Origin of the sequence: Glycomyces sp. NPDC021274, assembly GCF_040641195.1 — a bacterium.
Lineage (GTDB): Bacteria > Actinomycetota > Actinomycetes > Mycobacteriales > Micromonosporaceae > Glycomyces.
Genome location: NZ_JBFADC010000002.1, coordinates 1 through 114,043, shown reverse-complemented (window position 1 = coordinate 114,043; position 114,043 = coordinate 1). Strand labels below are relative to the sequence as shown.

Sequence of the window (114,043 nt, the reverse complement as noted above, 5' to 3'; positions counted from 1 at the left end):
CTGCTGCAGCGCGTGGCCGCGAAGGTGCCGGGCGCGAAGGCGTACGGCATCGACTCGGACCTGGAGCTGCTGGAGCGGGGGCGGATCGGTGCCGCCCAGCGCGGGATCGGCGACCGGGTCGAGTTCGTGGAGTACCGGGGCGAGGACTGGACCGAGCCGGCGGATCTGGTGATCTGCATCGGTGCGGTGCACGCGTTCGGTACGGCCGCGGACGCACTGCGGGCCCTGTACAAGATCGTGAAGCCCGGTGGGCGTCTCCTGATCGGCGACGGCGTGTGGAACCGGGTGCCGGCGGAGGCGGAGCTGGCCGCGATGTGGCCCGAGACCTCGACCGGGGACTGGATGCTGCTGCCGGAGTTCGTCGACGCGGCGATCGCGACCGGGTTCCGGCCGCTGCGGGTGGAGTCGGTGGAGCAGTCGGAGTGGGACGACTTCGAGTCGCAGTTCCTGGCGGACAAGGAGGTGTGGCTGCTGGCCAACCCCGGGCATCCGCGGGCGGCCGAGGTCCGCGGGCAGGCCGACGCGCACCGGAACTGGTGGCTGCGCGGGCACCGCGGGCTGCTGGGGTTCGCGTACCTGACGTTGGGCCGACCGGTCGAATAGCGTTGTGCCGAAGGCCCCGGACCGGTGCGGTTCGGGGCCTTCGGTGTGCCTGCTCCCCCGGGGGTGTCAGAGTGCGGCGAGGACGGCGAGGCCGATGAAGAGGATCTGCTCGGCGGTGCGGATGCCCAGTGGCGTGGCGGGTTTTCCGGCGAGGGGGATGCCGCGGCGGGCTGCGGAGACGTTCGCGGGGAACATGGCGGCCATGAGCAGCGCGAGGCAGATCGCGGCCGCGGGCGCGGTCGCGGGAATGAGCAGTCCGGCGGCGCCGGCGAGTTCGAGGACGCCGGTGAGGGCGACGAGTGCGGTGGGCCGGGGCAGGCGCTCGGGGATCATGCGGGCCATGTCGTCCCTGAACTTGGGGACGAAGTGGACGGTGCCGGTGATGAGGAACATGGCGGCGAGGCCGATGCGCAGGGAGGTCTGCCAGTCGAGGGCGTCGGCGCCGAGGAGTCCGGCGAGGCGGGCCAGGAGGGTCGCGGCGGTGAGGGTGACGATGGGGACCATGGGGCGGGGCCTTTCCTGGAGCGCTCGCGCATCTGGCTTGGCGCATGCTTCTTGACAGTGTCAAGTTCATGATGCAGCACAAATCTTGACACCGTCAAGCGCGGGTGGTGTGGGCTCGGACTCAGGCGCGCCGTTCGCGCCAGGCCCGGACCTCGTCATCGACGTCGCGCAGGCCGAACCGCAGGGGCGGTCCGTCGATCGGGCCGATGAGGGCCTTGCGGATCCGCACGTTCAGGGCCTCGAGCGCCTCGCGCACGGCCGCTTCGTCCTGCAGCGCGTCGAGGGTGTCGGGGAGCTGCTCGATCTCCTTCGCGAGTTTGAGCGCCGTAGGGAGGGCGTCGAGGCCGATGTTCTCGCGGGTGGCCTGCTGGTGGAGCCACCAGTCCTCGCGCAGCGGCTGCCCGATGCCCGGCAGCGGCTTCCCGGCGCCGGGGAGGTTCTTGAACTCGCCGCGGGCCTCGGCCTCCTGGATCTGGCGGTCCACGCCGCGTGCCTGCCTGTCGCTCATCAGGACCTCCTCGGTAGGGGCCCAATGATAACGAGTGCGACGCGTCGTTCAGCGACGCTTGCGAGCGGTCACTGGGCGCCTTCGGCGGCGCTTGCGAGCCGTCACTGAGCACCGTGGATCACCAGGGCGACCGCCGCGAACTGCGCGGCGTACGCGGCCACGGTGAACGCGTGGAAGACCTCGTGGAACCCGAACCACTGCACCGACGGGTTGGGCCGCTTCAGCGCGTAGATGACGCCGCCGACCGTGTAGAGCACCCCGCCGGTGATGATCAGGACCGTCGCCGCCGTCCCCGCCCCTGCCAGGAGCTGCGGCATCACGAACACCGCCGCCCAGCCCAGACCGATGTACAGCACCGTGTACAGCCAGCGCGGGGCGCTCAGCCAGAGGGTGCGGAAGGCGACGCCGGCGAGGGCGCCGGTCCAGATGCCGGTCAGGAGTGCGGTGCGGGCGGTGCCGTCGAGGGCGAGGGTCGCGATGGGCGTGTAGGTGCCGGCGATGATGAGGTAGATGTTGGCGTGGTCGAGGCGTTTGAGGCGGGTGGTGGCGCGTTCGGTGAGATTGGTGCGGTGGTAGAGGGCGGAGATGCCGAAGAGGGCGGCGGAGGTGGCGACGTAGACGGCGGTGGCGAGGCGGCCGGTGAGGGTGGGTGCGGTGCTGATGAGGATGAGGCCGGCGATGATCGCGGTGGGGAAGGCGGCGAGGTGGAGCCAGCCGCGGAGTCGGGGTTTGGTGTCGGTGTCGTTGATCGCCAGTGCCATGGTTCGACGGTATCCCTGCGGGTTACTTGTCGGTAGTGCGTGTGGTCCCCCGAATGCGGGTGGGGTTAAGCCCCGATCGGGGGTGTTGGGGCTGGTGGGGCCGTTAAGCTCCGGCCGTGGACGTGTTGGACGGGGCGTTGCCGGTCGAGTTGCTGGTGCTGGCGTGTGCGGCGGTGGCGGCGCCGCTGCTGGTGGACCGGTTGGAGCGGTGGGTGCGGCTGCCGAGTGTGGTGGTGGAGATCGTGCTGGGGATCCTCATCGGGCCGCAGTTGCTGGGTCTGGTGCAGGTGCACGTCCTGTTCGAGGTGGTGTCGCAGCTGGGGTTGGCGATGCTGTTCTTCCTGGCGGGGTATGAGATCGATTTCCGGGCGGTGCGGGGGCGGCCGATCACGTTGGCGTCGGTCGGGTGGGTGGTGTCGTTCGTGCTGGCGGCGGGCGGGTTGGCGCTGCTGGGTGTGGATGCGGTGCTGATTCTGGCGATCGGGTTGTGTTCGACGGCGTTGGGGACGATTCTGCCGATCGCGCGGGATTCGGGTCTGCTGGCGGGGCCGGTGGGGCCGTATCTGATGGCGGTGGGTGCGGTGGGTGAGTTCGCGCCGATCGCGTTGCTGGCGTTGCTGTTCTCGGAGGGTCATCATTCGGGGCGGACGACGCTGGTGATTCTCCTGGTGGGGTTGGCGGTGGCGGCGGCGGCGTTCGGGTCGCTGCGGCGTTCGGCGCGGGTGTCGCGGTTGCTGTCGGCGACGTTGGGGACGAGTGCGCAGTTGGCGGTGCGGTTGTCGGTGCTGGTGCTGCTGGGTTCGGTGCTGCTGGCGGCGGAGGTCGGGGTGGACATCGCGTTGGGGGCGTTCGCGGCGGGGGTGTGCATGCATGTGCTGCTGTCGGCGCTGGACGAGCGGGAGGAGGCGCTGGTGCAGTCGAAGCTCGACGGGATCGGGTTCGGTGCGGTGGTGCCGGTGTTCTTCGTCTACACGGGGGTGACGTTCGATCTGGATCAGCTGCTGGGTTCGGTGACGGCGCTGGCGTTGATCCCGGTGTTCCTGGTGGCGTTCGCGCTGGTGCGGGGGGTGACGACGTTCGTGTTGTTCGCGCGGGTGCTGGAGCGGCCGCAGCGGGGGGTGCTGGCGGCGTTCGCGGCGACGGAGTTGCCGATCGTGGTGGTGGCGGCGTCGACGGCGGCGGAGCGGGGCCTGGTGGAGGAGTCGATCGCGGCGGCGATGATCGGGGCGGCGATGCTGTCGGTGCTGCTGTTCCCGTTGCTCGGGTTGCGGTGGGCGCGGATGGACACGAGGTCGGTGACGGCCGAGGCGATCTAGCGGGGGTCAGCGCTGGGGCGTAGGCGCGGATACGTTCGTGCGAGGAGGCGCGGTCGCGGTGCGGGCGGCGATGGTGGGGTCATGTTCAAACTTCGCCGCCCTGCGTACCGGGCTTTCGTCATCGTCCATGTGGTCGCGTCCGTCGCCTGGCTCGGGTTGAGCTTGTGCCTGCTGGTCCTGGGGGTGTGGGCCACGGGCACGGGTGCGGCGGCCGAGCAGTACGCCGCGGGCACGGCGATGTCGGTGCTGGCGGGGGCGCTGGCGCTCCCGCTGGGGGCGACGGCGCTGGTGTCGGGGGTGGTGCTGATGCTGGGCACGAAGTGGACGGTCGCGTACACGTGGGTGCTGGTGAAGCTGGTGGCGACGGCGGTGACGTTCGCGTTGACGGTGTTCTCGCTGCGGCCGGGGCTGGCGGCGACGGCCGCGACGCTGGATCCTGAGCGGCTGCAGGTGCTGGACAGTCAGCTGCTGGCCGCGCCGATCGTGTCGTCGTCGGTGTATCTGGGTGCGGTGGTCCTGTCGTATGTCAAGCCGTGGGGACGGCGAGGCGCGCGCGTGCAGGCCCCAGTGCGAGTGCCCGCTCGTAGTGGCCGATGAGGGCGTCGCCTTCGGCTTCCCAGGTGCGGTTCTGGACTTTGAGGCGGCCGCGTTCGCCCCATTGGCGCAGGAGGTCGCGGCGGCCGGCGAGGGCGTGGGCGGTGGCGGCCAGCGCGGGGGCGTCGCCGGGCGGGAAGTGGGTGCCGTCGACGCCGGGGTCGACGAGTTCGGCGGCGCCGCCGGCGTCGACGGCGATGACGGGTACGGCGGAGGCGTGGGCTTCCTGGATGGTCTGGCCGAACGTCTCGAATGGTCCGGTGTGGACGAAGAGGTCGAGGGAGGCGTAGAGGCGGGAGAGGTCGGTGCCGTGGAGGGCGCCGAGGAACGTCGCCTGCGGGAGGAGGCGTTCGAGGGGGCGGCGGCGGGGGCCGTCGCCGGCGATGGCGAGGCGGATGCCGGGGGTGGCGGCGAGGTCGGTGAGCCAGTGGAGCTGTTTTTCGCGGGCGAGGCGGCCGACGTAGCCGACGAGGAGTTCTCCGTCGGGGGTGAGGGCGTCGTGGAGGGTCTGGTCGCGGTAGCGGGGGTGGAAGCGGTCGGTGTCGACGCCGTGCGGGAGGACGGCGAGGCCGTTGATGCCTTGGGCGGCGAGGGCTTTGGCGGTGCACTCGGAGAGGGCGAGGTTGACGCGGGCGCGGGAGTGGATGGAGCGCAGGCGGTGCCAGACGAGTTGTTCGAAGGCGGTGAGGTGGTAGGCGCGGGTGTAGGCGGGCAGGTCGGTCTGCCAGACGGCGACGGTGGGGATGCCGCGGCGTTCGGCCCAGGCGGCGGCGCGGGCGGTGTAGCCGAAGGGGCTGGCGAGGTGGACGACGTCGGGGCGGTGGGCGTCGAGTGCGTCGTCGAGGGCGCGGGTGGCGAGTCCGGCGCGGAAGTGCTTGTAGGCGGGGATCTGGATGGAGGGGACGTGGACGACGGGCCAGTCGAAGACGGGGCGGGGTCCGGGTCCGGGGGCGGGGGCGATGACGACCGGCTCGATCCCGCGGGCGGCCAGGTGGGCCGCGGCCCGGGCCACGGAGCGGGCGACGCCGTTGACCTGGGGCGGGAATGACTCGGTGACCAGTGCGACTCTCATGGTGAGAGCGTAAATGGGCTGGTGGGCGGGTGGGGGAACCCGACATGGCCCGGGACTGAACCGCAGCCGATATTCCGGGCCGGGCGGGCGTGGCGGTGGCGTTCGGGGTGCGGCGCTGGTGGCGGTGCGGCGGTGGAGGTGTGGTGGTGCGGGGCGGGCGTGGGCGACTTCGCTGCGGGGTGGTGTCGTACCCGCGGGGTACGTATTGGAGGATGCAGCAACCGGCCGGCCCAGGGGCCGGCCCGCGGGAGCCGTTCGACAGGACGGTGTCCGCCGCAACCTTGTGAAGGAGCCCCCGATGTCACTGTCGAGTGCCGACATCGCTCATCTCGAAGCGGTGCTGGCGCAAGGAAAGAAGCCGAAGGTGGTGTTCACCGACGCCGCCGGGCAGGTCGCCGGGCGCACCGGGAAGGTCGTCGCCCTCGACCCGGCCGGGGTGGACGACTTCGTCCACGTCGCGTTCGGGTCCGACGAGCTGTCGTTCTCCGCCACCGAACTGCGCCTGCCCGCGCCCGGCGAGGGCGCGCGGCGCGCGCCGCGCCAGCGGTCGAGTGCGCCGGCCGCGCCTTCGGGTCCGGGCCTGCTCCCGGACGAGCCCGAGCCGAAACCCAAACCAGCTGTGAGTGAGAGGAAACCCGTGACCACACCCGAGGCGTCCCAGCCCGCCGTCACCGCCGATCCTGCGGCGGCCCCGAAGAAGAAGGTCGCCCGGCCCCGCGCAGCGGCCGCGAAGCACCCGGAGCTGTCGATCACGTTGACCTATGAGGACGGCGAGTGGTCGGTCGCGGCCACCCGCGGCGCCCGCACGGTCGTCAAGGGCGCCAAGGTCGCCCACTCGAACGCGCTGGCGATGTGCCAGGCGGCGGGGTCGGACGAGGTCGCCGAGGTCGTGGACGAGGTGGTCGAGAAGATCCGGTCCGAGGCCGCCGAGGAGGCGTCGCGGCTGCGCCGCCAACTGGAGGAGGCCGAAGCGCGCCTCGCCGAGTTGAAGTAGCGCAAGAGGAGTGAGCCGACGGGCCCGGTGCGCCATCGCACCGGGCCCGGCTGTGTGCGTGGGGCGGGTCCTTCGCAGACCGTTGCTCGGCGGACGCGGCGAGGAGCGCCGGGGTGCGGGCGTTCGGTGCGGTGGTCCGGGGCCGGTGCCGGCGAACGGCGGTTCGCCGTATAGGGCATGCCCCTTCCCACCCGCATCCGCCTCCGACCAACCGAAAAGGACCACCCTCCCACATGGGTCCGACACTCGATCGTTCGTGCAGGTCAGAGCCTCATATCCGGGTGGTTCGATCGCGGGCGCCGAAGGGCCGCCGTTGCGTCCGATGCGGGGCGCCCTGGAACTGCCCGAGGCTGGTGTGGACGCCTTCGATCCTGGTCTTCCCCAGGGCGCCGGCGAGTGCGGTCCAGGCTTCGGCGCCCCCGGGTGGTTCAGTCCCGGGCGTGCTTGATGTAGATCATGACCGCTTCGCGGGTGGTCTTGACGCCCAGGGACTGCCGGGCGGCGGCGATGCGGCGGTTGGCGGTGCGCAGGGACACGAACTCGGCTTCGGCGGCGGCGGCGATCGTCGATCCGGCCGCGAGGCGGCCCAGCAGGGCCCGCTGCTCGGCGTCGAGGTCGAGCCCGTCGGCCGCTTCGGCCTTGCCCGGGGTCAGGCCCAGGGGCCCGATGCGGCGCAGGTCCGCCGCGAGGCTGAGGGCGAGGGCGCCGGTCGCCACGGCGACGATCCCGGCCCCGCGGGCGGCCGCCAGCACCGCCTGCGAGGCCGTGTGGTCGTCGCCGACCTGCCCGTGGCACACCAGGTGCCGTTCGGCCAGGTCCCAGGCCGGCTCGAGGAGCGCGAACCCGCGGTGCGCCGCCCAGCCGGCGGCCGCGCAGCGGCGCACGATCGCGTCCGCGTCGCCGGACGCGCCGACCACGTGCAGCGGCACCTGCTCGCCCATCACGCCGCACCGCCGTCGGCGGCGGTGAGGATCACGGCCGCTTCGGTGCGGGTCTTCGCGCCCAGTTTGCGCATGCCCGAACGGATGTGGGTCTCCACGGTCTCGGCGGTGATGCCGAGGATCTCGGCGATCCGCCGCGACGGGTGCCCGGAGGCGACGTGGCGCAGCACTTCGCTCTCGCGGTCGGTCAGTCCCCCGCCGCCGCGCGCCGACCGGCGGTCGCGGCGCACGTCGTGCTTGCGCAGGCCCCGGCGGGCGCGGCCGGCCAGGACGATCAGGCCGTGCTCGTCGGCGATCCGCTCGGCCGCTTCCAACGCGGCCACGGCGGCTTTCGCGTCACCGGCGTGGGCGGCCAGCGCGAGGAGGCAGCGGACCTGCTCGCGGGCGGCCAGGCCGTCCCAGGCGGTCGCGGCCTGCGCGAACGGGCCGGGTGCGGCCTTGTCCCAGGCGGCGAGCGTGGAGGCGACGGGTACGGGCCAGGGCGCGAGGTCGGCGGCGACCGGTTCGGTGCCGGTGTCGTAGGCGATCCAGCGGCCGGTGATGTGCGCGAGTCCGCCGACCAGGCCCGGTTTCGCTTCGGGCGCTTCGGGTCCGGGCTGGCCGTCGAGCCACGCGGTCTCGTGTTCGAGCCAGGCGACGAGGCCTTCGAGGGCGGCCGGGGCGTCTTTGAGGCGCGCGAGGCGGGTGCGGGCGGCGCCGAGGGCGCCGGTGTCGGCTTCGGCGAGGGCGATCGCGGCGTCGATGAGCGTGTCGGCGACGGCCGGGAGGGCGTGGTCGGCGAGGGACTGGGCGGCGGCGATGACGTTGTCCAGGCCCGTGCCGGACAGGACCAGGCACCAGGCGGCGGCGGCGAGGAACCGGGTCTGCCAGGAGTAGGCGCCTGCGGCCCCGGCGCGGTCGGCCGCTTCGTGGGCGACCGCTTCGGCTTCGACCAGGCGTGCGGCGTCGGCGAGGGCGATCACGCGCGACCAGGCGCACCAGAACGCGGTGGTCGCGTCGCCGGCGTCGCGCGCGAGCGCTTCGGCGAACGCGAGCGCGTCCGGGTCGTCCCCGGCGAGCGCGGCGGCCAGGCCCGGGTGGGCCAGGTCGGGGTGGGCCGCGCGCAGTGCCTCGGCGAGGGCGGCCTTCTCGGAGGGCGGGGCGGACAGGAGCCGCAACTGGTCGGTCTCGGGCCCGGCGGGGGCGTGTTCGAGGGCGGCGCGGGCCTGCGCGGGCTCGCCGAGGGCCAGGAGCGCCCAGGCGCGGGCCAGGGCGGTCTCGCCGTCGTCGGGGCCGGCGGCACTGTCGTTGGAGGCGCTGTAGTTCGAGGCACTGTCGAGGACGGCCAGGGCCGCGCGGGTGCGGCCGGCCGCCAGCGCGGCGCGGGCGGCGGCGACGGCATGGGCCGGGTCCAGGTCGGCGGCCAGCAGGAGCGCTTCGGCGCGGGCCTGGGGGCCGGCGGACTCGGCCGCTTCCAGGGCGGTGGCGAGGGCGCGGTCGGCGAGGCCGGCGGCGTGGGCGTGCCGGGCGGATTCCACGCCGATCGTGGCGTCGGCGAGGCGCTCGTGCATGTGCAGGCGCGCCTCGTGGTCGAGGATGCCCGCGGCGACTTCGGCCATCCACGGGCTGGCCGCGCGCAGGTGCGCGCCGTCGGGGACGGCCAGGCCGGCCTCTTGGAGGACGGCGGCGCCGTCGCCGAGGAGGCTGGGGTGGGCCGGGCGGCCCAGCAGGCCCAGTGCGGCCAGTGCGGTGCGGCCCGCGCGGGGCAGGTCGGCGATCGCGGCGGCGGCTGCTGCGGCGGGGTCGCCGGGGTTCTCCAGGTCCAGGTCCTCGCCGGCGTCGAGGTGCGCGGCGCGTTTGGCGAGCGCGGTCAGGGCCAGGGGGTTGCCGCCGGCGCGGACGGTGAGGGCCGCGGCGCGCGCGGGCGGCAGTGCGGGTGCGGCTTCGGCGACCAGGCGGGCGGCTTCGGCGTCGGTGAGGTCGGGGACGGGAATGACGTGGGCGCCGGCGAGCAGGCGCGCGAGCGCGGGCTCGGTGAGGCGGTTGGGGGTGCGCAGGGCGGCGGCGACCGGGAGGCGTTCGGCCAGGAGCGGGAGGACGGCGAGGGTCGCGGCGTCGCACCATTGGAGGTCGTCGATGACGAGGAGGCCGCCGCGGGTGCGGGAGTAGACCGCTTCGGCCAGGAGCGGGAGGTCGTCGGCGGGCATGCGCGCGCGGGTGGCCCGTTCGAGGGCGAGCGCGGGGGCGCCCGAGAGCATGGCGAGGCCGCCGCCGGCGTGGACGGGGCGTTTGGAGGCCTGCGCGAGCCGTTCGAGCAGGCGGGTGCGGCCGCACCCGGGCGGGCCGGTGACGACCACCAGGCCCGGGCCGGCCAGTGCCGCGGCCATGGCGTGGAGCGCTTCGTCGCGGTCGCCGCGGCCGGGGTCGGCGGGCACGGTGTCGACGCGTGGTCGGGCCAGACCGGGGGTGGGCGGCGGGGCGGCCAAAAGGGGGCTCCTTACGCTGTGGCACGAATGGGGGAGGCGGCCGGGCGGCTGCGGTTTGTATCGTCGTCTTGTCGACGGAGCGCCGACGCCTCTCATGATATTGCGGAACCTTCGATGCCGCAGACCGGCGTCGGTGGCGAGGTGCCGGGGAACGATGAGAGGGCGGACGCGGGAGCATGGTGGCAGGGCAACTCACCACGAGTGTGGCGGGCATGTGCGAAGAGCTGGCCGGCAAGGTCAGCAGCGCGTCTCGTCCTGTGGTCGAGGAGGTGGCCTCCAGGCTCGGTCAGCCGTTGCGCGTCGCGGTCGCCGGGCGGTTGAAGGCCGGGAAGTCGACGCTGGTCAACGCGTTGATCGGGCGTCGGGTGGCGCCGACGGCGGCCGGTGAGTGCACGCGGGTGGTGACCCAGTTCCGGTACGGCCCGGCCGACCGCGTCGACGTGGTCGCCCGCAACGGCACGAAGCACGCGGTGCCCTTGGACGCCAACGGGATGATCCCGACGACCCTGCCGATCCCGGCCGACGAGGCCGCGATGATCGACGTGCAGCTGTCCTCGGACCGGTTGCGGGACTTGACGGTGGTGGACACGCCGGGCCTCCAGTCGGTCAATACTGATATTTCCGATGCGGCGCGCGAGATGCTGTTCGCCGCGCCGATCGCCGACGACGTCGACGACGACTCCCGCGCCGCGGTCGAGTCCGCCGAGGCGATCATCTACGTGTTCACGCAGCAGGTCCGCGCCGACGACGTCGAAGCGCTGCAGGCGTTCGCGAAGGCCTCGCAGCAGCTGTCGTCCTCCCCCATGAACGCGCTGGGCCTGTACAACAAGGCGGACAAGCTCGCGCCGGGCCCGGGCCAGGACCCGTGGCCGGTCGCCGGTCCGATCGCCGGGGACCAGGCCGCGGTGCTGCGCCGGTCCGTGTGCGACGTGGTGCCCGTGGTGGGGCTGCTGGCCGAGACGGCCGAGGCGGGCCTCTTGACCGCCGCCGACTGCGAGGCGCTGCGGACCCTCGCCGGGCTCGATGAGGACAAGCGGGCGCTGATGCTCGCCTCGGCGGGTCTGTTCCTCTCGACCGAGGGCCCGGTCGACAAGCACCAGCGCCAGCGCCTGCTCGAGCGCCTCGACCTGTACGGCATCCACTTCGCGATCGCGCACCTGGGCGCGAACCCGCACCTGGCGACCGGTGAGCTCGTGCGGCTGCTGTTCGCCGCCTCGGGGTTCCCGCGGCTGCGCACGACGCTGCACCAGATCTTCGGGGTCCGCGCGGACGTGATCAAGGCCGGGTGGGCGCTCGGTCGCCTCGACGCCGCTGCGGCGTCCGGGCCGGCCGCCGACCGCGACCTCCTGCGGGGCGCGGTCGAGTCGATCGTCGCCCGCCCCGAATACCACCGCCTGCCGCTGCTGGAGGCGGCCGCTCAGGTCACCACCGGGCAGGTCGCCCTGCCCGAGGCCATGGAGGCCGAGGTCGCGCGCCTGGCGTTGACCGACGACGCGAGCGTCGTCCTCGGCCTGCCCGGTGAGGCGCGCCCGCAGCTGCGCCGCGCCGCCATCGAGGCCGCCGCGCGCTGGAGGGCGTTCGCCAACGGCGGTGCGACGCCGGCCCAGGCGCGGGTGGCGAACGTGGTGCATCGTGGTTTCCATCTACTCGCCCAGCGGCTCGGATGAGCCCCCGAACTCGGCCCCCGCGCGGGACGCCTGCACGACCTAAGGAGAGCATTGTGACGAATCGACTCGGCGGACCGCTGGTGGGAGCCCTCGTGGGCTTCGCCGCCGCCGCCCTTGGCGCGGTGTTCCTCACCGGCGGGTTCGATCCGGTGACCTTGGCCGTAGGGGCCGGGTCGGTCCTCGTCGCCGCGATCGTGGCCGTCCTCACCGGACGGTCGATCGCCCCCGCCCCGGCCTCCTCGCCGGCTCCGGCCTCCCCGCCGGTCTCCGGTGTGCCGTTCACGCCCGCGCCTTCGGGCCCGATCCCGGTGCAGCAGCTGCAGGGGCCGGCCCAGGCCGCCCAGGCGATGTCGGACCGCAACGCGCTGGTCGAGGCGTGCATCTGGATGCGCGACCGGGCCACCTCCCCCGCGCTCGCCCAGCACCTGGACGGCGCGTTCGCGAAGGTCGGCGTGGCCCAGGTCGACGCGACCGGGCAGCGGTTCGACCCCTCGGTGCACGAGGCCGGCGGCGTGGTCGCGGCCGGGTCCCCCGCCGAGGACGGCATCATCGCGCGCACCGAGCAGATCGGGTACACCGACCGCGGCCGCCTCCTGCGCCACCCCATCGTCACCGTCTACCGCGGCCAGGTGCGGGCATGACCGACACCGCCACCCCGCCGCCGGCCGCGAAGCCGGCCCCGGCGAAGAAGGCCGCCGCCCCCGCCAAGCCGAACCCGGCCCAGCAGATTCACAAGCTGTGCGTGCGCGCTGCCAAGGCCGGCAACGCGAGCTTGCGGACCGTGGACGCCAAGGCCGCGGCCGAAGTGGACGAGGTGTCGCGCTGGCAGCCCGACAAGCCGGTCGCCGTCGTCGTCGGTGAGACCAAGCGCGGCAAGTCGTCGCTGGTGAACGCCCTGCTCGGCATGCCCGGCCTGTCCCCTGTGGACGCCCAGGTGGCGACCACGGCGTACCTGGAGTTCGCGTGGGCCGAGCAGGCGTCGGTGCGCGCCTGGCAGCCGGGCGCGGCCGACCCGATGCTCCTGGGCGTGGGCGACCTGCGCAACTGGGCCACCCGGCTCGGCACGATGCCCCCGGGCATGGTGCCGCCGCGGCGCATGCTCGTGGGCCACCCGTCGGCGCTGCTCAAGCACATGTCCGTGGTGGACACGCCCGGCACGGGCGGGCTCGACCCCGACCACGCGCAGATCGCGCTCGAAGCGGTCGGCCGGGCCACGTGCCTGATCATGGTCACCGACGCGTCCTCGCCGATGGCCAAGACCGAACTGGACTTCCTCACCGAGGCCTCCAAGCGCGTCAACTTCGTGGTGTTCGCGCTGACCAAGACCGACACCTACCCCGGGTGGCGCACGGTCATGGAGGAGAACCGGTCGCTCATCGAGGCGCACGCGCCGCGCTTCCGCAACGCCCCGCACTACCCGGTGTCGGCGATGCTCGCCGAGCACGCCCTCAACTCGCAGGGCCCGACCCGCCAGGCCCTGGCCAAGGAGTCGGGGATCGGGAAGATGCAGCGGGCGCTGGTCAAGGTCGCCACCGCCGGCAAGGCGCTCGTGGCGGCGAACGTGGTCCGCGCGGTGCGCACCGAGTTCCAGCGGCTGGCCGTCTCGGCCGCCGCCGACATGAAGGCCTACGACCCCGACCCTGAGGCGGCCAACCGGCTCAAGGAGGAGAAGAAGCAGGCCCTGGCGCTGCGGCGCACCGAGACGAAGAAGGCGAACCTCGCGCTCCGGGTGGAGACGCAGCGCGCCAAGATCGAGGTCCAGGGCCGCCTGCGCACCCACCTGCAGGAGCTGGAGGAGGCGCTGCTCGACGAGGTCGAGAAGGCCAACAAGGCCACGCTCGAATCCCTGCCCGAGCGGGTCGACATCGCCTTGCAGGGCATCGCCGCGCGGCTCTCGGGCGAACTGCACCAGCGGTTCGTGCTCCTGGCCGAACGCGTCCTGCGGCAGGTGTTCAACGACGACGAGCTGCGCCAGGCCACCAACTCGATCTCCGCCGGCCTGCGCACGGCCGCCTCCGGGCGGGCCCGGCGCGGCGACAACTCCGACGGCGCGCTCCTCGTGGCGTCCTCCGCCGGTGTGGCCATGATGGCCGGACGCGCGGTCACCATGGGCGCCGGCGCGATCGGCCTCGGTGCCGTCGCCGGGATCGGGGCCATCGCCCTGACCGCCTCCGGTGTCGGCATCGGCATCGCCGCCGCCGGGTACCTGCTGTACCGGCGCAAGATCCAGGGCAACCGCCAGGCCGCGAAGCAGTGGATCCAGCGGGTCATCGCCGAGGCGCGGGCCAATCTCAACGAGGAGATCAGCTTCCGGTTCACCGAGGTCGAGTTCGTGTTCAACTCCACGCTGGACGACGCCCTCGAACGCCGCGCCGCCGAGTTCGACGCGCGGATCTCGGCCGCCGAGAACGCCCAGAAGGCCGACCAGGCCGCCCGGGCGAAGAAGCAGGCGGCGCTCAAGCAGCGCCGCGACTCCATGGCCGCCAAGGTCAAACAGCTCGACGAGGTGCTGGCCAAGGCCCGCACCCTCGTCCCAGGCGAGGAGGATGCGTGATGGATGAGTTCGACGCCTTCGAGCCCGAAGGCAGCGCGGACTTCGACGCCGACGGCCTCGACGACGACGCGGAAGCCCCCGCATTGGACGAGTTCGACGACGGGGAGGATCCCGGCGACGAGGACCTCGACGCGTTCGCGTTCGACGGGGCCGACTTCGAGGGCGACGAAACGCTCGAAGAGGACTTCGCCGTCGACGCCGCATACGACGAGCCCGACGACGCCGCGGACGAACCCGCCGGCGACGAGACGGCGTACGCCGCGACGTACGAGGACATGCTCGTCGACGAGGCCGACAACCCGCCGAGCTTCCCGCCCGAGCTGGACCTGGACGTCCCCGAGCCGGTCGACGGCTACCCGTGGGTCGACCTGGACGTGCTCGGCTCGGCCGAGGCCGAGCCGTGGGTGAACTCCGGCAGCCTGGTCGAGACCTCCGAGTTCGCGATCGCCGACGTCGACGACCCCGCCGCGTCCGCCCTCGCCCGGTTCTGGCAGGGCTGACCGGCCGCACGCGCGGGCAGGCCCCCGGCACGCCGCCCGCCGCAGCGAACGGCACCCACGCACACGACCGCGGCACCGAGCCCACGGCGCAGGGACCGTCGCCGTGCCCTGGAACGGCGCGCCGGCAATAACGGCGGCGCCAGTGCGCACTGTCCGATGTCGCCACCGCCGAACCCGGCCGCAATGGGTTGTCGAATGGGACGCCGACCCCGGCGAGCGCAAGCGCACCGTCAAAGACATTGACGCGTAAGCGATGTGGCGTGCCGACAAGGTGCGGCGAATCGCACCCGGCGCCACAACGGGACTCCACTGTGTCACCACTGCGGTCGCGCGCGGCACCGAATGAGACGCATCCGTATGAAAATGTCGGACCTGGCGACACCCGAAGCGGCAATACGGCGGTAGATTGACTCCATTACCGTCGAGACCGACGCCCGCAACCCCTCTCGGGCACCGGCCCGTCCCCGCACGAACGACCGGGAGCCGCGTGGTGAACGAACCAGACCACTACCGCGTCCTCGGGGTGAGCCCGCAGGCCCCGAAGGCCGACATCCAAGCCGCCTACCGCCGCCGCCTGCGCGAGACCCACCCCGACCGCGGCGGCGACGAAGACGAGTTCCACCTCGTCCAAGGCGCCTGGGAGACCCTCTCCCACCCAGGGCTGCGCCGCGAATACGACCTGCTGCGCTTCGGCCGCCGCGCCGCCCGCCGCTACGGCAAGGCCGCCGCCAAGCCCGCCCACCGCAAAGTCCGCGGCTGGAACGTCGCCCCCGCACCGCAGCCGGCCGCGCGGGGCTTCCCCACCGAAGGCGCCCTCGTCGCCGTCCCCTGGCACGCCCGCCTGCGCCTCACCAGGCCCGTGCACCGGCCCTCCAGCTGGGCCGCGGCCGCTTTCACGGCGGCCGTCGCCGCCGTCTGGGCGTTCTGCGGCCTCGGCTACCTCGGGCAGGCGTTCGCCGCCGACGGCTGGCTGTTCATCGCCCTCGCCATCCCCGTCACGATCGCCATCGCCATCATCGTGCTCGTCCAGACCAGCCGGGCCCTCAGGCGCCGCCCCGACACCGCGCCGAACCCGCCCACCGGGCGGCTCGTCATCGCGTTCCTGTTCGCCGTCGCCGTCATCTGGCTCGCCGGGCTCGCCACGCCGTGGGGCTGGGCCCTGGGCCTGTACGTGCTCACCGGCGCGGCCCTGGCCTGGACCGTGAAGCGCCTGCGGTACACGCTCGCGCTGCGCCGCTCGGTCGGCGGAGCCCTGCGCCAGTTCAACGCGTTCGGACCCGTCGGCACCCGCCCGAAAGCCGACCGGTCCACCGGGAAGCTCCTGCGGGAAGTGCTCACCAACCTGCCCGCGGCCAGGCTGTTCGTCGCACTGCCGGTGGACATGGAGACGCGCGTGCCGCACGCGATCGTCTGCGGCGACCGGATCGCCCTGCTGTGCGCGCCGGTCGGGCGCGACGGCGCCGATGTGGACTCCGTGAACCTCGCCGAAGCCGTCAAGGCCCTCGACGCGGCGCTGCCGGACGCGAACGTGCAGGGCTGGGTGCTGTGGCCGACCCTCCCCGAGACCGCCCGCGCGGGCGAGACCGCCGCCGTCCACGACGTCGCCGTCGGCCAGGCCGCCACTGACATCGGCCTGTGGCTCGCCGCCGCCGGCATGGTCTACGACCTGCCGGTGCTCCAGTCGCTGCGGATGCGCCTCGCTGCGGTTCCGGCCCCCCGCACCGGCGACCGGACCCCGGCCGTGCGCACCTGAGACCGCCTCGGCCCGGGCCGCTGCGGTTCGGCAGGTGCGAACCGCAGGAGCCATTCGCAGGCCGGTGTCGCGAAGTGCGCGCCGAGGATCTGCGAGGTGAAGACCGGCGGAGGCCTCCCGGACGGCCTGGGCCGCGCCGAGTTCGATCGGGCCGGTGGGGCGGCGGTGATGAGCCGATCGACGGCTCCCCGCCGACACACCGATAGCCGTAGGCCGTAGGCCGTGGCCACCGGCCCCGCCCCCGGAGACTTGCCGACTCGCATTCCACCGCAGGGTAACCGCACGCTCCGTGAGCAATCGCACCCTCCACACCGGCGGGTTCCGCCAGTACAGTGCAGCTGTGAACGCCACCGACCGATCCGCCAGCGCCAGCGGGCGAGTCGCGCGAAGCGCTGAGGATCCCGCCCCGAGCAGCGCTATCGGGCCCGCCGCAGGGGGCACCGTCGACGCCGCCGCAGGTATCGCTCGCGGCTCCGCGAGCAGCACTGCCGGGACCCTCGCCGCGCGCGCGGACGCGATCGTCGCCGAACGGCTGCGGGCCGCCACCGCGATCGAGCCGCTGCCGGGCCAGGCGACCGGGACCAGCGCCGCCGCACTCGCCGCATCGCTCAGCGCCGGCTCACCGCACGCCGCACGATTCACCGCCGAGATCGACGCCGCCGTGCGCGGCACCGCACTCGCGCTGGCGGCCGCACGGCCGCACCCGGCTGACCTCTGGGCGGCCGCCGCCGCGTTCCACCCCGATCCGAGCGTGTGGTTCGAACAGGCCGTCCTGCTAGGGCATCCGACGCATCCGCTGGCGCGCTCCAGGGGCGAGCTGACCGACGACGAGATCCGCGCCTACGCGCCCGAGCACGGAGCCCGGTTCGACCTGGGGCTCTACTGGGTCGAAGGCCTGGACGAGCCGCCGGTGTGGCTGAGCATGTGCGGTCGGTTGGAGCAGTTGCCGGTCCATCCTTGGCAGGCCGCGCGCCACGGGCTGACGACACCGGTGCGGACCTTCCGCGATGCGGCGCCGCTGATGAGCCTGCGCACGGTCTCGGCCGGGGACCTGCACATCAAGACCGCTGTGGATCTGCAGTTGACCTCGGCGGTCCGGCACGTCTCCCCCGCGTCGGTGCACAACGGGCCGTTCCTTTCCAAGTACCTGTCCGTACCGGCCGCCGGGCAGGACATCACGCTCGTGACCGAACGCGCGGCCATCGCCCGCGGCCCTGACGGCGAACCGCTGTCGCATCTGGCCGCCGTCATCCGGCTCGCTCCGCACTGTGTCGGGCATCCGCGGGCGGTGCCGCTTGCGTCACTTGCCGAACCGGACCCGGCCACTGGGCGGCCGATCGCGGCCGCGCTCGCCGGGGACGACCTCGACGCCTGGTGGGAGGCTCTGGTCGGGGTCGCGTTGGCGCCGGTGCGGCTGTTCGAGGCGACCGGGGTCGCGCTCGAAGCGCACGGGCAGAACGCCCTCGCGTCGTTCACCGGCGACCGGCCCACGAGCCTCGTGTACCGCGACTTCGGCGGCGTCCGCGTCCCCAGGACCGGCTGGCCCGCGCTTGAAGGCGACCTGCAGACCGACGACGCGGACGAGCGGCTGCGCAAGCTCACCGCCGCACTGTTCCCGACGACGCTGACCGCGCTCGTGGATGCGCTCGCCACCTGGACCGATACCGATCCGGGCCGGTGGTGGCGCAGTGTCGACCGCGCGCTGGCCGACATCGGCGGCAGCGCCGCCCAGGCGATGCGGACCGAACCGTGGGCTATGAAGGCCACCACCGCGATGCGTTTGGCCGACCGGCCCACCGAGGACATCTGGGTGCCGATCGAGAATCCGCTGGCGGCGGCGTGAACCTCGCCTCGCAGATCAAAGCCGCCGCGTGGCGCGAGAACCTGGGCGGCTTCCGCGACCGGCCACGGCCCGAAGGCGCCCGTGAGCGTGCCTTCAACCAGCTCGAGGTCGACGGGTCCGATGAGGACCCGGTGAAGACGCTCGAGGCGATCATCGGCGCGCGCGTGCCCGAGCACCTCGCCGCCGAACTCCATTCCGCGCGCGAAGGCCTGGCGCACGCGCAGGTACGGGCCGAGCGGCGCAACAGGCACCTCGCGGCACTGGCGGCGCGGGCCGGGGCCGGGACCCTCGCCGAGCTCGTCGCCGCGTGCGGCAGGGACGTGCACACCACCGCGCGGCTGCTGGAGACCCTCGCGACCGAAGGGCACCAGCTGCATCCGTGCGCGCGCACCCGCCTGGGCTGGGACCGCCGCGACCGCGAGCGGTACGACCTGGAGGCGACCCGCCCGATCCGCATCCGCCTGGTCGCCGACCGGGCCGGGATCCTGGAGCGCTCGGGCGACGACCTCCGCAACCACCCGATGCTGCACGGGCTCATCAGGCAGGGACTCGACCTGCCCGACCCGGTGCTGCCGGTCCATCCGTGGCAGCTGGAGCACCGGGTGCTGCCCGGGTACCGGGACCTGTTCGCCTCAGGGAAGCTGCAGGTCATGGACGTGACCGTCCCGGCCTGGCCGACCGCCGCGATCCGCACCCTCGCCGGACACGACGCGCCCGGGTTCCTGAAGCTGGCGCTGGGCATCCACGTCACCTCCACGCGGCGCGACATCTCCCCCGCGACCGCGCTGCTGGGCCCGCGCCTGTCCGCGCTGCTGCTGGCGATCAACCGCATCAGCCACAACGGCCTCGAATCCGAGCACCGCATCCTCGCCGACACCGCCGGGGCGTGGCTGCCGGGGTCGCGCGAGCTCACCGCGCTCGCCCGGGCCCCGCTCGCCACGATCGAGCCGAGCGACCTCGTGTACGTGCCGGCGACGGCGCTGACGGCGACCTCGCCGGTGACCGGGATGAGCCTCGCGGCCGAGTACGCCCGCTGGTCCGGCAACCCCGACGCGTGGCTCCGCAGGTACACGCGCCTGTTCGCCCACCCGGTGCTCACCAAGGCCGAGGCCGGCATCGGCCTGGAGGCGCACCTGCAGAACAGCATCGTCGCGATGCGCGGTCCCGACCCGGTCTTCCCGGTCTCGCGCGACCTCGGCGGCGCCCGCATCCACCTGCCGACGCTGCCGTGGGACCTGGAGCTGCCGCCGGGCAGCCCGGTGAACGCCGCGAGCATGGACCAGGTCCGGTCCAAAGTGGCGTACACGCTGTTCCAGAACCACTTCGCGGCCCTCGTCGCCGTCCTCGAACGCGACCTCGGCCTCGACGGGGCCGCGTTCTGGGCCGACCTGGCCGACGAGCTCGACGGCCGGCTCTCGGCCGCCGAACGCGCGGCCTACCTGGCGCCGAAGCAGGCCACGAAGGCCCTGCTGACCATGCGCCTGCACCCCGGCGAGGAGATCGAGACCCCAGTGGACAATCCGCTCGCGACCTCGCGCGTCCACGCCCACCCCCAGCTCGATCGGCACGTCAGGGCCCTGCGCTCGCCCGCCAGCGCGTGGATCTACGACCCGGCCGGGGTCACCGCGTTCCTGGACTCGGTGCGCCAGACGCTGGGGCACACGGTGCTGTACGCGATGAAGGCCTGCGCGAACCCGGCGGTGCTGGCGGCCGCTGCGGGCGCGGCGGACGGGGTCGAGTGCGCCTCCGGCGGTGAGCTGGCCGCGGCGCAGGCCGCGGGTGCGCGGCGGCTGGCGTTCTCGGGGCCGGCGAAGACCCCGGATGATCTGGCCGCGGCGGCGGCGTGCGCGGTGCCGTTGTGGATGCACGCCGAGAGCGTGCGCGAGCTCGAGGGCCTGGCCGCGGCCGGGTTCGCCGGGCCGGTCGCGCTGCGGGTGAACCGGGGGCGGGCGCTGCCGGGGACGCATCAGATGACGGGGGTGCCGACGCCGTTCGGGATCGACGAGGCGCAGGTTCCGGCGGCGATCGACCGGGCGCTGGGCCTGGGTCTGGACCTGGTCGGGTTCCATCTGCACGCGGTGTCGAACTGCCTTGAGGCCGAGGCGTACGCGTGGCATGTGCGCGATGCGCTCGCGTGGTCGGCGGCGGCGGCGCGGGGTCGTTTCGCGCTGCGGTATGTGAACGTGGGCGGCGGGCTCGGGGCCGATCCGCGCGGTGCGCGGATCGATCTGGGGGCGCTGGCGCAGGGGCTGCGGGGGCTGGAGACGGGCGGGGCGGAGCTGGTGTTCGAGCCGGGCCGGTACGTGGCGGCGCCGGCGGGCTGGTACGTGGCCGAGGTCGTGGACTTGAAGACGGTGCGGGGGCAGGCGTTCGCGGTGGTGCGGGGCGGGACGCATCATTTCCGGCTGCCGGCGGCGTGGGGGTACTCGCATCCGTTCACGGTGGTGCCGGGTCCGCGCACGGGACCGGTGTGGTCCGATGTGGAGGTGCGGGTGTGCGGTGAGCTGTGCACGCCGCGGGATGTGCTCAACGGCGGCCAGTTCGTGTCGGCGCTGGGGGTCGGGGACCGCCTGGTGTTCGCGAATGCCGGTGCGTACGGGTGGGAGATCTCGCACGACCGGTTCCTGGGGCATCCGGGGCCCGAGCAGGTCGTCATCGGCTGATCGGCGGATCCGCGCGTCGGCGGGGTGCGTCTACGATGAAGGGCCCGAAGCCGACGCGTCGTCCGTCCCGACGGCGCGAGCGACAGCCTCGATCCCTCGCTGAGGAGTCCGAATGCCCAATCGGCGCCATGCCCGGCGGACGCACCGCGATGCCGTGAAGCTCGCGGCTGCGGGGAACCATCAAGGCGCCCTTGCCGTCTACGCCCATGCGGTCGGCGAGTTCCGCGGCTGCCTGGCCGTGCATCCCGAGGACCGGGGCACGCGCAGCGACTTCGCGGAGCTCCTGGCGGACCTGGCGGCGTCGCATGCGGCCGTGGGCGAGGTCGCGCAGGCGTATGCGGCGCAGCGCGAGCGGGTTTCGATCACTGCGGGCCTGGAGGCCGGGCCGGTGGAGCGGGCCGCGGCGCGCCTGGACCTGGCCGAGGCCGCGGTCGGCGCCGGCCGCCTGCTGACGGCGGCGACCGAGGCGGATGCGGCGCTGGGGCTGCTCGACGATGTGGACCCGGCCGCACCGGCGAGCCCGGGGTTCACGATCCTGGCCGATGCGATCGCCAGGGCCGCGCGGGTGTTCGCCCGGGCGGCGGACCCTGATCTGGCCGTGGGGGCCGCCGACCAGGCGGCCCGGATGCTCATCGCGGCCCGGCAGGCGGCCCCTGGCGGGTTCGGCGCCGAGGGCATCGGTCTGGACGGCACGTCGGGGCTGCTGCGCGACAGCCTGCGTCTGGCGGCGGCGCTGCATGCGGCCGCCGGACGCCCGGCGCACGCGAAAGGCGCCGCGGACCTGCTCCAGCGGCATTTCCCGGGGACCGAGCCTCCGGCCGCGCCGATCCCGTTGACGCTGCGCGCGGCCTTGGAGACGGCGATGCGCATGGGGGCGTTCTTCGACCCGCGCCTGATCGACCGGCTGTGCCCCGACCCGGCCGGGCGGGACGCGCCGGCGACGATCAGCGCCCGCTGCGATCCCGGGCTCGCGGCCGTCGCGCTCCACACCGCCGAGCCCGCGGTCGACGTCCTCGCCCCGACGCACCCGAACCTGGCGTGGCGCATCGCCACCGAGGTCCACTACCTGCTCACGGCCGCCGACCGCGTCGGGGAGCGGAACCTGCACCTGAACTTCCGCGACCACGGGCCGGCGTGGCTGGCGATGCTCATGGCGCTCACGGCCACCGGCAAGCAGGGGCCGATCCTCACCGATCTCGCGGCGGCGCTGGCCGAGTTGTGCGACCGGCTGCGCACGCGTCATGCGGCGGCCGAGCACGAGCCCATGGTGCTGGCGGCGAACCGGTTCATCGCCGCGCACGGCGACGGTGCGGGGCGCTGACGGGTCGCGGTGGCGTGGTCAGCGGTCGGCGCCGAACCAGCCCGGTGTGTCGAGTTGGAAGAGCTCGCCGGGGGTGAGGGTGCGCAGGTCGGCGTGGAGTGCGGCGAGCCGGTCCTCGCCGATGGCCTCGGCCCAGCGGGTCTGGACGGCCGCGAAGAGCCGCGCGGACCGGTCGAGGACGTCGACGCCTTTGCCGGTGAGGCGCACGACTTTGCGGCGGGCGTCGCGGGCGTCGGCGGCGCGTTCGACGTAGCCGCGCTGCTCGAGGTTCGCGATGGTCTTGCCGGCGGCCTGCTTGCTGACGCCCAGGCGCGCGCCGAGTTCGACGGCGGTGGTGCCGTCGATGCCGATGGCCTGGAAGACGAAGCCGTGCATGGGCCGGATGTCGGGGTGGCCTTCGCGGGCGAGTTCGGCGTGGACCTCGTCGATGATGGACCGGAAGGCCGCGAAGAGCCGCAGCGGGAGCTCGTAGCCGGGGGTCGGCTCAACCATGATCGACAACCTGGTTTACTATATGGGTAACCATGTTGTCCATCTTAGGAGTGCACCTCTTGCGCATCGTCCGCAGCACCGAATCCCGCCGCTCCGAGACCCCCGCGGCGGTCATGACCACCCTCGCCTCCCCCGCGCTCGGCGGCGCGACCGCGCCGCTGTGGAAGGTCGAGGCCGCACCCGGCACCGCCGGCCCCGTGCACCACATCGACGCCGAGCAGGTCTGGACCGTCCTCGGCGGATCCGTCACCGCGACCGTGGACGGCGAGGCCGCCGACCTCGGCGCGGGCGACACGATCGTGATCGCCGCAGGCACCGCCCGCCAGTTCACCCCCGGCCCGGAGGGGTTCACCGCGCTCTGCACCGGCCCCGCCGGCATGCAGGCGTACCTGCCCGGCAAGGAGGACGCGAAGATGACCCCGCCTTGGACCGCTTAAGCGGCGCGGCGGCGGGCGTAGTCGCGCAGCGCCCGCAGGAAGTCGACCTGCCGGAACCCGGGCCAGTAGACGTCGCAGAAGTACAGCTCGGCGCCCGCCGACTGCCACAGCAGGAAGCTCGAGAGCCGCCGCTCGCCGCTGGTGCGGATGATGAGGTCGGCGCCCGGCAGGTCCGGCGTGTACCGGTGGGCGCCGATGTCGGCCGCCGTCAACCGCTCGGCGAGGTCGCCGACGGCGGTGCCGCGGGCCGCCTCGGCCTCCAGCAGGGACCGGACGGCGTCCACGATCTCGACCTGGCCGTCGTAGCCGATCGCGATCGTCAGATGCCCGCCGGTCCGCGCCGCGGTCGCCTCGACGGCGGCCTTGAGCGCGTGCGCGGTCGAATCGGGCAGGTGGTCCAGGCGCCCGGCGAGGTGCAGCCGCCACCGGTTCCCTGGGCGCATCAGCCTCTCGGCGACGATCTCCTCGATCATCGCCATCAGATGCGCGACCTCCCCGCTGTCGCGCTTGGTGAGGTTGTCGTTCGAGGCCACGTACACGGTCACGTGCCCGATGCCGATCCCGGCGCACCAGTCCAGGAGGTCCTCCAGGTGCTCGGCCCCGTAGCGGTGGCCCACACCGGGATCCTCGAACCCCTGCTGCCGGGCCCAGCGCCGGTTCCCGTCCATCGCCACGGCCACATGCCGAGGCAGCAGTCCACTGTCGAGCTTGCGGTGCAAGCGCTTCGCATACCAGCGGTAGAGGACTCGGGGTGCGCGCATGCCGCCAAGCCTATCGGGACGACACCCGCAGAGGCCGCCCCGCTCACAGGTTCATCCCGGAGGAAGCGGCGGGGCGGCCCGGTCGGGCCGCCCCTGTGCGCGGTCCACCGGTCCGGCGCTAGAGGTTCGCGGCAGCGTAGGCGTCCATGGCCGCGCGCATGTAGGCGGCGAATCCCTCCCCCACCCGCTCGTAGGTCTCCTTGAAGCGCGGGTCGTCGGTGTAGAGCGCGCCCAGGCCCCGGTAGGCCTCGGCGGTCGGCTGTGCGCCCCAGTGCCTGGCGATGAGCCAGTAGTGGTCGACGACCACCTCCTGCACGTCCTGGTCGCCGGCGGCCTTGCCGGCGTCGCGGAGTGCGGCCAGGCGGGCGTTGATGCCGTGGAACGCCTCGGGGATCGCCCGGCGCTCCTCGGGGGTGAGCTTCTGGAGGACGCTCCAGGCGCGCTCGACGACGGCCTGGCCCCACCGCCTGCGGGCCTCGTCGCGGTACTGGGCCTCGGTGGCGGGGTCGAGTCCGCCGAACCAGGTTTCGGGCGCCATGGGCTGGCCTCCTTCGAGTTGTCGGATGGTCGCCTCGACGGTGGCCGCGAGGCGGTCGAGGCGGTTGCGCTCGGTGTCGATCTCGGCCGCGTGCCGCTTCAGGGCGTCGACGGAATCGAGGTCGCCCGCGAGGATCTCGGCCACCACGTCGAGCCGCAGCCCGAGGCGTTTGAGCAGCAGGATCTGCTGCAGCCGCAGCAGTTCGGGCCGGCCGTAGCGGCGCTGGCCGCCGCGGTCGTGGGAGGCCGGTTCGAGGAGGCCGATGGCGTCGTAGTGGCGCAGGGTGCGCGCCGAGACGCCGGCCAGGCGGGCGACCTCTGCGGTCGTCCAGACGTCCATCGATGGCGCTCCTTCGTTCGCGGTGCGGTTCCGACGGTATTGGCTGACGCAGCGTCAACTGCAAGGTTCCCGAAGAGAGACACGGGTCACGGCCGGGCGCCGCGACCTGACCGCGCGCGGGTCGTTGTTCACATGGGGCGGCATTACCCACTCACGTGGGGCGTACATACCCCCTGGGGTCTCCCCGCTCACGCGGGGCAGGAGAAACGGGAAGCCCCCCGGCGCGAGCCGGGGGGCTTCTTCCATGTGCGGCGCGCTAAGCGGCGCGGACCGCGGCCTTGCGGAAGTCGCGGTTGAGCTTGCCGATGACGTCGAGCCCGATCTCCTTGGGGCACGCGGCGGCGCATTCGCCGGTGTTGGTGCACCCGCCGAAGCCGGCCTCGTCGTGGGCGGCGACCATGCCGAGCACGCGCGTGGCCCGCTCGGGCTGGCCCTGCGGCATGAGGCCCAGGTGGGTGACCTTGGCGCCCATGAAGAGCATGCCCGAGCCGTTGGGGCAGGCGGCGACGCAGGCGCCGCAGCCGATGCACGCGGCGGCGCTGAACGCGGCGTCGGCGTCCTGCTTGGGGATCGGCACGGCGTGGGCGTCCGGGGCGGTCCCGGTCGGCGCGGAGATGTACCCGCCGGCCTGGATGATGCGGTCGAACGCCGAGCGGTCGACGACGAGGTCCTTGATGACCGGGAACGCGCCGGCGCGCCACGGCTCGATGTCGATCGAGTCGCCGTCCTTGAACTTGCGCATGTGCAGCTGGCAGGTCGTGGTGGCGGCCTGCGGGCCGTGCGGCTGGCCGTCGATCACCAGCGAGCAGGCGCCGCAGATGCCTTCGCGGCAGTCGTGGTCGAAGGCGACCGGGTCGTCGCCTTCGCTGATGAGGCGCTCGTTGAGGACGTCGAGCATCTCCAGGAACGAGGCGTCCTCGGAGACCTCGTCGATCTCGTAGGACACCATCTTGCCCGGGGCTTGGGCGTCGGGCTGGCGCCAGATGCGCAGGGACAGCTTCACTTGTAGCTCCGTTGGGTGGGCTTGACGTATTCGAACTCGAGGGCTTCCTTGTGGAGGACGGGCGCGTCCTCCCCGTACTCCCAGGCCGCGACGTACGAGAAGTTGTCGTCGTCGCGTTTGGCCTCGCCGTCCTCGGTCTGGGACTCGGCGCGGAAGTGCCCGCCGCAGGACTCGGTGCGGTGGAGGGCGTCGATGCACATGAGCTCGCCGAGTTCGAGGAAGTCGGCGACGCGGCCGGCCTTCTCGAGCTCCTGGTTGAGCGCTTCGGCCTTGCCGGTGACCTTGACGCGGCGGTAGAACTCGTCCTTGAGGCCGCGGATGAGGCCGATGGCCTTGCGCAGGCCCTCGTCGGTGCGCTCCATCCCGCAGTACTCCCACATGATCTTGCCGAGTTCGCGGTGGAAGGAGTCGACGGTGCGGTCGCCGTCGTTGTTCAGGAAGAAGCTGATGCGGTCGTCCACGTCCTTGCGGGCGGCGACGACGTCCTCGTGGGTCTCGTCGAGGGCGTCGAAGGGCCCGTCGGCGAGGTAGTCGGAGATCGTGTTCGGCAGGACGAAGTAGCCGTCCGAGAGGCCCTGCATGAGCGCCGAGGCGCCCAGGCGGTTGGCGCCGTGGTCGGAGAAGTTCGCCTCGCCGGCCACGAACAGGCCGGGGATGTTGGAGGAGAGGTCGTAGTCGACCCACAGGCCGCCCATGGTGTAGTGCACGGCCGGGTAGATGCGCATGGGGCGCTCGTACGGGTTCTCGCCCGTGATCCGCTCGTACATGTCGAACAGGTTGCCGTACTTGGCTTCCACGGCCTTCTTGCCCAGGCGCTCGATGGCGCCGGCGAAGTCGAGGTAGACGCCGAGGCCGCCGGGGCCGACCCCGTGGCCCTCGTCGCACACCACTTTGGCGGCGCGCGAGGCGATGTCGCGGGGCACGAGGTTGCCGAACGCCGGGTAGCGGCGCTCGAGGTAGTAGTCGCGCTCGTCCTCGGGGATGTCGGCCGGGTGGCGGTCGTCGCCCTTCTTCTTGGGGACCCAGACGCGGCCGTCGTTGCGCAGCGACTCGGACATGAGGGTGAGCTTCGACTGGTGCTCGCCGGACTGCGGGATGCAGGTCGGGTGGATCTGCGTGTAGCAGGGGTTGGCGAAGTAGGCGCCCTTGCGGTGCGCGCGCCAGCCGGCGGTGACGTTGCAGCCCATGGCGTTCGTCGACAGGAAGTACACGTTGCCGTACCCGCCGGTGGCGAGGACGACGGCGTCGGCGAGCTCGGTGGAGATCTCGCCGGTGACCAGGTCGCGCACGACGATGCCGCGGGCCTTGCCTTCGACGATGATGAGCTCGAGCATCTCGTGGCGGGTGTGCAGGTCCACGGTGCCGGCCGCGACCTGGCGCTGCAGGGCCTGGTAGGCGCCCAGGAGCAGCTGCTGGCCGGTCTGGCCGCGGGCGTAGAACGTGCGGGAGACCTGCGCGCCGCCGAAGGAGCGGTTGTCGAGCAGGCCGCCGTACTCGCGGGCGAACGGGACGCCCTGGGCGACGCACTGGTCGATGATCTCGGTGGAGACCTCGGCGAGGCGGTGCACGTTGGACTCGCGGGAGCGGAAGTCGCCGCCCTTGACGGTGTCGTAGAACAGGCGGTGGACGCTGTCGCCGTCGTTGCGGTAGTTCTTCGCGGCGTTGATGCCGCCCTGCGCGGCGATCGAGTGCGCCCGGCGCGAGGAGTCCTGGAAGCAGTAGTTGGCGACCCGGTAGCCGAGCTCGCCGAGCGTGGCGGCGGCGGAGGCGCCGGCGAGGCCGGTGCCGACGACGATGACGCGCAGCTTGCGGCGGTTGGCCGGGTTGACCAGCCGCCCGGAGAAGCGGCGCTGCTCCCAGCGCTCTGCGATGGGCCCGGTGGGGGCCTTGGTGTCCAGGGCGGGTGCGCCCTCGCGGTAGAAGTCAGTGCTCATATCACTTCACCAGTCCGAACGTGACCGAGATGGGGACGATGGCGAACCCCAAGACGATGATGAGGGCGACGGCGAGGCCGATCGCCTGGGTGCGCTTGCGCCACTTCGAGTCCGGGCCGGCGATGGTCTGCACGGCCGACCAGATGCCGTGGCGCAGGTGGAAGAACAGCGCGAACAGCGCCAGCAGGTAGAACACGGTGACGGGCCAGCGCTCGGGGCTGAACGTGGCGATGACGGCGCCGTAGGCGTCGGGGACGTCCTTGACCGGGTTCACGGTGCGGAACGTGAGGTCCAGGAGGTGCCAGATGATGAACAGGAAGACGACGACGGCGCCCCAGCGCATGGTGGCGACGGCGTGGCGCGATTCGCCCTTGGCGGGCTTCTTGGAGGCGTAGCGCACCGGGCGGGCGGCCAGGGCGCGGCGGGTGAGGACGACCGCGGACCAGATGTGGACGGCGGCGGTGGCGATGAGGCCGATGCGCAGGATCCACAGGAGGCTCTCGTGGGGCAGGAGCGGGTGGCCGAGGGTGCGCAGGCCGTGGGCGTACTCGTTCATCTCCTCGCGGCCCTCGAAGACGTGCAGGTTCCCGGCCATGTGGGCGGCGAGGAAGAGCACGAGGAGGATGCCGGAGACCGCCATGGCGATCTTCAGGCCGATGTTGGAGCGCCATGGCGCTTGCGGCGCGCGGGGGCGCTGGTCCGGCCTCGCGGCGGGGCGTTTCTGCAAATCCGTAGACACGTCCAGAGGCTAGACGCGATATGGGTCACGGGTCCAATTCATGGCGTGGCCCTGTTTGATGCCGTTAGGTTATGCATATGCGTCCGCAGCAACTCCAGGCCTTCCTCGCTGTCGCACAAACCCGGCATTTCACCCATGCGGCCGAAGAACTCGGTGTGACACAACCGTCATTGAGCAAGCAGATCCAGGCGCTCGAATCGGAGCTCGGCGCGCCGCTGTTCACGCGTGCGCGGGGCCGGATCGAGTTGACGGACGCGGGGCAGACGCTGCTGCCGCACGCGCGGCGGATCACCGCGGCGGTGACGGCGGCGCGCTCGGACATCGACGACGTGCTCGCGGTGCGCGCGGGGCACCTGCGGCTGGGGGCGACGCCGTCGCTGTGCTCGTGGCTGATCGCGCCGCTGCTGACGCGGTACCTGGAGGCGCATCCGGGGGTGACGGTGACGTTGACCGAGGACGGTTCGGGGCCGCTGACCGACCACTTGTCGGCCGGGGACCTGGATCTGGCGTTCACCATCGGCGACAAGGCCGACGCCACGGGGTTGACGGTCCAGCCGCTGCTGTCGGAGGCGCTCGTGGTCGCTTCGGCCGCGCATCTGCCGCCGCTGACGCGGCAGGGGTACATCGGGCTGCCGCAGCTGCGGGAGCAGGCGTTCGTGCTGCCGGCGCACGGGTACGACCTGCGGGACCTGACGATCACGACGTGCGAGGCGGCGGGGTTCACGCCGCGCACGGGTGTGGACGGGGGTGCGACGGACGCGGTGGCGTCGCTGGTGGAGGCGGGGCTGGGGATCGCGCTGCTGCCGGCGATGATCGCGGCGGGGCGGCCGGGCCTGCGGGCGACGCCGCTGGCGCCGCCGGGGGCGAGCCGCACGATCGCGCTCGCCGCGCGGCGGGAGGCGCCGCTGACGAAGGCGGCGGGGGCGTTCGCGGCGTCACTGGAGGCGCATTTGACGGACCTGCATGCGTGGGGGCGGTTGCCGCAGGGCATGCAGGCCCTCTGAGCTGTTCGCAGGTGTCGCGGTTCGGATGAGGCGCGGTCGAGTAAGTCCTCGAATACGGCTCGGTCGAACATGGCGGCGATCTGGCGGGCGGAGGGGGTGCCGGCGTCGGGGTCGGCGCCGGCGTCGAGGAGGACGGTGACGACGTCGCGGTAGTCCTTGAAGACCGCTCCGGCGAGCGGGGACTGGTCGCGGTCGTTGCGCCGCTCGATGTCGGCGCCGGCTTTGACCAGGGCGCGGACGGTGTCGGCGTGGCCGTGGTAGGCGGCCAGCATCAGCAGGGAGTCGCCTGAGCCGTTCACCAGGTCGACGGGGAGGCCGGTCTCCACGAAGCGGAGCAGTCGCTCGGTTTCGCCGGTGCGGGCCAGGTCGAAGGCGGCTTCGGCTATGTCGTTGAAATCCTCGTCATCGCTCACGTCCCACAGCTTTGCACACCCGGACGGGTGACGTACGGGTTCGTGCGGGGCCTCCGCAATGGACCGCTCCCAGTGGAGTTCACCCTCGCAGGTGTCGAGACGGGTATTGACACGGCTGCGCAGGGATGGCAAAGATTGATGCGGGCCCGCGCGGGCGCTTCGCTGACACGAGTCCCCGCGGTTCCTTCTAACGGTGGGACACAAACGGTGAGGACTCGGGCATGAGCGAGCCGAAAATCCTAGGGCAGTTCCAATTGGAGCATCGCACTATTCAAGTGAGCGGCGACGACGGCAATACCGGGACTGTGTGGTTGCGCCGGGTCCATCCCGATCCGCCGATGGCGCTGGGCTGCGTGGTCGAGCTCGACTCCTCGACGCCGCGGCTGCGCCTGTACCGGGCGGAGTGGCCCGATGCGCTGCGGGAGCAGGCGAAGGAGCAGACGCTCGCGATCTGGCGTTCGGCGCGGTCTTAGGCGAGGGCGGCGGCGACGCCGGCGGCCTTCGCTTCGGCTTCGGCCACTTCGGCTTCGGGGTCGGAGCGCCAGGTGATGCCGCCGCCGGACCAGATGTGGGCGTGCTCGGCGTCGAGGGCGACGGTGCGGATGGTGACGCCCAGGCGGGCCCGGCGGCCGGTGAGGTAGCCGAAGGCGCCCATGGCGGGGCCGCGGCCGACCGGTTCGAGGCCGCCGACGAGGTCGAGGACGGCGAGTTTGGGGGCGCCGGTGACCGATCCGGGCGGGCACATGGCGCGCAGGAGGTCGGTGAAGCCGGTGCCGGGGGCGAGGTCGGCGGTGACGGTGGACTCGGCCTGCCACAGGTCGGCCCAGCGGCCGATGTGGAAGAGGTCCTTCACGGTGACGGTGCCGGGGGCGGCCACCTGCGCGAGGTCGTTGCGTTCGAGGTCGACGATCATGACGTGCTCGGCGCGTTCCTTGACGGAGGCCAGGAGCGCGGCCCGTCCGTCCTCTGTGGCCGGTGCGGTGCCTTTGATGGGGTAGGTCGCCGCGGTGGCGTCGTCGGCGGTGAGGAAGCACTCCGGTGACCCGGAGGCGACGAGCCAGTCGTCGCCGGACAGCACACCGCCCCAGGTCGCACCGGTCACTGTGGAGGCCGCCGCGGCGAGGGCGGCCGGATCGCCGCTCCAGCGGGCGCGGCGGTGGCCCACGATGTTGGCGACGTACACGTCGCCGCGGGCGATGGCGTCCTGCACTGCGGTGACGGCCTTGGCGTGGTCGGCACCCGACCAGGAGGCCTCCCAGGGTCCGACCGTGAAAGTACCGGGCCGCGCGCTCTCGCGGGCGGGCCCGTGCGCGTACGCGACGAGCGCCAGGTCCGGCACGGCCGGAACGGGACTGGGCGCGCCGGTCGCACCGCCGATCATCGCCGCACCGGCGGCGGCCGAGACGAGCACCGCGACACCGCAGACCACCCCGACATCGTCCGTGTGCTCGCCGCCGGCGAGGTGGCGCGCGCGGAAGGCCGCGGCGAGCGCCGCCGGGTCGCCGCCGTCGCCCAGGCGCCATTCGAGCCGGTCGACCTCGACGAGCCTGCCCCGGCACGCCGCGGGCACGCCCGGCGGGGCGGGGCGGACGGCGCGGAAGTTCGGCATGGCTCCAGTATCACCGCGCCCGGGCCCGACGGCCCGAGCCGTGTGGCTCACCTCACCGGTCTCAACTGCCGATCGAGTCCAGGACACCGCCCTCGGCCGGCGCCTGGATGAACGCACCGCCCGTGGCCGCGGCGACCGTGGTCAGGTTCTCCGGGTCGGTCTCCCCGAACCCGACGGTGTACACCACCGTCGGCGCCGCCAGCTGCGCCGCGGTGTCGGCGGCGCTGCCCTCGCTCGACTCGTCCCTGCTCGAGTTGGTGAAGACCACGATGATGCTCTGCACGCCGTCCCCGGCCTGCCCGTTCATGAACGCGCTGGCCGCCAGGAGGGTGTCGTAGAGCGGCGCACTGCCTTCGTAACTGTTGTCGGAGACGTCGTACAGGTCGGTCTCGAGGGCGTCGCGCCCGTCATCGGTGAGCTCGGTCAGGCCCGCCACCTCCCGGTAGGGCCCGTCCTCCCCCGCGCCCACCCCGTACTCCCACACGCCGACCTGGTAGGTCGGCTCCATCTCCTGCATCGTCGCAATGGCCGCCTGGACGGCCGCGTCCCCCGCCGTGAGGTCCTCACCGCCGTAGGCGACGGTCTCGGCGTCGGTGGACGCGGACCGGTCCATGAGGAACAGCACGTGCAGGGCGTCGCGGCCGACCAGCCATGCCCGCACCGCCTCGCCCACGATCTCCGGCGTCGTCGGGGCCAGCGCGGCCTGCGGATCCTCGACGGCCTGCAATTCGGTGTCCGCGAACGCACCGGAGTCGACCTGGCCCTTGAGGAAGGCCCCGAACTGCTCGGCGATCGCGGCGTCGGATTCGGAGACCCAGCCGCCGCCGAGGACGAGATAGGTCGCGACGGCGGCGGCGACGGACCCGGCCGGGATGACGGGGACGAGCGGGTCGGGGGGCGCGCTCTGGGCGTTGAAGTCCTCGACCTGGTAGTCCAGGGCGGTGATCGCCACAGTGGGGTCGGGGGCTTCGGCGTAGGCGTCGAGCAGTTCGTCAGCGCTGGGCGGGAGCGTGCCCGAGCCGGTCGCGCCCTTCCAGGCGGCCATGGCGTCGGCGGAGAACCCGCCCGCGCCGTCGCCGGCGGCGTTGAGCATCGCGACCAGGCCCTCGGTGGACCGCCGGGGGTTCGCCGCGGCGAGCGAGATCTGCCCGCCCTGCGCGGCGGTGATCACGTCGGTCCAGGTGGGCGCTGCACCACCGACCCAGCCCAGAGCGGTGGCCGTCGAGTTCGGTACGGCCAGTACCGAAGTCGCCTGGCCGAGCACGAGCGGTTCGCCCGCGACGAACCCGGCGGTGTTCTCGTCGGCGGCCAGCCACGACACCCACGCCTGCGAGTCGGGGACCCACGCGATCGGGCGCGGCCCCAGCTCCTTGGTCTCCCAGTTGCCCGTGATCCCCTTGGACGCGTCCGCGGCCGAGACCTCTCTGATCTCCGCGCCGATGCACTGCCCGGTGCCCGCCTCGGGCTGCGTCGACTCCCATTCCTGGGCGGCGTCCTCGAGGGTCCCGGCGAGGCTCGGCGCGGCCGCGATGGCCACGCGGTACATCGGCCCCTCGCAACCCGACCGCAGCAGGGCCACGAATCCCCAGGTCAGACCCGAGGCGACGACCACGCACACGAGGGTGATCACGATCCAGGGGGCCACCACCATCCGGTTGCCGCCCTTTTTGCGTCGCCGCCCGAGCCGGTGCGACCTCACCTTGTGCGTGGTACCGAAAACCATCAGCTTCACTCCTGGGGGAATCGTCGGCGCCCAGTGTAAAGCCCCTGCCTCAGGCCCCGCCCACTGTGGTGAGCGAGGCCCGCGTTCGACTACTCCCCGAACGCCTCGATCGGCGGGCACGTGCACGCCAGGTTCCGGTCCCCCCACGCATTGTCGATGCGCCCGACCGGCGGCCAGTACTTGGCCGCGCTCGTCGAACCCTGCGACGCGTGGGCGGCCCCGATCCCGGCGGGCCATGCGGCCGCGGAGCGCGTGTAGGCCCGGTCCCAGGCGTCGGCGGTGGCGACGGCGGCGGTGTGCGGGGCGGCGCGCAGCGCCGACTCCTCCACCGCGACCGCACCGGAGGCGACGGCGTCGATCTCGGCGCGGATGGCGATCATCGCCTCGCAGAACCGGTCGAGTTCGGCGAGGTCCTCGGACTCGGTGGGCTCGACCATGAGGGTCCCGGCGACCGGGAACGACATCGTCGGCGCGTGGAACCCGTAGTCGATGAGCCGCTTGGCCACGTCCTCCACGGTCACGCCCGAGGTCCGCGAGAGCTCGCGCAGGTCCAGGATGCACTCGTGCGCGACGAGCCCGTGCTTGCCGGTGTACAGCACCGGGTAGTGGTCGCGCAGGCGCGCCGCGATGTAGTTCGCCGCGAGCACGGCCGACGCGGTGGCGGCGGTGACCCCCTCGGCGCCCATCATCCGCAGGTACATCCACGGGATCTGCAGGATGCCCGCCGAACCCCACCGCGCCTGCGACACCGGCCCCACCGGCCCAGCGGTCTCGCCCATGGGGTCGGAGGGCAGGAACGGCACGAGGTGCTCGGCGACGGCGACCGGGCCGACGCCGGGCCCGCCGCCGCCGTGCGGGATGCAGAACGTCTTGTGCAGGTTCAGGTGCGACACGTCGGCCCCGAACCGGCCGGGCTTGGCCCAGCCCAGGAGCGCGTTGAGGTTCGCGCCGTCGACGTACACCTGCCCGCCGGCGTCGTGGACCTTCGCGCACACCTCAACGATCGTCTCCTCGTACACCCCGTGCGTGGACGGGTAGGTGACCATGATGGCCGCCAACCGGTCCGCGTGCTGCTCGATCTTGGCGTCCAGGTCGGCCAGGTCGACGTTCCCGGCCTCGTCGCAGGCGACGACGACGACGCGCATCCCGGCGAGGACGGCGGAGGCGGCGTTGGTGCCGTGCGCGCTGGCGGGGATGAGGCAGAGGTCGCGGTCGGTCTGGCCGCGGTGGTGCTGCCAGGCGCGGATGGCGAGGAGGCCGGCGAGTTCGCCTTGGGAGCCGGCGTTGGGCTGCACCGAGACGGCGGCGTAGCCGCAGACTTCGGCGAGCCAGGTCTCGAGCTGGCCGATGAGCGCCTGCCAGCCGCGGGTCTGGTCGGCGGGGGCGAGGGGGTGGACGTCGGCGAACTCGGGCCAGGAGACGGGTTCCATCTCGGCGGCGGCGTTGAGCTTCATGGTGCAGGAGCCGAGCGGGATCATGCCCCGGTCGAGCCCGTAGTCCTTGTCGGCCAGGCGCTTGAGGTAGCGCATCATGCCGGTCTCGGAGTGGTGGGCGGTGAACACCGGGTGGGTCAGGTACGCGGATTCGCGGCGCAGCCCGGCCGGGATGCGGACCGGCGCGGTGTCCTCCAGGCGCACGCCGAAGGCGTCGCAGACGGTGCGCAGGTCGGCGTCGGTGGTGGTCTCGTCGCAGGCGATGGTGACGGTGTCGGGGCCGGCGCGGTGGAGGTTGACGCCCGCGGCGGCGGCTGCCGCGACGATCGCGTCGGCCCGGCCGGGCACGGTGGCGGTGACGGTGTCGAAGCACGCGTCGCCGGCGAGCGGGATGCCGGCGGCGTCGAAGGACGCGGCGAGGCGGGCTGCGGCGCGGGCGGCGTGCTCGGCGATGCCGCGCAGGCCCTCGGGGCCGTGCCAGACGGCGTAGGAGGCGGCGATGACGGCCGGGAGCACCTGGGCGGTGCAGATGTTGCTCGTGGCCTTCTCGCGGCGGATGTGCTGCTCGCGTGCTTGGAGTGCCAGGCGCAGGGCGGGGGCGCCGGAGGAGTCGCGGGAGACGCCGACGAGGCGGCCGGGCAGTTGGCGCTGGAGGCTGTCGCGGACGGCCATGTATCCGGCGTGGGGTCCGCCGAAGCCCATGGGCATGCCCAGGCGCTGGGTGGAGCCGACGGCGATGTCGGCGCCGAATTCGCCGGGGGCGGTGAGGAGGGTGAGGGCGAGGAGGTCGGCGGCGACGGTGACGAGGGCGCCGGCCGCGTGGGCGGCCTCGACGGTGGGGGTCCAGTCGGTGACGGTGCCGTCGGCGGCGGGGTACTGCAGGAGGATGCCGAAGGCGTCCTCGGGGATCGCGGTGGGGTCGGTGAGGTCGGCGGTGTGCAGGGTGATGCCGACCGGTTCGGCCCGGGTCTGGAGGACCGCGAGGGTCTGCGGGAGGACGCGGTGGTCGACGGCGAAGACGTTCCCTGCGCGCTTTTTCCCGGATCGGCGGGCGAGGAGCATCGCTTCGGCGGCGGCGGTGGATTCGTCGAGGAGGCTGGCGCCGGCGACGGGCAGGCCGGTGAGGTCGGCGCACATGGTCTGGAAGTTCAGGAGCGCTTCGAGGCGGCCTTGGGAGATCTCGGCCTGGTAGGGCGTGTACGCGGTGTACCAGGAGGGGTTCTCCAGGACGTTGCGGCGGATGACGGCGGGGGTGTGGGTGCCGTAGTAGCCGAGGCCGATCATGGAGCGGGCGGGGCGGTTCTGGGCGGCGAGGTCGGCGAGTTCGGCCTGGGCCCGGGTCTCGGAGACCGCTGCGGGGAGGTTGAGGCCGTCCCGGGAGCGGATGAGGGCGGGCATGCAGGCGTCCATGAGCGCGTCGAGGCTGGGCTGCCCGACGGTCTTGAGCATGGCGTCCTGGTCGGCGGTGCTGGTGCCGATGTGGCGGGCGGCGAATGAGCGGTCGGTCATGGGGTTCTCCGGTGACAGGTCGACGGCAGTTGCGGTCCCCTCGTCTGTCACCAGCGCCTTGCTAGCTCCAGAGCGGCCTGTGCCGGGCGGTCCTGGTACCTGAGAGTTTGAAGCGAGGGACTTGCCCCTTCGGTGCCGTGTAGCGCGTGTGGCCCACGATCTCTCCCGCCCGGTTTTGCGGCTCTGCGGCCATGGTAGGTCAGGAGGCGGTGCGTCGGCGACCGGGCACGGTCCCGGTGTGGTGCGCCTGGGTCTGCTCGGGCGGGTGCAGGCGGGTGGGGGTCTTGACGGGGGCTTCGCCCGGGAGGGTGGCGAGGCGGCCCATGACCTCGGTGACGGTGGTGCGCACGGCGATGCCGAAGACGCCTTGGCCGCCGCGGAGGAGGTCGATGACCTCGCCGGCGGAGCGGCATTCGTAGACGGTGGAGCCGTCGGACATGAGGGTGATCTCGGCGAGGTCCTTGACGCCGCGCGAGCGCAGGGCCTCGACGGCCTTGCGGATGTTCTGGAGGGAGACGCCGGCGTCGAGGAGGCGTTTGATGACTTTGAGGACGATGATGTCGCGGAAGGAGTAGAGGCGGTTGGAGCCGGATCCGGAGGCGCGGCGGATCGAGGGTTCGACGAGGCCGGTGCGGGCCCAGTAGTCGAGCTGGCGGTAGGAGATGCCGACGACGCGGCAGGCGGCGGTGCCTCTCCAGCCGCGGATCTGGTTGGGGGGGACGGCCGTGCGGCCTGCGGGTTCACTGTGGGCGTCCATGGCTTTCCTCCCCTAGGTGGTGTCGAGGTGAGCGTAAGCTTCCGGACACTCCACCATGGGCTGAACGAGAGAAAACCTCGGGCAGGTCGCGGGGGTTACTGGCTCTCGCCGAAGTCCTCGGGCGTGACCTCTTCGAGGAACTCGCGGAACTTCTCCACTTCGTCCTCCTGGGTGTCGGGGAGGACGACGCCGGCTTCGTCGAGGACGGCGTCGGCGCACCAGATGGGGGCCTCGGCCCGCAGGGCGAGCGCGATCGCGTCGGAGGAGCGGGAGGAGACGCGGGTGCGGCCGTCGAGCACGAGTTCGGCGAAGTACACGGTGTCGCGCAGTTCGGTGATCTCGACGCTGGTGAGGGTGACGTCGAGGGCCTCGAGCACGTCGCGCATGAGGTCGTGGGTGAGCGGACGGGAGAGCTGCACGTCCTGCTGCTGGTAGGCGATGGCGGCGGCCTCGACGGTCCCGATCCAGATCGGCAGGTACCGGTGGCCTTCGGTCTCCTTGAGCAGGACCACCGGCTGGTTGCTCGGGAGTTCCACGCGGACCCCGACTACGGTCATCATCCGCACCGGTTCGCCTCCAACGGGTCGCCGTAATCCTGGAACGGACCCGCGCCGGGGTGGCCCCGGGCGGGTCCTCGAGACTTTCAGCCTACTCGCGGTCGGCGTCCGCGGGGCGGTCGCCGGGGGCCCGGTCAGGCCGCGGTCAGTTTGGGGCCGCTGACGAACACGAGGCGGAACTTGCCGATCTGGACCTCGTCGCCGTTGCCCAGGCCCGCGGTCTCCACGCGCTCGCGGTTGACGTAGGTGCCGTTGAGGCTGCCGACGTCGCGGACGGTGAATCCGGCCGCGTCGCGGTGGAACTCGGCGTGGCGCCGCGATACGGTCACGTCGTCGAGGAAGATGTCGGAATCGGGGTGCCGCCCGGAGGTGGTCACCTCCTGGTTGAGCAGGAAGCGAGCGCCCGCGTTCGGTCCGCGGCGGACGAGCAGCAGTGCGGTCCCCGCGGGAAGCGAGCTCGCCAGGTTCGCGGCGTTCATCTCCGCGTCGACCTCGCCGCTCTCCTGGAGAGCGGACAGGTTCATCGTGGCCGTCACATCCGGCGGAGGGAACTCGTCATTCGAACGCGTCATGGATTGCCACCTTCTACAAGTCTGGACCCTCTGGTCACTCCGTAAGCTTCGCATACGCTCCGGCGTCGAGCAAAGCAGTGAGCGAGCCGGCATCCTCGACCTCGATGTCGAACATCCAGCCCGCCGCATAGGGGTCGCTGTTCACCAATTCCGGGGATTCCGACAATTCGTCATTGCACGAAAGAATCTTACCGGTCAACGGAGCGTACACGTCGGAGACGCTCTTGGTCGACTCGACTTCGCCGACCACCTCTCCTGCCCGAACCTCGGTGCCTGCCTCCGGGAGCTGGACGAATACCACGTCGCCGAGCGCGTTCTGAGCGAACTCGGTGATGCCGATGCGCACGACGTTGCCCTCTCGCGCTTCGACCCACTCGTGCTCCGCGGTGTAACGCAACTGCTCCGGAATCACCTGGCGCTCCCCTCTTGGAAACCCCGCCGCCTGGCGGGTCGGACGATCATGACGGTATCGCCCGGGCGCGGGCCGCCTGCGGCGGGGCCGCGGCTCGTGATCATCGGCGCGCGGCGCTCACGCGGCCACGCTCGTGTGCGGGCGGCCGGTCCGCAGGAGCCCGGCGGCCTGGCGCAGGTACACGATGGCGGCGAGCCAGTACAGGCCCAGCCCCCACCACGCCAGCGCCCAGCCCAGCGGGGCGGCCCACGTGTCCGCGTCGGCCACGAGGCCGGCGATGACGAGGACCGGGAACGACATGAACACCATCGCGGTGGCGCACTTGCCCAGGAAGTGCACTTGCGGCGGCGCGTAGCCGTGCCAGCGCAGCACGATGACCATCGAGACCATGACGGCGTCGCGCAGGAGCACCACGATCGCGAACAGCCACGGCAGCAGTCCCAGGAAAGTGAGCATGAGCAGCGAGGAGAGGATGTAGAGCCGGTCGACGAACGGGTCGAGGAGCCGGCCGAGCTTGGAGACCTGGTTCAAGCGGCGCGCCAGCTGCCCGTCGACCCAGTCGGTGCCGCCGCCGACGGCGAGGATGATCGCGGCCTGCCAGTAGTACTGGGTGGCGAGCAGGAGGTAGCACACCAGCGGGATGCCGAGGAGGCGTACGGCGGTGACCAGGTTGGGCCACGTCCACACGCCCCAACCGGGGAGCGGCGCTGCTGCTGGTTTGCTCAAGGCGGTCCTCTCGGCGGGGCCCGCTGACGCTGCGCGACCGCGTGCCCTGGGTCGGTCTCCTCTCGCCCGACGGTGCGGCGGGCGGTTCGTCAAGTCCGGTTCGGTGGGTGTGTATCTGGATTCTAACCGGAGGGTCCGACACCTGTACCGCGGAATTTGCGCACCGCCGCGGCGGCCCCTGGGCGCGCACTGTCAGGAGCGGTCGAGCTGGGGCCCGCACCGCACCGTCCATTGAGGACGCCGATGGCGGCGTGGCGGCCTTGAAAACGTGACAGGAAACAACCCCGGGCCGGCGCGAACGGCCCGGCCCAGGGCACTGATCCCCTGCAATCAGGCCCGGCGCTCCTCCGCATCACGTGCGATCCGGCGCCGCCGCACCGCGACGGCCGCACCGATCAGGCACCCGCTCATCGGCACTATGAGCAGCCACATCGCCCACGTGCACGCCACCAGCACCGCCACCCCGCCCAGCAGGATGCCCGTGCCGGACGCGTCGCCGCGCGCCTCGTCCAGCGCCTCGGCCAGCAGTCCGCGCCACCGCACGCCCGGCGTCCATGCTGCGGCCGCACGCAGCAGCACTGTCGCCGCCAGGCCCGCGACCGCGAACGTCGCCAGCGCGAACCCCGGCCGGCCCGGAATGCCCTCCTGCGCCAGCACCATCAGGTTCAGCGTCAGCAGAAGGCCGGCGCCGACCAGGGCCAGGCCCGCACGCCACGACTCGCGCCAGGCCGCGCGGAAGTCCGCCCAGAAGCCGCCCCAGCCGGTCGACTCGCCGTCGACATAGGCCGCCACGTGCCGCGCCGCCGCCGACAGCGCCGCCGGCAGCGTCACCACCGGCAGCGCCGCCAGGACCAGCCACACACCGGTCAGCAGGCACTCGGCCAGGAGCGCGAACCCCTCGCCGAACGCCTGCCGCCTGCGAGCCACGGACGCCACGCTAACCCTTCACACCAGAGGTGGCAATGCCCTTGATGAGGAACTTCTGGAAGACCAGGAAGAACAGCACCACCGGGACGAGCGACAGCAGCGTCATCGCCATCATGCCGCCGTAGTTGGACACCGCCTCGGTGTTGTTGTACGACTGCAGCAGGCGCGGCAGCGGGAACTTCTCGATCTCGTGCAGGTAGATCAACGGCCCCATGAAGTCGTTCCACGACCAGATGAACGTGAAGATCGAGGACGTCACGATCGCCGGGCGCAGCAGCGGCAGCATGATCGAGAAGAAGATCCGGAAGTGCCCGGCCCCGTCGATCGTCGCCGCCTGGTCCAGCTCCCGCGGGATGCCGCGCAGGAACTGCACGTACATGAACACGAAGAACGCGTCCAGGCCGAGGAACTTCCCGATGACGAGCGGGAAGATCGTGTTGACGACGTCCATCTCGGAGAAGATCAGGTACTGCGGGATGAGCATGACCTGGCCCGGCAGCAGCAGCGTCGCGATGACCACCGCGAACATCGCCTTGCGCCCGGGGAACTCCAGGCGCCCCAGCGCGTACGCGGTGATCGAGCAGGACGCGAGGATGCCGACCACCGACAGGGCGGCGATCACGAACGAGTTCCAGAAGAACCGCCACAGCGGGATCCCCGCGAGTCCGTCGAAGGCCGACGCGAAGTTCTCCCACGTGATCGACGTCGGGATCGGCGAGATGGTGGTGAGGATGTCGGAGGTCTCCCGGACCGAGGCGGTGAGCACCCAGAACGCCGGGTACAGGACCACCACGAGCACGGCCAGGAGGGCGACGTGCCAGGCCGCGGACTTCGCCCGGTCGGCCCCGGTCCGCTTCTTGCGCGCGATGACCCGCGGCGCTTCGGTTGCGGCGCTCATTTGTTGTCCTCCCCTGCGTAGTACACGAGGTTCTTCGCCGCCCGGAACATGATCAGCGTGACCACGCCGACCGCGAGCACCAGCATCCACGCCCACGCCGAGGCGTAGCCCATGCGCAGGTCCACGAACGCCAGCGCGTAGATGCGCACGGTGTAGAACAGCGTCGACCAGGCCGGGCCGCCGGCGGTGCCGCCGATGATGAACGCGGGCCCGAACAGCTGGAAGGCGTGCACGGTCTCCATGAGCACGTTGAAGAAGATCACCGGTGACAGCATCGGGATGGTGATGTGCACGAACCGGTGCCACTTCCCCGCCCCGTCCACTTCGGCCGCCTCGTGCAGCTCGGCGGGGACCTGCAGGAGCCCGGCCATGAAGATGACCATGGGCGCGCCGAAGGTCCACACGCTGAGCAGCACCAGCATCAGGATCGACACGGACGGGTTGCCGATGAACCCGCCGCCTTCCCACCCGAACCAGGACATGAACTGGTCCTGGGGGCCGCCGCCGGCGAACAGCGCCTTCCACACGATCGCGATGCCCACGCTCATGGCGATCAGCGAGGGCATGTAGAACGCCGCCCGGTAGAACCCGATGCCCCGCCGCGACTGCGTCAGCAGCATCGCCACCGCCAGGGAGGCGATGAGCTTCAACGGCACGGCCAGCAGCACGTACAGCAGCGTCACCTTGACGGCCCGGCCGAACATCGGGTCGTCGAACATCGCCCGGTAGTTCTCCAGGCCGATGAAGTCACCGCCGAGGATGAGGTGGTAGTCGGTGAACGACAGGTACAGCGACCACAGCATCGGCCCGACGGTGAAGACGAGCGACCCGATGATCCAAGGGGTCATGAAGGTATAGCCGACGAGCCGCTCCCCGCGGCGGGAGATCGGGGTGCGGCGCTTGGCCGCCCCCCGTCCCCCGCCTGCGGTCGGCGCTCCGGCCCCTTTCGCCGCGGGAGGCGCGGTCGTAGAGGGTGAAGCTGACACGGTGAAGGATCCTTAAATCGGTTTACTGCTCGGCGGCGAGCAGCGTCTCGGCCTCGGTCAAGAACAGGGTCGCGGCCTCCGTCGCCGTCATCTCGCCGTACTGGACCTGCTGGTAGATCTCGCCGAACTTGACCTCGATCGCACCGGTGGCCGCGGGCGGCGCCGGCGGCGGCGTGGTCAGGTACTGCGCGACGGACTCCTCGTAGTCGAGCACGGCCTGGGTGGCCGGGTCGATGTCGACGCCCGCGAGACCGGCGTTGGTGGCCGGGACGCCGCGGCTGGTGCCGAGGATCTTGATGGCCTCGGTGTCGCCGAGGAGGAAGTCGATGAGCTTGGCGCTCGCCTCGGCCTGCTCGGTCGCACCGGAGATGACGAACTGCATCGACGGCTTGAGGTACAGGCCCAGGTTCGCCGGGTCCAGCGACGGCGGTGCGGCGAGCGCGAGGGTCCCGCCGTTGGCCTCCACGGTCGGCGCGTACCCGGGCATGAAGTTGTCCCAGCCGATCTCGGAGCCCAGGACGTCCTGGACGAGGCCGCCTTCGACCCATTCGATGGTGGTCTCCACGGGCGGGACCATCCCGGCCGCGTACAGGTCGGCGGTGGTGGTCCACCATTCGGCGAGCTTGGCGGCGTCGAAGTTGAGGGCCTTGCCGTCCTCGGTGTAGAAGCTGCCGCCCTGCTGACGCAGCCACAGCTCCATGAAGTGGTACTGGCCGGACCAGTCGCCGCCGCCCCACTTGCCCTCGCCGAGCGCGGGGGTGAGGGTGGTGATGTCGGCCGCGTACTGGTCCCAGCTGTAGCCGGGCGCGGGCGCGGCGACGCCGTTGGCCTCGAACCAGTCGGCCCGGTAGATCAGGCCGAGGGTGTTGCCCGCGACCGGGACCGCGAGCAGCTGCCCGTCGAGCGTGGCGGTGTCGAGGAAGCCCTCGCGGAAGTCGTCGGTCTTGACGACGCCTTCCAGGGGCAGCAGCAGTCCGCTGGTGCCGAACTGACGCAGCCGCGAGTAGTCCATCTGGAACACGTCGGGCAGGTCGCGCGAGGCCATGCGGCCGGTCATGCCCTCCCAGAACGTCGGGAAGTCCGCGAAGTTCGTCTGCACCTTGATGCCGGCGTTCTTCTCCTGGAAGAGGTCGACGGCCTGCTGGGTGAGTTCGGCGCGGGTCTCGTCGCCCCACCACTCGAAGCTGATCTCGACCGGGTCGTCGGCAGTGCCGGCCGGGCCGTCCTCACCGCAGGCGGCGGCAGCGGCGAGGACCGCGGCTGCCGAAGCGCCGGTGAGGAGTGAACGGCGCCGGAGGCCGTGAGGGTTGCGCATCATCGTTGATTGCTCCTTCTTATAAGAGGGGTCCCGCCCAGGGCGGGCCTTCGGGATCTATTGAGTTCGCTTGCGCCCGGCCGCTTCAGGCGACGCGGGCGGGCTGGAGCCGCGCTGCCGCGCTCCCCCAGGGCGTTTCGGGCCCCCGGGGTTCGTAGCGGCGCGGACGGGCTGAGGCGCGGGCGACCGCCCGCCGCGCCGGGGCGCCGGGCGCGATGAGCCCCAGCGCCTGGGCCTGCACGAGGGCGTTGCCCAAGGCGGTGGCCTCGTCGGGTCCGGCCAGGACGGTGCGGCCGGTGGCGTCGGCCGTCAACTGGCACAGCAGCGCGTTGTTCGCGCCGCCTCCGACGATGTGGATCGCCTCGACCGGGTCCCCGGTGAGGGACTCGAGCGCGTCGACGGCGCGGCGGTGGGCGAGCGCGAGCGAGTCGAGCACGCACGCCGCGACCTCGGCCGGGGTCTGGGGCACCGGCTGGCCGGTCTCGGCGCAGTAGGCGCGGAGGCGCGCGGGCATGTCCCCCGGGTCGGCGAACCGCGCGTCGTCGGGGTCGACGACCGACCTGAGCCGGTCGACGCGCGCGGCTTCGGCGAGCAGGTCGGCGAGGCCGACTTCGAGCCCTTGGGTCCGCCAGGCGTTGACGGACTCGTTGAGCAGCCACAGCCCGGCGACGTTGCGCAGGAACCGGATCGCCCCGTCCGCGCCCCGCTCGTTCGTGAACCCGGCCTCCAGCGCCGCGGCGCTGGTGATCGGCGTGTCGCGTTCGACGCCGACGAGCGACCAGGTGCCGCAGGAGATGTACGCGGCGCGTTCGCCTTCGTACGGGACGGCGGCGACCGCGGCGGCCGTGTCGTGGCTGGCGGTCGCGACCACCTTCGTGGACGCGGCGAGCCCGGTGGCCTCGACGACCTCCGGCAGCACCGGCCCCAGGACGGTCCCGGTCGGGGTGACCGGACCGAGCAGTCCCAGGTCGATGCCGATCCGGCCGGCCAGAGCGGCCGACCAGTCGCCGGTGGCGAGGTCGAGGAGCCCGGTCGTGGAGGCGTTGGTCGCCTCCCAGGCGCGGACGCCCGACAGCCAGTACCCGATGAGGTCGGGGATGAGCAGCGCCTGGTGGGCGCTGGTGGTCTCGGCGGCGAGCTGGAAGACCGTGTTGAACGGCTGGGGCTGGATGCCGGTGGCGGTGAAGAGGTCGGCGGCGCTGACCTGTTCGAGGACGCGCGCTTTGGCGGCGGGGCCGCGCGCGTCGCGGTAGCTGACGGGGTTGGCGGCCAGGTGGCCGTCGTGGCCGATGAGGCCGTAGTCGACCGCCCAGGAGTCGACGCCGATCGCGGCGGCGTCCCCGACGGCCCGCAGGCCTTCGAGGATGCCCGACCACAGGCCGAGGACGTCCCAGTAGCGGCGTCCGCGCACGTTGACCGAACGGTTGGGGAACCGGGCGGTCTCGGTGAGGTCGATCCGGTCGCCGCGCAGGTGCGCGGCCATGACGCGGCCGGAGGTCGCGCCGAGGTCGACGGCGGCCAGGAGCGTCACCGCAGGAATCCTTGCGGGTTGCCCGAGTCGACGGGGATGTGGACGCCGGTGGTGAGGCCGAGGTCGGGGCCGACGAGCGCATAGACGGCGTCGGCGACCGAGGAGGGCAGCACCTCTTTCTTGAGGAGGGTGCGTCCGGCGTAGTACTCGCCCAGTTTGGCTTCTTCGACGCCGTAGACGGCGGCGCGTTCGGCGCCCCAGCCGCCGGCGAAGATGCCGGAGCCGCGGACGACGCCGTCGGGGTTGACGCCGTTGACGCGGATGCCGTGCGCGCCGAGCTCGGCCGCGAGGAGCCGCACCTGGTGGGCCTGGTCGGCCTTGGTCGCGGAGTAGGCGATGTTGTTGGGGCCGGCGAACACCGAGTTCTTGGAGGCGATGTAGACGATGTCGCCGCCCATCCGTTGCGCCACCATCAGCCGTGCGGCCTCACGGGAGACCAGGAACGAGCCCTTCGCCATGACGTCGTGCTGGAGGTCCCAGTCCGCGGCGGTGGTCTCCAGCAGCGGCTTGGACAGTGAGAGCCCGGCGTTGTTGACGATGAGGTCGACGCCGCCGAACGCCAGCGCCGCGGCGTCGATCGCGGCGGTGACGGCCGCTTCGTCGGTGACGTTGCAGGCGATGCCGACGGCGGTGTCGGCGTTGCCGATCGCGGCGGCGGTCGCCTGGGCCTTGGCGAGGTCGAGGTCGGCGATGACGACGCAGGCGCCTTCGGCGGCGAGCCGCTGCGCGGTGGCCTTGCCGATGCCGCCGGCCGCGCCGGTCACCAGGGCGATGCGTCCGGCGAGCGGTTTGGGCTCGGGCAGGCGCTTGAGTTTGGCCTCTTCGAGGTCCCAGTACTCGATGCGGAACTTCTCGGCTTCGTCGATCGGCGCGTACGTGGAGATCGCTTCGGCGCCGCGCATCACATTGACGGCGTTGACGTAGAACTCGCCGGCGACGCGGGCGGTCTTCTTGTCGGGCCCGAAGGAGAACATGCCGACGCCGGGGACGAGGACGATCGCGGGGTCGGCGCCGCGCATCGCGGGCGAGTCCGCCGTGGCGAACCGCTGATAGTAGGCGGCGTAGTCCTCGCGGTAGGCGGCGTGCAGTTCCCGCAGCCGCTCGATCGTGTCTTCAAGGGACGCGGTCGGGGGGAGGTCGAGGACCAGGGGCCGGACCTTGGTGCGCAGGAAGTGGTCCGGGCAGGAGGTGCCCAGGGCCGCGAGTTCGGGCATCCGCTCGGAGGCGAGGAAGTCGAGGACGACCGCGTCGTCGGTGAAGTGCCCGACCTGGCGCTTGTCGGTGGAGGCCAGGCCGCGGATCACCGGTGCGAGCGCGGCGGCCCGCTCGGCGCGGGCCCGGTCGCCGAGGGGCTCGGCGATGCGCCGGCCGAACGGGTCGGCCTTGCCGCGTTCGGCGATGAACGCCTCGCAGCCGCGGATGATCGCCAGGGAGTTCGCCTCGCACTCCGCGGAGGTCGCGCCCCAGGCGGTGATGCCGTGGCCGCCGAGGATGCACCCGATGGCCTGCGGGTTCGCGGCCTTGATCGCGGCGATGTCCAGGCCCAGCTGGAACCCGGGGCGACGCCATGGGACCCAGACGACCTGGTCGCCGAAGCACTCCTTGGTCAGCGCGGGCCCGTCGGCGGCGGTCGCGAACGCGATCCCGGAGTCGGGGTGCAGGTGGTCGACGTGCGCGGCGTCGACCAGGCCGTGCATGGCCGTGTCGATCGACGGGGCGGCGCCGCCCCTGCCGTGCAGGCAGTAGTCGAACCGCGCGACCATCGCGTCTTCGTCGTCGACGCCGGGGTAGGTGTCGACCATGGCGCGCATGCGGTCCAGCCGCAGTACCGCCAGCCCGGACTCGGTGAGCGTCCCGAGGTCGCCGCCGGAGCCCTTGACCCACAGGAGCTCCACCGGCTCGCCGGTGACCGGATCGGTTTCGGTGCCTTTGGCGGAGGTGTTGCCGCCGGCGAAGTTCGTGTTGCGCTTGTCCGCGCCCAGCCGGTTCGACCGGCCGATGAGGTCCTGTACCGCACCCATGCGCCTACGCCCCCCAACCGGCGGCCTGGCCGCCGCGGCGGTCGGCCTTGATCTGCTCGGCGTACCCCGAGGCCGCGTAGGCGGCCATCGGGTCGGCCGCGAGGCCCTGCTCCTCGCGCAGCTCCGCCAGCAGCGGGCGCACGTCGGTGTTGTACGCGTCCATCATGACCGCGTTGGCGCCCAGCACGTCTCCGGCGGCCTGCGCCTTGGCGAGGGCCGGGATGTCGACCAGCAGCGCCTTCGCGGTGGCCTCCTGCACGTTCATGACCGAGCGGATCTGACCGGGGATCTTCGGCTCGATGTTGTGGCACTGGTCGAGCATGTACGCGATGCCCGAGTCCGGGCCGATCGCGCTGCGCAGCGCCAGTTCGTGCATGATCCGGAACAGCTGGAACGGGTCGGCCGAGCCGACCATGAGGTCGTCGTCGGCGTAGAACCGCGAGTTGAAGTCGAATCCGCCGAGCTTCCCTTCGCGCAGCAGCAGCGCGACGATGAACTCGATGTTCGTGCCCGGCGCGTGGTGGCCGGTGTCGATCACGACCTGCGCCTTGGGGCCGAGCTTGAGGCAGTGCGCGTACGCGGTGCCCCAGTCGGGGACGTCGGTGGTGTAGAACGCGGGCTCGAACAGCTTGTATTCGAGGAGGAGGCGCTGGTCGTCCCCGAGGCGGGCGTAGACCTCGGCGAGGACTTCGGCGAGGCGGTCCTGGCGGTCGGCGATGGAGTCCTGGCCGGGGTAGTTGGTGCCGTCGGCGAACCAGAGTTTGAGGTCGCGGGAGCCGGTGGCGTCCATGATGTCGACGCATTCGAGGAGGTGCCGGGTGGCCTTGCGGCGGACGGCGGCGTCGGGGTGGCAGACCGAGCCGAGCATGTAGTCGTCGTCCTGGAACGTGTTGGAGTTGATGGTGCCGATGCGGACGCCGAGTTCGGCGGCGTGGGCGGCGAGCGCCTGGTAGTCGTCGACCTTGTCCCAGGGGATGTGGAGGGCGACGGAGCCGGCGGCGCCGGTGTACCGGTTGACCTGGGCGGCGTCGGCGAGCTTCTCGAAGGGGTCGCGGGGGACGCCGTGCTGGGCGAAGACCTTGAAGCGGGTGCCGGAGTTGCCGAAGGCCCAGGAGGGCAGTTCGATGTTCTGGGCCGCGAGGACCTGCTTGGCGTTCTCAGTGCGGTCGCTCATTTGCCAGCTCCTTCACCTGCGGCCTGGGCCAGTTGGGTCTCGAGGTTGAACACTTCGGGGAGGACGGTGAAGGCGTCGTCGGCGTTGGCGCCGCCGGTGCCTTCGAAGAAGGGGGCCATCTCGGCCTGCCAGCGGGCGTTGACCTCGCGTTCGGCCATCTGGGCGCGGGCGGTGTCGAAGTCGTCGGTCTCCAGGTAGCCGACGAGGAGGCCGTCGTCGCCGAGGAAGAGCGAGTAGTTGGACCAGCCGGTCTCGGCGAGTGCGGCGAGCATGTCGGGCCAGACGGCGGCGTGGCGTTCGCGGTATTCGTCCAGCCGGTCGGGCCGGACGCGGAGCGTGAAGCACACGCGCGCCTTTGAAGGCGCTTGCAAGCCGTTGGTCGGGGCTGCCAAGGGGTTCCTCCTCTGGGATGTGCGCGGTTCGGGGCCGCGCACATTTTGAATCGATTCATGAAGGGATTTCGATAAGTTAAAACCCTCGGGCCTCAGGTTGTCAAGCCAAGACCGGGAAGAAATTCGAACACGGTTCGGTATATGCTCCTCAAGCTCCGCGATTACCGTTGAACCGTTTCAAACGGAGGACCGGGCATCGCCCGCAGTGCCGCTCCGTCGATCCGTTCGATGCGCACCCCTGCACTACCCTGGGCTCCCGATAGCATTCGTGAGGTGACGATGACCACTACCAGCATGAAGGACGTCGCGCGCGCCGCGGGCGTGTCCGTCGGGACGGTCTCCAACGTGCTCAACCGGCCCGACGCCGTCGCCGAGGAGACCCGCTCACGAGTCCAGGCCGCCATCGCCGAACTCGGCTACGTCCGCAACGACTCCGCCCGCCAGCTGCGGGCCGGCCGCTCGCGCACCGTCGCCGTCGTCGTGCTGGACGTGGCCAACCCCTTCTTCACCGACGTCGTGCGCGGCGCCGAACCGCTCATCGAGTCCGCCGGCGGCGTCGTCACCGTCTGCGACTCCGGCGAAGACGTCCGCCGCGAACGCCGCCACCTCGAGATCCTCGAAGAGCAGCGGGTCCTGGGCCTGCTCATCACCCCCGTCGACGACACCTCGGCCTCCTGGATCGAGCGGCTCTCGGGCCACGACATCCCGCTCGTGCTCGTCGACCGCGGCGCCGGACGCCACCCGCACTGCTCCGTGGCCGTCGACGACGTCCACGGCGGCCGCCTCGCCGCGCAGCACCTGGCCGACCGCGGGCACACCCGCATCGCCTTCGTCGGCGGACCGGCCTCGATCCCCCAGGTCGCCGACCGCCTCGCCGGCTGCCGCGAAGTCTGCGACGAGGCCGGCGTCGCGCTCGAGGTCTTCACGACCGCAGGCCTGAACTTCGCGGCCGGGCGCGAAGCGGTGGAGCAGATGCTCGGCCTCGCCGAGCGGCCCACCGCGATGTTCTGCGCGAACGACCTCGTGGCCCTGGGCGCCCTGCAGGCGTTGACGATGCACGGCGTGAAGGTCCCGCAGGAGTGCGCGATCATCGGCTACGACGACATCGACTTCGCGGCCGCGGCGGCCGTGCCGCTGTCCTCGATCCGCCAGCCGCGCTCGCAGCTGGGCCGCACGGCCGCGCAGCTCTTGTTCGACGAGATCGGCGAGGGCGCCGGGCACACCCACCGCAACGTGGTCTTCCAGCCCGAACTGGTCGCCCGGGCCTCGACGTCGCAGGAGCTGTGACGGGGCCGCGAGCGTTCGTGTAACGGTAAAGTTCGGGTCTGGTAGCGTCTGCGCAACCGGCCCGGCATGCGCTCGCATGCCCCCTGCGGGCCGCCGGCACCAGCGAACCCTTCCAGGAGGCGATTATGGCCGAGCACCACCGCGCGCGCATCGAGTTCGATCCGCGCTTCACCGTCGCCGACGTGCCCGAGCGGCTGTTCGGCTCGTTCGTCGAGCACCTGGGCCGGTGCGTCTACACCGGCATCTACGAGCCCGGCCACGCCACCGCGAACGCGGACGGCCTGCGCCAGGACGTGCTCGACCTCATCAGCGAACTGGGCCCGACGATGGTCCGCTACCCCGGCGGGAACTTCGTCTCCGGCTACCGCTGGGAGGACGGCACCGGCCCCAAGGAGGACCGGCCCCGCCGCCTCGACCTCGCCTGGGGCACCACCGAGACCAACCAGTTCGGGCTCTCGGAGTTCATGAAGTTCTGCCGCACCGTCGGCGTCGAGCCGAACATGGCCGTCAACCTCGGCACCCGCGGCCTCCAGGAGGCCCTCGACCTCCTCGAGTACGCCAACCACCCCGGCGGCACCTACTGGTCGGACCTGCGCCGCTCGCACGGCGACGAGGAGCCCTACGGCATCAAGCTGTGGTGCCTGGGCAACGAGATGGACGGCCCCTGGCAGATCGGCCAGAAGACCGCCCACGAGTACGGCCGCACCGCCGACCAGGTCGCCCGCTCCATGCGCTACATCGACCCCACGCTCGACCTCGTCGCGTGCGGGTCCTCCTCCCGGGGCATGCCCGAGTTCGGCGCCTGGGAGGCCGAGGTCCTCACCCAGTCGTACGAGTCGGTCGACTACATCTCCGCCCACGCCTACTACCAGCCGCGCGAAGGCGACTTCGCGTCGTTCATGGCCTCGGCGCAGGACATGGAGCTGTTCATCGACGGCGTCACCGCCACCGCGGACGCCGTGGGCGCGAAGCTCAAGAGCGACAAGAAGATCAACATCTCCTTCGACGAGTGGAACGTCTGGTACCAGAACGCGCCCACCGGTGAGCGCGACGAGCCGTGGGCGGTCGCGCCCCGCCAGCTCGAGGACGTGTACTCGGCGATGGACGCGGTCGTGTTCGGCTCGCTGATGATCACGCTGCTGCGCCGCTGCGACCGGGTCACCGCCGCCTGCCTGGCGCAGCTGGTGAACGTGATCGCCCCGATCATGACCGAGCCGGACGGGCCCGCGTGGCGCCAGACCACGTTCTTCCCGTTCGCCGAGGCCTCCAAGTTCGGGCGCGGCAAGGTCCTGCGCGTCAACGCCGACTCCCCCTCGTTCGACACCAAGGCGTACGGCACGGTCGACGCCCTCCACTCGGTGGCCGTGGCCAACGAGGACGGCACCTACACCGTGTTCGCCGTCAACCGCGACCTCGAGCACCCGCTGACCCTCGAGGTCGACCTGGGCTCGCTCGGCGGCCTCGCCGACGTGACCTGCTCGACGCTCACCGACGCCGACCCCAACGCCAAGAACACCCTCGAGGACCAGACCCGCGTGGCCCCGGTCGCCAACGGCGACATCACCGTCAAAGACGGCGTGGCCCATGTGGAGCTGCCCGCGATGAGCTGGAACACCATCCGCATCGCCTAGGACCGCAACAGCAAGGCGGGGCCCGCAGCGTCAGCTGCGGGCCCCGCCTTCGCGTCGGTCAGGCCCGGGACTCGCGGACGGCCGCGGCGAGCTCGCCCAGGAGCGCCTCGGTCTCGTCCCAGCCCACGCACGCGTCGGTCACGGACTTGCCGTAGACCAGGGTCTCCAGCGGGGCCGGCTCCTGCCGGCCGGGCTCGATGAAGCTCTCGATCATCAGCCCCGCGATGCCCTGCTCCCCCGCGCCGATGCGCGCGGCGACCTCGCGCACGACCTCGGCCTGGCGGACATGGTCCTTCCCGGAGTTGGCGTGGCTCGCGTCCACGACGAGCCGCTGCGGCATGCCGTGCTTGGCCAACAGCGCCAGCGCGTCGCGCACCTCCGCGGGCCCGAAGTTGGGGCCGCCGCGGCCGCCGCGCAGGATGATGTGGCAGTCGGGGTTGCCGCTGGTGGAGACGATGGAGGCGCGCCCGTCCTCGTCGACGCCGAAGAACACGTGGTCCCCGGCCGCGGCCCGGCAGCCGTCGATCGCCGAGGCCAGGTCGCCGTCGGTGGTGTTCTTGAACCCGACGGGCATCGACAGGCCCGACGCGAGCTGGCGGTGCACCTGGGACTCGGTGGTGCGCGCCCCGATCGCGCCCCAGGAGACGGCGTCGGCGATGTGCTGCGGGCTCGTGGGCTCCAGGAACTCGCAGCCCACCGGCAGACCCGTGTCGAGCACGTCCAGGAGCACCTGCCGGGCCAGGCGCAGGCCGAGCTCGACGTCGTGGGTGCCGTCCAGGTGCGGGTCGTTGATGAGGCCCTTCCAGCCGACGGTGGTGCGGGGCTTCTCGAAGTACACGCGCATGACGACCATGAGCGCGTCGCCGAGCGGCGCCGCGGCGGCGGCGAGGCGCTGGGCGTAGTCCCGGGCGGCGGCCGCGTCGTGCACGGAGCAGGGACCGACGACGACGAGGAGACGGTCGTCGGTGCCGTCGAGGACGTGCTGCACTTCGCGGCGGGTGCGCTCGACGAGGGCGGCGCGATCGTCGCCGAGCGGAAGCTCCGCGCGGAGGGCGGCGGGGGCGACGAGCGGCTGGAAGGCGGTGACGCGCAGGTCGTTGGTCTGCGGTGAGCGGTCGGCGGTCATCGGGTGCGGTTCCCATCTCTGGTGGCGAGGCGGGTCCTGTCCACTCGTGGTCTCCCCGGTGCCGGCCCGCCTGACGACGAAAGGCAGCGACTCGTGTCGCTGCCTTGCTGGCTCCGGGTGTGTTCGTCGGTCAGCGCATGCGCCGCCTGGCTCCACCCGGAGCCGGCGTAAAGCGCCGATACCAACGAACTGCCGTAGACATGGGGCGAACCGTAGCACACGCCCGGATGCGGCGGCCACGCCCGGGGCGGGGCGTCACAGGCCGCTGACGGTCGCCGGGGCGCGTTCGGCCCGGGCGAGGGCGCGCACGAGCGCGGCCTGGCCGTGGCGCTTGACCGCCAGGCGCGCGAGCATCCACGCGGCCGTGTCGAACACGTCCTCCTCGAACACGGGCGTGTCGATCGCGACCGAGTAGGCCAGGTCGTCGCCGTGGACGACGAGTTCCATGATGCGGGTGCGCAGGAAGTCGTCGAGGCTCATCGCGTAGGGCCAGCGGGTGTTGCCGGTGGTCTCGGTGCCGTCCATGGCCGGCAGTGCAGTCTCGAGGGCGGCGAGCGCGGCGCGGGCCTCATCGGCGACGGCGGCCGGACCGGTCTCGGCGGCGCGCTCGCCACCCTCGCGGATGCCGGTGTTGTAGTCGTTGTCGAGGTCGGCACCGAGCCAGGCGGCACGATCATAGTGCTCGAACAGGCGCACGTGCGCCTTCCCCGCATGGTCGGCCGCGAGGGCGGCGGTCACCGAGGTGATCTGCTGCGCGAGGTGCGCGGCCAGGCCGCCGACGGTGAAGCCCGCGAGCGCGGACGGCTCGGTCCAGGCCTTGACGACCGCGGCGTCCCCGACGAGGGCCAGGGCGGTGCGGGCGGCGGTGCGGTACTGGTCGCGGATGCTGGTCATCGGCTCGTCCTGCTAACGCATGGAGACGTGGACGTGGTTGGTGTGGTCAGAGGCGGGGTCGCCGTTGCCCCCGGTGTAGGAGCGCCAGCCCGAGGAGGAGGACCAGAACTCGTGGTACCAGATGACGTACTCGACGCCGAGGCTGTCGGCGTTGTTCACGTACCAGGCGGCGAGCCGGTCCCCGTAGTCCTTGTCGGAACCGGTCGCGTCCTCGTTCTGGAACCCCGACTCGTCGGCGGCCCAGTCGCAGGCGCGGCCCAGCGGGTGCTCACCGCTGCCGCCGGAGCGGTAGCAGGACACGTAGTGGTCGAAGCCGGCCTCTTTCGTCTCGTTGTACATGTGGAGCGTGCGCGGGGTCAGGCAGCCGTCGGTGGTCGGGTCGTCCTCGGTGCAGCCGCCGCCGTCGCCCCCGTACCCTTCGGCGGCCGGAGCACCGCCGTCCGAGCCGGGGCCGGCGGCCTCCTCGGCGCGGAGGTCCTCCAACTGGTCCTCAAGCTCGTCGGCCGCTTTCTGGGCGTCCTCGAGGGCGTCCTCCGCGGCCTTGACCTCGTCGGCGTGCGCATCGCGCTGGGCTTCCAGCTCGTCCAGCAGCGCCCCGGCCTCGTCCATGAGCGCGGCCCGCTCGCCACCGAGGAACCCGGTGTAGGTCATGGCGTCGACCAGGTCACGGCTGTTCTCGGAGGACAGGATCGCGTTGGTGGTCTGCAGTTCCCCCTCGGTGTGGAGGTACACCGCGTACTCGTTGAGGTCGACGGTGAGCTCGTCGAACAGCGCCTGCGTATCGGCGATCTGCTGTTCCAGTTCGTCGGCGCGCCCGTTGGCGGCCTCGACCGCGTCCTCGGCGTCGGCGACCTTGTCGATGGCCTCGGCCAGATCGGACTCGAGGGTCTCCTCATCGGGGTCGGCCGCGGCCGGCACCGGGAAGAACGCCACGAGGACGGCGAGGACTACTACGGAGAGGATCTGCTTGCTGCGCACGGGTGGAGGTCTACTTCCGGAGGGTCGGGCCGCCGTCCTGGCTGGGCGGCGGCCGGGTTTACAGGTCGAGGTCGACCACAAGGGGGGCGTGGTCGGAGGCGCCTTTGCCTTTGCGTTCATTGCGGTCGACGTACGCGTCGGTCACCGCCGCCTTGAAAGCGGGGTTGGCCAGCGCCAGGTCGATGCGCAGGCCGCGGTTCTTCGGGAAGTCGAGGTTGCGGTAGTCCCAGAACGTGAACGGCTGCGCGTGCTTGAGGGGGCGCGGGTAGACGTCGACGAGCCCCGCGGCCTGCACGGCCGCGAGGGCATCGCGTTCGTCCTGCGTGGTGTGCGTCGTGCCCGGCCATTCGTCGACATCCCAGACGTCATCGTCGGTAGGGCAGATATTGAAGTCGCCGAGGGCGGCGAACGGCCGCGCGCCGGCGGCGTCGTCCTTGACGTCCGCGGCGAGGGCCTTGAGGAACGCGAGCTTGTACGGGAAATGCGGGTCGGCCACGTCCCGGCCGTTGGGAATGTAGAGCGACTGGACGCGCACCGGCCCGCAGGTCGCGGTGATCGCCCGCGGTTCGGCCTCGTCACCGAAGACCGGCTGATCGGTGATGCCCCGCCGCACGTCCGCGATGCCGACCCGCGACAGGATCGCGACACCGTTCCAGCGGCCCAGGCCCCACGACGCGGTCTCGTACCCGGCGGCACTGATCGCCTCGATCGGCACGTCGGCGTCGGCGCACTTGAGTTCCTGGAGGCAGACCACGTCGGGCTCGGCGGTCTCGAGCCAGCCGATGAGCCGCTCGAGGCGGGCTTTGAGCGAGTTGATGTTCCACGTGGCCACGCGCATGGGCCTCACCCTACCCGCCGCCGGGTCCGCACTCGGCGGACCCGGGGTCCGCGGGTCAGTTCCTGCTGGTAGGAGCAGCTGCGGCAGGGTCCCGTGTGGCCGGTCGCGCACGGTCGGTACGGGGCCCGACGGTGACGGCCAGGAGGCCGAAGCCGATCGCGGTGGCGAACCCCGTGACGGCGATCCCGGAGTCGTTGACGACCGCGCCCAGGACCGCGACGGCGCTCAACCCGATCACAGCGGCGGCCACTTCGTCAGTGCGGACCGGGGCGCGCCGGCGCCAGATCACGATCGCGCCGATGAGCGCCGCCAGCGACAGCCACGTGAGCGGCCGCCCGATAGTGCCGATGGCCGCATCGGCCTTGCGGATGAGGATGTTCGCCGCGGTCCCGTCCAGGACCGACCCGACGAACCGGCCCAGATGGGTCTGGTCCTCCTGGGGGCGCAGATAGTCCAGGAACCCGCCGATCGCGAACACCGCGAACGCGATGACGCCGGCGAGGATCACCGCCTTGACCGTGAGCTTGCGGCCCCACAGCTTCCAGCAGCACAGGATGCCCGCGGCCACCAGCGTGAGCGTCCCGCCCATGTCGCGCCCGAGGTTCGGGGCGCCGACGATCACGACCGCGCACACCCCGATCGCCACCGGCCCCCACACGCGGGCCCGGCCCCGCCACGGCAGGAACGCGACGAGCAGGATCACCGCGGCCGCGAACACCGCGAACGCGTAGTTCCCCAGTCCGGTGAACCGCGCCCCGGCCTGCGCGGTGTACCCCATCGGGGTGTGCAGGGGCCAGGTCGCGCCCGAGACCTGGTCCACCGCGATGAGCAGCGCCGCGGTCCCGGCGATCACCAGCAGCGGGCGCGCGCCCCGGCGCGTCCACGGCAGCGACGCCGCCACGGTCAGCACCGCCATGCCCGCGGCGATGAGCGCCCAGAACGCGAGCGTCGGCTCCCCGGCCCGCCACCAGGGCGGGATGCCCGCGGCGACCCCGGCCACCGGCATCGCGGCGACCGCCAGGCACACCGTCCGCGCCAGGCCCCGGAACCGGTCCGGCCCGCACAGCAGCCACACCGCCGCCGCCACGGCGATCACGCCGAGAGCGGACAGCACGGAGTAGAACACGAAGCTCACGGCGATCACCGACTGCGACGCGGCGGTCTCGTCGATGCCGCGCGCGACCGCCGACGCACTCGAATGCGTCGCATCGGGCAGCACCTGGATCGGCGCCCCGGCCACCGTCGCCGGCACGCCCGCGCCGATCGCCCCCAGCGCCGTCGCCGACACGTCCACCAGCTGCACGTACCCGTCGCGGCCCGTCGTCGCCGACGTCAACGCACCCGCCTCCACGCCCGCACCCGAATACAGGACCGGGTGCAGCGCCGACGGCGCCGACGCATCCGAGACGCCCGCGACCAGCAGCCGCCAGTCCTCCGGCAGCGCCGCCTGCACCTCGCCCACCGCCGCATCCGCCTCCGCGGCCGCGCGCTCGCGCACCGACGCCGCCTCCGGCTCGATCTCGCCCTCGTCGAGCGCCCCGGTCGGCTCATCCGAGCCCACACCGATGTCGTCCTCACCCAACTGGTCATAGTCCGTGCTCGTGTCCGGCGCCTCGTCGGCCGTGTCGCCCACGACCACACCCGGATCCACGATCACCACATCGCACACGCCCATCGCCGCGCCCAGCGACCCCAGATCCGGCCCCCAGAACGCGATCCGGCCCGCCGTGTCCGCCGCCGCCAGCGCCGCACCGTCACCGATGCCCGCCACGCACGCCCCCGGATCGGGCGCCACCACCGGCTCACCGGCGGCCTCGGCCTCCAGCGCCGCCGCCTCCTGCTCCGCGGCCATCGCCGCCACCGCATCGGCCAGCGACCCCAACCGGGCCCCGTAGTTGAACGACTCGTTCGCATCGACCAGCGCCTGCCAGTCCTCGACCGACCAGCCCGCACCGTCCTCGACCGGCGCCTGCAACCGCGACTGCGCCGCGCACTGCGCATCGCGCGGCGCCGCACCACCCGCCCGCTCACCCGCGCCCAGGCTCAACCAGCCCGCCTCAGGACACGTCCACGACCCGATCGTGCGCACACTCATCGACGCCGACGCACCCGAACCCGCCATCGCCCACATGTTCGGCGTCACCGACGCGTCGATGTCCGTCCACGCCAGCCCCGGCACGCCCAGCACGATGATCCCCGCGGCCTCGTCCTCCTCGGCCGCCGCCACCGCCGGAGGCGCCGCCAGCACCGCGCAGACCACCGCCAGCACGGCCGCGACACCCCGCACCCACGCACCGCCCCCGCGCACCCGCACGCCCGCCTCCCAAGTCATGCCAGCAGTCTATGGGGTCCCCACGCCCCTCCCGGCTCCCTGGCCGCCCGACCTTCACCACAACCCGCCGCGCCGCGACCGGACGACCACCCCCGCCCGCGTTAGGCTGGGCCGATGCGCACCATCGCCACCGCCAACGTCAACGGAATCCGAGCCGCGGCCAAGAAGGGCATCATCCCCTGGCTCGAGCAGACCGAAGCGGACGTGGTGCTCCTCCAAGAAGTCCGCGCCGCCCACGACCAGATCCCCGCCGAAGTCCTCGAAGCCGCCGGCTGGCACTGGCACGTCGCCCCCTCCACCGTCGCCAAAGGCCGCGCCGGCGTCGCCGTCCTCACCCGCACCCCGCCCGAAGCCGCCCGCACCGGCTTCAGCGGCTTCACCGGCGCCACCGAATTCGACGACCACGGCCGCTACGCCGAAGTCGACCTCCCCGGCCTCACCGTCGCCAGCCTCTACCTCCCCTCCGGCGAGACCGACACCCCCCGCCAGGTCGAGAAGGAACGCTTCATGGCCGTCTTCGCCGCCTACCTCGCCGAAGCCGCCAAGAAAGCCCGAGCCGCAGGCCGCGAACTCCTCGTCTGCGGCGACTGGAACATCGCCCACGCCGAAGCCGACCTCAAGAACTGGAAGTCCAACAAGAAGACCGCCGGCTTCCTCCCCGGCGAACGCGCCTGGCTCACCGACCTCTACGCCACCGGCACCTTCGTCGACGTCGTCCGCGCCCTCAACCCCGGCGTCGACGGCCCCTACTCCTGGTGGTCCTACCGCGGCCGCGCCTTCGACAACGACGCCGGCTGGCGCATCGACCTCCACGTCGCCACCAGCGCCCTCGCCGCCAAGGCCACCAAAGCCTGGGTCGACCGCGCCCCCACCCACGACCAGCGCTGGTCCGACCACGCCCCCGTCCTGGTGACCTACGACCACTAGGAGCCCCGGCTCGCCGGCCGGCAGAGCGAACGGGCACCATTGAACCCCGTGAGCCTCATCGACTACCTGCCGTCCTCGAACACGCCCGAACCCGACGACGTCTACACGGCCTTCGCACAATGGGCCGACGACACCGGGATCGTCCTCTACGAGCACCAGGAAGAGGCCCTCCTGGCCATCTGCACCGGCCAGAACACCATCATCAGCACCCCCACCGGCTCCGGCAAGTCCCTCATCGCCGCCGCCGCGCACTTCAACGCGCTCGCCAACCAGCGCACCTCCTTCTACACCGCGCCGATCAAGGCGCTCGTGAGCGAGAAGTTCTTCGAGCTGTGCGAGCAGTTCGGGCACGAGAACGTCGGCATGCTCACCGGCGACGCCGCCGTCAACCCCGACGCGCCGCTGATCTGCTGCACCGCCGAGATCCTCGCCAACCTCGCCCTGCGCGAAGGCGCCGCCCTCGACTGCGACTCGGTCGTGGCCGACGAGTTCCACTTCTACGCCGAGCCCGACCGCGGCTGGGCCTGGCAGGTCCCGCTCCTGGAGCTCCACCGCGCCCAGTTCACGCTCATGTCCGCCACCCTCGGCGACACCGAGTTCTTCCAGACCGACCTGACCCGCCGCACCGGCCGCGAGACCGCGCTCATCGCCTCCGCGACCCGGCCCGTGCCGCTGCACTACGAGTACCGCAAGACCCCGCTGCACGAGACCGTCGAGAACCTCGTCGACAACAACCGGGCACCGGCGTACATCGTGCACTTCACGCAGGCCGCCGCCCTGGACACCGCGCAGGCCCTCTCGAGCCTCAACCTCGTCGACAAGGACGCCAAGGCCGCCATCAGCACGGCCCTCGGCGGGTTCCGGTTCACCACCAAGTTCGGGCAGACCCTCGCCCGGCTCGTGCGCTCCGGCATCGGCGTCCACCACGCCGGCATGCTCCCCAAGTACCGGCGCCTGGTCGAACGCCTCGCCCAGCAGGGCCTGCTCAAGATCATCTGCGGCACCGACACGCTCGGCGTCGGCATCAACGTCCCCATCCGCACCGTCCTGTTCACCGGCCTCACCAAGTACGACGGCCGCCGCACCCGCCGCCTGCGCTCCCGCGAGTTCCACCAGATCGCCGGCCGCGCCGGCCGCGCCGGGTTCGACACCGAGGGCTTCGTCGTCTGCGAAGCCCCCGAGCACGTGATCGAGAACGAGAAGGCCATGCAGAAGTTCGGCCTCGACCCCAAGAAGCGCAAGAAGATGGCGAAGAAGAAGCCCCCCGAGGGCTTCGTCGGCTGGTCCGACGAGACCTTCGCCGCGCTCTCGGAGGCACCGCCCGAACCGCTCCAGTCGCGCATGCGCATGACCCACGCGATGCTCATCAACCTGCTCGCCCGCCCCGGCAACACGTTCCAGCACGTGCGCACCCTCATCGAGGACTCCCACGCCGACCGCGCCACCCAGCTGAAGATGGCCCGCACCGCGCTCACCATCGCCCGCACCCTCCGCGACGCCGGGATCATCCTCATCGAGGACGGCAAGGTCGACCTCACCGTCGACATGCCCGACCACTTCGCGCTCAACCAGCCGCTCGCCCCGTTCGCCCTCGCGGCCCTGGAACTGCTCGACCCCGAATCCGACACGTACCCGATGGACGTCGTCTCCATCGTCGAGGCCACCTTGGAGGGCCCCGGCCAGATCCTCGCCGCCCAGCGCAGCAAGGCCAAGGGCGCCGCGATCGAGGCCATGAAAGCCGACGGCCTCGACTACTACGACCGCATGAACCAGCTCGAAGACGCCGAAGTGGACTACCCGAAGCCGCTCGCCGAACTCCTCGACGACGCCTTCGCCGCCTACCGGACCAGCCACCCGTGGGCCGCCGACTACCAGCTCGAACCCAAGTCGATCCTCCGCGAGATCTGGGAGGGCCGCCTGACCTTCGGCGAGTACATCGGCCTCTACGGCATCCAGCGCGGCGAAGGCCTCCTCCTGCGCTACCTCTCCAGCGCCTACAAGGCCCTCATCCAGACCCTCCCCGAAGGCGCCGGCGGCGCCGAACTCGACGACCTCACCGCCTGGCTCGGCGAGACCATCCGCCAGACCGACTCCTCCCTCATCAACGAGTGGGAGCAGCTCACCAACCCCGCCGAGGACGAGAACCTCGACACCGGCCGCCCCGCCCGGGCGTTCACCGACAACGACCGGGCCTTCACCATCGCCGTCCGCAACGCCGCGTTCCGCCACGTCGAACTCGCCGCCGCCGACCGCGTCGAAGCCCTGGCCGCGTTGGAGACCGGCTGGCCCGCCTCCAAATGGGACGCCGCCCTCGAACGCTACTTCCAAGCCCACGACGACATCGGCACCGCCGGCGCCGCCCGCGGCAACGAATACCTCGACATCACCAAGCAGGGCCGCACCTGGACCGTCCGCCAGACCATCGACGACCCGGCCGGCGACAAGGACTGGGCCATGCTCTTCAAGGTCGACCTCGACGCCTCCGACGAGACCGGCACCGTCGTCATGACCATCGAGGACTTCACCGACTAACACTGGACCACAAGGGAACCGAGGAGTCGGTAGCATCGCCGCCGCGACAACCCACTGCACCGGCGACGAAGCCGCCCGCCTGGACCGCCATCGACCGCACATGACCGCCGAATGGCAGAATCGGCCCGTGCTCACCGACCCGCTCCACTCCCCCATCGGCACCCCGGTCCACACCGCCACCGCACTCCAGCACAACACCGGCAACCAGGCCACCGGCGGCATCTGGCGGGTCTCCGGCCCCGGCGGGGACGCGATCCTCAAGCACCTCACGCCCAACGGCGGCGGCTTCGAGCACTGGGAGCCCTCGGACGACCCGCGGCACTGGAACTACTGGCGGCGCGAACACCTCGCCTACACGACCGGCTTCGCCGCGAGCTACGGCGCGACGGCCGGGATCGGCGCGCCCGCACTCCTCGCCGCAGGCGAACGCCCCGACGGCAGCCGCGAACTGTGGCTCGAAGCCGTCGACGGCGTCCACGGCCGCCACTGGACCGCCCCGATGCTCGCCGACTTCGCCCGCCGCCTCGGCGTTGCCCAAGGGCTGCACCGCGACAACCCCGAAGAGCCCTGGCACTCGCGCCGCTTCCTCCGCCAATACGCAGGCCGCCGCGACTATCCCGGCGTCCCCTGGGACCACCCGACCGCAGCCGCCCACTGGCCGCGCGACACCCGCGAAGGCCTGCGCCTGATCTGGGAACGCCGCAACGACCTCTTCACCATCGCCGAGCACCTCCCGCACACCCTCTGCCACCTCGACGTATGGCCCATGAACCTCATCCAGCGCGGCAGCGAACCCGTCCTCCTCGACTGGTCCTTCACCGGCCGCGGCGCCATCGGCGAAGACATCGCGAACCTCATCGCCGACACCTTCTTCGACGGCCTCCAACCCGTCGAACACCTCGCCGAGACCGAAGCCGCGATCACCGACGCCTACCTCACCGGACTCGCCGAAACCGGGCACCCCGAGCACAACGCAACGCGAAAAGCCATCGCCGCCACCGGCGCCGCCAAGTACTGTTGGCTCGCCCCGGCGATGCTCACCCGCCTCGCCGCAGGCCGACCGATCGCCAGCGCCGACTACGACACCGCCGAAGACGCCGCCGTACTCGCACGGCGCCGCCCGATCTTCGACATGCTCGCCCGCTGGGCCCGCACCGCCCTCGACCACTGAGAGACCGCCATGCCCGTCCAGATCACCGAGACCATCGCCATCCCCGACAGCGAACTGCGGTGGCGCTTCTCGCGATCCTCAGGACCCGGCGGCCAAGGCGTCAACACCACCGACTCACGCGTCGAACTCGTATTCGACCTGACAGGCACGAAAACCCTGCCGCCCGCACTCCTCGAACGGGCACTCGCCCGCCTCGGCGACCGACTCGTCGACGGCACGGTCGTCATCGCCGCCTCCGAGTTCCGCTCCCAACTGCGCAACCGCGAAGCCGCCCAAGAACGCCTCGCCGAACTCATCCGCCGCGCCATCGCCGCACCACCGCCCCCGCGCAAAGACAGGAAACCCTCCAAAGGCGCGAAACGGCGGCGCCTGGAAGACAAGCGCCGCCGCTCCGACGTCAAGAAGCTGCGCCGCAGCACCGACGACTAGTTCTCGGGCAGGGGCTCCCCGAAATCGGGCGTCCCGTCCTCGTTCCAACCGAACGGCTGCACCCGGCAGTGCCGGTCCGGGTTGTCGAGCGGGTCCCCGACGATCTCCTCGTACGCGCGCGCGTGGAAGACCAGCAGGTCGTTCCCGTCCTCGTCCACGGTGAACGCATTGTGGCCGGTCCCGTAGATGCCGTTGGCCGCGCTGGTGGTGAAGACGGGCTCGGGGTGCTTGGTCCACGAGGCGGGGTCGAGGAGGTCCGCGTCGGCGTCGGCGCTGAGCAGGCCCATGCAGTACTCGGCGCCGGTGCCGGAGGCCGAGTAGGTGATGAAGACCTTGCCGTTGCGCACGATGGCGTAGGGGCCCTCGTTGACGGCGAAGCGGATGGTCTCCCAGGGCAGTTCGGGGCGGGAGAGCTCGACGGGCGCGCCCTTGATGGTCCAGGGGTTCGCGAGTTCGGCCAGGAACAGGCTGGTGTTCGAGCCTTCCAGGCCCGGGTCGTGCTGGGCCCAGCACAGGTAGCGGGCGCCGTTGTGGGCGAAGGTGGTCGCGTCGAGGGAGAACGAGTCGATCGGGGTCTGGATCTGGCCCTTCTCGGTCCACTCCCCGGCCAGCGGGTCGGGGTTGCGGTTCTCCAGGACGTACATGCGGATGCGCCAGACGTCGGCGGTGGCCGACTCGGCCTCGCCGGCGGCGAAGTAGACGTACCAGGCGTCGTCGATCCAGTGCAGCTCCGGGGCCCAGATGTGGGAGCCCATGGGGCCTTCGGGGTGCTGGACCCAGATGGTGGTCTCCTCGGCGTCGCGGAGGCCGAGGAGGGTGTCGGCGCCGCGCAGCACGATCCGGTCGTAGGCCGGGACCGTGGCGGTGAAGTAGTACCGTCCGTCGGTGTGCCGGGTGATCTGGGGATCGGCGCGTTCGAGGATGAAGGGGTTCGGCAGCTCGAAGGCAGTCTTGTTATCGGTCACAACCTGCATGTTACAACTCCACCCGGAACGTCCCCGCAGGCTCCACCTCCGCCGCGCCCGCGGACTGGGACGCCAGCCAGTCGACCAGCAGCTCCACGTCCGAGCAGGCCAGATCGAACACCACCTCGGCACCGAACTCGACGTGCACCAGGCGCACGTCCTCGCGCAGCCGCAGCAGCCCCTCGAGACTCCCGGCCACCCCGTACTCCACCCGCACCGTCAGGCGCTGCCAATGCGCGAGCTCGACGGTCCCGGCGGCATCGACCGCAGCCGAGACGGCCGCGCCGTAAGCCCGCACGAGCCCGCCCGCGCCGAGCTTCACCCCGCCGAAGTGACGGGTGACGACGGCGAGCACATCGGTCAGGCCGCGCCCGCGCAGCACCTCGAGCATCGGCACGCCGGCAGTCCCGGCCGGTTCGCCGTCATCGCTCGAACGGGCCGACTTGCCGTCGTCCAGGACATAGGCGGTGCAGTTGTGCGTCGCCTCCCAGTTGGCCCGGCGATGCGCGCCGATGCGTTCGCGCGCTTCCGCATCGGAGGCCACCCGGTACAGCGTGCAGATGAACCGGGACCCGTTGACCACGGTCTCGGTCTCCGAACTGGCGACGGCGAGGGTGCGCATCCTCAGCCCACGACGCCGTGCTCCCAGGCCCACGCCGCGATGCCCACGCGGTTGCGGACCCCGAGCTTCGCGCGAACCGCCTCCAGGTGCGTCTTGACCGTCGAGACCGAGACGAACAGCGTCTCAGCGATCTCGGCGTTCGTCTTACCGCGCGCCACGAGCTCGACCACGTCCAACTCGCGCTCGGTCAGCACATGCGAGGCCTTGGGCCCCTCCGGAACGGGCTCAGTGAGCCGCTCGAGCAGACGCACCGTCACCGACGGGGAGATGAGCGACTCACCGCTCGCCGCGGCACGGACCGCTTCGACCAGCAGCGTGGGCCCGGAGTCCTTGAGCAGGAACCCCGTCGCACCCGAACGCAGCGCGCCGTACACGTACTCGTCCGTGTCGAACGTCGTGACGACCACGATCCGCGGACCGGTGCCGTTCGCCCCGGCCAGCAGCGTGCGCGTCGCCTCGAGCCCGTCCAGGCGCGGCATCCGGATGTCGAAGAGGCACACGTCGGGCTTGAGCCGCCGCGCCTCGGACACCGCGACCACCCCGTCAGGGGCGTCGGCCACCACTTCCATATCGGGCTGGGCGTCGATGATGGCCCGGAACCCTGCCCGGACCATCTCCTGGTCGTCTGCGATCAGCACTCGGATTGCCACGCCCCGAGCCTAACCGGCGCCGGCCGCTACGCGGCGGCGCCCGCCAGTTCGCGCTCGCGCACCACAGGCGCCGGCACCGGCTCGGCGACCGGGGCGGAGCGGATCGGCGCCACGGCCGATTCGGCGGCCTCGCGCTCCAGGACCGCCTGGCGGCGGGCCGACCGCTGCCGGATGGCGAAGGTCGTGGTCACCAGGAACAGCCAGGTGCCCTCGAGGAGGATGAGGCCCCAGTCGTGGCCGATGATCGCGGCGGTGAGCAGGATCGAGCAGGCCGAGATGACCAGGAGCAGCGAGGCCGGCTTGGTCGCGTGGATGCGGTGGGTCTGCAGGAGCAGGAAGTTCGTGATGTAGAGGAGCGCACCGATGATCTGGAACATGATGCGGAGGTCGAAGTCGTGCATGGGAAATCCTCGAGAGAACGAAGGCAGGCAGGGAGGTGCCCCGCGCCGGCGATGGCGCGGTGGCGTCAAGGAGAGAGGAGGAGGACCGAGGGGTTACAGGGTCGCGGCCGGATGGCCGCTCGGTCTGCTCCGCGCGCAGACCTCCGAGACCCCTCCGCGCAGGACGCGCGTCTGGAGCGATCCGCAGATGCACCGCGTCCACACCGTCATGCCCGAGGCGCTGCGATGCCGGGACACGGTCGTCACCGGATCGTCGTCGGGCCAGCCGCAAAACGGGCAGCACTGCATGACCGCGTCCTCCTTACAGGGCTTCGGGTTTCGTTCCAGGGATGAGCGCCGGCCGATACCGCCCGCGGCGGCATTCGCGCACTGTTCTCACGCTCAATACGAGGTTAAGGTCCCAATCGTCCGGGCTACAACACCTCGGTGACGCTAGTTTGCGAAACTCATCGTGAAGCGAACGCTTAAGCGATTGGAACCACACCTTGATCGATCTGAGGAGACTGCACGTGCTGCGGGCGATCGCCCACCACGGCACCGTCTCCGGCGCGGCGAAAGCCCTGCACATGTCCACTTCAGCGGCGTCGCAGCAGATCCGGCTGCTCTCCAAGGACCTCGGGGTGCCGCTCCTCGAACCGGTCGGGCGCGGTGTGCGGCTCTCCTCGGCGGCGCAGGTCCTCATCGCCCACATCGACGCCATCGAGGCGATGTGGCGCCTGGCCGAGGCCGAACTCCAGGCCACCGAAGGCGAGCCGTCCGGAATGCTGCGCCTGTGCGGGTTCCCCACCGCCATCGCGACACTGCTCGCGCCGCTGGTCGACACCGCCCGCGAGCGGTACCCCGCGCTCGAGCTGCGGCTGCGCGAGGCCGAGGCCTCGGAGAGCTTCGACCTGCTCTTCGCCGGGGAGGGCGACCTCGCGCTCGTCGAGGCGACGCCTGACAACCCGCCGCCCGAGGACATCCGCTTCGACGCGCAGACGGTCTTCAACGACCCGTTCGACCTCGTCGTTCCCGGCGGCCACTGGTGCGCCGGCAGCGAAGCGGTCGACCTGCGCGAACTCGAGCGCGAACCGTGGATCATCGGCGTGCCCGGGTCCATGCACCGCCGCCACGTGCTCACCGCCTGCTCGAACGCCGGATTCCGGCCCACCGTCACCGGCGAGGCGCGCGAATGGAACGTCATCGCCGTCATGGTCGCCCACAAGATGGGCGTCGCGCTCATTCCCCGCCTTGTGGACCTCCCCCACCACCTCGACCTGGTGCGCGTCCCCGTCTCCGGGCCGTTCACGCCGTTCCGGCACTTCCAGGCCGTGACACTGCGCGGAGGCGCGCGGCGCCCCTCGGTCGCGGCCGTCATGGAGCTGCTGAACGAGCAGGTACGCGCCGCGGAAGGCATCGGGCCGCTCCCCGAAGCAGAGGCCTGACCTGCGGCGGGTCACCGCACACCGGTGCTGAGCTGGGGTAACCAGTGAACGTGATCGACCCTACTGGACACTGAACTCCGTTACGCTGAGCGAATGTTCGACTACGGCGGCGAGTCCGCGCCCACCGGCCCCCGGCACCTGCGCGTGCGCGGAGGCACCGCCCTGACCGGGTCGATCGACGTGAAGACCTCCAAGAACGCCGGGGTCGCGCTCCTGTGCGCCAGCCTCCTCAACCGCGGCCCCACGGTGTTCCGGCACGTCGCCCGCATCGAGGAGGTCAACCGCATCCTGCGGGTCCTGGACTCCATGGGCGTCGAGCACGAATGGCTCAGTCCCGAAGGCGACCTGCGCATCCAGCCGCCCGAACGCCTCGACCTCACCCGCATCGACGCGGAAGCGGCCCGCCGCACCCGCTCGATCATCATGTTCCTCGGGCCGCTCCTCCACGACTACCCCGAGTTCGAGCTGCCCTTCGCCGGCGGCTGCGAGCTGGGCGACCGCACCGTCGAACCCCACCTCGCCGCGCTGCGCCGCTTCGGGCTCTCGGTCGAGCGCTCGCACGGCGGCTACCGCGCCACCGTCAAGGAGCACGTCGAACCGCCCGGCGCGATCGTCCTGACCGAACGCGGCGACACCGTGACCGCGAACGCGATCATGGCCGCCGCCCGCTTCCCCGACGTCACCGTCATCCGCAACGCCTCCTGCAACTACCAGGTGCAGGACCTGTGCTGGTACGTCGAGAAGCTCGGCATACGCATCGACGGCGTCGGCACCACCACCCTCACCGTCTACGGCCGCGCCGCGATCGACACGCCCGTGGACTACGCACCCGCCGAGGACCCGATCGAGGCCTGGAGCCTCGTCTCCGCCGCGATCGTCACCGAATCCGAGATCACCGTGCGCCGCACCCCCATCGAGTTCGTCGAGATCGAACTCGCCCTCGCCGAGGAGATGGGGCTCGCGTACTCCAGGAGCGCCGAGTACCTGGCCGCCAACGGCCGCACCCGCCTCGTCGACCTCACCGTCCACCCCTCGCCGCTGCGCGCGGCGGCGGACAAGATCCACCCGATGCCCTTCCCGGGCCTCAACATCGACAACCTGCCGTTCTTCGCGCTCATCGCCTCCTGCGCCGAGGGCGAGACGTTGATCCACGACTGGGTGTACGAGAACCGCGCGATCTACCTGACCGAGCTCAACCGGCTCGGCGCGAAGGTGCGCCTGCTCGACCCGCACCGGCTCCAGGTCGAGGGCCCGGTGCAGTGGACCGGCGCCGACGTCGTCTGCCCGCCCGCGCTGCGGCCGGCCGTGGTGCTCCTGCTCGCGATGCTGCGCGCGCAGGGCACCTCGGAGCTGCGGCACGTCGACGTGATCCACCGCGGCTACGAGCAGCTCGCCCAGCGGCTCCATCTGCTCGGGGCCGAGATCGACCCCTTCTGAACCACGCCTTCCAGAAGCACGGTCGCGGACGACCCGCGACCGTATGTGACACTTCCATTCATGAACATGCCGTCCGATGTGCCGCCGCAGACCTTTGCGCTCCTGAGCCTCGTCCAGGCCCACCTCAAGCACCTCGACAAGGTCGAAGGCGAGGTCATCGGCAGCCCGCAGTGGGAGGCGACGCTCGAGTCCACGAAGTCCGTGGTCGCCGCCAAGTCCCCCGGCCTGGCGATCACGGCCGCGGACATCCCGATGATCGTCGGCACCGGCTCCCCCGACCGCAAGCGCCGCCTCTACGCGACCATGCCGGTGGCCCCCGAGATCGCCGCCCTCGCCGACGAGTCCGAAGTGGCCCTGTTCGCGTACAACCGGCGCGGCCGCCTCCAGCCCGCCAACCGCACCGCGGCCAAGTCGCAGGCGCGCGCCTGGTACCCGCCCGCGAAAGCCCTGGCCCCCATGCGGATCATCGACGACACCGTCTGGGAGCCCGTCGCCGCCGCGACCGGCGACAGCGGCCGCCCCAGCATCATGGAGGCCGCCGCCGGATGGCTCGTCCTCCTGGCGGTCGTCGCGTTCATCGCCGCCGCAGGCTATCTGGCCCTGTGGTTCTTCGACATCCTCTGACGCCCCTCGAGAGCACTGCCCCAGCCTCCTGTATTCGCTTGCTGAACAGCGAGAACAGGAGGCTTTGTCCTTCTTGGCGAGTGCGCGGGCGAAGCCCGTGCTCGTGCTTCAAGACGCCGATCGCGTTGACTGACAATGAGGTATTCTACCTCGGAGTCGATATATCTTGTTATTACTGCCATAATGGACGCATGCTGAAGATGGCCATACTCGGATTCCTGCGGGACTTCCCGCTCCACGGCTACGACCTCAAGAACCGGGTCGCGAGCCTCGCCGGGCACGTCCGGCCGGTCGCGGACGGGACGCTCTACCCCACGATCAAGAAACTCGAGGACGCGCAGTGCCTCACCCGGCGCACCGCGCCCGGGTCGGTCGCCGCACCGCGCCACATGCTCGAGATCACCCAGGACGGCACCGACCAGCTGCGCCGGTGGCTGCGCGACCCCGAAGCGGGGTTCATCACCGACGACAACAAGTGGTACGTGCTGCTCGCGTTCCTGCACCACCTCGAGAACCCGCGCGAGCAGGCGCTCGTGCTCGCACGCCGCCGCGAATTCCTCGACCAGCCCGCGCAGCTGTTCTTCGACGAGCAGGGCGCGCCGATCCCCCCCGAACGGCTGGAGTCGCCGTTCCGCAAGGGGCTCATGCAGATCCACCGGTCGACGAACCTCACGGAGATCGACTGGCTCGACCGCCAGATCGGCGAGCTCAACCGCCGCGCCGGCTTCACCGCCTCGCGGTGAGCATCCGGGCGCGGCGGCTCGCTAACCGTTGAGGATCGTCGACAGGAGCACGAAGAAGACGACGATCAGGACGATCACGGCCGCGCCGGTCACCAGGACCGCCGGCTCCTGCGTCAGCGGCCGCTTCACGGGGTGCTGCGGCTGCTGGAACGTCTGCTGCGGGGCCTGCGCGGGCTGCTGGTAGGCCGTCTGGGGCGGCAGCATCTGCGGGGCCTGGACGGGCGCCGGGACCGGCGGGCGGGGCGCGGACATGTGCCCGGCGGGCGAGACGGGGCCGCCCGAGGTCGGGCGCGTCAAGGGCTGCTCGGACGGGGACGGGCCGGAGGCGGCGCGCACGGCGCCTTCGACGACGACGGTCTCGGGCTGCTCGAAGGTCTGCGGCGGCACACCGAGCTTGGTGTGGATGAGCTGGGAGATCGCGGGAATGCGCGAGGAGCCGCCGACGAGGAAGATGCCCACGAGGTCGGCGGGGTTCATGCGGGCGGCCTGGATGGCGCGCTGGAGGCAGTCGACGGTCCGCTCCAGGGGCGGGCGGGCGATCTCCTCGAACTCGGCGCGCGTGAGGTGGGCGTCGACCTCCAGCGCGGGGAGGTGGATGTCGGCGCTCGCGGTGCGCGAGAGGGTCTCCTTCGCGCCGCGCACGTCCTCGTAGAGCATGCGGCGGTAGCGGCGGTCACGGTCGTCGGCGGGGCTGAGGAGGCGCTTCCAGTCGTCGGGGTGGGACGCGCCGTAGGTCTTGCCGAGGTGCTCGACGATGCCGTGGTCGAAGTCGAGGCCGCCGATGTCGCCGATACCCTCTTCGGCGAGGACCTCGAAGCCGGTCTGGGTGCGGCGCACGACGGTGGCGTCGAAGGTGCCGCCGCCGAGGTCGTAGATGGCCAGCGAGCGCCCGGGCGGGACGGCGGTGCCGAGCACCGAGGTGAAGTAGGAGGCCGCGGCCACGGGCTCGGGGATGAGCTGCGGGGCGGGGAGCCCGGCGAGGCGCGCGGAGTCGACGAGGATGGCGCGGCGGCGCTCACCCCAGCGGGCGGGGTGGGTGAGGCGGACCTGGCCGGGCATCTGGCCCGCCTGGCGCTGGGCCTCCAGCGCGACCTGCTGCAGCACGTACGCGAAGACCTGGGGCACGGGGATCTCGGAGGTGCCGAGGAACAGCGAGCCGTCGTCGATGCGGCGCTTCGGGTTCGGCTCGAAGCGGGCGGGGTCCATGCGGGCGTTGCGCTCGGCGTCGCGGCCGACCAGCATGCGCCCGTCGGAGTTGTAGTACACCGCCGAGGGCAGGATGGGGGCGCCGTCGAACAGCAGGGGTCGTACGCGTCCGTCGGCCGAACGCAGAACCGCAACGGTGTTCGAGGTTCCGAAGTCGATTCCAAGAACGTGCATGTGAATACTCCCTCTCGGCGACGCTTGCGAGCAGTGAACGCGTCTAGCCTGATGCACACCCTACTGGGCGCCTCCACGCCTGGTGCGACCCGTTCGGTGTTCACCGGTCCCCCACGCCCCGTTCGCACCTGCCCGGCCGGACCGGGATGGACGGCGCTTGCCAGGGCGGCTGCCGGGCACGGAACGGGACGAGCGGCATCTCACGCGCTCGACCGCGCGGATACCGACCGGTGTTGTGTCACACTTCAAGGGGACGTCCGTGGGCGGCCGCGCCGGCGCCGGGCCACACTTGGGGGTCCGCATCGCGACAGCGGCGCCCTGGTGCGGCGGTGCCGGGAAGGATCCGGCCGCGTCCCGGCGTTGTACGAAGCGAGAACCCCAGGAATCGGCGTGATCGGCTGGGGACGGAATGCGCAGGCCCAGGGCTGACCGGGTCGGCGAGCGTGTGGCAGAGCGAATGCTCCAGAGGAAGTGCAGGGGAACATGGGCGACAGAATGCTGAGGGGCTCCCGTCTCGGCGCCGTCAGCTACGAGTCTGACCGCAACACGGAGCTGGCCCCGCGCCAGACCCGCGACTACGTCTGCCCGCAGGGGCACCGCTTCGAGGTACCGTTCGCGGTCGAAGCGGAGATCCCGTTGACGTGGGAGTGCCGTCTCGACGGCTCGACGGCCAAGCTGGTCGACGGCGAGGAGCCGGAGACCAAGAAGGTCAAGCCGCCGCGCACCCACTGGGACATGCTGCTGGAGCGCCGCTCGATGGAGGAGCTCGAAGAGATCCTCGACGAGCGCCTGCAGGAGATGCGCGCCCGCCGCGGCGAGCGCTAGCGAGCCGCATAGCGGTACAGGCGCGGTTGTTCAGCGCTGATAAGGCTCACGGGCCCGGGTCGATGGACCTGGGCCCGTTTTTCGTGTCCCCGTACTTGACCGGCTCGTCCGCGTCGAAGTCCCGCTCGCCGGTTCGGGAGCCGTCTGCGCTGCGCTCCCCGATGACCTCGCCGTCGATGACGTCGCCGCCGCCGAAGCGCATCACCGGGGCGCTCGCGGCGATCCAGCGGCCGAGGCCGCGGAAGAGCAGGCGCGTGGGCGGGAAGAGCAGCAGCAGGCCGATGAGGTCGGTGACGAACCCGGGGACGATGAGGCACACGGCCCCGGCCAGCGCGTACCCGTTCGGCGGCTCCCGGGAGGGGTCGCCGCCGGAGTTGAGGTAGTCGCGGGCGGCCCGGAAGGACTTCTTGCCCACGTACCCCACGAGCGCGACGCCGAGGAACGTGGTGCCCACGAAGATGAGGACCGTGTAGAGGAACCCGATCAGGTAGGCCAGGCCGAAGAAGGCGGCGGCCTCGGCGATGACCCAGGTGGCCAGCGCGAGCCGGAAGGCGAACGGGGCGCGTTTGGGCGCGGGCGGCTGCTGGTACGTCACCCTTCGATTCTGCCACGCCGGAAGGCGTTCCTGAGTTGGCGTGCGCGGTGGGCCAGGCCCCAGCGGCTCACGTTCCAAAGGGCCTCAACGGTGATGGCGCCGCTCATCTTGGAGGCGCCGGCGCGGCGTTCGGTGAAGACGATGGGGACTTCGCGGATGTCGAAGCCGGCTTTGACGGCGCGCCAGGTGAGGTCGATCTGGAAGCAGTAGCCGACGGAGTTGACGGTGTCGAGCTGGAGTTTGTGGAGGCCGTCGAGGCGGTAGGCGCGGTAGCCGGCGGTGACGTCCTTGACGCGCATGCCGAGCATGGCGCGGGTGAAGACGCCGGCGCCGCGGGAGAGGAGGAGGCGGTGGCGGGCCCAGTTGCGGACGGCGCCGCCGGGGATGTAGCGGGAGCCGATGGCGACGTCGGCGCCGTCGTCGAGGGCGGCGAGGAGTCGGGGCAGGTCGGCGGGGTCGTGGGAGCCGTCGGCGTCCATTTCGACGACGGTGCGGTAGCCGCGCTGCGCGGCCCAGTCGAAGGCCGCGAGGTAGGCCGCGCCGAGGCCTTGCTTCTCGGGGCGGTGGAGGACGTGGACGCGGTCGTGGGCGGCGGCGAGTGCGTCGGCGATGTCGCCGGTGCCGTCGGGTGAGGAGTCGTCGACGATGAGGATGTCGATGCGGTCGCACCCGGTGAGGGCGGCGTCGACGGTGGTCTCGATGTTGTCGCGCTCGTTGTACGTGGGAATGGCCACAATGGCCGGACTGGTGTCAGTGCCGGCAGTGCACCGGTCCGGTGGCTGGCTCATGGGTTCGGCTTTCTAGGTCTGGCTGCGGCGGTGCTTGAGGTTGATCAAGATGGCGCAGGCCAGGGCCACCAGTGCCGCTCCGGTGAGGACCGCTTCAGGAAGGATACCCACTGTGGAGGCCGGAGTCGAGCGGTCCGAGAGGGTGAGGTCCGATTGGATCACGGCGGCGGTGTTGAACTCGGTGGCCTGGGAGACCTCGCCGGCGTGGTCGGTGAAGGCGGAGACGCCGACGGTGGAGGCCATGAGGCCGTCGCGGCCGTGCTCGATGGAGCGGAGGGCGACCATGGCGAGCTGCTGCTCGGCCTCGTTGACGTCGAAGGTGGCGTTGTTGGTGCCGACGGCCATGAGCTGGGCGCCGTCGCGGACGGAGTCGCGGGTCTCGGCGTCGAAGGCGATCTCGAAGCAGATGAGGCCGGCGATGGTGTGGTCGCCGACCTCGACGATGCCGGCGTTCTGCCCGTGCTCGAATCCGGCGACGCTGTCGAGCCCTTCGGACATGCGGGGGTCGATCCAGCCGGCGACGGTGCTGAAGAAGCCCTTGTAGGGGACGTATTCGGCGAAGGGCACGGGGTGGCGCTTGGAGTACATGTAGACCGGGCCGTCTTCGGGGTCCCAGACGATGGTCATGTTCGAGCGGGTGCCGTCGTCGTTGTGGACGATGCCGCCGAGGACGATCGGCGCGCCGATGGCGGTGGCGGCCTCGCTGATGAGGTCGTAGGCGTCGTCGTTGGCGAGGGGGTCGATGTCGGAGGCGTTCTCGGGCCACATGACGAGGTCGGGCCGTTCGGCGCGGCCTGCGTTGACGGCGGCGGCGAGGTCCTTGGTGGCCTGGACGTGGTTGTCGAGGACGGCGCGGCGCTGCTCGTTGAAGCTCAGGCCGAGGCGCGGGACGTTGCCTTGGACGACGGCGACGTTGACGGTGTCGCCGTCGGGGGCGGTCGCGTCGAGCGGCAGGGCCAGGGGGGCCAGCGCGGTCAGGGCCGCGGCGGCGGTGAAGGCGGCGGCCTTGCGGAGGCCGGCGGCGCGGGGGCCGCTGGGGGCCTCCTGCGGGCCGTTGCAGTGTCCTCTCGGCGACGCTTGCGAGCCGTAAATGTGCCCAGCGAGGGCGAACCCTGCGGCGAGGAGGAGGCCGCCGGAGAGGGCGACGAGGAAGCTCAGGAAGGGGGCGCCGCCGAGCCAGATCGCGGCGGCGGTGGGCGCTTCGGCCTGGCTGAAGGCGAGGTTGCCCCAGGGGAAGCCGCCGAAGGGCTGGCGTGAGCGCAGGGCTTCTTCGGCGACCCAGGCGACGCCGGTGAGGGGTGCGAGGGTCCAGCGGCGGGTGTCGATGAGGCGCGAGCAGGCGGCGAGGAACATGCCGAGCAGGCCCATGCCGAGGGCTTCGAGCGCGCAGAGGAACAGCCAGGGCCACTGGCCGACCTGCGTGGAGGACCAGGCCAGGAGGGGCAGGAAGAACGCCATGCCGTAGACGAAGCCGACGCCGAGGCCGCCGCGGAGGCGGCGGCGGTGGACGGCGGCGCCGAATCCGGCGACGGAGACGGCCGCGAGCGGCCAGGCGCCGTAGGGCGGGAAGGCGAGTACGGCCAGGAGGCCGGAGGCGATGGCGAGCAGGAGTGCTGCGGGGAGGGTGAGACGGCGGCCGAGGGGGGAGTCGGTCAGCAGGAGCGGGCGGCGCTTCGGCGCGGGAGGCGTCGCCTCGGGCGCCGGGGCGGCGTCGCGGTCGTCGTCGATCACGGTGCTCAAGTAGGGCGCTCCTCGCTCGTACGCGGTGCCGGGCCACGGCCGGCGGCGAGGGGGCCTCGCCTTCGGGGCTCTAGCCTACTTCGGGTACGGCAAAGGGGCGTAGCTGTGTCCGGCTACGCCCCTCGCACGGGTTTCTCCCAGTCCCTGTACGGCCGGTGTCCCCTGCCGCGTCAGCTGGTGATCTTCGGACCAACTCGCACCCGTCTGGCTGAGCGTCTACGAGTTGTTGTCTAGGGATCTCCTGCGTCTGCTGCGGGTCCACCACCGGCGACCGGCTCGCCTTCCTCCGCCGACCCCCGCGATCTGGACCTGGCCGCCGGTAGCAGTGCGGCCGCGCTGCCACCTTGTCCAGTCTGCGTGGGAGCAAAGCAAGTCGAGTCGCCCCCGACGTTCGGCGGGCTTCCGTTTCCGGTCGTCCGCCGAGGACCAGACCACCGTAAGCCAAACTGCGCCGATGGCGTCAACCGGGTCGGAATTTTGCTCCCACAATTTTTCTCGCGTCAGTGGTCGCGCGGAGTCGGTGCTGGCCAGGCGGCCGACCAGATCAGCTGGCCGTCGGCGACGGTCATCGAGCACTTCGGATCGGGGACGTGCGGGTCGCTCAGGTCCGGAAGTCCCCCGTCCGTGAGCTCCCACACCGCGAAATTCGCGCGGGTGTGCGGGGCGAGCGCCCCGGCGTCGTCGATGCCCAGGGCCCTCCAGCCGCCTCTGGTGGCCGCGCTGAAGGCCGCGGCCATCGGAAGACGCGAGACGGGGTTGCGGTGGCGCACGGCGGCTCTCACGCCGCCCCAGGGGTCCAGGGCGGTCACCGGGGCGTCCGATCCGAAGGCGAGCGGCACGCCGACGCCGGCGAGCTTGGAGAACGGGTTCGCGGCCAGGGCCCGCTCGCGCCCGAGCCGGGTCGCGTACATGCCGTCGGGGCCGCCCCAGGCGGCGTCGAACGCGGGCTGCACGGAGGCGTGGACGCCGTGGTGGACCATGCGGGCGATGAGCGCGGCGTCGAGCAGCTCGGCGTGCTCGATCCGGTGCCTGGCATGGCGGATCGCGTCGAGGCCGAGCACGGGTTCGACCGCGTCGAGGCCGTCCAGGACGTTCGCGATCGCGCCGTCGCCGATGGCGTGGAACGCGGCGGGCAGGCCCGCCTCGTGGCAGTCCAGGAGGTGCGCGGCGACGTCGGCGGCGGTCAGGTACTCGGCGCCGAGGGTGTCGGCGTCGCGGTAGGGCTCGCGCAGCAGCGCGGTGCGGGCCCCGAGTGAGCCGTCGGCCGAGAGGTCGCCGCCGCAGCCGTGGGCGCCGAGGTCGCGGGCTTTGGCGGCGGCGCGCAGCTCGCCCCACCAGCCGTGCACGGAGGGGCTGCCGGGCCGCTGCCCGAGTTCGACCAGGCCCTCGAACTCCTTCTCCCCCAAGGGGTCGGCCGCGACCGGGATGAAGTGCTCGACGACGGCGGCGATGCCGCGGCGCGCGGCTTGGGCCAGCGCGTAGTCGGCGAGGGCGAGGCGTTGGCTGACGGGGACGCGGGCGCCGAGGGTGGCGCGGGCGGCCTTGTGGGCGGCGCGGGTGAGGACGCCGGAGGGATCGTAGCCGTCGTGCTCGGCGAGTTCGGGGTGCTCGGCGAGGAGGCGGGGCGTGGCGATGCCGGTGTGCCCGCAGGCGCGCGAGAGGTAGGCGATGCGCCCGCCGGTCGCGCGTTCGATCGCTTCGCCGGTGGGGAGCGCGGGGTCGTCCCAGGTGGTCTCGTCCCAGCCTCCGGCGAGGATGAGCGTGTCGGCGGGGGTGGTGCGGGCGAAGGCGTCGAGGTGCTCGAGGACGGCGGCGGCGGAGCGGTCGGCGGCGAAGTGCAGGCCCGCGAGGGCGCCGCCGGTGGCGGTGAGGTGCACGTGGGAGTCGACGAACGCGGGCGTCACGAGGCCGCCGCCGAGGTCCTCGGTGCGGTCGGCGGCGGGCGCGTCGGTTTCGGGGCCGACCCAGGTGATGCGGTCGGCGACGGTGAGCAGGGCCGTGGCGGCGGGACTCGTCGGACTGAGCACGCGGCCGCCGCGCCACAGGACGCGCTCAGCCGTTGCGGGACCGGTCTTCTGGAGGAGGCTCATGCCTCCCATGATGTCAGTCGACGGGGTGCAGGACGCGGTGGAGGAAGCTGCGGGCCCGCTCGGTCTTGGGGTTGGCGAGGACGTCGGCGGGCGGCCCCGATTCGACGATGACGCCGCCGTCGAGGAACAGCACGCGGTCGGCGACCTCCCGGGCGAAACCCATCTCGTGCGTGACCACGAGCATTGTCATGCCTTCGGCCGCAAGGCCTTTCATGACCGAGAGGACTTCGCCGACGATCTCGGGGTCGAGCGCGCTGGTGGGCTCGTCGAAGAGCATGAGGCGGGGTTTGACGGCGAGCGCGCGGGCGATGGCGACGCGCTGCTGCTGCCCGCCGGACAGCTGCGAGGGCTTCGCCTGCTCCTTGCCTTCGATGCCGACCTCGGCGAGGAGCCGCCGGGCTTCGGCGACGGCCGTCGCCTTGGGGATCTTGCAGACGCGCACCTGCGGGATGACGAGGTTGTCGAGGATCGTCATGTGGCTGAAGAGGTTGAAGTGCTGGAACACCATGCCGATGTCGCGGCGGGCGAGGTCCAGGTCGGCGTCGGGGGCGGTCATGTCGTGGCCGGCCGCGACGATGGTGCCCTCGGTGGGGGTCTCCAGGAGGTTGACGCAGCGCAGGAGCGTGGACTTGCCGGACCCGGAGGGGCCGATGAGGCACACCACTTCGCCTTCGGCGATCTGGAGGTCGATGCCTTTGAGGACCTCGTTGTCGCCGAAGCGCTTGTGCAGTCCCTGGATCTCGACGATCGGGGTCGCTTCGGTGTTCATCGGGTGTCTCCTCGCTTCTCCAGGCGGCGGGCCAGCAGACCGAGCGGGATGGTCAGCAGCAGGTAGAGCAGGCCGCCGACGAGCAGCGGGGTGGCGTTGGCCTCGGACGTGAGCTCGTTGCGGGCGAACTTGGACAGCTCCATGGTCGCGGTGGTGACACCGAGGACGAATACGAGGCTGGAGTCCTTGGTGAGCATCACGAGCTCGTTCGTCAAGGGCGGGATGACGATCCGCAGGGCCTGCGGCAGGACCACGGTGATCATGGTGCGGGTGTGGCTCATGCCCAGCGACCGGGCGGCCTCGACCTGTCCCCGGGGGACGGCCTGGATGCCGGCGCGCACGCTCTCGGCGATGTAGGCAGAGGAGGTGAGGCCCAGGCCGATGGCGACCTGGCCGTAGACCCCGCCGGGGTACTGGATGCCCGGGAAGGCCGCGGGCACGCCGAAGCCGACGAGGAACAGCACCAGCAGTGCGGGCAGGCCGCGGAAGACCTCGACGTAGGCGGTGGCGAACCACCGGTAGGGGCCGAAGTCGGAGACGCGCATGAGCGCGATCGGGACGCCGACGACCATGCCGAACACGAACGCGAGCAGGGTGTAGACGATCGTGTTCCAGAACGGCGTCCACACCTCGGGGAACATCGCGGCGGCGATGTCGATCTGGAAGAAGGAGTCGGCGATGCGGCCCCAGTCGGCCACGACCGCCAGCGCGATCACGACGGCGGCGACGACGGCGTACTGGACGGCGCGCGAGAGCCGGCGCCGCTGGGTCGGCGTCATGCGCCGTGCGGGGGTTTCGGTCGCGGCGCTCACTACTGACCGGCGTCCCCGGTGTAGGGCTCGCCGATCCACTTCTCGTACAGCTCCTCGTAGGTGCCGTCCTCGAAGGCCTCGGCGAGCATGGCGTTGACCTCGTCGAGGAGCTCCGTGTTGTCCTTCTGGACGGCGAAGCCGTAGTGCTCCGCGGTCTCGATGGGCTGCACGAGCCGCAGTTCGGGGGTGTCGGCGATCATGGCGCTCCAGGTGGCGAGGTCGGCGATGGAGGCGTCGACGCCGCCGGAGGTGAGCGCGGAGGCGATGTCGCCCATGGTCTCGAAGGCGACGGGCTCGTAGCCGAACTCGGCGGCGTGGTCGTTGGCGTAGGTCTCGCCGGTGGTGCCGGACTGGACGGCGACGCGCAGGCCGGAGAGGTCGGCGAGGGCGGCGACGCTCGAATCGGCGGGGACGACGAGGGCCTGGTCGGCGCGGTAGTAGGCATCGGACATGCCCATGGCCTCCTGGCGCTCCTCGGTGATGGTGAGGCCGGCGGCGGCGATGTCGCAGGTCCCGGCGTTCAGGGCCGAGCCCGAGCCGATGGAGTCGAAGTCGATCTCGACGACCTCGACGGTCTGGTCGAGGCGCTCGGCGAGGAGGTGCATGAGGTCCATGTCGAAGCCGACGTACTCACTGCCGTCCATGTACTCGAAGGGCTCGAACGGGACGTTCGTGCAGACGGTGAGGGTGGAGTCGTCGCCGGAGTCCGACGTGCATGCGGTCGCGGCCAGACCGGTCCCGATCAGGGCCAGTGCGGCGGCGGCGCGGCGGGCGTTGGTGTTCACCTGAAGGCTCCTCATAGTTCGCTGATTCGCCGATCATTCCGGTCGGACCCTCCCATCGTTGTTCCAGCCGGTGAAGAATGTGGCAGGTTTCGCACTAAATCAAGCGGTCGAATCGGCGTTCTCACGCTGTGTCGTACCACGGTGAAGCTTGCGAACCGCGAATGTGCACAGTCATGAGACAGTGGTGGGCATGCTGATGCTCATCGACGCCGCCTCGCTGTGGTACCGCGCCTACTACGGGCTCCCCTCCTCGATCAAGGCCCCGGACGGGCGGCGCTCGGGTGCGGTGCGGGGGTTCTTCGACGGATTGGCCGTGCTGGCGCGCAAGCACGAGCCCACCGGCATGGTGTGCTGCCTGGAGGGGAACTGGCGGCCGGAGTGGCGGATCGAGCTGCTGCCCGGGTACAAGGCCGCGCGGGCACTGCCGGACGGCTCCGAGGACACCCCGGAGGGCCTGGACGACCAGGTCGCGGCGATCGATGCGCTGCTGCCGGCCCTGGGCATCGCGACGGCGACGCATCCGCAGTTCGAGGCCGACGACGTCATCGCGACGCTGGCGGCGCGCACCGCGGAGCCGGTGGTCGTGGTCACCGGCGACCGGGACCTGTTCCAGCTCGTCGACGACGAGCGCGACCGCAAAGTCGTATACCTCGCGCGCGGGATATCTAAAGCAGAATTGTTCGACGGGGAGGCCGTCGCGACGAAGTTCGGCGTCGCCCCGGCGCACTACGTGGACTTCGCGGTCCTGCGCGGCGACCCGTCCGACGGCCTGCCGGGTGTCAAGGGGATCGGCGCGAAGACCGCCGTCACGCTGGTGAACACGTTCGGCGGCATCGCGGGCCTGAAGGCCGCCGCGGCCGAGGACGGGTCGGACCTGCCCGAGCGCCAGCGCAAGGCGATCACCGAAGCGGCCGACTACCTCGACAAGGCCGTCAGGGCGTCCACCGTGGTCGCCGACGTCGACGTCCCCCTGATCGACGCGACCCTGCCGAAGGCCCCGAAGGACCCCGAGCGGGTCGAAGCCCTTGCGGCCCAATGGGGCGTCGGCTCGGCCCTCAAGCGGTTCCACGAGGCCATCGCGCTCGAAGCGGCCTGAATCACACCGGATTCGAGCCCAGGCCGCCGCAGAACTGTCGTACCCCGGGCGCACGCTTGCATCCGGGGGCCCAATCCCAGACCCGCAGCGCACGGTCGGCGTGCCCGCCGGACCCGCCGCACGGCACGTTCACTCCCAGACCGTTGCCGCGGCCTCGAACTCGGCGCGGTCGGAGTGCACCGGGATCACGCACACGATGTGGCCGCCCGGCGCCCGCAGGGTGCGGCACTCGAGCCAGCGCGAGACCTCGGTCGCGCCGAGCGCGATGAGCCGGGCGGTCTCGGCGTCGAGGTCGTCGGTCTCCATGTCCACGTGGATCCGCGGCTCGCCGTCGTCGAGGCGCTGCACCACGGTCACGAGTCCGGCCAGGGCGCCTTCGAGCTCCGTGAACTGCTCCTCCCCCGCGTTCGGCCTCGCCCGCACGCCGAGGGCGGCCGACCAGAACGCGGTCGCCGCGTCGGCGTCCTGCGTGTCGATCAGGACCGTCGAGATACGGCTGCGGTGCACGGGAACTCCTTCCGGTTCAGCTTGGCGGGCACGGCGGTCGGACCGGCCGCGCCGCCACGGCTCAGACGTCCGCGACGACGCCGCGACGGATCGCGTCCACCGCGTCGTAGGCGGCGTCGGCCAACTTATTGGATGACTCGGTGCCGATATATCTTGCAGCAGTTCCCATTTGGTGCAGCAGGTCGGCCGTGCGCCGCGCCCACCGCACGAAGTCGCCGCCGGGCATCGGCCACGGGCCGTCGGCCGCCGCGAGCGCCTTCGAGAGCTCTTCGCCGCGGGTCCACCGGTAGATCGGCCAGGCCAGGCCCATCTGCGGGCGCGAGATCAGCGACAGGCCGCGCGTGTTCTCCGCGCGCCGGATCGCCTCCCAGCGCCGCACGGTCTTCGCCACCGGGTCGACGATCGGACCGGGCACCGCCACGAAGAACTCGTCCTCCTCGAACCGGGACTCGTAGATCACCGTCGACGCGATCGCCGCCAGCGAAGGCGCGTCCAGGCCCTCCCAGATGCCGTCGCGCAGGCACTGCGCCACCAGCAGGTCGGTCTCCACGAACAGGTTGCGCAGCAGCCGCCCGTCGCTGGTGACGGTCTCGCCGTCGAGGTACCCGAACTCGCTGAGCACCTCGCGCACGGCCGTGAACTGCCGCGCCAGCGAGTGCTCGCGCCGCTCGGAGCGGCTGCGCAGCAGCTCCGCCTCGCGTTTGAGCCGCGACCAGCGCGACGCGTGGACCGTGTGCTGCCCGGCGTCCGGGCAGGTCCGGCACGGGTGGGCCTTGACCTCTTCGCGCAGGCGCGCGATCTCGGGGGTCTCGGCCGCGCCGCCGCGGCGGGTCGGCCGCGAGCGGTCCCGCGTGGCCTCGCGCAGGCTCGAGGCGAGGTCGGTGCGGGACTTGGGGTCGCGCCGGTCGAAGCGCTTGGGCACGTTGATGCGGGTGACGACCTCGACGCCGCCGTCGAACGCGGCGCTCTCGAGCGTCCCGGCCCAGCCGTCGGCGGTGAGCACCGACCAGCGCGGGTCGTGGTGGCGCGAGCCGCCGGTGGGGCGCAGGAACACGGCCCAGCCGGTGCGCTTGCCGCGGGAGATCCAGATGACGTCGCCGCCGCGGAGCTTCTCGAGGTTGGTGCGCGCCTCGTCGCGCAGCGCGCCCTTGCGGCGCTTCTGCGCGCCGCGTTCGGCCACCGCGAGCTGCTGTGTGAGGTCGTAGTACGCGAGGAAGTCGCCCTTGTGGCACGCCGCGCCCTCGGCCGCCTCGGCGGCCCGGCGGTTCAGCGTGCGGGCCTGCTCGGCGATGTGCACGGCCTCGGAGTCGGACTGGAACTGCGCGAAGGAGGAGGCCAGGACCTCTTGTGCGCGTTCCACTCCGGCGGCGCCGATCAGGTTCACGGCCATGTTGTACGACGGCGCGAAGCTGGAGTTCAGCGGATAGGTGCGCTTGGAGGCGAGTCCGGCGAGCTCTTTCGGGCGCACGTCCTCGGCCCAGACGGTGACGGCGTGGCCCTCGACGTCGATGCCGCGCCGCCCGGCCCGGCCGGTCAGCTGCGTGTACTGGCCGGGGGTGAGCATGACGTGGTCGGAGCCGTCGTACTTGATGAGCCGCTCCAGGACCACCGACCGCGCGGGCATGTTGATGCCGAGCGCGAGCGTCTCGGTGGCGAACACGGCCTTGAGCAGGCCGCGCTCGAAGAGCTTCTCGACGACCTCCTTGAACACCGGCAGGAGCCCGGCGTGGTGGGCGGCGATGCCGGCCGCGAGGCCCGCGAGCCAGCGTTCGAAGCCGACGGCTTCGAGGTCGGCGGGGTCGATGTGGGAGACGGCCGCGGTCGCGTAGTCGACGATCTCGTCCCGCTCGCGCCCGTCGGTGAGCCGCAGCCCGGCGCGCACGCATTCGTCGACGGCCGCATCGCAGCCGGCGCGCGAGAAGATGAAGTAGATGGCCGGCAGCAGCGACGCCTGGTCGAGGCGGGAGATGACCCGCCCGCGGTCCACATAGGGGCGGCCGCCGCGGCGCCGGCCGCCGGTGCGGCCCTCGTTGCGCTCGCGCGCCCGGGCGTCCTTTTTGAGCAGTTCCTGGGAGACGTAGTCGCCGTCGGGCTCGAACAGGTCGAGCAGCGCGCCGCCCACCATCATGTGCTGCCACAGCGGCACCGGGCGCGTCTCGGAGACCACGACCTCAGTGGAGCCGCGGACGCTCTTGAGCCAGTCGCCGAACTCCTCCGCGTTCGACACGGTCGCAGAGAGGGAGACGACCCGGACCTCCTGCGGGAGTTCGATGATGATCTCCTCCCACACGGCCCCGCGGAAGCGGTCGGCGAGGTAGTGCACCTCGTCCATGACCACATAGCGCAGCCCGTGCAGCGTGGAGGAGCCCGCGTAGATCATGTTGCGCAGCACCTCGGTCGTCATCACGACGATCGGGGCCTCGCCGTTGATGACCGTGTCGCCCGTGAGCAGGCCGACGTTCTCGGCGCCGTGCGCGGCGACGAGGTCGTTGAACTTCTGGTTCGACAGCGCCTTGATGGGCGTGGTGTAGAAGCACTTCCTGCCCTCGGCCAGCGCCAGGTGCACGGCGAACTCGCCCACCACGGTCTTGCCCGCGCCCGTGGGCGCGCAGACGAGCACGCCGTGGCCGCTTTCGAGGATGCGGCAGGCCTCGACCTGGAAGTCGTCGAGTTCGAACGGGTAGTCCCCTGCGAAGGCCGCCAGCTGCGGCCACTGCCGGCGCGCCTGCGCGGCGGCGTGGCGTTGGGCCGGGGAGCGGTCGTCGGCGTAAGGAACGTCGGCGGTAACCATGGCCACAACACTAGTCTGCCGCCCCGACAGGAGCACTCCGGTAACGCGCTTCCGTACCCGGCTGTGACGACGCCTACACGGCCGGGTATCGTCCGTTTGTGCACCGGGATTCCTCACCAGGAGATGACGATGCGGGACGCGGAGGGGTCGACGCGGTCCTGTTCGATTTCCACGGCACCTTGGCGCAGCTCGAACCACTGACCCGCTCGGTGTCGCTCGCGGCCGAGTCCTGCGGCAGGCGGCTCAACCCGCTCGCCGTGACCGCGCTGGCCGATGCGATCGGCGCGCAGGGATGGCTCGGTTCGGGCATGGAGCCGCGGGTGCGTCCGGATTTCGCCGACGCCTGGGCCGACCGCGACCTCGACGAGGACGCCCACCGCGAGGCCTTCACCGCTCTGGCGGCGCAGGCCCACGGGGTCTTCGAGGGCCTGGCCGAGGCGCTGTACGACCGCATGGCCTCCCCTGAGGGCTGGGTCGCGTTCGCCGACACGATCGGCACCCTCGTCTCCTTGAAGGCCCAGGGGTATCCGATCGCGCTCGTCTCGAACATCGGTTTCGATGCGCGTCCGATCCTGCGGCGCTTGGGCATCGACCGGTTCATCGACGAGTGGGTGCTGTCCTACGAGGTCGGTTACTGCAAGCCGGACGAGAAGATCTTCTACGCGGCCTGCCACGCGCTCGATGTGGAGCCGAGCCGGGTGCTCATGGTGGGCGACACCATGGCCGACGCGGGCGCGGCGCGCATCGGCGCCCGCTGCTACCTGGTGCCGCACGCCGAGGCGGGACGGATCGTCGGCCTCGACGCCGTGCTGCGGCTCGTGCGCAGCGGCTGCTAGCGCCACCCTGAGACGTAATGAGGGCCCCGCCGCATTCGCGGCGGGGCCCTCATCGTTCAATGCTCGACTGCGTCAATCCAACTGCTGTGTCCTCAGCGGACTCAGGTGATGTCGTCGTAGCCGTCGACACGGCGGCCGAGGCGGTTGCGACGCTCGTTCTCGGCCGGGTAGTCATCGTCGTCGAGGCTGCTGGCGCCGATGGTCGCGTCCGCGGTCAGGCCTTCGTCGGAGGTGCTGATGTCGCTGGCCTCCTCGTCGTCCCACTGGTCCTCGTCGGTGATGCCCTTGCGCTTGTCGTTCAGCGTCGCGACGATGAGTGCGACCCCGTACAGGAGCAGCATGCAGATCGCCAGCGCCGTCATGCCGAACGGGTCGGGCGTGGGCGTGAAGATCGCGGTGAACGTGAAGCTCACCAGGACCACGATCCGCCACCAGCCGCGCATCCGCTTGGCCGTCACCAGGCCCATCACGTTGAGCATCAACATGATCAATGGGAATTCGAAGCCGATCCCGAAGACCATCATCACCGCTATGTAGAAGTTGATGTAGGCCTCGAGGTCGAGGTTGATGTTGAACCCGTCCTCGCCGATACCCGAGAGCAGCATGATGAACTGCATGCCGTGGGAGACGACGAAGTAGGCCAGGATGGCGCCGCCGAGGAACAGCGGCGCGGCGACGCCGATGAAGAAGTAGGCGTACTTGCGCTCGTTGCGGTGCAGGCCGGGGGCGATGAACGCCCACAGCTGGTACAGCCAGATCGGTGCGGTGCCCACGAGCGCCATGTACAGGGAGATCTTCAGGTACAGGCTGACGTGGGAAATCGGGGACTGCAGGTTGAAGTTGCAGCCCACCAGTCCGTCACCGGTCTCTTGGACGGCGTGCTGCGATGCGCAGTACGGATCCGCCAGGAACAGGATGACGTTCTTGGAGAGCGCCAGCGAGGCGGCGGTGCCGACCAGGATCACCAGGACCGCGATCATCAGCCGCTGCCGCAGGTCGGCGAGGTGCTCCATGAGCGTCATGGAGCCGTCGGCGGCGCGCTGGAACTTCGACGGTTTGCGTTCTTTCCTGGCACGCCGCGGCGGTGCGTCAGCCATATTCGTTACGGCCGATTCCGGGCTAGCGGGTCTTCTTGTGGTCGACCGATTCGCCGTCGATCACGGACTCGTTGACCGGCGCCGGCGGGTCGAGCGGCTCGCGCGTGTGCTTGGGCTCAGCGCGGGTGTCGCCGTCGTCGTCGGGGTTGCTGCCGTCCTTCTTCATGGCCTCGGTCTCCGACTTGAGGATCCGCATGGAGCGACCCAGACCACGCGCCATGTCGGGAAGCTTCCTGGAGCCGAACACCAGCAAGATGACAACGACGAGAATGATGATGTGCCAGGGCTTCAATGCACCCATTGTTCGGTCCCTCCGGATATATGTCGGTGACGTTAACCATCGTATGCCGCTTGGAAGGCGGCTGCCACGGAGGCTGAGTCTCGGCTTGGTACCGGGTTCACCTGCGGTGGCGTGGCTACGACATCGTCGAGCCGGACAAGCATGACCGACAGTTGACACTTCCGTCAACACTGGAGCCTTCGGGAAGCCTGATCTTTATCAGAATGTGGCGGCGGGGACGGAGATGCGTCACTTCTTCGGCAGTGCGGCGGCCGTGCGTTCGGCTTCGGCAAGCGTCGCGTTCAGGCGTTCTTGCAGGTCCTGTAGCTCGCCGGCGCGTTCTTGGACGCGTTCGAGGCCGAACCGGAGTTGTTTGAGGGGGCCGAGGAGGCGCGAGGCCGCTATGGCCAGAAGCACGAGTCCGGCGAGTGCCAGCACGACCGATATCGCCCAGATCATCGGGTCAGTCTAGCGCCGGGCGCCGCCGGGTTCGAGGAGGCCCGGCGGCGGATCGGCCCGGGACCCATGGTTCGTGAACGCCGTCAGGCGGGCTGGTACCGGGCCAGCGCGGCGCGGGCGGTCTGGCGCACGGCGTCGCGCAGTTCCTCGGGGGCGAGGACTTCGGCTTCGCCGCCGAGGCCGAGGACGAAGCGGCGGGCCCAGTCGAGGTCGCGCACGCGCATGGTGACGCGGCGGCGGCCGTCGCTCTCGCCGACGATCTCGTCGCACGGGTAGGCGTCGGTGACGGTCTTCGCGCCGGGGCCAAGCCGGAGCTCGATGCGCGGCAGTTCGGAGGCGAGGAACGCGGTGGGCGCGGGCTGGTTGGTGAGGCGCAGGGGCTCCGAGGGCTCGTCGAGTTCGGAGCACGCGTCGATGCGGTCGACGCGGAACTGCCGGATCTCCCCCGCCGTGCGGCACCAGGCGCGCAGGTAGGCGTGCCCGTCGGCGGCGACGACCTCGATGGGGTCGACGACGCGTTCGGAGGTGGTGTCGCGGCTGGCCGAGTAGTAGGTGATGCGGGCGGCGTGGCCGGAGGCGACGAGCGCGGCATAGCGTTCGGCCCGCGGGTCGGTGACGGTGTCGCGGACAGTGACGTCGGCGGGGGCCTCGCCCGCGGCCGCGGCGAGCTTGTCGAGCGCGGAGGCGATCGCGGCGCGGTCGCCGACGCCGGGCGTGTCGGCGAGGACCCGGAGGGCGACCGAGAGCGCGAGGGCCTCGTGGGCGGCGAGGCGGACCGGGCGGTCCATGCCGGCGGCGAAGAGGACGCGGACCTCGTCGGCGTCGAAGGCGATGTCGATGAGGTCGCCGGGGCCGTAACCGGGCAGTCCGCACATCCACAGCATGGTGAGATCGGACTGGATCTGGTCGGCGTCGACGCCGAAGTCGGCGGCGATCTCGGCGATCGGGACCCCTTCGGGCCGGGCGACGAGGTACGGGACGAGGTTGAGCAGGCGGGCGAGCCGGTTCTGGGTCACGGGGTCTCCTCCTCGGCGAGTGCCTGCAGGCAGGCGATGGTCTCTTTGACGAGTTCGGGCGGTTCGGTCACGAGGACGTCCGCGCCGAACGAGGCCAGCCAGGCGGCGGTCGCGGCGGTGTCGGTGTAGGAGAAGCAGGCCTGGTCGCCTTCGGCGGTGCGCGGGCCGATCTGGTCGGCGCGGCGGCGCACGCCCCAGGCGCGCTTGGGCCGGACGAGGACCGTGGCGCGGCTCGGCAGCTGGTGGTCCTCGGAGGCGGAGGCGAACCCGAGGACGTCGACGTCGTCGGGGATCGTGAAGGCGCCTTCGGGGCCGGTGAGGCGGACCTTCCCGCTGATGCGCGAGAGCCGGAAGCAGCGCTGGGCGCCGCGGTCGAGGTCGTGGCCGGCGACGTACCAGCGGCCGCGCCAGGCGGCGCAGCCCCAGGGCTGGATGCGGCGCTGCTGGGCGGACTCGTCCCGGGGGCCGAAGTAGTCGAAGACGACGACGCGCCGCGAGGCGACCGCTTCGAGGAACGGCGCGAGGGCGGCCTCGGCGCCGGGCAGGGACTTGACCGGGGACGCGGCGGCGTGCGACTCGACGTCGATGCCGGCGGCCCGGAGCTTGCGCAGCGCGTCGGAGGACCCGGACTGGAGCTCGGGCTGCTGCCACAGGCGCGCGGCGGCGGCCACGGCGGCGGCCTCGGCGTCGGTGAACTCGATCTGCGGCAGCTCGAAGTCGGAGCGGGCGATCCGGTAGCCGGGTTCGCCGTCGCCCAGGTAGTCGATGCCGGACTGCAGCGGGATGCCGATGCGGCGCAGCTCGGCCTTGTCGCGTTCGAACTTGCGCTGGAACGCGTCGTGGGCCTTCTTGTCGTCGTGGTTGTGCTCGTACCCGGGGACGGTCCTGGCGATCTTGGTGGAGGTCTGGAAGCGCCGCGAGGACAGCAGGCAGAGCACCAGGTTCACCAGTCGTTCAGTGCGATCGTTGGACACCCGCCCAGCCTATGCCAGGCGGTCAGGGCGCTGCCAGCACGCCCGCCCGCGCGCGTGGCGCGTCCGCGGGGCACTGGTGCGGGCTCGCCGTGCTGCGCCGGTTCGGGTCGCGCTTGATAATGTCCGGGCGTGATCAGATGGCGATACGGGACCGTCACCGGCGTGCGCGGCGGTTGGCGCGGCTGCACCGAGCTGGAAGTCGACGTCGAGGCCCGCGAGGGCGAGGACGCGTTCTCGTGCCGGGGCCTGGCCTACGACGAGCTGGTGGGGGCGCCCGAGGTCGGCGACCGGGTGCTGCTCAACTGCAACGCCATCGCGAAGGGTCTGGGCACGGGCGGGTACGCGCTGGTCGTGGCCGTGCCGGACCGGCTTCCGGCGGACGTGGAGGGGCCGGGGCACATCGTCAAGGCCCGGTACACGCCGATGCAGGCGATGCGCCTGGCCGTGGACGAGGACGACTCGCCGCACCGTGCGGCCGTGGAGGCCTGTGAGGACCTCGGCGGGATGCCGGTGGTCGTGGCGGACCTGCACTCGGCGCTCGCGCCGGTGCTCGCGGGTATTCATGCGACCGCGCCGGAGGCGCGGGTCGCCTATGTGATGACCGACGGCGGCGCGCTGCCGGCGTGGTTCTCGCGCCAGCTCGACCAGCTCTCGGATCGGCTGTGCACGACCGTGACGGCGGGGCAGTGCTTCGGCGGGGATCTCGAGGCGACGAACGTCCACAATGCACTCATCGCGGCGCGCGTGGTCGGCGGTGCGGACATCGCGATCGTGGCGCAGGGACCGGGGAACCTCGGGACCGGCACGGTGTGGGGCTTCTCGGGGACCGCGGCGGGCGAGGCGGTCAACGCCGCGTCGGTGCTGGGCGGCCGGCCGGTGGCATCGCTGCGGATCTCCGAAGGCGATGCGCGCGAACGGCACCTGGGGATCTCGCACCACTCGATGACGGCGTACGCGAAGGTCGCGCTGGCGGCGGCGGACGTGCCGGTGCCGGACGAGCTGCCCGCGGAGCTCGAAGGGCGCATCAGGCGGCAGCTCACTGAACTGCCGGAGCGGCACCGCCAGATCGAGGTCGACTGCTCGGGCCTGGTCGAGGCGATGGAGGCTCTGCCGGTCAAACTGTCCACCATGGGCAGAGGCCTGGACCGAGACCGGGTGTACTTCGTCGCCGCGGCCGCGGCAGGAAGGCACGCGGCCCAGATAGCGACCCGCCGCGACTGAGCGCCTCCTCTGAACCACCGGCCTGCTGGTCGACCCCCACTCCCCCACTGCGGTCGCACGCTCGCCACAGCGGCTCACGTTGCGCCGCGCCGCACCACCGCACATGGCGGACTGGATGTCATGCCGCTTCAGCTTTCCTTCAGGAACGCCCCGCTACCTTGGAAACCGGGGGCCCTTTCCCAGCGCCGTCGGCACTCTGGGCGTGCCCGGCAACGACCACGCTTCGTGGACTACATGACAAGCCGCTTCAGCTCCCCTTCAGGTTCGGCTGGCTAGCCTAGAAACCGGGGGCCCTTTCCCAGCGCCGATCGGACACTCGGTGTGCCCCGGAAGCGAACCGCCCCGCCAGCGCTGTCGCGCGGACGGGGCTTTGCTCGATCGTGTTATCGCTAGAGCACGAACAGGACCAGGATCCAGAGGCCGACGACCGCCGCCAGGGCGAGGGCCAGAACCCAGGTCGGGACCGTGTACTCGCCGCGCCGGTTCCGTGCGATCTCCTCGCGGATCCGCGTCGTGCGCCGCTCGTACGCGGCCACCGGGTCGAACGAGCTCAGCGGGTCCGTGCGGCGCCCTGCCGGGCTTCGCCCCTCCCCCGCGGGCTCCTCGGCGTGCTGCGGCTCGGCCGCGCCGTTCCGATCCGTCATCGCCGGCCTCACATGCTGGCGATGAGCTTGTCGACCCGCTCGTCACGCGACCGGAACGGGTCCTTGCACAGGACCGTCCGCTGCGCCTGGTCGTTGAGCTTCAGGTGCACCCAGTCCACAGTGAAGTCGCGGCGCTTCTCCTGCGCCTTGCGGATGAACTCGCCGCGCAAGCGCGCCCGCGTGGTCTGCGGCGGCACTTCCTTCGCCTCGAAGACCTCCACGTCCTTACTGATCCGCTCGGCCTCACCGCGCTTCTCCATCAGGTGGTGCAGGCCCCGGCCGCGCCGGATGTCGTGGTACGCCAGGTCGAGCTGCGCCACGCGCGGGCTCGAGAGCGCCAGGCCCCGCTTCTCGCGGTAGCGCTCGATGAGCTTGTACTTCGCGACCCAGTCGATCTCACGCGAGACCGAGTCGAGGTCCTCGGACTCCACGGCCTGGAGCACCCGGCCCCACAGGTCGATGACCCGCTTGGTGCCCGCGTCGGCGCCGCGCTGGTCGACGAAGTCGATGGCCTTCTCGAGGTACTCGCGCTGGATGTCCAGAGCGGACGCCTCGCGGCCGCTCGCCAAGCGCACCAGGCGCTTGCCGGTCGTGTCGTGGCTGATCTCGCGGATCGCCCGGATCGGGTTCTCCAGCGTGAGGTCGCGCATCGTCACACCGGTCTCGATCATCCGCAGCACCAGGTCGGCGGAGCCGACCTTGAGCATCGTGGTGACCTCGTTGATGTTCGAGTCGCCCACGATGACGTGCAGGCGGCGGTACCGCTCGGCGTCGGCGTGCGGCTCGTCGCGGGTGTTGATGATCGGCCGCGAACGGGTCGTGGCCGAGGAGACGCCCTCCCAGATGTGCTCGGCGCGCTGCGACAGGCAGAAGCGCGCGCCGCGCGGGGTCTGGAGGACTTTCCCGGCCCCGCAGATGAGCTGGCGGGTGACCAGGAACGGGATGAGCACCTCGGCGAGGCGCCCGAACTCGCCGTGGCGGCTGACCAGGTAGTTCTCGTGGCAGCCGTACGAGTTGCCGGCGGAGTCGGTGTTGTTCTTGAACAGGTAGATGTCGCCGGCGATGCCTTCGTCGTGGAGGCGCTTCTCAGCGTCGATCATGAGGCCTTCGAGGATGCGCTCACCGGCCCGGTCGTGCTTGACCAGGTCCTCGATCGAGTCGCACTCGGGGGTGGCGTACTCGGGGTGGGAGCCCACGTCGAGGTAGAGGCGGGCGCCGTTGCGGAGGAACACGTTGGAGGAGCGGCCCCAGGAGACCACCCGCCTGAAGAGGTAGCGGGCCACTTCGTCCGGAGACAGGCGGCGCTGTCCCCTAAAAGTGCAAGTGACCCCGTATTCGGTCTCCAGTCCGAAAATGCGCCTGTCCATGTCGAAACCCTACCCCGATTCGGTTGAGGAGAACACCCCTCGCGGTCGAACGGTTCCATACCGCGACGGGCACTATGGAGATTGTTCGATTTACGGCGGTATGCACCTGGCTTGGCGCGACCCCACCGGGACGGTCCGTCCACTTGAGAGGGACGGCAGGTATGCGAAGCGGCGTCGGTCGGTGAGCGTCGGCAATCGCCTCGGACGGTTGCCGACCGGGCCGCGCGGGCCCGCGAAAATCGCGGGTACCCGCTCGGCCCGGCCTCAAGCCGTGCGTCGCCAGGCGGCCGTCAGGACTCGTCGGCCTCAGGGGCCTCGTCCGCGGCCGCTTCGGCCTCGGGCTCGGCCGCCGCCGCTGCGGGAGTCAGCAGCGCGTCGAGGGCCAGGCCCTCGATGCGGCGGAAGGCCCGGCCGGGACGCGCCCGCTCCAGGACCGCCACCTCCAGGACTTCCTTGGTCAGCTCGCGGGGCGTGCCGTTGCCGCCCGAGCTGGAGAGCGCCCGCAGTGCCAGCGCGAACGCGTCGGCGAGCGGGGCCTCGAAGTCGTGGCCGTCGGCCAGGACCTCTTTCAGCTGGTCGGCGTCGCCGCCCATGGCGAGGTAGCCGGGCTCGTCGTTGATGGAGCCGTCGAAGGTGAGCCGGTAGAGCTCGTCTTCCTGGGGTCCGGTGCCGACGCCGGCGACGCAGATCTCGACCTCGAAGGGCTTGGTCTGCTCCGAGAAGATCGCGCCGAGGGTCTGGGCGTAGGCCTTGGCGAGGCTGGCGGCGTTGACGTCGCGGCGGTCGTAGGAGTAGCCGCGCAGGTCGGCCATCCGGACGCCGGCGGTGCGGAGGTTCTCGAACTCGTTGTACTTGCCGACGGCGGCGAAGCCGATGCGGTCGTAGAGCTCGTAGACCTTGTGCAGGGCCGAGGAGACGTTCTCGGCGACCAGGAGGACGCCGTCGGCGCAGGAGAGCACCACGACGTTGCGGCCGCGGGAGATGTTCTTGCGGGCGAACTCGGCCCGGTCCCGCATGATCTGCTCGGGACTGGTGTAGAACTGCATGGCCATGTCCGGCTCCTCTCCTTATCCGTAGGGGTTCTCGGTGCGGGCCGCGATCACCGTGCGGGCGACGTCGGCCACGACGGCCTCGTCGATCCGCTTGGAGCCTTCGGCGGTGGCGGTCATGACCACGGGGTAGAGGTCGCGGGTCGGGTCGGGTCCGCCGGTGGCGGAGTCGTCGTCGGCCGCGTCGTAGAGCGATTCGACGGCGATCTTGACGGCTTCGTCGGTGCCGATGTCGCGCCGGTAGCGCTTCTTGAGGGAGCTCTTGGCGAACATGGAGCCGGAGCCGATGGAGTCGAAGTCGCGCTCGGCGTAGATGCCGCCGACGACGTCGAAGCTGTAGATCTTGCCGGCTTCCTCGATGGAGTCGGCGTCGACGTCGAACCCGGCGAAGAGGGGGACGACGGCGAGGCCCTGGAGGGCGATGCCGAGGTTGCCGCGCAGCATGGTGGCGAGGCGGTTGGCCTTGCCGTTCAAGGTGAGCGGGGCGCCTTCGATCTTCTCGTAGTGCTCGAGTTCGAGCTGGTAGAGCTTGACCAGTTCGATGCCGAGGCCGGCGGTGCCGGCGATGCCGACGAGCGAGTAGCCGTCGGCCGGGAAGACCTTCTCGATGTCGCGGCTGGAGATGTAGTTGCCCATGGTCGCGCGGCGGTCGCCGGCCATGACGACGCCTTCGGCGGTGCGCAGGGCGACGATGGTGGTGGCGTGGGCGCTGACGGCGGCGAAGTCGCCGGGCGGCAGGGGTCTGCGCCCCGGCAGCATTTCGGGTGCCACCTGCATGAGGAACTCCGAGAAGGAGGAGGTTCCAGCCGTCATATACGCGTTGGGCAGTTTGCCTGGGAATCCTTGACCTGTCACGACATGACCTCCCTAGTCCTCTATTTAGAAAATGCGCCGGCAGAAACGCGGCTGGCCGCTTCGGACCCGCGGGGCCGAGGGGCTTGGGTGGGGCAAGGCCCCCGATGCGCCTCTAGGCGTCGCACCAGGTGGCCCTACACCGGCAGGGGGGCTGCTACTGGCCGCCCTTTTGCACGAACGAGCGGACGAATTCCTCGGAGTTGGTCTCCAGGACTTCATCGATCTCGTCGAGCAGGTCGTCTACTTCTTCGGTGATGGCTTCGTGGCGTTCGGCGATCTCGGGGTCTACAGCGGCCTCGGTGGCCTCGGCATCTGCTTCCTGCCGCGACCGCTGTGACTGCGACTGCCCGCCGGAGTCCTTCGCTGCCATAGGTGTTCCCTTCTACCTCGACGGTGCCTAAACCGTACCGCGAGAGTACGACAGCACGCCAGGTACGACGCTGCACTGCTGTGCTTTATTCCCGCGGACGAACCATGCGCCTCAGTCGGCGGTGATGATGTCCAGGAGGTCCTTGGCGGCCTCGCAGCGCTCGAACAACTCTCCCACATGGGCTTTGGTTCCCTTTTCAGGCTCCATCATGGGCACTCGCACGAGCGAGTCCGCGCCGACGTCGAAGATGACGGAGTCCCAGGAGGCCGCGACGACCTCGGAGGGGTACCGGGCGAGGCAGCGGCCGCGGAAGAACGCGCGGGTGTCGCTGGGCGGCTCGGTCATCGCGTTGATGATCTCGGTGTCGGTGAGGAGGCGCTTCATCTTGCCGCGGGCGACGAGGCGGTGGTAGAGGCCCTTCTCGGGGCGCACGTCGTGGTACTGCAGGTCGATGGCCTGGAGTTTCGCGGCGCCCCAGTCGAGGTTCTCGCGCTCGCGGTAGCGGTTGAGCAGCGAGAGCTTGGCGGGCCAGTCGAGCATGTCGGCCAGTTCCAGGGGGTCGCGGGCCAGCGCGTCGAGCACGTACGCCCACTGGTCGAGGACCTCGCGGGTGTCGGGGTCGGCGTCGGCGCCGCAGTAGGCCTCGGCCTGCTCCAGCATGGACTGCTGGAGTTCGATGGCGGTGAGGCGCTTGCCGTTGCGCAGCTCGATCTTGTGCCTGAGGGTGGGGTCGTGGCTGACGGCGCGGAGTTCGGCGACGGGCTCGCTGATGGCGAGCGAGCCGTCGAAGGCGCCGGATTCGATCATCGCCAGCACGATGGAGGCGGTGCCGACCTTGAGGAAGGTGGCGTACTCGGCGAGGTTGGCGTCGCCGATGATGACGTGGAGGCGGCGGTAGCGCTCGGCGTCGGCGTGCGGCTCGTCGCGGGTGTTGATGATGGGCCGCTTCAGGGTGGTCTCAAGGCCGACTTCGACTTCGAAGAAGTCGGCGCGCTGGGAGATCTGGAAGCGGTGCTCGGAGGCGTCCTGGCCGATGCCGATGCGTCCGGCGCCGCAGTAGATCTGGCGGGTGACCAGGAACGGCGTGAAGTGGGCGACGATGTCGGCGAAGGGGGTCTGGCGCGACATGAGGTAGTTCTCGTGCGCGCCGTAGGAGGCGCCCTTGTTGTCGGTGTTGTTCTTGTAGAGGTTGATCGGACCGATGCCGGGGGTGTGGGCCGCGCGGAGGGCGGCTTCGGCCATGGTCATCTCGCCGGCCTTGTCGAACAGGACGATCTCGCGCGGGTTGGTGACCTCGGGGGTCGAGTACTCGGGGTGCGCGTGGTCGACGTAGAGGCGGGCGCCGTTGGTGAGGATGACGTTGGCGAGCCCGGAGTCCTCGTCGGCGAGGTTCTCGGCCGGGTCGTAGAGGGCCCCGGTGTAGGTGAAACCGCGCGCGTCGCGCAGGGGGGTCTCCTCCTCGTAGTCCCACCGGGCCCGGCCGCCCTTGGAGAGCTCGGGGCGGGCGGCGTAGGCGTTGACGATCTGCGAGGAGGTCACCATCGGGTTGGCGCCCGGCTGGCCCGGCACGGAGATCCCGTATTCGATCTCGGTGCCCATAATGCGGCGTACGGTCATGCTCTCGAGCCTAGTCCCTTCAGGCGCGGCGGCGCTCCCTCCGATCGGAGACGTTTGGATTTCCGGGCCGCCGAGTCTCGCGCCGTTCAGGTTCTGGGTCCTCATGGCGACCGGTTACCCGGTGCCGCGCGGTCTGACACGTTCATGGGTGCGCCGATCGGCCGGCGTGGTGCCGCCGGCCGATCGAGGCGTGCTTCCTATTCGCTCCAGGCTGCGCTACAGGTACTGACCGGTGTTCGACACGGTGTCGATGCTGCGGCCGGAGTCGGGGCCCTTGCCGGAGACGAGCGTGCGGATGTAGACGATCCGCTCGCCCTTCTTGCCGGAGATGCGGGCCCAGTCGTCGGGGTTGGTGGTGTTGGGGAGGTCCTCGTTCTCGCGGAACTCGTCGACTGTGGAGTCGATGAGGTGGCTCAGCCGGATGCCCTTGGACTGGTGCGTCAGGAAGTCCTTGATGGCCATCTTCTTGGCCCGCGCGACGATGTTCTCGATCATCGCGCCGGAGTTGAAGTCCTTGAAGTAGAGCACTTCCTTGTCGCCGTCGGCGTAGGTGACCTCGAGGAAGCGGTTCTCGTCCACTTCGGAGTACATCCGCTCGACGACCGCCTGGATCATCGACTGCACGGTGGCGTCGCGGTCCTTGTCGTGCTCGGCGAGGTCGTCGTCGTGCAGCGGCAGGGTCGTGGTGATGTACTTCGAGAAGATGTCCTTCGCCGACTCGGCGTCGGGCCGCTCGATCTTGATCTTGACGTCCAGGCGGCCGGGCCGCAGGATCGCCGGGTCGATCATGTCCTCGCGGTTCGAGGCGCCGATGACGATGACGTTCTCCAGGCCCTCCACGCCGTCGATCTCCGACAGCAGCTGGGGGACGATGGTGTTCTCGACGTCGGAGGAGACGCCCGATCCGCGGGTGCGGAATATTGAGTCCATCTCGTCGAAGAAGACGATGACGGGCATGCCCTCGCTGGCCTTCTCACGGGCCCGCTGGAAGACCAGGCGGATGTGCCGCTCGGTCTCGCCGACGTACTTGTTCAGCAGCTCGGGGCCCTTGATGTTGAGGAAGTAGCTCCGGCCGGAGGCCTCCTCGCCGCGCATCTCGGCGACCTTCTTGGCCAGCGAGTTGGCGACGGCCTTGGCGATGAGCGTCTTGCCGCAGCCGGGAGGGCCGTAGAGCAGGATGCCCTTCGGCGGGCGCAGCTCGTGCTCGCGGAAGAGGTCGGCGTGGAGGAACGGCAGTTCCACCGCGTCCCGGATCATCTCGATCTGACCGTCGAGGCCGCCGATGTCGTAGTAGTCGACGTCGGGGACCTCTTCGAGGACGAGTTCTTCGACCTCGCTCTTCTGGATACGCTCGTACGCGTACCCGGCGCGCGGCTCGATCATGACCGAGTCGCCCGCGCGCAGGGGGCCGTTGATGAGGGCCTCGGAGAGCAGCACGACCCGCTCTTCGTCGGCGTGGCTGGTCACCAGCGCGCGGTCCGGAGGACTGCCGTCGGTGGTCTCGATGAGCTCTTTGAGCGTCACGACCTCGCCGATGCGCTCGTAGTCGAGCACCTCGACCACGTTCATGGCGTCGTTGAGCAGGACTTCCTGGCCGCGTTCGAGCTCTTCGACGTCGATCGACGGCGCGAGCGAGACGCGGAACTTCCTCCCGGAGGTGAAGACGTCGACAGTGCCGTCCTCACGGGCGCCCAGGAATACGCCGTAGCCGGACGGCGGTTGTGCGAGCCGGTCGATCTCCTCTTTCAGTGAGACGATCTGCTCGCGGGCCTCCTTCAAGGTGGCCACGAGCCGCTCGTTCTGCTCCGACAGGCGGTCGATCTGGGATTGGGCTGCGGCGAGCCGCTCCTCCAGAATGTGCATGTGTCGGGGCGTTTCGGTGAGACGGCGTCGCGCCGCGGCCAGTTCTTCCTGGAGCTCTTCGACCTGTCCAGACAGTTCGTCGTGCTCTGAGCCCTGGCCCAGGTTCTGTCGACGGTCATCGTTGCTTCGTGCCACGGGTCACACCTCCCAGGAGATGGTTTTCTTACTCCAACCGTAGCTGGCTGGGGAGGCCAATAGTAAGACTCGACACCGACATTGGTCCACCATCTTGAGTTCATTTAATCTGGGGGACATGGCTGAGGAACGTGAACTCGAGGTATCGATCGACCAGGACGCCTGCACCGGCGACGGGCTCTGCGTGCAGTACGCGCCCTCGGTCTTCGAGTTCGACATCGACGGGCTCGCCTACGTGAAGGATTCTGACGGTGAGCTGTTGACTACGGCCGGTTCGCAAGTCAACGTGCCCGAACACCTGCGCCTGGACATCGTGAACGCGGCCCACGACTGCCCGGGCGAGTGCATCTACGTCCGCGACAGGCGGGACAAGACGGCCGTCGCCGGCCCCGGCGCGGACGACTAGCGGGAACGGGATTCGGGCGGGTGACGCGATCGCGTCACCCGCCCGAATCCCGTTTCGGCACTTGCAGAGTCGTGAATCCGACTCAGAATGTGACCGGATCGTTACGAACCGGCGGCGTCGTCCTCAGTGGCCCGCAGCGCCTCGGTCGCGCGGGCCTCGGCCTCGGCGGCGATCCGCTCCTTGCGCTCGCGCAGCGCCTGCTGCCCCTTCGAGGGCTTCAGCTTCCGCATCGGCGCCACGGTCCCCGGGGCGAGCTTGCGGGCGGTGATCAGGAAGGCGGTGTGGGCGATCATGCGGTGGTCCGGGCGCACCGCCAGGCCCTCGAGGTGCCAGCCGCGGATGAGCGACTCCCAGGCCGCCGGCTCGGTGAAGGTCTTGCGCTCCCGCAGGGCCTCCACGAGCTCCGACATCTGCGTGGTGGTGGCGACGTACCCGATGAAGACCCCGCCGGGCCGCAGGATGCGCTCCACAGTGTCCAGCACGTCCCACGGCGAGAGCATGTCGAGCACGACCCGGTCGACCGGCTCGAGGTCGGCCTCGGCCACGTCCCCCACCGTCAGCGTCCAGTGCTCGGGCACCTCGCCGTAGTAGCCCCTGACGTTCTCCTCGGCGATCTTCGCGAAGTCCTCGCGCAGCTCCCACGAGTAGACGTGCCCCTGGGGGCCGGTGGCCCGCAGCAGCCAGTTCGTCAGCGCGCCCGAGCCCGCACCGGCCTCCACGACCCGCGAACCGGGGTAGATGTCGCCGAACGTGAGGATCTGCGCAATGTCCTTGGGGTAGATGACCTGGGCGCCGCGGCGCATCGACAGGCCGTAGTCCGGCAGGAGCGGGCGCAGCGCCAGATAGGCCGTGCCGCCCTCCGTGGTGACCGTGACGCCGTCGGGCTTGCCGATGAGGTCGTCGTGGAAGAGCCTGCCCCGGTGGGTGTGGAACGCGCCGCCTTCCGCGAGGGTGATCGTGGCCATGCGGCCCTTCGCGTCGGTCAGCTGGACGCGGTCGCCCGGCCCCAGCAGGTCAAATGCCACTTAGGTGAACTCCTTGCTCATGACGGCTCTCAGGCGGCGTCGCGTTGCTCATTGCACGGCACGCGGGCGTCGCCCGGGCCCGATAGGTCCGACGCATCTTAACGGAGGGCTTTGACCACGTCGGCGGTGTAGAGCAGCCCTGTCAGGCGGCCCTCATCGACGACGAAGAACCGCTCCGCGCCGCTCTTGCCGATCACGTCCACCAGCGCCTGGCCCTTGAGATCGGACCGCAGGCCGGGGACCTGCCCGGCCGAGCGCAGCAGACCGGCCAGGGGCATCGCGGCCACCTGGTCGGCGGGGACGGCCTCGGCGGCGGCGTGGTCGAGGACGCCGACCGGCTTGCCGTCGACGGCGACGATCTCGCGCCCGTTCGCGGCGCTCAGCGCCTCCCCCAGCGTCGCCGAGGCGGGCACGAGGACGATCGGGCGGGCCAGCAGTGCGGCGTCGAGCGCTTTGACCCGCGGGCCCATGCGGGCGGCGCGGATCGCGCTGGTCGCACCGCGCCACAGCTCGAACGCCACGAATATGAGGAGGATCAGGCCGAACGCGGAGAACCAGTTCGAGGCGTACAGCCACAGGCCCGCCGCCAAGGTGCCCACGGCGACGACCCGCCCGGCCCAGCCCGCGACGCGGAACCCGGTCCAGCGGTCGCCGGTGGCGGCCCAGATCCCCGCCTGGAGGGCCTTGCCGCCGTCGAGCGGCAGCCCCGGGAGCAGGTTGTAGACGGCGACGAGGAGGTTGGCGACGCAGATCTGGAAGGCGAACTGCCAGATGAGCGAGCCCGGTTCGGTGAGGAAGAGCCCGGCGAGGCCGATGCCGCCGAGGACGGCGGAGACGGCCGGTCCGGCGAGCGCGATCGCGGCGGCCGTCCCGGGCCTGGGTGCCTCGCGGTCCATCTCGGTGAAGCCGCCGAGCGCGTCGAGGTTGATCCGGCGCACGCCGATGCCCGCGCGCAGGCTCACGAGGGCGTGGCCGAGCTCGTGGAGGAACACCGAGACGAGGAGGGTGACGGCGAAGAGGGCCGCGACGAGGAGTGCGGCGCCGGTGCCCAGGCCGGGGACCGAGCGCTGCACGATCGGGGCGTACACGACTACGACCACCGCGGCCAGGAGCAGCCACGTGTAGCCGAGGGTGACGGGGATGCCTTTGAAGCGGACGAGGGTGAATCCGGATCGGCGGAAGGCCAGCGTGTTTGCAGTCGACATCGGCCGCAATGCTACGCGCCCGCCCGCGCGGCGGGTCTTCGGAACCGCTGGGGCGGGCGCGCTTGAGAGGATTCCGATCTCAAGCGGGGCGGACCTTGAACGCGTAGGTCTTGTAGGGCATCGCGAAGGCGTCCTTGCCGCGGAGGTCGGGGTGGGTGTCGGCGACTTCGTCGACGACGGCGAGGATGCGTGCCCGCTGGGCGTCGTCGGCGGTGAGGTAGTAGGAGCGGGACTGCACGAGGCGGCGCAGGCCGGCCCGGTCGAGGGGCATGTCGTGGCGGAAGACGCGGTGCTCGGGTTCGCCGAAGCCGCTCCCGAAGTAGCCGGGCTCGGTGGCGGCGAGGGCGTCGCGTTCGCCTTGGGAGGAGCCGATGGCCTCGGTGAGGGCGCCGACCCAGGGGGTGTCGTCGTCGCGGACGTTCCAGATGGGGGCGAGGAGGCCGTCGGGGCGCAGGACGCGGCGGATCTCGGGGAGGGCGCGTTCGCGGTCGAACCAGTGGAAGGCCTGCCCGGCGGTGACGATGTCGGCGCTGGCGTCGGGCAGCGGGAGCGCCTCGGCGGCTCCGGCGTGGGCGGCGGCGAGTCCGGGACTGGCGGCCGTGAGCTTGGCGCGCATCCGGTCGTCCGGTTCGACGGCGGTGACGCGGTGGCCTTGCGCGATGAGGCCGCGGGTGAGCAGGCCGGTGCCGGCGCCGAGGTCGACGATGTCCCGCGGGGCGTCGCCGGCCTGCCAGCGGAGCGCTTCGGCGGGGTAGGTGGGGCGGACGGCGTCGTAGAGGTCGGCGGCGGGGCCGAAGGAGCGTGCGGCGTTCGCGTCGGTGGTCATACCCCAAACGGTACACGCGTTATGTTTGATTGGGGATGCGGCCGGGTGCGGCGGATCGGGATGTCGGCGGTGCGTCATATGCTCAAGGGATGTCAGCCACCCGTCCGACTCAGCTCTCCCCTTCGCGCGCCGGGGATTTCAAGCAGTGCCCGCTGCTGTACCGGTTCCGGGCGGTCGACCGCCTGCCGGAGCCGCCGTCGAAGGCGCAGGTGCAGGGCACGCTCGTGCACTCGGTGCTCGAGCGGCTGTACGAGCTGGACGCCGGGCGGCGCACGCCGCGGCAGGCGCTCGCGATGATCGAGCCGGAATGGGCGAAGCTGCAGGCCTCGGGCGAGTACGCGGCGCTGTTCGAAGGGCTCGACGACGAGTCGGACTGGCTGCGGAACGTGCGGCGCCTGGTCGAGACGTACTTCGCGATGGAGGACCCGCAGCGGCTCCAGCCGCACCGCACCGAGTGCCTGGTGACGACGACCCTCGACGACGGCACCTCGCTCAAGGGGTTCATCGACAGGGCGGACGTCAACCCGGCCGGCCTCGTGCGCCTCGTCGACTACAAGACGGGGAAGCGCCCGCCGGACCGGTTCGCGGACAAGGCGCTGTTCCAGATGAAGTTCTACGCCCTCGTGTGGTGGCGGACCAGGGGCACGGTGCCCACCTTGCTGCGCCTCATGTACCTCGGGGACGGGCAGATGCTCGACTACTCCCCCAACGAGCGCGAGCTGGAAGGCTTCGAGAAGACCCTCAAGGCACTGTGGTCGGTGATGCGCGAGGCGATCGCCACCGGCGACTTCCGGCCGCAGAAGTCCAAGCTGTGCGGCTGGTGCGCGCATCAGGCGCTGTGCCCCGAATTCGGCGGCGAGCCGCCGGCGTACCCGCTGCCGACGGTGCTGCCGGGCCTGGCGATGCCCGTGGACGAGCTGCCGGGGGACGGCACTCCTCCTCCCTGAGTCGTACCCGCGGATCATTCTCGCGTTCGATGAAACGGGCGGGAACGGCGGATACGGTGTAGAGCGTGCACGCCGCCTCCACTTTCACACGCTTGCGCCGCTGGTTCCACGAGCGCCCGCTCCCTGCGGACACGCTCTTCGCCGCGGCGCTCTTCGTCACGTACGCGGGCACGCTCGCCGTGGTGTTCGACGCCGCGGACACGCCGGCGCAGTTCGGGTTGCGGGAGACCGGCATGCTCGCCCTCGCCTTGGCGCCCATCGCCTTGCGCCGCAAGTGGCTGTGGCTGGCAGTGATGGGGACGCTGGCGGCGCTCATCGCAGCGATCGTGTTCGATCAGCCCTGGCTGGTCGGCGACAACGGCATCACCTGGCTGGTCCTGACCTACACGGCCGCGGCGCACCGCCCCCTGCCGCGCGCCCTCGTCCTCGCCGGAGCGGTGTGGATGCCGGTGACCCTCTCGGTGCTCCTCTACTTCTGGCCCGTGTACTCCGGCGAGACCGCCACCGGCGGGGCCGTGATCACACTGCTGAACCTGGCCATGGCGGCGACCGCCTGCTTCGTCGGCTCGGTCATGCGCAGCCGGCGCCGCAAGTTCACCGAGCTCTCCGAGCGCGCCCGGTTCGCCGAGGAGCGGCAGGAGGCGCTCGCGGCCCAGGCCGTCGCGGACGAGCAGCGGCGCATCGCCCGGGAGCTGCATGACGTGGTGGCCCACCACATCTCGGTCATCGGCGTCATGTCCGAAGGGGCCAAGCGGGTCCTGCGCCACGACCCCGAGGCGGCCGAGGAGGCGCTCACCACGGTGAACCAGACCGCGCGCACCGCGCTGCGGGAGATGCGGGACATCCTCACCGTGCTGCGCCAGGGGCGCGACGAAGGCGGCAGCGCCGACCTCGAACCGCAGCCTACAGTGGACTCGCTGCGGGCGCTGGTGGCGCAGACCAAGGACGCCGGCCTGCCGGTGCGCTACACCGTCCGCGGCGAGGAGTACCCGCTGCCGACGGGTGTGAGCCTGGCGGTCTACCGCATCGCCCAGGAGGCCCTCACGAACACCATCAAGCACGCCGGGCCGCAGGCCAGGGCCGGCGTCGTGGTCGACTACGGCGACACCGAGTTCCGCATCTCCGTGGGCGATTCCGGGCACGGCGCGCCCGTCGTCTCGGGGTTCTCCGGCGGCCACGGCCTCATCGGCATGCGGGAGCGCGCCACGCTCTACGGCGGCTCCCTCGAAGCCGGGCCCCGGCCCGGCGGCGGCTACCTCGTCGAGGCCCGCTTCCCCAAGAACGCCCACCTCCAGGGAGTCACACGTTGAACGACCGGCCGATCCGCCTCCTCCTCGCCGACGACCAGCAGCTGCTGCGCGCGGGCTTCAAGATGGTCCTCGGCGCCGAGACCGACATCGACATCGTCGGTGAGGCCGGCGACGGCGTCGAGGCCTTCGACCTCACCAGGCGGCTGGTCCCCGACGTCGTGCTCATGGACATCCGCATGCCCCGCCGCGACGGCGTCGCGGCCACGGCCGACATCGTGCAGGCCAACCTGCCCACCCGGGTCCTCGTGCTCACCACGTTCGACCTGGACGAGTACGTCGTCGGGGCGCTGCGGGCCGGCGCCGCGGGGTTCCTCACCAAGGACGCACCCGCCGCGGACCTCGTCGAGGCCATCCGCACCGTCCACAGGGGCGGCGCGGTCGTCGCCCCGCACATCCTCTCGACCCTCCTGGGGCGCTTCGCCGCCCACCGGGGCAGCGACGGCGACGCCAAGCCCGCGATCGTCGACTGCCTGACCGCCCGCGAGCAGGAAGTGCTGCTGCTCTTGGCGAAAGGCCTCACGAACGCCGAGATCGCCGAGACCCTCCACGTCGGTGAGACCACCGTGAAGACCCACGTCGGCCACCTGCTCACCAAGCTCGGCGTCCGCGACCGCGTCCAGGCCGTCGTCCTCGCCTACGAGAGCGGCCTGGTCAAGCCCGGCAGCACCGACTGATCGTCCTACTCGGGTACCGGCGCCTCCGCCTCTCGACGTAGACGAAGACCGTCCGCGAAGCGGATGCGCCCGCGCTCAGCGTCCAATATCGTCGAACGTGGCGATGAGCACCACGACGCCGAATGACATCATGTATGATGTCACAATCAGGCGAGTCGACGTCATCTTTCGTCGGTCCTCTGAAACAACGACTTCGCGGGCGGCGTCTCGCGAATCAGGAAACCACAACACCGATATCCCTCGGCACATCGACACCTTCACCGAAAGCGAGAGCGTCGTGTCCACCACATCCCCCGTCAAGACCACCGCCGTATCAGCCGAAGGCCTCTGGAAGGCCTACGGCATGGGCGAGGCCCAGGTCATCGCCCTCCGCGACGTCTCGGTCCAGTTCGAATCCGGCGCGTTCACCGCCATCATGGGCCCCTCCGGCTCCGGCAAGTCCACCCTCATGCACTGCCTCGCCGGCCTCGACACCACCGACCGCGGCACCGTCCACATCGGCGGCACCGCCGTCACCGGCCTGAACGACAAGGCCCTCACCAAGCTCCGCCGCGACAAGATCGGCTTCATCTTCCAGCAGTTCAACCTGCTCCCGACCCTCACGGCGGAAGAGAACATCACCCTCCCCGCGGCCATCGCCGGGGCCAAGGCCGACCCGGCCTGGCTCGACCAGATCATCAAGACCCTCAATCTGGCCGACCGCCTCTCACACAAGCCCACCGAGCTCTCGGGCGGCCAGCAGCAGCGCGTCGCCTGCGCCCGCGCCCTCGCCACCCGCCCCGACGTGGTCTTCGCCGACGAGCCCACCGGCAACCTCGACACCCGCTCCGGCGCCGAAGTGCTCCGCTTCCTGCGCACCAGTGTGGACGACTTCGGCCAGACCATCGTCATGGTCACCCACGACCCGTCCGCCGCCGCCTACGCCGACCGCGTGGTCTTCCTCGCGGACGGCCAGATCGTCGAGGACATGTCCGAACCGACCGCAGACAAGGTCATCGACAAGATGAAGCACTTCGAAGAGCTCGTCGCCGCCGCCCAAGGGGAGCACGCCTAACCATGTTGCGCGCCACCCTCAAGGGCATGGCGAGCCGCAAAGCCCGCCTCGTCCTCACCAGCCTCGCCGTCGTCCTCGGCACGATGTTCGTCGCCGCCGCGATGGTCCTGACCGCCACCATGGAGAAGTCCGTCGCCGGCGTCATCGCCGACGCCTACACCGGCGTCGACGCCGTCGTCACCCGTGACGCCGAAAGCGGGGGCATGGGCGGTCCCGGCAACCCCGCCGCCATGGCGATCCCCGCCGACATCCTCGAGCAGGTCCGCGCCACCGACGGCGTCGACCGCGCTGACGGCGCCGTCGAAGGCCAGGTCAAGGCCATCGGCGACGACGGCAAGCTCGTCGGCACCTTCGCCCCCACCATCGGCCTCAACTGGGCCTCCGGTGAGGGCCAAGGCGACTACATCGAAGTCCGCGACGGCCGCGGTCCCGAGGCCGACGGTGAAGTCGCCGTCTCCGCCAAGTTCGCCGCCGACTCCGGATTCACCGTCGGCGACAGCGTCACGGTCTACTCCGACACCGTCAACCGCGAAGACGCCGTCGACTACGAGATCGTCGGCATCTACGGCCTCTCCGGTGACCGCGACTCGCTCGCCGGCGAGACGCAGATCGCCTTCAGCACCGGCGACGCCCAGCGCCTCCTCACCGGCGGCGAAGACGTCTACACCTCCATCTACGTGTACGGCGACGCCGTCGACACCGACGCCATCGCCGCCGCGGTCGGCAGCGACTTCAAAGTCCAGACCGGCGAGGAGGCCAGCGAGGCCGCCGCGCAGGGCTTCGCCGTCGTCTCCGACTTCATGGGCTACATCTTCCTCGGCTTCGGCCTCGTCGCGGTGTTCGTGTCGATCTTCCTGATCATCAACACCTTCACCATCATCGTCTCCCAGCGCCAGCGCGAACTCGCGCTGCTGCGCGCCATCGGCGCCGGACGCGGCCAGGTGGTCCGCTCGGTCCTCACCGAAGCGCTCATCATCGGCATCGGCGCCTCCGTCATCGGGTTCGGGCTCGGGTTGCTGCTCGGCTGGGGACTGTCGGAAGTGGTCAGCTCGACCATGATGGGCGGCCTGCCCGTCCGACTGCTCATCCCCGCGACCACGCTGTGGGCGCTGGCCGTAGGCATCGGCGTCACCGTGCTCTCGGCGCTGCTGCCGGCCGTCAAGGCCTCCAGCGTCCCGCCGGTCGCAGCGATGCGAGAGGCTGTCAACCCGCCGAAGCCCTTGCGGGGCATCACTATCGCCGGAGGGACCGTCTTCCTCGCCGGTGCGGTGCTGCTCGCGTTCGGGTTGACGGACAACCTCGGCGGCGAGAAACTCACCGGCATCCTCGTCGGCGTCGGCATCGCGTTCGTGGGCGTCACCATGCTCACGCCCATCTTGTCGCGACCGCTCGTGGCGCTCCTCGGCGCGGTCATGTCGTGGTCGTTCTCGGGTCGACTCGGCAAGCTCAACGCCGGGCGCAACCCGCGGCGCACCGCGATCACCGCCTCGGCGCTCATGATCGCCGTCGCGCTCATCACCGGTATCGCCACACTCGTCTCCAGCATCAAGTCGACCACCGCCGAAGCGCTCGATCTCAACCTCGACTCGGATCTCATCGTCTCGGGTGCGCAGGGCGGGGCGAGCATCCCCTCGTTCTCGCCGCAGAAGGTCGAGGAGATCCGGGCCCTGCCCGAGGTCGAGGAGGTCGGCGATCTCTACGCGGACTTCTCCAACACCAAGGTGAACGGTGAAGAGGCCGTGCTCTCGTCCAGTTCGGATCTGGAAGCGGCGCTCGCGGTCGTCGGCGGCACCGTCGCCGACGGCTCGGTCAGCGACCTGGCCGCCGACGCGGTCGTTGTCGACGAGGGCACCGCGGAGGACCGCGGGGTCGCCGTCGGCGACACGGTCGACGTGACCTTCTCTGACGGCACCACCGAGCCGCTGCGCATCGCCGCGCTTCTCGAGGGCTACGACCTCACCAACGGCTGGTGGGTCTCGCCTGCGCAGGTCGAGCACTTCATGGTGCAGAAGCCGATGCAGGCGTACATCGCGGTCGCTGACGGCGCCGACGTCGCCGCAGTCCAGGACGAGGTCCACGAGATCCTCAGGGATGAGCCGGAAGTGGGCGTCACCAACAACGCCGAATTCGTCGAGCAGCAGACCGGGGGCCTGGACACGATCCTCGCGGCAGTACAGATCCTGCTTGCGCTGGCGATGATCATCGCCGTCATCGGCGTGGTGAACACGCTGGTCTTGTCGGTCCTCGAACGCACTCGGGAACTGGGGCTCCTTCGCGCGGTCGGCATGACCCGCGGGCAGGTGCGGCGGATGATCACCGTCGAGAGCGTCATCATCTGCGTGTTCGGTGCGGTCCTGGGCATCGCAGTCGGCATCGGCCTCGGCTGGACCGTGCAGCAGGCGCTCGAGGAGGAGGGCCTGGCGAACTTCGCGCTCCCTTGGGGCCTCATCGTCACGTACCTTGTCGCGGCCGTGGTCGTAGGACTGCTCGCGGCGATCGCCCCTGCGGCCCGCGCGGCGAAGCTCAATGTGCTGGGCGCCATCGCCTACGAATAGCTCTTTTCCGGAAACCAGGTGAGGGGCGGCGTCTTCTGACGCCGCCCCTCCCGTCTGCCCGGGGACGGCCGGAAGGCCGAGACGGGGGCCGCTTCGGGCTCCGTCTTTCGGCCGACCCCGCTCGGCGCGCTCCGCCTCGGGGAGGACGGAACTCCGGCCCGCGGACCGAAGCGGACGGAAGCGGTGCTCAATAGCCTTGTGGGAACAGGAAAGACACCCGATCAGAAAGGCGCTCCCGTGCCACTCAGCACTCCCCACGCCCCGCAGCAGACCCACGGTCTGCAGCAGCCCCACAGCCGCGCCGCCGTCACCGCCACCGGCCTGTGGCGCGCATACGGCTCGGGCGAGGCCCAGGTCGTGGCCCTGCGCGATGTGTCCGTGGCATTCGCCTCCGGCCGGTTCACCGCCATCATGGGCCCTTCGGGCTCGGGCAAGTCCACGCTCATGCACTGCCTCGCCGGCCTCGACACCACCGACCGCGGCACCGTCGACATCGGCGGCACGGTCATCACGGGTCTGAACGACAAGGCCCTCACCAAGCTCCGCCGCGACAAGATCGGCTTCATCTTCCAGCAGTTCAACCTGCTCCCGACCTTGACGGCGGAGGAGAACATCCTTCTTCCGGCCTCCATCGCGGGCGCGAAGGCCGACCCGGCGTGGATCAGCCAGATCATCCGCACCCTCGACCTCCAGGAACGCTTGTCGCACAAGCCGACCGAGCTCTCGGGCGGCCAGCAGCAGCGCGTCGCCTGCGCCCGCGCCCTCGCCACCCGCCCCGAAGTCGTCTTCGCCGACGAGCCCACCGGCAACCTCGACACGCGCTCCAGCGGCGAGGTGCTGGGGTTCCTGCGCAAGTCCGTCGACGACTTCGGGCAGACCATCGTCATGGTCACCCACGACCCGTCCGCGGCCGCCTACGCCGACCGCGTCGTGTTCCTCGCGGACGGCCAGATCGTCCGTGACCTCGACAAGCCCACCACCGACGCCGTCATCGACACGATGCGCGGCTTCGAGACCCGCGTCCCGCTCGCCGGAGAGGCCGCCTGACCCCATGCTCCGCGCCGCACTCAAGGGCATGGCGGCCCGCAAGGCCCGCCTCGCCCTGACCAGCATCGCCGTCATCCTCGGCTCGGCGTTCATCGCCGCCGCGCTGGTCCTCACCGCCTCCATCCAGACCACCGTCAACGACCTCAACGGCACCGACTACGCCGGGGCGGACGTCCTCGTCCGCCCCCTCGAACCCGAGTCCCGCGCCGACCGCCTCGTCCGCGAAGGCGTCTCCGCCGAGACCAAGGCCGCCATCGAGGCGACCGACGGCGTCGGCGAGGTCACCACCACCGTCTCGTGGATGGTCAACGCCATCGGCGACAACGGCAAGATCGTCGGCGGCCTCTCCCCCACCATCGCCGTCAACTGGGGCGACACCTCCGCCGAGCGCCATCTGCGCGACGGCCGCGCCCCCGAGACCGACCGCGAAGTCGCCGTCTCGGCGAAGTTCGTCACCGACGCCGGGCTCGGCATCGGCGACACCGTCACCGCCTACTCCGCGACCACCGAGCGGACCGAATACGCCATCGTCGGCGTCTACGGCTACCCGGGCGGACGCGACTCCGAGGCCGGCACCACCGAACTCGCATTCACCACCGCCGAGGCCCAGCGCCTCGTCTTCGCCGGCGAGGACGCCTACTCGATGGTCGCCGTCAGCGCCGCCGAAGGCACCAGCACCGACGAGCTGCTCGCCGCCCTCGAGCCGGTCATCGGCGCCGAGTCCGAGGCGATCACGTTCGACGACTACACCGCGGAGGTCAGCGCCCAGACCGCCGAGGCCACCGACCTCATCGGAAAGTTCCTCCTCGGCTTCGGCGGCATCGCCGTGTTCGTCTCGATCTTCCTCATCGCCAACACCTTCTCGATCGTCATCGCCGGGCGCCTCAAGGAGATCGCGATGATGCGCGCCATCGGCGCCGGCCGCGGCCAGATCGTGCGCTCGGTCCTCGCCGAAGCGCTCCTGCTCGGCACGCTCGCCGCCGTCGTCGGCACCGCCGTCGGCATCGCGGGCGGCGCGGGCCTGACCTCAGTGGTCGCCAACATGATCCTCGACGCGGGCCAGACGTCCCTGACGATCCCGCCGATGGCGTTCGTCGCCGCGCTGGCCGTCGGCATCGGCGTCACCGTCCTGTCCGCACTTGTGCCCGCCGTGCGCGCCTCGAAGGTCCCGCCGGTCGAAGCGATGCGCGAAGCCGTCAAGGCCGACAAGCCGACCACCGCGCTCACCGTCACCGGGTTCATCGTCACCGCCCTCGGTGCTGCGGCGATGGTCTTGGGGCTCACCGAGAACCTCGGCGGCGACACCCCGAACCTGGCCGGGGCGGCCATCGGCGCCGGAGCGGTCTTCATCGGCGTCACGCTCCTGACGGCGTGGCTGTCCAAACCGCTCGTCGGCGTGCTCGGGCTCCTGTGGTCGTGGAGCTTCGCCGGGAAGCTCGGGCGGCGGAACGCGAGCCGCAACCCGCGGCGCACCGCCGTCACCGCGGCGGCGCTCATGATCGGCGTGACGCTCGTGACCGCCACCGCGACCCTGCTCACCAGCGTCAAGGCCAGCATCAACGAGCAGCTCGGCGAGGACATCAAAGCCGAACTGATCGTCTCCGGGCCGATCACCGCCTCCGTCGCGCCGTCGTTCGACCCGGCGCTCATGGACGACCTCCGCGCCGTCGACGGCGTCGATGCCGCCGTCGAGCTCTACCTCGACTTCAGCGACATCAACGGCACCGAGCAGCGCGTCTACGCCAGCAGCGACATCCCCGGCGGCATCGGCCTCTACAGCGGCGAGTTCGTCGAAGGCGACGCCGCCGGCCTCGCCGACGACGAGGTCATCGTCAACGAATCCGCCGCGAAGGATCTCGGCGTCGGCATGGGCGACACCGTGACCGCGACCTTCAGCCGCGGCACCGAAGCGCGCGAGTTCACCGTCGCGGGCATCCTCGTCGACAACGAGAACACCGACGGCTGGTACGTCTCCCCCGCCTACACCGACGAGTTCTACACGATCCGGCCGACCTCGGCCGTGGTCGACGTGGCCGACGACGGCGACATCGCAGCCGTCACCGCCGACGTCGACGACCTCCTCGCCAATGAGCCCGAGGTCAGCGTGCAGAACCAGGAGGAGTTCGCCTCGCAGGTCACCGTGTTCTACGACTTCGCGATCATCGCGATCCAGCTGCTCCTCGGCCTGGCGATGATCGTGGCCGTGATCGGCGTGATCAACACGCTGATCCTCTCGGTCCTCGAACGCACCCGCGAGCTCGGGATGCTCCGCGCGATCGGCATGACCCGCGGCCAGACCACCCGCATGATCACCGTCGAGAGCGTCACCATCGCCCTGTTCGGCGCGGTCCTCGGCATCGGCACGGGCCTCGTCCTGGGCTGGGCGCTCCAGGTCGCGCTGGCCGACACCGGCGTCGAGGTCTTCCAGATCCCGACCGCCCTCATCGCCGGGTACCTCGTCGCGGCCGTCCTCGTCGGACTCCTCGCCGCGATCGCCCCGGCCGTGCGGGCCTCCAAGGTCAACATCCTGAACGCGATCTCCTACGAATAGCGTTCCACCGCAAGGAAACCAATGAGGGCCGCCCCGGAAGGGGCGGCCCTCAACGTTGTGCGCCGGTCAGCCGGCGGCCTTGTAGGTGCCCGCTTCGAGCGCCTCCATGTCCTCCAGTTCGACGCCCTTGGTCTCCTTGATCATCTTGCCCACGAAGAAGAAGGAGATCAGCGCGAACGCGGCGTAGAGGCCGTACGCCAGGAACAGGCCGGTCTGCGCGAGCTCGGGGAACGTGACGGTGATGAGCCAGTTCGAGATCCACTGCGCGGCCGCGGCGACGCCGAGCGCGGAGGCGCGGATCCGGTTGGGGAACATCTCCCCGAGGAGCACCCACACGACCGGGCCCCAGGTGAACGCGAACCCGAACACGAACACGTTCGCCGCGATCAGCGCGATGACGCCCTGGGCGTCGCCGAGCACCGGGTTGTTCTCCGCGTCCACATTCGCCGTGGCGAAGATGACGGCCATCGTGCCGAGCGCGATGAACATCAGCATCGAGCCCCACATCAGGAGCTTCTTGCGTCCCACCCGGTCCACGAGGTAGATCGCGAGGACCGTACCGGCGATGTTCACGAGCGAGTTGATGACGCTCGTCAAGAACGCGTCGTTCTCGCTGAACCCGACCGTCTGCCACAGCGAGGTCGAGTAGTAGAAGATGACGTTGATGCCGACGAACTGCTGGAACATCGACAGGAAGATGCCCACCCACACGATCGGCAGGAGCCCGAAGCGCGGACCCCGCACGTCGGAGATCCGCGGCGGGCGGTCGCTGTGGAGCGACTCCCGGATCTCCACGATCTTCGTGTCGACGTCGCCGCCGACGTACTTCACCAGGATCTCCTTGGCCCTGTCCTCCTGGTGCTTCGCCACGAGATACCGCGGCGACTCGGGGATGTTGAGCGAGCACATGAAGTACACGAACGCCGGCACCGCGGCCGCGGCGAACATCCACCGCCACGCCGTTCCGCCCCAAGGAACCTCCCCGCTCGCGCCGCCCGCCGAAGCCTGGATACCGTAGTTCACCAGCAGCGCCGAGAAGATGCCGAGCACGATCGCGAACTGCTGCAGCGAACCGAGCCTTCCGCGCAGGTGCGCCGGCGCGATCTCGGCGATGTACGCGGGCGCGATGACGCTCGCCGCACCGATCGCCAGACCACCGGTCACTCGCCAGACGGTCAAGTCCACCGGGCCTGTCGCCAGGGCGCTGCCCAGCGAGGTGATGAAGAAGATGACCGCGGCGAGCATCATGACCCGCGGGCGCCCGAACTTGTTCGCGAGCGACCCCGCGAACCAGGCGCCGACCGCGCAACCGAGGAGCGCCGAGGAGACGACCACGCCGGTCTCGACCGAGCCGATGCCCCACTGGACCTCGAGCGCGCCGGTGGTCCCGTTGATCACGGCCGTGTCGTACCCGAAGAGGAACCCGCCGAGAGCGGCGGCGATCGAGACGAACACCGCCGAAGCAGTGCCCACCTGGGGTGTGCCGCGTGTCAGACCCTCATTGCCCGTGGCCATCATTCACTCCCGCTGCCGACTCGAACCGGTACCACACGTCACGAAATCCTAAGCCGGATTCGCCCTGTAGGTCACTGATTGCCGCAATCGGCCGGCCTATCCGGGAGGGCTGCGATCAACCGGAAAGCCCCTCGTCGATCCGCACGTCGAGGGCCCGCAGCATCCGCGCCAAGGCGATGTACGTCGCCCCGGTGACCGTGAGCTCGGTCTGCTCGGCCGGGCTGAAGCAGGCATCGAGCGCGGCGTCGTCACGAGGAGCGCCGGCCCCGAGGTGCTCCGCGTATCCGAGCACCGCCCGCTGCGGCGCGCTGAAGCAGTCGGACTCGCTCCACCGGTCGAGCGCTGCGAGCTGCTCGGCGTCCAGACCGGAGTCGGCGGCCATCGGAAGGTGATGCGCCAGTTCGTATGGGGAGTCCTCGAGCTGGGCGATCCGGCAGATCATCAACTCCCGCAGCCCGCGCGACACCGCGGCGTCGAACCGCAGCGCATGGATGAGGTCGAGCACCGGCGCCAGCAGTGCCGGCGCATGCGCGAGTGCCCGATGCAGGTTGATCGGATCCCGTCCAACGGCCGCCAGCCGCCGCGAAGCCGATGGCGGCAGTCCTGTGCCAGGAAGACGCGAAACTGAATCTCTGTGCATTACTGTGACCTAACTAACTTGTGACGCCCGCTACGTGCTATCCAGCGATGTGGGACAATACAGGGAGGGCATGTACCCCAGTCGACGAGCCTGCAACGGAGGAGGCCACGTGAGCACATTTTTCAGCGTCGTAGGCGCGATCGGAATCGCGATCGTCCTGGTGACCGTTTCGCTACTGACATTCCTGGTGACAGGGGCGATCTTCGGAATCGGAGTCGGTGTGGCGAAAGTGAGAGACGCGCTCTCGACTTCTTCCTGAATCAGAGCATGAAAAAAGGCCCCCACCGTGAGGTGGGGGCCTTTCATATTAAGTAAATGTTTGGCGGTGTCCTGCTCTCCCACACCCTCTCGAGTGCAGTACCATCGGCGCTGGAAGCCGTAACGACCGGGTTCGGAATGGGACCGGGTGTGTCACTTCCGCTCTCACCACCAAACAAACCATTGAACAACAGGTCTGTTTCGGCGATCAAGCAACCCGCAACCACACACAGCATGGTGGTGTCGGGTGCGTTCGAGCCAACCGTGTTGTCTCAGAATCGCATAGTGTGCGTGAATGTCTTATCAACGTTTCCATCATCCATAACCGTGGTTATAGGTTAAGTTCTCGGCGGTTAGTACCCGTCCACTCCACGCCTTGCGACGCTTCCATGTCGAGCCTATCAACCCCGTCATCTACAGGGCGCCTCACCAGCATAACTGCTGACAGAGATCTCATCTCGAAGCACGCTTCCCGCTTAGATGCTTTCAGCGGTTATCGCTCCCGAACGTAGCCAACCAGCCATGCCCCTGGCGGGACAACTGGCACACCAGCGGTTCGTCCATCCCGGTCCTCTCGTACTAGGGACAGCCCTTCATCAAATCTCTTACGCGCGCGGCGGATAGGGACCGAACTGTCTCACGACGTTCTAAACCCAGCTCGCGTGCCGCTTTAATGGGCGAACAGCCCAACCCTTGGGACCAACTCCAGCCCCAGGATGCGACGAGCCGACATCGAGGTGCCAAACCATCCCGTCGATATGGACTCTTGGGGAAGATCAGCCTGTTATCCCCGGGGT

Annotated in this window: 103 protein-coding genes, 2 rRNA genes, 1 pseudogene and 1 riboswitch (1 of these 107 cut by a window edge); of the genes and pseudogenes, 38 read left to right on the top strand and 68 right to left on the bottom strand. The window is 71.1% G+C overall.

Annotation, left to right across the window (positions count from 1 at the left end; translation table 11 throughout):
- Positions 1-603: the 3' portion of a class I SAM-dependent methyltransferase gene (locus tag AB0I03_RS04415; protein WP_360406243.1), read on the top strand. The gene continues 144 nt to the left of window position 1, outside the view; 603 of the gene's 747 nt are visible here — the last part of the coding sequence; its start codon lies off the left edge, out of view; its stop codon occupies positions 601-603.
- 66 nt (positions 604-669) lie between these two features.
- Here the strand turns inward: AB0I03_RS04415 and AB0I03_RS04410 are convergent, their stop codons facing one another.
- The 3 genes from AB0I03_RS04410 to AB0I03_RS04400 all read right to left on the bottom strand — a co-directional run bounded on the left by AB0I03_RS04410 (position 670) and on the right by AB0I03_RS04400 (position 2,376).
- Positions 670-1,107, bottom strand: coding sequence for a DoxX family protein (locus AB0I03_RS04410; protein ID WP_360406240.1), 438 nt, complete (start codon positions 1,105-1,107; stop codon positions 670-672).
- 121 nt (positions 1,108-1,228) lie between these two features.
- The gene (locus AB0I03_RS04405) at positions 1,229-1,615 is read right to left on the bottom strand and encodes a DUF1992 domain-containing protein (RefSeq protein WP_360406237.1); all 387 of its coding nucleotides are present in this window, start codon (positions 1,613-1,615) and stop codon (positions 1,229-1,231) included.
- Between the two features lie 101 nt (positions 1,616-1,716).
- Positions 1,717-2,376 (bottom strand): hemolysin III family protein, encoded by a 660-nt coding sequence (locus AB0I03_RS04400; RefSeq protein ID WP_360406234.1) that lies wholly within the window; start codon positions 2,374-2,376, stop codon positions 1,717-1,719.
- Positions 2,377-2,492: 116 nt separating this feature from the next.
- On the opposite strand from AB0I03_RS04400, the gene AB0I03_RS04395 reads away from it, so the two are divergent.
- Both AB0I03_RS04395 and AB0I03_RS04390 read left to right on the top strand, forming a co-directional pair.
- Positions 2,493-3,692, top strand: coding sequence for a cation:proton antiporter (locus AB0I03_RS04395; RefSeq protein ID WP_360406231.1), 1,200 nt, complete (start codon positions 2,493-2,495; stop codon positions 3,690-3,692).
- Between the two features lie 81 nt (positions 3,693-3,773).
- A complete protein-coding gene (locus AB0I03_RS04390; protein ID WP_360406228.1) occupies positions 3,774-4,289 on the top strand; it encodes a DUF2269 domain-containing protein in 516 nt (171 codons plus the stop codon).
- Here the strand turns inward: AB0I03_RS04390 and AB0I03_RS04385 are convergent.
- Entirely contained in the window at positions 4,219-5,358 is a 1,140-nt protein-coding gene (locus AB0I03_RS04385; RefSeq protein WP_360406225.1) for a glycosyltransferase, read from the bottom strand. The genes AB0I03_RS04390 and AB0I03_RS04385 overlap by 71 nt on opposite strands.
- Before the next feature lie 298 nt (positions 5,359-5,656).
- On the opposite strand from AB0I03_RS04385, the gene AB0I03_RS04380 reads away from it, so the two are divergent.
- Entirely contained in the window at positions 5,657-6,352 is a 696-nt protein-coding gene (locus tag AB0I03_RS04380; protein WP_360406222.1) for a hypothetical protein, read from the top strand.
- Positions 6,353-6,780: 428 nt separating this feature from the next.
- Here AB0I03_RS04380 and AB0I03_RS04375 read toward each other — a convergent pair whose 3' ends face one another.
- Both AB0I03_RS04375 and AB0I03_RS04370 read right to left on the bottom strand, forming a co-directional pair.
- A complete protein-coding gene (locus AB0I03_RS04375) occupies positions 6,781-7,293 on the bottom strand; it encodes a LuxR family transcriptional regulator (RefSeq protein WP_289959912.1) in 513 nt (170 codons plus the stop codon).
- Positions 7,293-9,758, bottom strand: a complete 2,466-nt coding sequence (locus tag AB0I03_RS04370; RefSeq protein ID WP_360406219.1) for a LuxR C-terminal-related transcriptional regulator — start codon at positions 9,756-9,758, stop codon at positions 7,293-7,295. Before AB0I03_RS04370 ends, AB0I03_RS04375 begins: the two co-directional genes overlap by 1 nt.
- 176 nt (positions 9,759-9,934) lie before the next feature.
- Between AB0I03_RS04370 and AB0I03_RS04365 the strand changes: the two genes are divergently transcribed.
- From AB0I03_RS04365 to AB0I03_RS04330, 8 genes are all read left to right on the top strand, one after another.
- Complete coding sequence (locus AB0I03_RS04365; RefSeq protein ID WP_360406216.1) at positions 9,935-11,425, top strand: dynamin family protein; 1,491 nt, start codon at positions 9,935-9,937, stop codon at positions 11,423-11,425.
- Positions 11,426-11,478: 53 nt separating this feature from the next.
- Positions 11,479-12,066, top strand: a complete 588-nt coding sequence (gene grpE / locus AB0I03_RS04360; protein ID WP_360406213.1) for a nucleotide exchange factor GrpE — start codon at positions 11,479-11,481, stop codon at positions 12,064-12,066.
- On the top strand, positions 12,063-13,979 hold the full coding sequence (locus AB0I03_RS04355; RefSeq protein ID WP_360406210.1) for a dynamin family protein: 1,917 nt from the start codon (positions 12,063-12,065) through the stop codon (positions 13,977-13,979). The genes grpE and AB0I03_RS04355 overlap by 4 nt, the downstream gene beginning before the upstream one ends.
- Positions 13,979-14,479, top strand: coding sequence for a hypothetical protein (locus tag AB0I03_RS04350; RefSeq protein WP_360406207.1), 501 nt, complete (start codon positions 13,979-13,981; stop codon positions 14,477-14,479). The genes AB0I03_RS04355 and AB0I03_RS04350 overlap by 1 nt, the downstream gene beginning before the upstream one ends.
- A 490-nt stretch (positions 14,480-14,969) precedes the next feature.
- Positions 14,970-16,232: a J domain-containing protein gene (locus AB0I03_RS04345; RefSeq protein WP_360406204.1), complete on the top strand. Its 1,263-nt coding sequence runs from the start codon at positions 14,970-14,972 to the stop codon at positions 16,230-16,232.
- A 340-nt stretch (positions 16,233-16,572) separates the two neighbouring features.
- On the top strand, positions 16,573-18,075 hold the full coding sequence (locus tag AB0I03_RS04340) for an IucA/IucC family protein (protein ID WP_360406201.1): 1,503 nt from the start codon (positions 16,573-16,575) through the stop codon (positions 18,073-18,075).
- Positions 18,072-20,738, top strand: a complete 2,667-nt coding sequence (locus AB0I03_RS04335; RefSeq protein ID WP_360406198.1) for an IucA/IucC family protein — start codon at positions 18,072-18,074, stop codon at positions 20,736-20,738. The genes AB0I03_RS04340 and AB0I03_RS04335 overlap by 4 nt, the downstream gene beginning before the upstream one ends.
- Before the next feature lie 112 nt (positions 20,739-20,850).
- Positions 20,851-22,059, top strand: a complete 1,209-nt coding sequence (locus tag AB0I03_RS04330; RefSeq protein WP_360406195.1) for a hypothetical protein — start codon at positions 20,851-20,853, stop codon at positions 22,057-22,059.
- An 18-nt stretch (positions 22,060-22,077) separates the two neighbouring features.
- Here AB0I03_RS04330 and AB0I03_RS04325 read toward each other — a convergent pair whose 3' ends face one another.
- Positions 22,078-22,551: a MarR family winged helix-turn-helix transcriptional regulator gene (locus AB0I03_RS04325; protein WP_360406192.1), complete on the bottom strand. Its 474-nt coding sequence runs from the start codon at positions 22,549-22,551 to the stop codon at positions 22,078-22,080.
- Positions 22,552-22,610: 59 nt separating this feature from the next.
- Between AB0I03_RS04325 and AB0I03_RS04320 the strand changes: the two genes are divergently transcribed.
- Positions 22,611-22,988, top strand: a complete 378-nt coding sequence (locus AB0I03_RS04320) for a cupin domain-containing protein (RefSeq protein WP_360406189.1) — start codon at positions 22,611-22,613, stop codon at positions 22,986-22,988.
- On the opposite strand, the gene uppS is transcribed toward AB0I03_RS04320, so the two are convergent.
- The 5 genes from uppS to AB0I03_RS04295 all read right to left on the bottom strand — a co-directional run bounded on the left by uppS (position 22,985) and on the right by AB0I03_RS04295 (position 28,302).
- Positions 22,985-23,749 carry a polyprenyl diphosphate synthase gene (uppS, locus tag AB0I03_RS04315; protein ID WP_360406186.1) on the bottom strand — a complete coding sequence of 255 codons (765 nt, stop codon included), beginning with the start codon at positions 23,747-23,749 and terminating at the stop codon, positions 22,985-22,987. The genes AB0I03_RS04320 and uppS overlap by 4 nt on opposite strands.
- Before the next feature lie 118 nt (positions 23,750-23,867).
- A complete protein-coding gene (locus AB0I03_RS04310; RefSeq protein WP_360406183.1) occupies positions 23,868-24,626 on the bottom strand; it encodes a TipAS antibiotic-recognition domain-containing protein in 759 nt (252 codons plus the stop codon).
- 256 nt (positions 24,627-24,882) lie between these two features.
- Positions 24,883-25,629: a succinate dehydrogenase/fumarate reductase iron-sulfur subunit gene (locus AB0I03_RS04305; RefSeq protein ID WP_360406180.1), complete on the bottom strand. Its 747-nt coding sequence runs from the start codon at positions 25,627-25,629 to the stop codon at positions 24,883-24,885.
- Complete coding sequence (locus tag AB0I03_RS04300; protein ID WP_360406177.1) at positions 25,626-27,563, bottom strand: fumarate reductase/succinate dehydrogenase flavoprotein subunit; 1,938 nt, start codon at positions 27,561-27,563, stop codon at positions 25,626-25,628. The genes AB0I03_RS04305 and AB0I03_RS04300 overlap by 4 nt, the downstream gene beginning before the upstream one ends.
- Position 27,564: 1 nt before the next feature.
- On the bottom strand, positions 27,565-28,302 hold the full coding sequence (locus tag AB0I03_RS04295) for a succinate dehydrogenase cytochrome b subunit (protein ID WP_360406174.1): 738 nt from the start codon (positions 28,300-28,302) through the stop codon (positions 27,565-27,567).
- A 77-nt stretch (positions 28,303-28,379) separates the two neighbouring features.
- Between AB0I03_RS04295 and AB0I03_RS04290 the strand changes: the two genes are divergently transcribed.
- A complete protein-coding gene (locus tag AB0I03_RS04290; RefSeq protein ID WP_360406171.1) occupies positions 28,380-29,306 on the top strand; it encodes a LysR substrate-binding domain-containing protein in 927 nt (308 codons plus the stop codon).
- 59 nt (positions 29,307-29,365) lie between these two features.
- On the opposite strand, the pseudogene AB0I03_RS04285 reads toward AB0I03_RS04290, so the two are convergent.
- A pseudogene (locus AB0I03_RS04285) lies at positions 29,366-29,728 on the bottom strand (ankyrin repeat domain-containing protein); the annotation flags it as partial.
- Positions 29,729-29,940: 212 nt separating this feature from the next.
- Here AB0I03_RS04285 and AB0I03_RS04280 point away from each other — a divergent pair.
- Entirely contained in the window at positions 29,941-30,192 is a 252-nt protein-coding gene (locus AB0I03_RS04280) for a hypothetical protein (RefSeq protein WP_360406168.1), read from the top strand.
- Here the strand turns inward: AB0I03_RS04280 and AB0I03_RS04275 are convergent.
- The 16 genes from AB0I03_RS04275 to AB0I03_RS04200 all read right to left on the bottom strand — a co-directional run bounded on the left by AB0I03_RS04275 (position 30,189) and on the right by AB0I03_RS04200 (position 48,261).
- On the bottom strand, positions 30,189-31,328 hold the full coding sequence (locus tag AB0I03_RS04275) for a chorismate-binding protein (protein ID WP_360406165.1): 1,140 nt from the start codon (positions 31,326-31,328) through the stop codon (positions 30,189-30,191). The genes AB0I03_RS04280 and AB0I03_RS04275 overlap by 4 nt on opposite strands.
- Before the next feature lie 61 nt (positions 31,329-31,389).
- Complete coding sequence (locus AB0I03_RS04270; RefSeq protein WP_360406162.1) at positions 31,390-33,051, bottom strand: VWA domain-containing protein; 1,662 nt, start codon at positions 33,049-33,051, stop codon at positions 31,390-31,392.
- 89 nt (positions 33,052-33,140) lie between these two features.
- On the bottom strand, positions 33,141-35,993 hold the full coding sequence (gene gcvP / locus AB0I03_RS04265; protein ID WP_360406159.1) for an aminomethyl-transferring glycine dehydrogenase: 2,853 nt from the start codon (positions 35,991-35,993) through the stop codon (positions 33,141-33,143).
- Between the two features lie 77 nt (positions 35,994-36,070).
- A riboswitch (glycine riboswitch) is annotated at positions 36,071-36,171 on the bottom strand.
- Positions 36,172-36,192: 21 nt separating this feature from the next.
- Entirely contained in the window at positions 36,193-36,750 is a 558-nt protein-coding gene (locus AB0I03_RS04260) for a MerR family transcriptional regulator (protein WP_360406156.1), read from the bottom strand.
- A 95-nt stretch (positions 36,751-36,845) separates the two neighbouring features.
- Complete coding sequence (locus tag AB0I03_RS04255) at positions 36,846-37,316, bottom strand: bifunctional nuclease family protein (RefSeq protein ID WP_360406154.1); 471 nt, start codon at positions 37,314-37,316, stop codon at positions 36,846-36,848.
- 125 nt (positions 37,317-37,441) lie between these two features.
- The gene (locus AB0I03_RS04250; protein WP_360406151.1) at positions 37,442-37,879 is read right to left on the bottom strand and encodes an FHA domain-containing protein; all 438 of its coding nucleotides are present in this window, start codon (positions 37,877-37,879) and stop codon (positions 37,442-37,444) included.
- A gap of 34 nt (positions 37,880-37,913) precedes the next feature.
- A complete protein-coding gene (gcvH, locus tag AB0I03_RS04245; protein ID WP_360406148.1) occupies positions 37,914-38,291 on the bottom strand; it encodes a glycine cleavage system protein GcvH in 378 nt (125 codons plus the stop codon).
- A gap of 117 nt (positions 38,292-38,408) precedes the next feature.
- Positions 38,409-39,017: a CDP-alcohol phosphatidyltransferase family protein gene (locus AB0I03_RS04240; RefSeq protein ID WP_360406145.1), complete on the bottom strand. Its 609-nt coding sequence runs from the start codon at positions 39,015-39,017 to the stop codon at positions 38,409-38,411.
- 330 nt (positions 39,018-39,347) lie between these two features.
- Positions 39,348-39,944: a DUF624 domain-containing protein gene (locus AB0I03_RS04235; RefSeq protein ID WP_360406142.1), complete on the bottom strand. Its 597-nt coding sequence runs from the start codon at positions 39,942-39,944 to the stop codon at positions 39,348-39,350.
- A 10-nt stretch (positions 39,945-39,954) separates the two neighbouring features.
- The gene (locus AB0I03_RS04230) at positions 39,955-40,842 is read right to left on the bottom strand and encodes a carbohydrate ABC transporter permease (protein ID WP_360406139.1); all 888 of its coding nucleotides are present in this window, start codon (positions 40,840-40,842) and stop codon (positions 39,955-39,957) included.
- Positions 40,839-41,690, bottom strand: a complete 852-nt coding sequence (locus AB0I03_RS04225) for a sugar ABC transporter permease (RefSeq protein WP_360406136.1) — start codon at positions 41,688-41,690, stop codon at positions 40,839-40,841. The genes AB0I03_RS04230 and AB0I03_RS04225 overlap by 4 nt, the downstream gene beginning before the upstream one ends.
- A gap of 160 nt (positions 41,691-41,850) precedes the next feature.
- A complete protein-coding gene (locus AB0I03_RS04220; protein ID WP_360406133.1) occupies positions 41,851-43,146 on the bottom strand; it encodes an extracellular solute-binding protein in 1,296 nt (431 codons plus the stop codon).
- Between the two features lie 82 nt (positions 43,147-43,228).
- A complete protein-coding gene (locus AB0I03_RS04215) occupies positions 43,229-44,674 on the bottom strand; it encodes a rhamnulokinase family protein (RefSeq protein WP_360406130.1) in 1,446 nt (481 codons plus the stop codon).
- A complete protein-coding gene (locus tag AB0I03_RS04210) occupies positions 44,671-46,695 on the bottom strand; it encodes a bifunctional aldolase/short-chain dehydrogenase (RefSeq protein WP_360406127.1) in 2,025 nt (674 codons plus the stop codon). Before AB0I03_RS04210 ends, AB0I03_RS04215 begins: the two co-directional genes overlap by 4 nt.
- A gap of 4 nt (positions 46,696-46,699) precedes the next feature.
- Positions 46,700-47,869, bottom strand: coding sequence for an L-rhamnose isomerase (gene rhaI / locus AB0I03_RS04205; protein WP_360406124.1), 1,170 nt, complete (start codon positions 47,867-47,869; stop codon positions 46,700-46,702).
- The gene (locus AB0I03_RS04200) at positions 47,866-48,261 is read right to left on the bottom strand and encodes an L-rhamnose mutarotase (RefSeq protein ID WP_360406121.1); all 396 of its coding nucleotides are present in this window, start codon (positions 48,259-48,261) and stop codon (positions 47,866-47,868) included. The genes rhaI and AB0I03_RS04200 overlap by 4 nt, the downstream gene beginning before the upstream one ends.
- A gap of 279 nt (positions 48,262-48,540) precedes the next feature.
- On the opposite strand from AB0I03_RS04200, the gene AB0I03_RS04195 reads away from it, so the two are divergent.
- Together AB0I03_RS04195 and AB0I03_RS04190 are read left to right on the top strand one after the other, a co-directional pair.
- On the top strand, positions 48,541-49,548 hold the full coding sequence (locus AB0I03_RS04195; protein WP_360408077.1) for a LacI family DNA-binding transcriptional regulator: 1,008 nt from the start codon (positions 48,541-48,543) through the stop codon (positions 49,546-49,548).
- Positions 49,549-49,673: 125 nt separating this feature from the next.
- Positions 49,674-51,179: an alpha-N-arabinofuranosidase gene (locus AB0I03_RS04190; RefSeq protein ID WP_360406118.1), complete on the top strand. Its 1,506-nt coding sequence runs from the start codon at positions 49,674-49,676 to the stop codon at positions 51,177-51,179.
- Positions 51,180-51,237: 58 nt separating this feature from the next.
- Here AB0I03_RS04190 and AB0I03_RS04185 read toward each other — a convergent pair whose 3' ends face one another.
- The 5 genes from AB0I03_RS04185 to AB0I03_RS04165 all read right to left on the bottom strand — a co-directional run bounded on the left by AB0I03_RS04185 (position 51,238) and on the right by AB0I03_RS04165 (position 57,347).
- Positions 51,238-52,305 carry a 3-deoxy-7-phosphoheptulonate synthase gene (locus tag AB0I03_RS04185; RefSeq protein ID WP_360406115.1) on the bottom strand — a complete coding sequence of 356 codons (1,068 nt, stop codon included), beginning with the start codon at positions 52,303-52,305 and terminating at the stop codon, positions 51,238-51,240.
- 255 nt (positions 52,306-52,560) lie between these two features.
- On the bottom strand, positions 52,561-53,199 hold the full coding sequence (locus AB0I03_RS04180; protein ID WP_360406112.1) for a maleylpyruvate isomerase N-terminal domain-containing protein: 639 nt from the start codon (positions 53,197-53,199) through the stop codon (positions 52,561-52,563).
- A gap of 12 nt (positions 53,200-53,211) precedes the next feature.
- The gene (locus AB0I03_RS04175; RefSeq protein ID WP_360406109.1) at positions 53,212-54,177 is read right to left on the bottom strand and encodes a hypothetical protein; all 966 of its coding nucleotides are present in this window, start codon (positions 54,175-54,177) and stop codon (positions 53,212-53,214) included.
- 58 nt (positions 54,178-54,235) lie between these two features.
- Positions 54,236-55,015 carry an exodeoxyribonuclease III gene (locus tag AB0I03_RS04170; protein ID WP_360406106.1) on the bottom strand — a complete coding sequence of 260 codons (780 nt, stop codon included), beginning with the start codon at positions 55,013-55,015 and terminating at the stop codon, positions 54,236-54,238.
- Between the two features lie 55 nt (positions 55,016-55,070).
- On the bottom strand, positions 55,071-57,347 hold the full coding sequence (locus tag AB0I03_RS04165; RefSeq protein WP_360406103.1) for a hypothetical protein: 2,277 nt from the start codon (positions 57,345-57,347) through the stop codon (positions 55,071-55,073).
- 114 nt (positions 57,348-57,461) lie between these two features.
- On the opposite strand from AB0I03_RS04165, the gene AB0I03_RS04160 reads away from it, so the two are divergent.
- The 4 genes from AB0I03_RS04160 to arfB all read left to right on the top strand — a co-directional run bounded on the left by AB0I03_RS04160 (position 57,462) and on the right by arfB (position 62,406).
- On the top strand, positions 57,462-58,274 hold the full coding sequence (locus tag AB0I03_RS04160; protein ID WP_360406100.1) for an exodeoxyribonuclease III: 813 nt from the start codon (positions 57,462-57,464) through the stop codon (positions 58,272-58,274).
- Between the two features lie 48 nt (positions 58,275-58,322).
- The gene (locus tag AB0I03_RS04155) at positions 58,323-60,806 is read left to right on the top strand and encodes a DUF3516 domain-containing protein (protein ID WP_360406097.1); all 2,484 of its coding nucleotides are present in this window, start codon (positions 58,323-58,325) and stop codon (positions 60,804-60,806) included.
- Between the two features lie 127 nt (positions 60,807-60,933).
- Positions 60,934-61,977 (top strand): aminoglycoside phosphotransferase, encoded by a 1,044-nt coding sequence (locus AB0I03_RS04150; RefSeq protein ID WP_360406094.1) that lies wholly within the window; start codon positions 60,934-60,936, stop codon positions 61,975-61,977.
- Between the two features lie 9 nt (positions 61,978-61,986).
- Positions 61,987-62,406, top strand: a complete 420-nt coding sequence (gene arfB / locus AB0I03_RS04145; RefSeq protein ID WP_360406091.1) for an alternative ribosome rescue aminoacyl-tRNA hydrolase ArfB — start codon at positions 61,987-61,989, stop codon at positions 62,404-62,406.
- Here arfB and AB0I03_RS04140 read toward each other — a convergent pair.
- From AB0I03_RS04140 to AB0I03_RS04125, 4 genes are read right to left on the bottom strand one after another with little or no spacing between them, the layout of a single operon-like run.
- On the bottom strand, positions 62,403-63,371 hold the full coding sequence (locus AB0I03_RS04140; RefSeq protein WP_360406088.1) for a glycoside hydrolase family 43 protein: 969 nt from the start codon (positions 63,369-63,371) through the stop codon (positions 62,403-62,405). The genes arfB and AB0I03_RS04140 overlap by 4 nt on opposite strands.
- A gap of 10 nt (positions 63,372-63,381) precedes the next feature.
- Positions 63,382-63,993 carry a YigZ family protein gene (locus AB0I03_RS04135; protein WP_360406085.1) on the bottom strand — a complete coding sequence of 204 codons (612 nt, stop codon included), beginning with the start codon at positions 63,991-63,993 and terminating at the stop codon, positions 63,382-63,384.
- Positions 63,994-63,995: 2 nt separating this feature from the next.
- Positions 63,996-64,643: a response regulator transcription factor gene (locus AB0I03_RS04130; protein WP_205327469.1), complete on the bottom strand. Its 648-nt coding sequence runs from the start codon at positions 64,641-64,643 to the stop codon at positions 63,996-63,998.
- A gap of 26 nt (positions 64,644-64,669) precedes the next feature.
- Positions 64,670-65,044, bottom strand: a complete 375-nt coding sequence (locus AB0I03_RS04125) for a hypothetical protein (protein WP_360406082.1) — start codon at positions 65,042-65,044, stop codon at positions 64,670-64,672.
- A gap of 485 nt (positions 65,045-65,529) precedes the next feature.
- On the opposite strand from AB0I03_RS04125, the gene AB0I03_RS04120 reads away from it, so the two are divergent.
- The 4 genes from AB0I03_RS04120 to AB0I03_RS04105 all read left to right on the top strand — a co-directional run bounded on the left by AB0I03_RS04120 (position 65,530) and on the right by AB0I03_RS04105 (position 69,272).
- Positions 65,530-66,468, top strand: coding sequence for a LysR family transcriptional regulator (locus tag AB0I03_RS04120; RefSeq protein WP_360406079.1), 939 nt, complete (start codon positions 65,530-65,532; stop codon positions 66,466-66,468).
- A 93-nt stretch (positions 66,469-66,561) separates the two neighbouring features.
- Positions 66,562-67,905, top strand: a complete 1,344-nt coding sequence (locus AB0I03_RS04115; RefSeq protein WP_360406076.1) for a UDP-N-acetylglucosamine 1-carboxyvinyltransferase — start codon at positions 66,562-66,564, stop codon at positions 67,903-67,905.
- 60 nt (positions 67,906-67,965) lie between these two features.
- Positions 67,966-68,529: a hypothetical protein gene (locus AB0I03_RS04110; RefSeq protein WP_360406073.1), complete on the top strand. Its 564-nt coding sequence runs from the start codon at positions 67,966-67,968 to the stop codon at positions 68,527-68,529.
- A gap of 191 nt (positions 68,530-68,720) precedes the next feature.
- The gene (locus AB0I03_RS04105) at positions 68,721-69,272 is read left to right on the top strand and encodes a PadR family transcriptional regulator (protein ID WP_360406070.1); all 552 of its coding nucleotides are present in this window, start codon (positions 68,721-68,723) and stop codon (positions 69,270-69,272) included.
- A gap of 21 nt (positions 69,273-69,293) precedes the next feature.
- Here AB0I03_RS04105 and AB0I03_RS04100 read toward each other — a convergent pair whose 3' ends face one another.
- A complete protein-coding gene (locus AB0I03_RS04100) occupies positions 69,294-70,652 on the bottom strand; it encodes an Hsp70 family protein (protein ID WP_360406067.1) in 1,359 nt (452 codons plus the stop codon).
- Between the two features lie 483 nt (positions 70,653-71,135).
- Here AB0I03_RS04100 and AB0I03_RS04095 point away from each other — a divergent pair, with 483 nt between their 5' ends.
- The gene (locus tag AB0I03_RS04095; RefSeq protein WP_205327476.1) at positions 71,136-71,477 is read left to right on the top strand and encodes an RNA polymerase-binding protein RbpA; all 342 of its coding nucleotides are present in this window, start codon (positions 71,136-71,138) and stop codon (positions 71,475-71,477) included.
- 46 nt (positions 71,478-71,523) lie between these two features.
- Here the strand turns inward: AB0I03_RS04095 and AB0I03_RS04090 are convergent, their stop codons facing one another.
- From AB0I03_RS04090 to AB0I03_RS04060, 7 genes are all read right to left on the bottom strand, one after another.
- Complete coding sequence (locus AB0I03_RS04090; RefSeq protein WP_360406064.1) at positions 71,524-72,072, bottom strand: FxsA family protein; 549 nt, start codon at positions 72,070-72,072, stop codon at positions 71,524-71,526.
- Complete coding sequence (locus tag AB0I03_RS04085; RefSeq protein WP_360406061.1) at positions 72,069-72,860, bottom strand: polyprenol monophosphomannose synthase; 792 nt, start codon at positions 72,858-72,860, stop codon at positions 72,069-72,071. Before AB0I03_RS04085 ends, AB0I03_RS04090 begins: the two co-directional genes overlap by 4 nt.
- 12 nt (positions 72,861-72,872) lie before the next feature.
- Entirely contained in the window at positions 72,873-74,591 is a 1,719-nt protein-coding gene (gene lnt, locus AB0I03_RS04080; RefSeq protein ID WP_360408074.1) for an apolipoprotein N-acyltransferase, read from the bottom strand.
- Between the two features lie 509 nt (positions 74,592-75,100).
- The gene (locus AB0I03_RS04075; protein WP_360406058.1) at positions 75,101-76,690 is read right to left on the bottom strand and encodes an amidohydrolase family protein; all 1,590 of its coding nucleotides are present in this window, start codon (positions 76,688-76,690) and stop codon (positions 75,101-75,103) included.
- A 13-nt stretch (positions 76,691-76,703) separates the two neighbouring features.
- The gene (locus AB0I03_RS04070; RefSeq protein ID WP_360406055.1) at positions 76,704-77,459 is read right to left on the bottom strand and encodes an amino acid ABC transporter ATP-binding protein; all 756 of its coding nucleotides are present in this window, start codon (positions 77,457-77,459) and stop codon (positions 76,704-76,706) included.
- Positions 77,456-78,238, bottom strand: coding sequence for an amino acid ABC transporter permease (locus AB0I03_RS04065; RefSeq protein WP_360408071.1), 783 nt, complete (start codon positions 78,236-78,238; stop codon positions 77,456-77,458). Before AB0I03_RS04065 ends, AB0I03_RS04070 begins: the two co-directional genes overlap by 4 nt.
- A gap of 32 nt (positions 78,239-78,270) precedes the next feature.
- The gene (locus tag AB0I03_RS04060; protein ID WP_360406052.1) at positions 78,271-79,056 is read right to left on the bottom strand and encodes a transporter substrate-binding domain-containing protein; all 786 of its coding nucleotides are present in this window, start codon (positions 79,054-79,056) and stop codon (positions 78,271-78,273) included.
- 190 nt (positions 79,057-79,246) lie between these two features.
- Between AB0I03_RS04060 and AB0I03_RS04055 the strand changes: the two genes are divergently transcribed.
- The gene (locus AB0I03_RS04055; RefSeq protein ID WP_360406049.1) at positions 79,247-80,152 is read left to right on the top strand and encodes a 5'-3' exonuclease; all 906 of its coding nucleotides are present in this window, start codon (positions 79,247-79,249) and stop codon (positions 80,150-80,152) included.
- A 129-nt stretch (positions 80,153-80,281) separates the two neighbouring features.
- Here AB0I03_RS04055 and AB0I03_RS04050 read toward each other — a convergent pair whose 3' ends face one another.
- Together AB0I03_RS04050 and AB0I03_RS04045 are read right to left on the bottom strand one after the other, a co-directional pair.
- Positions 80,282-80,659, bottom strand: coding sequence for a VOC family protein (locus AB0I03_RS04050; RefSeq protein ID WP_360406046.1), 378 nt, complete (start codon positions 80,657-80,659; stop codon positions 80,282-80,284).
- 61 nt (positions 80,660-80,720) lie between these two features.
- A complete protein-coding gene (locus AB0I03_RS04045; protein WP_360406043.1) occupies positions 80,721-83,450 on the bottom strand; it encodes a DEAD/DEAH box helicase in 2,730 nt (909 codons plus the stop codon).
- Between the two features lie 98 nt (positions 83,451-83,548).
- On the opposite strand from AB0I03_RS04045, the gene AB0I03_RS04040 reads away from it, so the two are divergent.
- The gene (locus AB0I03_RS04040) at positions 83,549-84,286 is read left to right on the top strand and encodes an HAD family hydrolase (protein WP_360406040.1); all 738 of its coding nucleotides are present in this window, start codon (positions 83,549-83,551) and stop codon (positions 84,284-84,286) included.
- A gap of 101 nt (positions 84,287-84,387) precedes the next feature.
- Here AB0I03_RS04040 and tatC read toward each other — a convergent pair whose 3' ends face one another.
- From tatC to AB0I03_RS04015, 5 genes are all read right to left on the bottom strand, one after another.
- Complete coding sequence (gene tatC / locus AB0I03_RS04035; protein WP_360406037.1) at positions 84,388-85,383, bottom strand: twin-arginine translocase subunit TatC; 996 nt, start codon at positions 85,381-85,383, stop codon at positions 84,388-84,390.
- Positions 85,384-85,405: 22 nt separating this feature from the next.
- On the bottom strand, positions 85,406-85,684 hold the full coding sequence (gene tatA, locus AB0I03_RS04030; protein ID WP_289959977.1) for a Sec-independent protein translocase subunit TatA: 279 nt from the start codon (positions 85,682-85,684) through the stop codon (positions 85,406-85,408).
- A 228-nt stretch (positions 85,685-85,912) separates the two neighbouring features.
- Positions 85,913-86,122 carry a hypothetical protein gene (locus AB0I03_RS04025; protein ID WP_360406034.1) on the bottom strand — a complete coding sequence of 70 codons (210 nt, stop codon included), beginning with the start codon at positions 86,120-86,122 and terminating at the stop codon, positions 85,913-85,915.
- Positions 86,123-86,205: 83 nt separating this feature from the next.
- Positions 86,206-87,138 (bottom strand): YafY family protein, encoded by a 933-nt coding sequence (locus AB0I03_RS04020; protein WP_360406031.1) that lies wholly within the window; start codon positions 87,136-87,138, stop codon positions 86,206-86,208.
- On the bottom strand, positions 87,135-88,112 hold the full coding sequence (locus tag AB0I03_RS04015; protein ID WP_360406028.1) for a WYL domain-containing protein: 978 nt from the start codon (positions 88,110-88,112) through the stop codon (positions 87,135-87,137). The genes AB0I03_RS04020 and AB0I03_RS04015 overlap by 4 nt, the downstream gene beginning before the upstream one ends.
- Before the next feature lie 129 nt (positions 88,113-88,241).
- Here AB0I03_RS04015 and AB0I03_RS04010 point away from each other — a divergent pair, with 129 nt between their 5' ends.
- Positions 88,242-89,333: a DUF3866 family protein gene (locus tag AB0I03_RS04010; protein ID WP_360406025.1), complete on the top strand. Its 1,092-nt coding sequence runs from the start codon at positions 88,242-88,244 to the stop codon at positions 89,331-89,333.
- 389 nt (positions 89,334-89,722) lie between these two features.
- Here the strand turns inward: AB0I03_RS04010 and AB0I03_RS04005 are convergent, their stop codons facing one another.
- The 7 genes from AB0I03_RS04005 to arc form a co-directional block, all read right to left on the bottom strand.
- On the bottom strand, positions 89,723-89,977 hold the full coding sequence (locus tag AB0I03_RS04005) for a hypothetical protein (protein WP_360408152.1): 255 nt from the start codon (positions 89,975-89,977) through the stop codon (positions 89,723-89,725).
- Positions 89,978-89,985: 8 nt separating this feature from the next.
- Positions 89,986-91,344 carry a Pup--protein ligase gene (pafA, locus tag AB0I03_RS04000; RefSeq protein ID WP_360406022.1) on the bottom strand — a complete coding sequence of 453 codons (1,359 nt, stop codon included), beginning with the start codon at positions 91,342-91,344 and terminating at the stop codon, positions 89,986-89,988.
- A 290-nt stretch (positions 91,345-91,634) separates the two neighbouring features.
- Positions 91,635-92,396 (bottom strand): proteasome subunit alpha, encoded by a 762-nt coding sequence (gene prcA / locus AB0I03_RS03995; protein ID WP_360406019.1) that lies wholly within the window; start codon positions 92,394-92,396, stop codon positions 91,635-91,637.
- Between the two features lie 15 nt (positions 92,397-92,411).
- Positions 92,412-93,206: a proteasome subunit beta gene (gene prcB / locus AB0I03_RS03990; protein ID WP_360406016.1), complete on the bottom strand. Its 795-nt coding sequence runs from the start codon at positions 93,204-93,206 to the stop codon at positions 92,412-92,414.
- A gap of 196 nt (positions 93,207-93,402) precedes the next feature.
- Positions 93,403-93,618, bottom strand: coding sequence for a ubiquitin-like protein Pup (locus AB0I03_RS03985; protein ID WP_030155908.1), 216 nt, complete (start codon positions 93,616-93,618; stop codon positions 93,403-93,405).
- A 111-nt stretch (positions 93,619-93,729) separates the two neighbouring features.
- Positions 93,730-95,235, bottom strand: a complete 1,506-nt coding sequence (dop, locus tag AB0I03_RS03980; protein WP_360406013.1) for a depupylase/deamidase Dop — start codon at positions 95,233-95,235, stop codon at positions 93,730-93,732.
- 216 nt (positions 95,236-95,451) lie between these two features.
- Positions 95,452-97,233 carry a proteasome ATPase gene (gene arc, locus AB0I03_RS03975; protein WP_360406010.1) on the bottom strand — a complete coding sequence of 594 codons (1,782 nt, stop codon included), beginning with the start codon at positions 97,231-97,233 and terminating at the stop codon, positions 95,452-95,454.
- A 109-nt stretch (positions 97,234-97,342) separates the two neighbouring features.
- Here arc and AB0I03_RS03970 point away from each other — a divergent pair, with 109 nt between their 5' ends.
- On the top strand, positions 97,343-97,639 hold the full coding sequence (locus tag AB0I03_RS03970) for a ferredoxin (RefSeq protein ID WP_353895574.1): 297 nt from the start codon (positions 97,343-97,345) through the stop codon (positions 97,637-97,639).
- A gap of 101 nt (positions 97,640-97,740) precedes the next feature.
- Here AB0I03_RS03970 and AB0I03_RS03965 read toward each other — a convergent pair whose 3' ends face one another.
- The 3 genes from AB0I03_RS03965 to AB0I03_RS03955 all read right to left on the bottom strand — a co-directional run bounded on the left by AB0I03_RS03965 (position 97,741) and on the right by AB0I03_RS03955 (position 100,695).
- Positions 97,741-98,664, bottom strand: coding sequence for a tRNA (adenine-N1)-methyltransferase (locus tag AB0I03_RS03965; RefSeq protein WP_360406007.1), 924 nt, complete (start codon positions 98,662-98,664; stop codon positions 97,741-97,743).
- A 98-nt stretch (positions 98,665-98,762) separates the two neighbouring features.
- Positions 98,763-99,869 carry a M50 family metallopeptidase gene (locus AB0I03_RS03960; RefSeq protein WP_360406004.1) on the bottom strand — a complete coding sequence of 369 codons (1,107 nt, stop codon included), beginning with the start codon at positions 99,867-99,869 and terminating at the stop codon, positions 98,763-98,765.
- A 79-nt stretch (positions 99,870-99,948) separates the two neighbouring features.
- Positions 99,949-100,695 (bottom strand): class I SAM-dependent methyltransferase, encoded by a 747-nt coding sequence (locus AB0I03_RS03955; protein WP_360406001.1) that lies wholly within the window; start codon positions 100,693-100,695, stop codon positions 99,949-99,951.
- Between the two features lie 89 nt (positions 100,696-100,784).
- On the opposite strand from AB0I03_RS03955, the gene AB0I03_RS03950 reads away from it, so the two are divergent.
- The 3 genes from AB0I03_RS03950 to AB0I03_RS03940 all read left to right on the top strand — a co-directional run bounded on the left by AB0I03_RS03950 (position 100,785) and on the right by AB0I03_RS03940 (position 103,626).
- On the top strand, positions 100,785-101,642 hold the full coding sequence (locus AB0I03_RS03950) for a RecB family exonuclease (RefSeq protein ID WP_360405998.1): 858 nt from the start codon (positions 100,785-100,787) through the stop codon (positions 101,640-101,642).
- 65 nt (positions 101,643-101,707) lie between these two features.
- Positions 101,708-102,952, top strand: coding sequence for a sensor histidine kinase (locus tag AB0I03_RS03945; RefSeq protein WP_360405995.1), 1,245 nt, complete (start codon positions 101,708-101,710; stop codon positions 102,950-102,952).
- Positions 102,949-103,626 carry a response regulator transcription factor gene (locus AB0I03_RS03940; RefSeq protein ID WP_360405992.1) on the top strand — a complete coding sequence of 226 codons (678 nt, stop codon included), beginning with the start codon at positions 102,949-102,951 and terminating at the stop codon, positions 103,624-103,626. Before AB0I03_RS03945 ends, AB0I03_RS03940 begins: the two co-directional genes overlap by 4 nt.
- Before the next feature lie 75 nt (positions 103,627-103,701).
- Here AB0I03_RS03940 and AB0I03_RS03935 read toward each other — a convergent pair whose 3' ends face one another.
- The gene (locus AB0I03_RS03935; RefSeq protein ID WP_360405989.1) at positions 103,702-103,911 is read right to left on the bottom strand and encodes a hypothetical protein; all 210 of its coding nucleotides are present in this window, start codon (positions 103,909-103,911) and stop codon (positions 103,702-103,704) included.
- Between the two features lie 58 nt (positions 103,912-103,969).
- Here AB0I03_RS03935 and AB0I03_RS03930 point away from each other — a divergent pair, with 58 nt between their 5' ends.
- The 4 genes from AB0I03_RS03930 to AB0I03_RS03915 all read left to right on the top strand — a co-directional run bounded on the left by AB0I03_RS03930 (position 103,970) and on the right by AB0I03_RS03915 (position 110,833).
- The gene (locus tag AB0I03_RS03930) at positions 103,970-104,680 is read left to right on the top strand and encodes an ABC transporter ATP-binding protein (protein WP_360408067.1); all 711 of its coding nucleotides are present in this window, start codon (positions 103,970-103,972) and stop codon (positions 104,678-104,680) included.
- Between the two features lie 2 nt (positions 104,681-104,682).
- Positions 104,683-107,235 (top strand): FtsX-like permease family protein, encoded by a 2,553-nt coding sequence (locus AB0I03_RS03925; RefSeq protein ID WP_360405986.1) that lies wholly within the window; start codon positions 104,683-104,685, stop codon positions 107,233-107,235.
- Positions 107,236-107,514: 279 nt separating this feature from the next.
- Positions 107,515-108,282 carry an ABC transporter ATP-binding protein gene (locus AB0I03_RS03920; protein ID WP_360408064.1) on the top strand — a complete coding sequence of 256 codons (768 nt, stop codon included), beginning with the start codon at positions 107,515-107,517 and terminating at the stop codon, positions 108,280-108,282.
- A gap of 4 nt (positions 108,283-108,286) precedes the next feature.
- Positions 108,287-110,833 carry an FtsX-like permease family protein gene (locus tag AB0I03_RS03915; RefSeq protein ID WP_360405984.1) on the top strand — a complete coding sequence of 849 codons (2,547 nt, stop codon included), beginning with the start codon at positions 108,287-108,289 and terminating at the stop codon, positions 110,831-110,833.
- Between the two features lie 66 nt (positions 110,834-110,899).
- Here AB0I03_RS03915 and AB0I03_RS03910 read toward each other — a convergent pair whose 3' ends face one another.
- Together AB0I03_RS03910 and AB0I03_RS03905 are read right to left on the bottom strand one after the other, a co-directional pair.
- On the bottom strand, positions 110,900-112,348 hold the full coding sequence (locus tag AB0I03_RS03910) for a sugar porter family MFS transporter (protein WP_360405982.1): 1,449 nt from the start codon (positions 112,346-112,348) through the stop codon (positions 110,900-110,902).
- Positions 112,349-112,463: 115 nt separating this feature from the next.
- Positions 112,464-112,988, bottom strand: a complete 525-nt coding sequence (locus tag AB0I03_RS03905; RefSeq protein ID WP_360405979.1) for a carboxymuconolactone decarboxylase family protein — start codon at positions 112,986-112,988, stop codon at positions 112,464-112,466.
- 109 nt (positions 112,989-113,097) lie between these two features.
- Between AB0I03_RS03905 and AB0I03_RS03900 the strand changes: the two genes are divergently transcribed.
- Complete coding sequence (locus AB0I03_RS03900) at positions 113,098-113,247, top strand: hypothetical protein (protein ID WP_205327510.1); 150 nt, start codon at positions 113,098-113,100, stop codon at positions 113,245-113,247.
- A gap of 58 nt (positions 113,248-113,305) precedes the next feature.
- On the opposite strand, the gene rrf is transcribed toward AB0I03_RS03900, so the two are convergent.
- Positions 113,306-113,422, bottom strand: a 5S ribosomal RNA gene (rrf, locus tag AB0I03_RS03895).
- A 158-nt stretch (positions 113,423-113,580) separates the two neighbouring features.
- Positions 113,581-114,043 (bottom strand): 23S ribosomal RNA (locus tag AB0I03_RS03890); the annotation flags it as partial.

Coding starts and splice junctions, on each gene's coding strand:
- AB0I03_RS04410 (WP_360406240.1), bottom strand. CDS start 1,107: ATGGTCCCCATCGTCACCCTCACCGCCGCGACCCTCCTGGCCCGCCTC.
- AB0I03_RS04405 (WP_360406237.1), bottom strand. CDS start 1,615: ATGAGCGACAGGCAGGCACGCGGCGTGGACCGCCAGATCCAGGAGGCC.
- AB0I03_RS04400 (WP_360406234.1), bottom strand. CDS start 2,376: ATGGCACTGGCGATCAACGACACCGACACCAAACCCCGACTCCGCGGC.
- AB0I03_RS04390 (WP_360406228.1), top strand. CDS start 3,774: ATGTTCAAACTTCGCCGCCCTGCGTACCGGGCTTTCGTCATCGTCCAT.
- AB0I03_RS04385 (WP_360406225.1), bottom strand. CDS start 5,358: ATGAGAGTCGCACTGGTCACCGAGTCATTCCCGCCCCAGGTCAACGGC.
- AB0I03_RS04380 (WP_360406222.1), top strand. CDS start 5,657: ATGTCACTGTCGAGTGCCGACATCGCTCATCTCGAAGCGGTGCTGGCG.
- AB0I03_RS04375 (WP_289959912.1), bottom strand. CDS start 7,293: ATGGGCGAGCAGGTGCCGCTGCACGTGGTCGGCGCGTCCGGCGACGCG.
- AB0I03_RS04365 (WP_360406216.1), top strand. CDS start 9,935: ATGGTGGCAGGGCAACTCACCACGAGTGTGGCGGGCATGTGCGAAGAG.
- AB0I03_RS04355 (WP_360406210.1), top strand. CDS start 12,063: ATGACCGACACCGCCACCCCGCCGCCGGCCGCGAAGCCGGCCCCGGCG.
- AB0I03_RS04350 (WP_360406207.1), top strand. CDS start 13,979: ATGGATGAGTTCGACGCCTTCGAGCCCGAAGGCAGCGCGGACTTCGAC.
- AB0I03_RS04330 (WP_360406195.1), top strand. CDS start 20,851: ATGCCCAATCGGCGCCATGCCCGGCGGACGCACCGCGATGCCGTGAAG.
- AB0I03_RS04325 (WP_360406192.1), bottom strand. CDS start 22,551: ATGGTTGAGCCGACCCCCGGCTACGAGCTCCCGCTGCGGCTCTTCGCG.
- uppS (WP_360406186.1), bottom strand. CDS start 23,749: ATGCGCGCACCCCGAGTCCTCTACCGCTGGTATGCGAAGCGCTTGCAC.
- AB0I03_RS04310 (WP_360406183.1), bottom strand. CDS start 24,626: ATGGACGTCTGGACGACCGCAGAGGTCGCCCGCCTGGCCGGCGTCTCG.
- AB0I03_RS04300 (WP_360406177.1), bottom strand. CDS start 27,563: ATGAGCACTGACTTCTACCGCGAGGGCGCACCCGCCCTGGACACCAAG.
- AB0I03_RS04290 (WP_360406171.1), top strand. CDS start 28,380: ATGCGTCCGCAGCAACTCCAGGCCTTCCTCGCTGTCGCACAAACCCGG.
- AB0I03_RS04280 (WP_360406168.1), top strand. CDS start 29,941: ATGAGCGAGCCGAAAATCCTAGGGCAGTTCCAATTGGAGCATCGCACT.
- AB0I03_RS04275 (WP_360406165.1), bottom strand. CDS start 31,328: ATGCCGAACTTCCGCGCCGTCCGCCCCGCCCCGCCGGGCGTGCCCGCG.
- AB0I03_RS04270 (WP_360406162.1), bottom strand. CDS start 33,051: ATGGTTTTCGGTACCACGCACAAGGTGAGGTCGCACCGGCTCGGGCGG.
- gcvP (WP_360406159.1), bottom strand. CDS start 35,993: ATGACCGACCGCTCATTCGCCGCCCGCCACATCGGCACCAGCACCGCC.
- AB0I03_RS04260 (WP_360406156.1), bottom strand. CDS start 36,750: ATGGACGCCCACAGTGAACCCGCAGGCCGCACGGCCGTCCCCCCCAAC.
- AB0I03_RS04250 (WP_360406151.1), bottom strand. CDS start 37,879: ATGACGCGTTCGAATGACGAGTTCCCTCCGCCGGATGTGACGGCCACG.
- AB0I03_RS04230 (WP_360406139.1), bottom strand. CDS start 40,842: ATGAGCGCCGCAACCGAAGCGCCGCGGGTCATCGCGCGCAAGAAGCGG.
- AB0I03_RS04225 (WP_360406136.1), bottom strand. CDS start 41,690: ATGACCCCTTGGATCATCGGGTCGCTCGTCTTCACCGTCGGGCCGATG.
- AB0I03_RS04220 (WP_360406133.1), bottom strand. CDS start 43,146: ATGATGCGCAACCCTCACGGCCTCCGGCGCCGTTCACTCCTCACCGGC.
- AB0I03_RS04210 (WP_360406127.1), bottom strand. CDS start 46,695: ATGGGTGCGGTACAGGACCTCATCGGCCGGTCGAACCGGCTGGGCGCG.
- rhaI (WP_360406124.1), bottom strand. CDS start 47,869: ATGAGCGACCGCACTGAGAACGCCAAGCAGGTCCTCGCGGCCCAGAAC.
- AB0I03_RS04195 (WP_360408077.1), top strand. CDS start 48,541: ATGACCACTACCAGCATGAAGGACGTCGCGCGCGCCGCGGGCGTGTCC.
- AB0I03_RS04190 (WP_360406118.1), top strand. CDS start 49,674: ATGGCCGAGCACCACCGCGCGCGCATCGAGTTCGATCCGCGCTTCACC.
- AB0I03_RS04185 (WP_360406115.1), bottom strand. CDS start 52,305: ATGACCGCCGACCGCTCACCGCAGACCAACGACCTGCGCGTCACCGCC.
- AB0I03_RS04180 (WP_360406112.1), bottom strand. CDS start 53,199: ATGACCAGCATCCGCGACCAGTACCGCACCGCCGCCCGCACCGCCCTG.
- AB0I03_RS04170 (WP_360406106.1), bottom strand. CDS start 55,015: ATGCGCGTGGCCACGTGGAACATCAACTCGCTCAAAGCCCGCCTCGAG.
- AB0I03_RS04165 (WP_360406103.1), bottom strand. CDS start 57,347: ATGACTTGGGAGGCGGGCGTGCGGGTGCGCGGGGGCGGTGCGTGGGTG.
- AB0I03_RS04160 (WP_360406100.1), top strand. CDS start 57,462: ATGCGCACCATCGCCACCGCCAACGTCAACGGAATCCGAGCCGCGGCC.
- arfB (WP_360406091.1), top strand. CDS start 61,987: ATGCCCGTCCAGATCACCGAGACCATCGCCATCCCCGACAGCGAACTG.
- AB0I03_RS04135 (WP_360406085.1), bottom strand. CDS start 63,993: ATGCGCACCCTCGCCGTCGCCAGTTCGGAGACCGAGACCGTGGTCAAC.
- AB0I03_RS04125 (WP_360406082.1), bottom strand. CDS start 65,044: ATGCACGACTTCGACCTCCGCATCATGTTCCAGATCATCGGTGCGCTC.
- AB0I03_RS04115 (WP_360406076.1), top strand. CDS start 66,562: ATGTTCGACTACGGCGGCGAGTCCGCGCCCACCGGCCCCCGGCACCTG.
- AB0I03_RS04110 (WP_360406073.1), top strand. CDS start 67,966: ATGAACATGCCGTCCGATGTGCCGCCGCAGACCTTTGCGCTCCTGAGC.
- AB0I03_RS04105 (WP_360406070.1), top strand. CDS start 68,721: ATGCTGAAGATGGCCATACTCGGATTCCTGCGGGACTTCCCGCTCCAC.
- AB0I03_RS04100 (WP_360406067.1), bottom strand. CDS start 70,652: ATGCACGTTCTTGGAATCGACTTCGGAACCTCGAACACCGTTGCGGTT.
- AB0I03_RS04095 (WP_205327476.1), top strand. CDS start 71,136: ATGGGCGACAGAATGCTGAGGGGCTCCCGTCTCGGCGCCGTCAGCTAC.
- AB0I03_RS04085 (WP_360406061.1), bottom strand. CDS start 72,860: ATGAGCCAGCCACCGGACCGGTGCACTGCCGGCACTGACACCAGTCCG.
- AB0I03_RS04075 (WP_360406058.1), bottom strand. CDS start 76,690: ATGAGCCTCCTCCAGAAGACCGGTCCCGCAACGGCTGAGCGCGTCCTG.
- AB0I03_RS04070 (WP_360406055.1), bottom strand. CDS start 77,459: ATGAACACCGAAGCGACCCCGATCGTCGAGATCCAGGGACTGCACAAG.
- AB0I03_RS04065 (WP_360408071.1), bottom strand. CDS start 78,238: ATGACGCCGACCCAGCGGCGCCGGCTCTCGCGCGCCGTCCAGTACGCC.
- AB0I03_RS04055 (WP_360406049.1), top strand. CDS start 79,247: ATGCTGATGCTCATCGACGCCGCCTCGCTGTGGTACCGCGCCTACTAC.
- AB0I03_RS04045 (WP_360406043.1), bottom strand. CDS start 83,450: ATGGTTACCGCCGACGTTCCTTACGCCGACGACCGCTCCCCGGCCCAA.
- tatC (WP_360406037.1), bottom strand. CDS start 85,383: ATGGCTGACGCACCGCCGCGGCGTGCCAGGAAAGAACGCAAACCGTCG.
- tatA (WP_289959977.1), bottom strand. CDS start 85,684: ATGGGTGCATTGAAGCCCTGGCACATCATCATTCTCGTCGTTGTCATC.
- AB0I03_RS04025 (WP_360406034.1), bottom strand. CDS start 86,122: ATGATCTGGGCGATATCGGTCGTGCTGGCACTCGCCGGACTCGTGCTT.
- AB0I03_RS04005 (WP_360408152.1), bottom strand. CDS start 89,977: ATGACGGATCGGAACGGCGCGGCCGAGCCGCAGCACGCCGAGGAGCCC.
- pafA (WP_360406022.1), bottom strand. CDS start 91,344: ATGGACAGGCGCATTTTCGGACTGGAGACCGAATACGGGGTCACTTGC.
- prcA (WP_360406019.1), bottom strand. CDS start 92,396: ATGGCCATGCAGTTCTACACCAGTCCCGAGCAGATCATGCGGGACCGG.
- prcB (WP_360406016.1), bottom strand. CDS start 93,206: ATGACGGCTGGAACCTCCTCCTTCTCGGAGTTCCTCATGCAGGTGGCA.
- AB0I03_RS03985 (WP_030155908.1), bottom strand. CDS start 93,618: ATGGCAGCGAAGGACTCCGGCGGGCAGTCGCAGTCACAGCGGTCGCGG.
- dop (WP_360406013.1), bottom strand. CDS start 95,235: ATGACCGTACGCCGCATTATGGGCACCGAGATCGAATACGGGATCTCC.
- AB0I03_RS03960 (WP_360406004.1), bottom strand. CDS start 99,869: ATGTCGACTGCAAACACGCTGGCCTTCCGCCGATCCGGATTCACCCTC.
- AB0I03_RS03955 (WP_360406001.1), bottom strand. CDS start 100,695: ATGACCACCGACGCGAACGCCGCACGCTCCTTCGGCCCCGCCGCCGAC.
- AB0I03_RS03950 (WP_360405998.1), top strand. CDS start 100,785: ATGTCAGCCACCCGTCCGACTCAGCTCTCCCCTTCGCGCGCCGGGGAT.
- AB0I03_RS03930 (WP_360408067.1), top strand. CDS start 103,970: ATGGGCGAGGCCCAGGTCATCGCCCTCCGCGACGTCTCGGTCCAGTTC.
- AB0I03_RS03925 (WP_360405986.1), top strand. CDS start 104,683: ATGTTGCGCGCCACCCTCAAGGGCATGGCGAGCCGCAAAGCCCGCCTC.
- AB0I03_RS03915 (WP_360405984.1), top strand. CDS start 108,287: ATGCTCCGCGCCGCACTCAAGGGCATGGCGGCCCGCAAGGCCCGCCTC.
- AB0I03_RS03910 (WP_360405982.1), bottom strand. CDS start 112,348: ATGGCCACGGGCAATGAGGGTCTGACACGCGGCACACCCCAGGTGGGC.
- AB0I03_RS03905 (WP_360405979.1), bottom strand. CDS start 112,988: ATGCACAGAGATTCAGTTTCGCGTCTTCCTGGCACAGGACTGCCGCCA.